The following is a 114,538-nucleotide window of genomic DNA, read 5'->3' as shown; positions in this document are numbered from 1 at the left end:
TGCGGTTGCCGACGTCGCCAAGAAGGTGGGGCTTTCAACGACACCCTGCTGGCGCCGCATCCAGAAACTGGAAGAGGATGGCGTCATCAAGCGCCGGGTGGCGATCCTCGATCCGGTGCGGGTCAACGCGCGGGTGACGGTCTTCGTCGCCATCCGCACCAGCTCCCATAGCCATGAATGGCTCAAGCGCTTTTCGGAAGTGGTGCAGGAGTTCCCCGAGGTCGTGGAATTCTACCGCATGAGCGGCGATATCGACTATCTCGTGCGCGTTGTCGTTCCCGACATCGCGGCTTACGATTCCTTCTATAAGCGCCTCATCGCCAAGATAGACATACGCGACGTATCTTCCTCCTTCGCCATGGAGCAGATCAAATACACGACGGAACTGCCGCTCGATTACATGACGCTGGATAAGGAACCGGCGTAACGAGGCGCTTCTTCCTCGTCTGGCTTGCCGGCCATGATGCCGAAACCGTGAAGCGGTTTCTCGTTGGACCGCTCCGGAATGGATCCTCGGGTCAAGCCCGAGGATCCATTCCGGAACATTGCCACTCCATCTCCAGGGAGATAGCCCGTAGACCAGACCGGGTGCCAACGCCGCTCTACCTGCCTAAGCCCAATCTCAATTCACCTTACCACTCACGCCCGCCTGCTCGAAGGTGGCCATCCCTGCGTGGCACAAGGCTGCCGCCTTGACAATGCCGGCGGCGAGCGCCGCGCCCGTTCCTTCGCCGAGCCGCATGCCGAGGTCGAGCAGCGGCTTCTTGCCGAGCTTCTCCAGCACCTTGCGGTGACCGGGCTCAGCCGAGACATGGCCGAACAGGCAATGGTCGATCGCCGCCGGATTGGCCGCATGCAGGACCGCCGCGGCTGATGTCGCGACATAACCGTCGACGATCACCGGAACCTTCTCCATCCGCGCGGCGAGAATGGCGCCAGCCATCGCGGCGATCTCGCGTCCGCCGAGACGGCGCAGGAGCTCCAGCGGATCCTTCAGGTGACCACGATGGAGTTCGATCGCCCTCTGCACCGCCGCCACCTTGCGCCGCAGGCCTTCGCTGTCCGCACCGGTACCCGGCCCAACCCATTCCTGGGCCGTTCCGCCGTAAAGGCCGTGGCAGATCGCCGCCGCGATCGTCGTGTTGCCAATGCCCATCTCGCCGATGCAGAGCAGGTCCGTGCCGCCGGCGATCGCCTCCATGCCAAAGGCCATGGTCGCAGCACAGGTCTTCTCGTCCATCGCCGCTTCCTCGGTGATGTCGCCGGTCGGATATTCCAGCGCCAGATCGAACACCTTGAGGCCGAGATCGTTGGCGATGCAGAGCTGGTTGATCGCCGCGCCACCGGCCGCGAAATTTTCCACCATCTGCGCCGTCACGCTTGAGGGATAGGGCGAAACGCCCTTGGCGGTGACGCCGTGATTACCCGCGAAGACGGCGACGAGCGGCCGCGTCACCTGCGGCTTGGCCTTCCCCGTCCATGCGGCGAGCCAGACGGCGATTTCCTCAAGCCGCCCAAGCGAGCCCGCCGGCTTCGTCAACACCGCGTCACGCTCGCGCACCGCCTGGGCGGCCCTTTCGTCCGGCCCCGGAAGGTTGCGGATCAGTTCGCGGAAATCGTCGAAAGGCAGGCCGGTCGTTGTCACGTCTTGTTATCCTGTCACGCAAGGTTGATGGCAATTGGATCGCGCTAGTCCTATAAGGGCACGCAGCGAAAATTCCAATGACGCTGCCGTTACATCCCGTCGCAGCCACCTCGGACGGGACTTGTGGAAACCGAAGCAAGTCCGAAAATGTGGGAATGGAGAACAGGATCATGAATACAGATGGTCTTCTGGCTGAGATCATGCGCTCGCTCGGCTTTCTGACGCGCCTGCCGATATCCCAGAGCTGGTTTGCGGGCCAAAACGGCTCATTGGCGGAAAACAGCCGGGTTTTCCCGCTGGCCGGCGCGGTGATCGCCCTGCCCGCCGCCTTCGCGCTCATCCTCGCCAGCCTTTTCAATCTGCCGCCCATGGTCACGGGCATGATAGCCATCGCCGTTCTTGCCGCCGTCACCGGCGCCCTGCACGAGGATGGGCTCGCCGATGTGGCCGACGGCTTCTTCGGCGGCGCGACGGAGAAGCAGCGTCTCGAGATCATGAAGGATTCGCGCATCGGCACCTTTGCCGCGCTGGCGCTTATCGTCTCGATCGGCCTGCGCACCCTGCTGCTCGCAGCCATTATCGAGCGCGCGGGCCCGGGCCTTGCCGCCCTCGCCCTGATCGGTACGGAAGCAGCGAGCCGCGCGGTTCTGGTGCAGTTCTGGCACATGCTTCCCTCGGCAAGGCCGGGCGGGCTGGCCGACGGCGCGGGCTCGCCCGACGGCACCGCCGCCTTTACAGCTCTTCTCGCCGGGTTCCTCATCCTGATCGTCACCTATGTGCCGGCAGGCGGCATCGGCGGGCTGCTGATTGCCGGCCTGCTTTGCGCCGCCGCCACCTTCGGTTTCGCCAATCTCTGCACGCTCAAGATCGGCGGCCAGACCGGCGATGCGCTGGGCGCGGTCCAGCAGATCGCCGCGGTGGCGCTTCTGACAGGTCTTGTCATGATGGTCTGATACGACCACATTGAGGAAAATGGAGAATTTTCCGCTGGACCGCATGATCGAATCTCCCTGCATCCTTGTCTGCTCGATAGACGCCAGGACCGGCTATTGCTTCGGCTGCGGCCGCACGGTCGACGAGATCGCCGCGTGGACGATGATGACGCCGGAGCGCCGCCGCGAAATCTCGATGGAATTGCCTGCACGCCTTGAAACGGTGGAGCGCAAGCCGCGGCGCGAGACCCGCCGGGCACGCATGGCGCGCGAAAGGCTTACACAGGGAGACGACGCATGAACCGCCTTTTCTGGATCATCATCGCGGTTATCGGCGGCGTCGTCCTGCTGCTGATGGCCAACAATGACAGCGGCACCACGCTTGGCGTCGCCAATGACGCCTTCGCCCGCGCAGCCTATCTCGGCATATGGGGCATCGTGATTGCCGCCGCGCTCCTCGGCTCCGGCATCAGGCTCGGTGATTTCGCCCGCAACATCGCCATCTGGGTCGTCATCATTCTCGCCCTCGTCGCCGGCTATCAGTACCGCTATGAACTGCAGGATGTCGCAAGCCGCATAACCGCGGGTCTCGTCCCGGGCAGCCCCATATCGAAGCGGGCGGGCGATGGCAGCCTGACCGTGACGCTCGCCAAGGCCGCCAACGGCCATTTCGAGGTGAACGGCAGGGTCAATGGCGCACGCGTGCCGTTCCTCGTCGATACCGGCGCCTCGATGATCATCCTCTCCAGCGATGATGCAAGGCGCGCGGGTATCGACACCGGCAGCCTTTCCTATTCCGTCCCAATCATGACCGCCAACGGCAGCACCAACGCCGCCTCGGTCCGGCTCGATACGCTGCAGATCGGCGATATCGAGCGCCGCGATATCCGCGCGCTGGTCGCCCAAGACAGCCGCCTGAACGGCAGCCTGCTCGGCATGAATTTCCTCGATACGCTGCGTGGATTTTCCGTCCGCGGCGATGAGCTGGTGCTGTCGGATTAGGGCGGTTCACATGAGTGAAAACCCTGGCGGGACAGCGCCCCCTCTGCCCTGCCGGGCATCTCCCCCGCAAGGGGGGAGATTGGTCGTCATTGATGGCGGCGCTTATCCCGCAATGTTGGCGATTAGCGAAAGCGGAACTGGTACCTAATCTCCCCCTTGCGGGGGAGATGGGCGGCAGCCCAGAGGGGGGCGCCTAGCGATTCCATCAAAACAGGACGCCCTCTATTTATCAGGCCGCCTCAACGGCATTCTCCCCGATTTCCGCGAAGGCCTTGCGGATAACATCGCTGTCGGCATCCGCGCGCGTCGCCTCGGTCGAGAGCAGCTGCCGCCAGCGTCGGGCGCCGGGCATGCCCTGGAAGAGCCCGATCATATGGCGGGTGACATGCGAAAGCCTGCCGCCGGCGGCGATATGCCGGTCGGCATAATCGCACATCGTGTCGATGAGGGTGACGGCATCGACAGGCGCGCGCTCATCGCCGAAAATGCGCCGGTCCGCTTCGATCAGAAGGCCCGGATTATGATAGGCGGCGCGGCCGAGCATGACGCCGTCGACACGGTCGAGATGATCCAGCGCCTCATCGAGCGTCTGAATGCCGCCATTGATGCCGATGAAATGATTCGCATATTCGGCTTTCAGCCGGTAGACGCGGTCATAGTCGAGCGGCGGGATATCCCGGTTCTCCTTCGGCGACAGCCCCTGCAGCCAGGCCTTGCGCGCATGGACCCAGAGCGCATCCGCTCCCGCATCGATCACCTGGCGGGCGAGCGTGTCGAGCGCCACTTCCGGATCCTGATCGTCGACGCCGATCCGGCACTTGACGGTAACGGGAATATCGACCGCGCGCTTCATCGCCGCGACGCATTCCGCGACCAGCTCCGGGCTCTTCATCAGGCAGGCGCCGAAAGTGCCTGATTGCACCCGGTCAGACGGGCAGCCGACATTAAGATTGATCTCGTCATAGCCGAAACCGGCGCCGATCCTTGCGGCTTCCGCCAGTTTCACCGGATCGGAACCGCCGAGCTGCAGCGCGACGGGATGCTCCTCGGCGGAAAAGCCGAGCAGCCGCTCGCGATGGCCGTGGATGGCGGCATCGGCCACCACCATCTCGGTATAGAGAAGCGCATGCCGCGTCATCTGACGATGGAGGAACCGGCAATGCCGGTCCGTCCAATCCATCATCGGCGCAATGGCCAGCCTATATCGCGGATAATTTTCCATCCCGGTCAGCTAAAGCGGAATGGAAGGAAATTCAAGATCGCCGCAGCCTAAGGAAGGTTTGGCCTCCCCCGTCAAATCTGCTCGCAAATAGCGGCGAAGGCGGCGGCTTTCTCCAATATGGCGATGAAACGATCGCCGGCGATCTCCACTGGGCCCGAATTGTCGAGCATGATCGCCCCGTCGCGATGGGCAATCGCCTTGGCGCCGCGCCTGAGCCGCTCTTCGATCGCCGCCGCGTCCTCGCGCCCGCGCTGGGCGAGGCGCCGCGCCAGCACCTCCGGCGCGGCATTGAGATGGACGATCCGGACATTGGCATAGATGGCGCCGAGCCCGCCAAGCGTGCTGCGCGAGACATTGGCGATGACCACCGAGCCGTTTTCCACATGATGGTCGACGGATTTGGGCAGCGCATAGCGCAGCCCATGCGCGTTCCAATGCAGGCTGAAGGCGCCGGATTGCAATGCTGCATCGAAAGCCTGCTCGTTCAGCGTATCATGCTCTTCCGTATCGCCGTCGGCCGTTCGCGTCACGATCCGGCGCACGAAATGGAATTCGGGGCGCTGCTCTAGCCGCTCCCGCGCATAGGAAAGGATGGTGTCCTTGCCCGAGCCGCTCGGCCCCACGACGGCAACAAAAACACCGTTCCTGAGCGGCCGCGTTTCGCTCATGATGCGTTCGATCGACCCTGCTGCCGTCATATCACCCGTTCTCCCTGGCGCCAGACCGTCCTGATGACTGGCACATGATCATCGACCCGCACACGCACCAGATCGGCGCGCTTGCCCATGGCGACCTCGCCGCGATCCTCAAGCCCGACGGCTTCAGCCGAATTCTTCGACACGAGCCGCATCGCCTGCGGCAGGGTGATTCCCTCGACCACATCACTCAGGAAGAATGCCGACTGCATCAGGCTGAAAGGGATGTAGTCGGAGGAAAGGATGTCGAGACAGCCCTTCTCCGCCAGTTCGCGTGCCGAGACATTGCCCGAATGCGATCCGCCGCGCACCACATTCGGCGCGCCCATCAGCACCGACAATCCCGCCTCTTTCGACGCCGCAGCAGCCGCCAAGGTGGTCGGGAATTCAGCCACGCGTATCCCCTGCTCCACGGCCTCTTCCACATGGGCGACAGTCGCGTCGTCATGGCTCGCCAGCACGATATCGCGCGCCTGGCAGGCCTCGGAGATCATCTTGCGGTTGACCGCAGAGTATCGCTCGGAATCGGCCATACGCCTTTCGCAATAGCGGCGGAATTCCTCCTCCGAGGTTTTCAGCTTGCGCATGTAATAGACGCGGTAGCTCTCCGCATCGGCGAACTGCCGCTGTCCCGGCGCATGATCCATCAGCGAGGCCATGCGCACCCGGTCATAGCCTTGTATGGCCGCGAAAGCCTCCAGGCAGTCGGGCGCCGAAACCTCGCAGCGCAGATGCAGGAAATGCTCGGCCCGCAGCCGGTTGTTCTTCATGCCGTCCGAAATCGCATCGGCCAGCACGGCCATGTCCTCCACGCCCACGTCGGCCTCGGCATCGAGACCGACGCGCAACGCATCAAAGACCGTGGTGATGCCGGAAGCGGCGATCTGCGCGTCATGCGCCTGGACGGCGGCGATGGGGTTCCAGCGCACCTTGGGGCGCGGGGCATAGTGCCCCTCCAGATGATCGGTATGGAGCTCGATCAGCCCCGGCGTCAGGAAATCGCCCTCCAGATCCTCGCCGGCGAGCATTGATCCTTCGGAAATATCCGCGATCTGCCCATCCCGGATGAGCACGGAGCCCGTAAGCACCTCGTTTTCGAGGATGATCCGGGCATTTTTCAAAATGAATTCATGCGGCATGTCAGGCACTCTTCCGGCCGGCTCCCGTCAATGCAGGTTGCGCCAGCGGGTGAAGGGAATGGACTTCGAACGGCGCGCCTGGCTCAGCCTCGACGAACAGCGCGAGATTGGCGATTTCGACCGGCTCGCTCAAAACCGGTTCGAAAAACGCATCCAGCATGCCCGCGACGCGAAGCCTATCCTTCTCCTCGACACGTCCGGTCAAAGTCATGTGAAAGCGAAAATCATCGAACACGTAAGGATACCCCCATTGCTCGAGATTCCTCAACTGCGAAATACTTAAGGAATCAGGCCGTCGCCTGGCCTTCTCCGCATCGGTCGCCGGCGCACGAAATCGGTCCAGCGCCACGACGACATCGTTCGCCAGTTGGTCGAGTTCGGGCAACGGCTCCTCGGGCACCAGCGCGAAGAAATGGCCGATAGCGGCCACCTGCAGCTTAGGGATTGTCACCGGACCCGTCGACGACGCGAAGTGCATCAAGGCCGACAGAAGGTCGCGCTCGGTCAGGCTCTCATCGAGCCGGAAAGGCGCCTTCAGCGTCGCATGAAAACCATAGCGACGCGGCTCCACCGTCAGCCGGGCGACTTCCTCCGCCTCGAAGGAGCGGATCGCCGGCGGCTTCACGGCGTGGCCGCTGAAGACATTGCGGCCCAGCCAGTTGGCGGCCACCTTGGTGAGCGGGTCGCCGGCTGGCGGCGTGAAATAGATCGCGTAGCGCATGCCCGATTCCCTCATTCCCCATCCTTGTTACACGCGGAATATGACAAGCCAACAAAGGAAATCTCCGCCTATCGGCGTAATTGCACACTGGCCTTTTGCCTTCCGCCTGACTATTGAGGGGCGATCAATACAGGGGATGAGAAAATTGAGCGGATTTGCATCTATCGGCGAATGCATGATCGAACTGTCGGGAGCCGCGGGCGACAATTGGCGCATGGGCTTTGCCGGCGATACGTTCAACACGATCTGGTATGTCCGCGCGCTTTCGGCCCCGGATTACGCGGTCGACTATGTCAGCGCCTTCGGCGATGATCCGTTTTCCCGAAAACAGCGTGATTTCTTTGCCGAAAACGGCATAGGAATCGCCAAAAGTCCCATCATTTCCGGCGCCCGCCCCGGCCTTTACGCTATCACGCTCGATGGCGCCGAGCGCTCCTTCACCTATTGGCGCAGCGATGCCGCCGCGCGCAGGCTCGCCAGCGACCGCGAGGCGCTCACCGCCAGCCTGAAAGGCCGCGATATCGTCTATTTCTCAGGCATCACGCTTGCCATTCTCGCCCCGGCCGATCGTCAGACCCTGCTCGAAGCAATCGCCACCGCACGCGAAAACGGCAGCCGCATCGCCTTCGATCCGAATTACCGACCAAGGCTCTGGGAGAATGTCGAGACCGCGCGCGCCGCGATCGGGGACGCCATGCGGCTCGCCGACATCGCACTTCCCACCTTCCCCGACGAGAAGGATTTGTTCGGCGATGCAGTACCCACGGTTACGGCGGCCCGTCTCACGGCATTGGGTGTAAAGGAGATCGTGGTCAAGGACGGGACCGGCCCTGCCCTCGTGGTGGCAGAGGGACACGAGGAATCCGTACCGGCCGTAACCGCCAATGCCGTCGACACGACGGGTGCCGGCGACAGCTTCAACGGCGCCTATCTCTCAGCCCGCCTTAAGGGGCTTGCCCCCGCCGATGCGGCAAGGCGCGCCCATTGCGTGGCAGCCCGTGTCGTCGAGTTCCACGGCGCGCTTGCGCCAATGGATGAGGCGCGGGAGGCTTTTGAGAAGTTATGTGAAGCGTGAGCCCGATCCGGGCCTATCGTGTCTCCGGAATGGATCCACGACGTTTCATTAAGTGGCAGCCGCGTTTCCAACGTAGCGGATGCGGCACTGTCGAGGCATGGATTCCAGTGACAAGCACTGGAATGACGGAAAAATTGATGTTTCCGGCTAATCGTAAGCACCGGACAGGCTCGGCGATCTTCGTCAGAGCAGCAACCTCTCAACCCGTCATTCCAGTGCTTGTCACTGGAATCCATGCCTCGCCTCCTCCGCTGCATCAACTGTTCAGAACCACCCAGACGTCCAGGCGGTGCGGTTAAAGAGAAGCTGCCCCTACCCTCTGCTGAAACTATAATGCGTCGTCTGCGCGTACACCTCACCCGGCCGCAATACCGCCTGTGGAAAATAGGGAAAGCTTGGCGAATCCGGCCAGATCTGCGGCTCGAAGCAGAGGCCCGCGTAATTGTCGTAAGGCTTGCCCGTCAGGCCGACCGCCGGGCGGGCCAGTGTATTGCCGGCATAGAACTGCACGCCGGGCTCCGTCGTCGAGACATCGAGACGGACGCCGGACTTTGCGCCCCTGGCGGCCGCACACCACCTGAGCGGCCCGCGCTGGGCGGAAAGGCAGAAATTATTGTCATAGACGATTTGCGCGCCGTCCTTCTCCAGTCGCACCGGGCGGAAGGCGCGGAAATCATGGCTGGTGCCCTCGACCGGCAGGACACGGCCATCCGGCATCAGCGCCTCATTCGAAGGCAGATAGGCCTCTGCCCCGATCATCACCTGATGGTCGAGAATGTCGGTTTCGCCGCCGTCATCCAGATTGAAATAGCTGTGATGGATAAGATTGCAGATCGTCGGCTTGTCGGTCACCGCCTCGAGCCGGACGACCAGCGTCCCGCCGGGGCTCAGCATATAGGTGCAGCTGACGTTGAGATTGCCGGGAAAGCCCATCTCGCCATCGGCGGCGAGGATGGCGAGCGTCACGAAATCCGGCCCCGAGCCGGTCACCCGCCAGACCCGCTTGCCCAGCCCCTTTCGTCCGCCATGCAGATTATGAGCCTCAAGGAAATTGCGGTCCACCTCATAGGTGGTGCCGTCGATGGTGAAGGTGCCATTGCGGATGCGATTGGCCGATCGCCCGGCAATTGCCCCCATATGCGGCGAATGGGCGGGATAATCGGCAAAATCCTCATACCCCAGCACGAGCGACGGTTCGTGGCCCTCAAGCCGCAGATCCTGGATGGCCGCGCCATAGGTCAGGATTTTCGCGGTCAGCCCTCCACCGGATAGCGTGATGCGATGAACCGCCTCGCCATCCGGCGTCTCTCCGAATATTTCCGATGTCACGATGTGCAGGCCCTTTTGAGTGAGATAGGGAATAGTGAGTAGTGAAGGCGATTAACCCACTATCTCACTATTCCCTACTCACTATCTCACTATTAAATTCCCAACCCACCAATGCAGACATATTTGGTGTCGAGATAATCCTCGATGCCCTGATGTCCGCCTTCCTTGCCGAGACCGGACTCCTTAAGGCCGCCGAACGGCGCCTCGACGGTGGTGATAACGCCCTCATTGACGCCGATCAGGCCGTATTTCAGCCCCTCCATCACGCGGAAGGCGCGGCCGAGATCCTGCGTGTAGAAATAGCAGGCAAGGCCGTATTCGGTATTGTTTGCGAGATCGATCGCCTCCTGCTCGTTCTTGAATTTATAGACCGGCGCGACGGGACCGAATATCTCCTCCCTGGTGAAGCGCATGCGCGGCTTGGCATCGGCGATGACGGTCGGCTGAAAGTAAGTGCCGCCCAGCGCGTGCCGCTTGCCGCCGGTCATCACCTTGCCGCCCTTCTTCTCGGCGTCGGCGATGAATTCCTCGACCTTCTGCACCGCCTTCTCGTCGATCAGCGGCCCCTGCTGGGTGCCCTCTTCGAGCCCGTTGCCGACCTTCAGCTTCTCGGCGGCGGCGGCAAATTTCTCGACGAATTTGCCGTAGATCTTCGACTGCACGAAGAAACGGTTGGTGCACACGCAGGTCTGCCCGGAATTGCGGAACTTCGCCGCGATCGCCCCTTCCACCGCACGGTCGAGATCCGCATCGTCGAAGACGATGAACGGCGCATTGCCGCCGAGTTCCATCGACACTTTCTTGACCGTGCTCGCCGCCTGCTTGATCAGGATCTTGCCGACCTCGGTCGAGCCGGTGAAGGTGATCTTGCGCACCAGCGGGTTGCGCGTCATCTCGCCGCCGATCTCGGATGCCGAGCCCGTCAGGATGTTGACGACACCCTTCGGAATGCCCGCCTCTTCGCAGAGCACGCCCCAGGCAAGACCGGAATAAGGCGTCTGCGTCGCCGGCTTCACCACAGCCGTGCAGCCAGAGGCGAGCGCCGGGCCAATCTTGCGGGCGAGCATCGAGGACGGGAAGTTCCATGGCGTGATGGCGGCGATCACGCCCACCGGCTCCTTCGTCACCATGATGCGGCGGTCGCGCCAGGGCGACGGCACCACGTCGCCATAGATGCGGCGCGCTTCCTCGGCATACCAGAGGATATAGGCGGCGGACATGCCCACTTCGCCCTTTGCCTCGGTGAGCGACTTGCCCTGTTCGAGCGTCAGGAGTTCGGCCAGCGCATCCTGATTCTCCATGATCAGGTCGTGCAGCTTGCGCATCAGCTTGGCGCGTTCGCTGGCTGACGTCTTCTTCCAGCTTTCGAATGCTTCCGCCGCCGCCTCGATGGCGCGCACCGTCTCCGCCTTGCCTGAATTCGGCACCGTTCCGATCTTCAGGCCCGTCGCCGGGTTGACGACGTCGATGGTTTGGCCGGAATCGGCCTCCACCCACTCGCCGGCGATCAGATTGGCCTGTTTCATGAAATAGCTGGTCTTCTGAAGCATTGTTGTTCTCCTCGAGCATATCGGCGATGGCCGATCCTGTGCCCTCTCCAACGTCCGGGAATTTCTCACGCGCGATCGTAGGGAATGTCAAGGACAGTATCTTGCGCGGACGATCGAATTGTCCACCCTGCCCGCCGCGCAATGACGCCGCCCCACAATCACGATTTGCTGAGATCAGCCAAAGATATGCGTGGCGATGGATATCCAGACGCCGATCGTCAGGGCCGAGAGGCCAGTGGCGATCACCATTGAGGTGGAGGCGAGCGCCTGCCCCGTTCCGAACCGGGTGGCGATCAGATAGGAATTGATACCGGAGGGAAGCGCGGCGGCAGTGACGGCGACCTTGGCCGTCAGCGGCGGGAGCTGCAGCATCCAGGCGACCGCCAGAACCACCGCCGGCATCAGCATCAGCTTGAGCGTCGCAATGAGCGAGGCAGCCCGCACATTGCCGGAAATACCGAATTTCTTCAGGCCCATTCCCATCGCGAACAGCGCGACGGGCCCCGCTACGCCTGCCAGCGTATTTACCAGGGTCAAGGCGAGTTCGGGCATCGCCAGCCCGGTAAAGCGCCATGCCCATCCCGCCAGAATGCCGATGATCAGCGGATTGTGCAGAAGGCTTCGCAGAAATGCCTTGAGTGTCCCGATGAAATGGGTTTCGCCAGTCTGCACCCCATCGCGCCGCATCGCCCATTCGTTAAGGGCGATGGAAGCCGCCATCATCAATGGCAGATGGATGGAAATGATGAGCGAGATGATCGTCACGCCTTCCTGGCCGAAAACGCCCAGCATCAGGGGCACGCCGAGAAACACCAGATTCGAGAATGCGCCCGACACGCCGGCCACCACGCCGGCGCGCCTGTCCCGGCCGAAAACCGCGCGAATCGTCCCGTGCGAGATGAGCCAGGCACCGATCACGCCGGAAAAATAGGCCATCCACAGAGCCCATGGGGCGCTGCCGTGGAAATCCGCCGAGATCATTGTGCGAAACAGAAGCAGGGGCGTCGATATCACGAAGACGAACTCGGAAAGCCCGTCACCGGCCGCCTCGCTCAGCACCCGCAGGCGCGCCGCTCCGTAGCCCAGAAAAATAATGCTGAAGATGATGAATATCGTTCCGGCGAGTCCCATCTACTCCGGATATGATCTGGCGTCTCCGGATGCAACCTTGAAACGAGGTTAGCAAACACTTTACTGAAGCAGCATAGGTTGCCGCGCGCAGGGCCGATGACCGCCGGTGGCGCGCCTCCGGCTTTATATCTTTCCCTGAGACGCGAAAAACGCTAGACACGCGCGAATTACCAGAAATGCCGCATATCAACGGTGCAGGAAAAGGAACCTAAAATTGTCATCCACGTTCGACAAAGTCGCCGACATCATCTCCGAAACCAGCGAGATCGACCGCAGCACGATCACGCCCGAAAGCCATACGATTGACGATCTCGGCATCGACAGCCTCGATTTCCTGGACATCGTCTTCGCCATCGACAAGGCTTTCGGCATCAAGATTCCGCTCGAGAAGTGGACCCAGGAAGTCAATGACGGCAAGGTTCCGACGGAAGAATATTTCGTCCTGAAGAATCTCTGCGCCAAGATCGACGAACTGGTTGCCGCGAAGAAGGCCTGACCAGCGCATGATCCCAAAAAGTTGAAGACTTTTTTGAACGGGATCATGAGCCCGAAAGACTGAAAAAGGCCCCGATCGGCGGGAAAAAGCGGCGGGAAAACATGCAGAACAATAAAGTCCTCATCACCGGTATCGGTATCGTATCCTCGCTCGGCGAAGGCATCGATGCCCATTGGAATGCACTGTCGGTAAAGCCCGAGCCCAAGCTCGATACCGAGAATTTCGCGCCCTACACCGTACATCCCCTGGGCGAAGTGGACTGGAACCTGCAGATTCCCAAGCGCAGCGATCAGCGCCAGATGGAAACCTGGCAGCGTCTGGGAACCTATGCCGCGGGCCTCGCGCTTCAGGATGCCGGCATCAAGGAAGACGAGGCCCTGTGCTCGACCATGGATATGGTCGTCGCAGCTGGCGGCGGCGAGCGCGACCTTACCGTCGACACGCTGATCCTCGGCGAGGGCCGCACCAGCAATGACCGTGGCGTCATGCTGAACCAGAAGCTTTCCACCGAGCTTCGCCCGACGCTGTTCCTGGCACAATTGTCCAATCTGCTGGCGGGCAACATCTCGATCGTCCACAAGGTGACGGGTTCATCGCGCACCTTCATGGGCGAGGAAAGCTCGGGGATTTCCGCTATCGAGACGGCAGCCGCACGCATCCGCTCGGGGCAAAGCACCCATATGCTGGTCGGCAGCGCCTATAACACCGAGCATTGGGACATGCTGCTCGGCCATGAGCTCGGCGGCTATCTCAAGTCGGATGGCTGGGCGCCGCTCTGGCAGCGCCAGGGCAGTGCCGGCGGTGGCCTCGTCACCGGATCAGGCGGTGCATTCCTCGTGCTGGAAAGCGCCGAGCATGCCGCCAAGCGCGGCGCTCGCGCTTATGCCGAGATCGAGCAGATCACCAGTGGCCAGATCCGCCGCGGCCGCGACGATCTGAAGAAAGCCGTCCAGGACATGCTGGAAAAGGCGGTGGACGGCGATGAAGCGCCTTTCATCGTTTCCGGCGCATCCGGCGCGCACGAGCCGACCACTGCGGAAAAGGCTGTGCTCGACGCCCTCCCCGGCGCCGCCGCGCGCGGTATTTCCGGCATCACCGGCCATCTGCGCGAGGCGCAGTTCCCGCTTGCGGTCGCGCTGGCGGCAGTCGCGGTTTCGAAGGGCGAGGCTTTCGCCCCCCTGGAGAAAAGCGAAAAGCCGCTGGACAAGCCGGTTTCCGCAGCCATCGCCACCACGATCGGGGTCACGCGCGCCGAAGGCGCCGCCCGTCTGGTAAAAGTGTAGGGAAAGCGTAAGGAGAGACAGATGACAAAATACACAGATCATCTCGGCCGCCCGATCGTCGCCGTCACCGGCATCGGCGTCGTCTCCTCGCTCGGCCAGGGCAAGGAAGACAACTGGGCGGCATTGACCGGCGGGCGCTCGGGCATCCACGACATCACCCGCTTCCCGACGGAAGACCTCAAGACCCGCATCGCCGGCACGGTCGATTTCCTTGAAGAGAGCACCGCCGGCGCGGTGCCCCTGTCGGAAAAGCTCGCCGCGCTCGCCGCCGAAGAAGCGATCGCGCAATCGGGCCTTCCCATGGATGATTTCGGCGGACCGCTTTTCCTCGCCGCACCTCCGGTCGAACTCGACTGGAAAAGCCGATTCGAGCTCGATCTGACCACGGTCGATGAAGGTGGTCCGGGCTACGAGCTCATGCTCGCCTCCTGCCGCAAGAACCCGAACCAGCATTTCTTCAACACCACGCAGTTCGGCTATATCTCCGAGCGCATCGCCGACCGTTTCGGCACGCGCGGCCTGCCGATCACGCTTTCCACCGCCTGCGCATCGGGTGCCACCGCCATCCAGCTCGGCGTCGAAGCCATCCGGCGCGGCGAAGCCGACCGCGTGCTCTCCATCGGCACCGATGGCTCCGTTTCCGCCGAATCGCTCATCCGCTTCTCGCTTCTGTCGGCGCTGTCGACGCAGAACGATCCGGCGCACAAAGCCGCAAAGCCCTTCTCCAAGGATCGCGACGGCTTCGTCATGGCCGAGGGCGCGGGCGCTCTGGTGATGGAATCGCTCGAAAGCGCCCTCGCCCGTGGCGCGAAAATCCTGGGCTTCCTCACCGGATGCGGCGAAAAGGCCGACGATTTCCACCGCACCCGCTCCAAGCCCGACGGCTCGCCGGCCATCGGCGCGGTCCAGGCGGCGCTGGAGGATGCAGGCCTCACCACTGGTGAGATCGACTATATCAACGCCCACGGCACCTCGACGCCGGAAAACGACAAGATGGAATATCTGGCGCTTTCCACCGTATTCGCCGACCGCATCGGCTCGATCCCCACCTCGTCGAACAAGTCGATGATCGGCCACACCCTGACGGCGGCGGGCGCGATCGAGGCGGCGTTCTCGCTGCTCACCATCCAGACCGGCACCCTGCCCCCCACCATCAACCACGACAACCCTGACCCCACCATCCTGCTCGACGTGGTGCCGAACGTGAAGCGCGAGATGCAGGTCTCGACGGTGCTCTCCAGCTCCTTCGGCTTCGGCGGTCAGAACACCTGCCTTGTCATGGGGGCGGAACCCGTCCTGTAATTAAGGGAGTAGGGGAATAGGGGAGTAAGTGAGTAGGGAAACATACTCCCCTATTCCCTTACTCCCCTACTTCCTTTTCAATAGAAGAAAGACTCATGCGCGCATTACAACTCATCGAAGACCGCCGTCTGGAACTGACCGACATCGCCCCGCCGCCGCCTCCCGGCCCCGGTGAAGTGACGGTGCGGATCAAGGCGGTGGCGCTAAACCACATCGATGTCTGGGGCTGGCGCGGCATGGCCTTCGCCAAGCGGAAGATGCCGCTGGTGATCGGCGCGGAAGCCTCCGGCGAGGTGGAGACGCTCGGCCCGGGCGTGGCAAGTGTCCTGCCCGGCCAGCTCGTCTCGATCTACGGCGCGCAGACCTGCGGCCTCTGCCGCCACTGCCGCGAAGGCCGCGATAATCTCTGCGAGCATGTCTCCGGCGTTCATGGCTTCCATCTCGACGGCTTCGCGCAGGAGAAGATCAATCTCCCTGCCCGCCTGCTCGTCCCGGCCCCTCCCGGCGTCGATGTAACAGGCGCGGCGGTCGCGCCCGTAACCTTCGGTACGGTCGAGCACATGCTGTTCGACAACGCGAAACTTGAGCCCGGCGAGACTGTTCTCGTGCAAGCCGGCGGCTCCGGCATCGGCACGGCGGCGATCCAGCTTGCCAAGAAGATGGGCTGCACCGTTATCACGACCGTCGGCTCTGATGACAAGATCGAGAAGGCCAAGGCGCTGGGTGCCGATCACGTCATCAACTACCGCGAGGACCGCTTCGAAGGCGTCGTGCGCAAGCTGACGAAGAAGAAGGGCGTCGACGTCGTGTTCGAACATGTCGGCAAGGACACCTGGGCCGGCTCCATGCTGTCGCTCAAGCGCGGCGGCCGCCTCGTCACCTGCGGCTCCACCTCGGGCGTCTCCACCGAGATGAACCTGATGATGCTCTTCCAGCAGCAATTGAAACTCTTCGGCTCCTTCGGCTGCCGCATGGAAAACATGGCCGACGCCATGCAGAAAATGGCGCGTGGGCTGGTGCATCCGGTGATCGACACCGTGGTTGGCTTCGACGAGATCGATACGGCGCTGAAGCGCATGGAAGGCCGGGACGTGTTCGGCAAGATTATCTTGCGGGTGGGTTAAGGCGGGACATGTTTTGACGGAATCGCGAGGCGCGCCCCTCTGGCCTTCCGGCCATCTCCCCCTCCTTACTCCGTCATCCTCGGGCTTGACCCGAGGATCCACGGCTAGGGGGTGGAAGTGGTATTATCATCCGCTACGGGATCATGATCATCAAAGCCAGATATTGCTCGCCAACTGCATTCTGGAACGCCCTTGCGATGATGGAAAACTCAGTGCTCCCTTGCCGTGGATCCTCGGGTCAAGCCCGAGGATGACGACGGGAGGGAGGATAGATGCCAAGCAGGCCAGGGCGGGGCACTGTTCCGCCAACCCTGCCACTTCAATGCGAACCACCTCATGCTAAAGCTCAAACTCCTCCTCTGGCGCTACTGGCAAAAACTGCGTCGCGCCAATTATTGGCTGTGGGCGCAGGCGGTTTTCCTCGTCCTGTGGCTGTTGCGCCGCCTGCCCGCTAGGAGCGCCATCGAGTTCACGGCGAAAGCGGGACGGCTCATCGGCCCCTATACGCCCCGCCATCGCGTCGCGATCGCCAATCTGCGCCAGGCCTATCCCGAGAAGCCCACCGCCGAGATCGAGAAGATCGCCGGCGACATGTGGGACGGCATGGCGCGGCTTTTTGCCGAATATATCTTCCTCGACGCGGTTTTCGACTATGACCCGAACGCGACCGGGCCGGGGCTGATCGAGGTTCAGGGCAGGGAAATCTTCGAGCGCCTGCGCGACGAGAATAAGCCGCACATCTTCTTCACCGCCCACACCGGCAATTTCGAGCTTCTGCCTGTCTGCGCCGCGACCTTCGGGTTGAACGTCACCGCCCTCTTCCGCCCGCCCAACAACCCGTTCATCGCCCAGGAAGTGCTGCAGGCGCGGCGCACCAATATGGGCCATCTGGTGCCTTCCAAGGCGGGAGCGGCCTGGTCGCTCGCCCATGTGCTGGGCGACGGCGGCAATGTCGGCATGCTGGTCGACCAGAAGTTCCGCCGTGGCGTGCTGTCGACTTTCTTCGGACGTCCGGTCAAGACCAATCCGCTTCTTGCCAAACTCGCCCGGCAGTTCGATTGCGACGTCTATCCCGCGCGCTGCATCCGTTTGCCCGGCGGCCGCTACCGGCTGGAGCTATACGAGCGCATGGACCTGCCGCGCGACGCGAAAGGTCAGGTCGACGTCGACGCCACCGCACAGCTTCTCAACGATACCGTGGAAGGATGGGTGCGCCAATATCCCGGCCAGTGGATGTGGTTCCACAAGCGCTGGGGCTGAATTCCCGGCCCCGCGCCCTTTTCAGTACCGGACGACGATCCGCGTATTCTTCGGTCCCGCCTGCTGAACCAGCCGGTAAAGCTTCGCCGCATTGGCGGGGCTGAGCCGCACGCAGCCGTGCGATGCCGGCCGGCCCAGACGCTTCGTGGCGGAGGTCGCGTGGATCGCATAGCCGCCGCGGAAGAAGATCGCATGCGGCATCGGCGTATTGTCGTATTTCTTTGAATACCACATGCTGTACATCCGCGTCGGACGATAGCTGCCGGTCGGCGTCTCATATCCCTGACGGCCCGTGGAGACCCGCCAATTATAAAGTACACGCCCGCCCTTCGACACTGTCATCGTCTGGTCCGTAATATTCACGCGAGCGACGAGATTGGCCGCAAAGCCATCCACAGCCGAAAGAAGACAAACGCCCAAAGCGAGAATGAAAACCAGAAATATCCTTCTCATCCGTTCACTCCTAAGCCCTTATAAAAATAACGTGATCGGAAAATATGAAAATGATCTAAATTAATATCCGTCTATTTATTCATCAATTCTCGGTAAAAACTTCGCGATCTTCGACTGATCTTTGAAAACACTTCATGAAACATTGCCTCGTAGTCGCAAGCCATGCCGTTGCGATTTCCCGCGATGACGTTCCCCACTCCGCCATTGAGCCGATGTTTTCCCTGGTGTAAGGGTGCTGGAAATCGTGGGGAACAGGCATGATCTTCAGGACACTTGGAACATCGGCCCGCAAATATGCACTGTTCGCGCTGACGGCGCTGCTTCTCTCGGCCATGAACGCCTTTGCCGCGCGATCCGACCTCACTTTGGCAATGGTGCTCGAGCCGCCGCATCTCGATCCGACCGCGGGTGCGGCCGCCGCAATCGACGAGATCGTCTATGCCAATATCTTCGAAGGCCTGACCCGCATCGGCCCCGATGGCGCGGTCAAGCCGGCGCTCGCCGCAAGCTGGGAGGTTTCGGCCGACGAGAAGACCTACGTCTTTCACCTGCAGCAGGGCGTCAGATTTCATGATGGCGCGGCCTTCGATGCAGATGACGTGAAGTTCTCGCTCGACCGTGCCCGCGCCCCCGAATCCACCAATGCCCAGAAGGGCCTGTTCACCGCCATCGACGAGGTGGAGGTGATGGATCCCTCGACCGTGAGGGTGTCGCTCAAATATCCCTCCGGCGATTTCCTCTACAATATGGGCTGGGGCGACGCGGTGATCGTCGGACGGACAAGCGCCGCCGGAAACAAGGAAAAGCCCATCGGCACCGGCCCGTTCAAGTTCCAGAACTGGGCCAAGGGGTCGCAGATCGTCCTCGCCGGAAATCCCGATTACTGGGGCGAGAAGCCGGCGCTCGACAGGGCGACTTTCCGCTTCATCCCCGATCCGGCGGCCGCCACCGCCGCCCTGTTGGCGGGCGACGTGCAGGCATTCCCCTCCTTCCCCGCACCGGAAGCTGTGCCGCAATTTCAGGCCGATCCCCGGTTTGAGGTAGTGATCGGCACAACCGAGGGCGAAACCATCCTGGCCGAAAACAATGCGCGCCCGCCTTTCGACAACCCCAAAGTGCGTGAGGCCATCGCCCATGCCATCGACAGGAAGGCGGTGATCGACGGCGCGATGTTCGGCTTCGGAACGCCTATCGGCTCTTTCTTCCCGCCGCACCATCCCGCCTATGTCGATCTGACTGGCGAGCGGAAATATGATCCGGAGCTCGCCAGGAAGCTGCTCACGGAAGCGGGCTATCCCAAGGGGTTCAGGACGACGCTGAAACTGCCGCCGCCGACCTATGCCAGACGCGGCGGCGAGATCGTCGCCGCTCAGCTGCGCGCCGTCGGTATCGAGGCCGACATCATTCCCGTCGAATGGGCGCAATGGCTGGATCAGGTCTTCAAGGGCAAGGACTACGACCTCACCATCGTCGCCCATACCGAGCCGAACGATTTGAACATCTTTGCCCGCGACGACTACTATTTCAATTACCGCAATCCCGCCTTCAAGGCGCTGATCGCCCAGATCGAGGCGACCTCGGACGATGCAAAGCGCAAGGCGCTCTACCAGCGGGCGCAGGGAATCCTCTCCGACGACGCACCCGTCGCCTTCCTCCTGCAATTTCCCAAGCTCGGCATATGGGATGCGAAACTCCAGGGCCTGTGGAAGAACTATCCCATCCAGGCAAACGATCTGACGGCCGTGAAGTGGACGGATTGAGCGCATTTCATCGTGAGATGGAAACGTCAGTGGGACAGAGGGGTGTCTTGTGATGCCCCTAATGTCATTCTACATCCTGAAACGCCTCGCCATCGGCCTCGCCACCCTCCTCGTCGCCTCGATCGTCGTCTTCACCGTTCTGGAAATCCTCCCCGGCGATCCGGCGCGGCTGATGCTTGGGCTGGGCGCGAGCGAGGATGCGGTTGCCGCGCTGCGCGATCAAATGGGCCTCAACCAGCCGCTGATCATGCGCTATCTCTCCTGGGCCGGGCACTTGCTCATGGGCGATTTCGGACGCTCCTATACCTATGCCGTGCCAGTGAAGGAGTTGATCGCCGAGCGCATCGCCGTCTCGTTCCCCCTCGCCAGCATGGCGCTACTCCTCTCGACGGCGATCGCCATTCCCGTCGGCCTTTTCGCGGCGGCAAGGCGCGGCCGCACCGCCGATCTGGGCATCATGAGCGTCACCCAGCTTGGGCTGGCCATTCCCAATTTCTGGTTTGCCCTGCTCCTCGTCTATGTCTTCGCCGTAAGCTTGCGCCTCCTGCCGGCAGGTGGCTTCCCCGGCTGGAGCGCCGGCATCGGCCCGGCCCTCAAGGCGCTGCTTCTTCCCGCAATCGCGCTCGCCCTGCCGCAGGCGGCGATCCTTTCCCGCGTCACGCGCTCGGCGCTGATCGAAACCCTTTCGGAGGATTATATCCGCACCGCCCGCGCCAAGGGGCTGTCGCGCGCCGCCGTGCTCTTCCATCACGCCCTGCGCAACGCCATGATCCCGGTCCTCACCATCCTCGGGCTGCAATTTTCCTTCCTGCTCGCCGGCACCATCATCATCGAGAACGTCTTCTATCTGCCGGGGCTCGGCAGGCTGATCTTCCAGGCCATCACCCAGCGCGACCTGATCGTCGTCGAGAGCGTGATCATGGTCCTCGTCGCCGCCATCATCCTCATCAATCTGATCGTCGATCTCGCCTATGCCCTCGTCGATCCGCGCCTGGATGGCCCAAGATGAACCGGTCCCTCGTCGTCGGGCTCGCGATCACGCTTCTCGTCGCCGCCATGGCGCTGCTCTCCTTTGTCTGGACGCCCTATGACGCGACGGCCATCGACATCCCCGCCAAGCTTCTGGGGCCAACCGCCGCGCACTGGCTCGGCACCGACCATTTCGGCCGCGATATCCTATCGATGATCATGGTCGGCAGCCGCAACTCCATCGCCGTGGCGCTTGTCGCGGTCGGCATCGGCGCCGGCATCGGCATCCCGCTCGGCCTCCTCGCCGCCATGCGCGGCGGCTGGCTCGACGAGATGCTGATGCGCCTGCAGGACCTCGTCTTCGCCTTTCCCGCGCTCATCACGGCCATCATGATCACCGCCATATCCGGCCCAGGTGCTTTCAACGCCATCGTCGCCATCGGCATCTTCAACATTCCGGTCTTCGCCCGCGTGGCGCGCGGTGCGGCACTTTCGGTATGGTCACGCCAGTTCATCCTGGCGGCCAGGGCACTGGGAAAAAGCGAGAGCCGCATCATCACCGACCATGTCCTGCCCAACATTACCGATCTTCTGACCGTCCAGATAACCATCCAGTTCGCCCTCGGCATCTTGGCCGAGGCCGGCCTCTCCTATCTGGGCCTCGGCGCGCCGCCGCCTGATCCCAGCTGGGGGCGGATGCTCTTCGAGGCGCAGACAATGATCGGCCTCGCCCCGCATATGGCGCTCTTTCCCGGCCTTGCCATCGTGGTGACGGTGCTGGGGCTGAACCTCTTAGGGGATGGGTTGCGCGATGTGCTGGATCCGAAGCGTTAGCAGATCGTGTTTCAATGGCAGCGCAAAGCTTCCCTCTGTCCTGCCAGCATTTCCAGCTTACATCATCAACCCAATCAAACCCAACACCAGCACAATCCCCGTCAACACAGTCATCGAATGCCAGAACAGCTTCAGCGCCGCCTCGATATCGCCAGCGCCCAGCTCACGTTTGCCCGCGCCGTTGACCATCGGCTCGTTGACGATATCGCCCGCATAGACGCGCGGACCCGCCAGCGCCACGTCGAGCGCCCCGGCATAGGCCGCTTCCGGCCAGCCGGCATTGGGCGAGCGGTGCAAGCGCGCATCGCGCATCATCACGCCGAACGAGCGAGTGGCTGCGCCGCGCCCTCCCCGCAGCCATGCTGCGAGCACGGCCAGCCCGCCCGTCAGCCGTGCCGGAATCCAGTTCGCCAGATCGTCGGATTTGGCGGCGAAGCGCCCGAAATCGCGATAGCGCGGGCTGAGATGCCCGATCATCGAATCCGCCGTGTTGAGGAGCTTATAAGCGAACAGGCCCGGCAGCCCCAGGACGAGATACCAGAAGGCTGGAGCAACCACGCCATCCGAGCTGTTTTCCGCCAGGCTCTCGATCGCCGCGCGGCTCACCCCCGCCTGATCGAGCGACTGCGGATCACGCCCGACGATCATCGAGACGGCGCGACGGCCGCCCTCGATCCCCTCCTCCCGCAAGGCGGTCGCCACATGCGACACATGATCCGCAAGGCTCTTCTGCGCCAGGAGAACCGTCACCAGCGCGATCTCGACCAGCGCACCGAACCACGACATCTGCCGCAGCAGCGCGGAAACGATCAGCCCCACGATGGAAACCGCCAGCAGCAAGGCGCCCACGGAAAGCATCCCCATCCTGCGCCGCTCCTCCGCGCTCTGGCGCGCATCATTATAGCGCTCCTCGATGAAGGAGATCGCCTTGCCGAAAAGGACAACCGGATGCGGGACGCTCCGCCACAGCCGTTCGGGATCCCCCAGCAACCGATCGGCTATCAACGCCAGAAACAGGACAAGAAGCTTTATTTCCATGGATTTGACCGGAAAATATGAATCAGAATCTCAGCCGCTTATATCTTTAAACGCCTGCTCCAGGCGTTCAAAATCCGGCTCATCGGCGGCAAGGCCGATGCGCAGCCAGTCCCGCGCATAATCGAACTTGCGCACCAGAATGTGCCGCCTGCAGAGCTCTTCGTGAAGTGTATGGGCCTGCCTCTGGCGGACGAGCGCGAACAACGCCGTCCCGCCGATCTCCTCAACGCCAACCCGCTTGAATATCGCTGAGAGCCGGGCCCGGCGGGCGAAGACACGCCCCCGGAATTCCTCCAGCTCGGGGCTGGCCCGCAACGCCTGGGTGGCGATCGCCAGCGCCGGCCCGGATACCGCCCAGGGACCCAGCCGTTCCGCCAGTTTTCGCGCAATTTCGCCCCCTGAAATCGCAAAACCCAGGCGTAAACCGGCAAGTCCGAAGAATTTTCCGAAGGATTTGAAGACGATCAGATTGTCGCCACCCGCCCCAGCGGCAATGCTGACCTCGGGAGAGGCATCGGCGAAAGCCTCGTCAATGATGAGAAAACCGCCACGGGCCTGCAGCCTCTGCGCAAGCCCTAACAGTTCGTCTCCCGCCACGATGCGGCCATCAGGATTGTTCGGATTGACCACCACGACGGCTTGCGCGGTCGCCGGAATGGACCCGATGTCCGCGCAAGGCATCACGGCCCACCCTGCCCGCGCGAAGGCGGCGTGATGCTCCTGATAGGTGGGGGAAAGAATGGCGACCTCGCCCGGTTCAGCCAGTTCCGGCACGATCTGGATCAGCGCCTGCGTGCCGGGTGCTGCAACGATCGAAGCCCCCTCCGCCACGCCGTAATAGCGCCGCGCCGCCTGAAGCGCCTGATTAAGAAGCGCCTCATCCGGCAGCCTGTTCCAGACCTCCGGCGCGATCACCGGCAAGGGAAAGGCTTCCGGGTTGATGCCGGTCGAAAGGTCGAGCCAGTCGGACCGCTTGGCCCCGAAACGGGCGATGGCGCGGTCGAGCGCGCCGCCATGCTCGATCGTCATGCGCCGTCCCCGGCAATGTCAATCAGATGCATGAAGGAACCAGCCACTGAACCGACGCGCAGACCCGCCTCGCCGAGATCCCCATCCACAGCATCCGCGACGCGGAAAAGACGTTCCCCCGCCCCTTCCCTGACAATGCTGGCATAATGGAACTCATGCGCCCGCAGCGGCATTTGCCAGAACGAACCGGCAAGCGGCGTCAGCTTGCGGTAGCCGAGATGCAGTTTGCGTCTGGCAAAGCTCGTCTCCAGGGGCAGAAGCCCCAGCATTTCATGCCGCCGCCCCTCCGCATCCTCCAATGCCTCGCCCAGCACCATATAGCCGCCGCACTCGCCATAAATGGGAACGCCCATCGCAGCCGCCTGCCGCATTCCCCCACGGAATGTGGATGCTGACGCAAGCCGCCCGCCATGGAGTTCGGGATAGCCGCCCGGCAGGTAGATGGCATCGGCATCCGCCGCCGGCGCCTCGTCGGCGAGCGGTGAAAAGAAGCTGAGATTTGCCCCGCGCCGGCGCCAGCCATCCAGAATATGGGCATAGGCAAAGGCGAAGGCCTCGTCGCGCGCCACCGCGATATGCTGGCCCAAGGGCGGCAGGCGCGGCACATTGGCCGCCGCGACACCAGCATGAACCCGGCGGCCGATCTCTTCGAGACGCGTGATATCCAGCCTTTCGGCCATGACGCGCCCCACATGAGCGATGAAAGCCTCGAGATCGCCATGCTCGCCCGCCTGCACCAGCCCGAGATGGCGTTCCGGCAGGTGCAGCGCCTCGTCCCGTGGAATCGCGCCCAGGACCGGAATGCCGAGCGGCTCCAGTGCCGCGCGCAGCATCGCCTCATGCCTGATGGAGCCGACCCGGTTCAGCAGCAGCCCGGCGATGAAGACATTCTTCCGAAAATCGCGAAAGCCGCTGACGAGCGCCGCCACCGATTGCGACTGGCGGCTGCAATCCACCACCAGAATGACCGGGAGCCCGAGATGGACGGCGAGATCGGCGGCGGCGCCCCTCCCGTCCACCGCCCCGTCAAAGAGGCCCATCATCGCCTCGACGACAAGCAGCTTCTCGCCTTCCGTCATGCGCGAGGAGAGCGCGCTGATCAGCTCCGGCCGCATGGCCCAGGGGTCGAGATTGAAGCATTGCGCGCCGCTCGCCGCCGTGTGAAAGGCCGGGTCGATATAGTCCGGCCCGGCCTTGGCTGGTGCCAGCGCCGCGCCCTTCTCCTTCAGCGCGCGCAACAGCCCGAGCGTCACCGTCGTCTTGCCGGAACCCGATGAGGGAGCGGCGATCAGAAATCCCTTCATTTATCCGTCTGTCCTGTTTTCATTTCAATCCAGAAGACTCTGTAGAGATTCGGGTCAGGACGAGGCGAAAATGGCGATTTTCGAGAACCGGAGCGGAGTGTACTTTAGTACATGAGCACCGGAAGCGCAGAAAAATGCCATTTGCAGCCCGTCATGGCCTGAATATCACATCCAGTCGAGTGTTTCGCGAAGCCGCACCACTTCACCGACGACGACGATGGCCGGAGGCTCCAGCCCCGCCTCTGCGATGTCCGTCTCGGCGCGGGCCAATGTCGTCACCAGTACCCGCTGGTTCGCCGTGGTGGCATTGCAGATGAAGGCGGTGGGTTCGTCCGGTGAACGGCCGGCGGCGATCAGCCGCCCGGTGATCAGTCCGATATGCTTCATCGCCATATACATGACGATGACGGGCGAACTCTTGGCCACCGCCGCCCAGTCGATCGTGTCGGGCACGACGCCCGTCGCATCATGACCGGTGAGGAAAGTGACGCTATGGTTGATCTCGCGCATCGTCGCCGGGATGCCGGCATAGGCAAGGCCGCCGATGCCGGCCGTAACGCCGGGTACGACGCGGAATGGAATGCCGTGCTCCACCAACGTCAGCGCCTCCTCGCCGCCGCGCCCGAAGACAAATGGATCGCCGCCCTTCAGCCTGAGCACCCGCTTGCCTTCGCGTGCCAGTTCCACCAGCCTCAACGAGATGTCGCGCTGCCTGGGCGATGGCTTGCCGCCGCGCTTGCCCGCATATTCGAGCGCTGCGCCCTCGCGCGCCATGGCGAGACACTCGGCATCGACCAGGGCGTCATAGACGATCACATCCGCCTGTTCGAGCCCGTTGACGGCATGAAGCGTCAACAGGCCGGGGTCGCCCGGCCCTGCGCCGACCAGCCAAACATGGCCCGGCTCAAAGGTAGGCAAGGCTTTCCTTGCGCTCATTCTCCGTCTCCTGATGCAGGGTCAAAGGGAGTAAGGGAATAGGGGAATAAGGGAAGATGTTTTGATAACATACTGCCCTACTCCCTTATTCCCCTACTCCCCTAATTCGCTCTATAAAGCCCCCATGAACGACGAACCAGATGCCGGGACAAGAAAAACCGGCGACAACAAGCCTTTGCGACGCGGCTGGACCACCGGCGCCTGCGCGACCGCCGCAACCAAGGCGGCGCTGACGGCGCTGATCACCGGAGAGTTTCCTGATCCCGTCGGCATTATCCTGCCCAAGGGCGAGGTGCCGTTCTTCCCGCTCGCCATCGAAAGCCTGGGGGAAGGCTATGCCATGGCCGGCATCGTCAAGGACGCGGGCGACGATCCGGATGTCACCCACGGCGCCACCATAATCTCCACCGTCTTTCCCGCCCCGCCCGACAGCGGCATCATCTTTGCCGCCGGCGAAGGGGTAGGCACCGTCACCCGCCCCGGCCTGCCGATCCCGCCCGGCGAGCCGGCGATCAACCCCGTGCCCCGCGCCATGATGCGCGCCGTCTGTGAGGAGATCTGCGCCGAATATGGCCTGCCCGCCGATCTGGTCATCACCATTTCCGTGCCCGGCGGCGAGGAAATCGCCAAAAAGACATGGAACCCGCGCCTCGGCATAACAGGCGGCATTTCCATCCTCGGCACGACGGGCGTCGTCCACCCCTTCTCCTGCTCGGCATGGATCCACTCGATCCACCGCGGCATCGATGTGGCGCGGGCCGCCGGCCTCACCCATGTGCTCGGCGCGACCGGCTCCACCTCCGAGGACGCCGCCCAGAAGATCTATAATCTGCCGGAGATCGCGCTGCTCGACATGGGCGATTTCGCCGGCGGCCTGCTCAAATATCTGCGCGCCCACCCGATCGACCGGCTCACCATCGCAGGCGGCTTCGCCAAGCTGACCAAGCTCGCGCAAGGTGCGCTCGACCTGCATTCCTCGCGCAGCCAGGTGGATATGGCGTTCCTCTGGGCGGAAGCCGAAAAGCTTGGAGCCGCCCCGGAGATAAAAGACCGAATTCTCTCTGCGAACAGCGCGCTGGAAGTGCTTGAGATGGCTCGGGAATCGGTCCTCGACCTCGCCCACCCCATCGCCGAGCGCGCCCGCGCCACGGCGCTGGAGGTGCTGCGGGGAGCGCCGGTGGAGGTGGAGGTCATCGTTACGGATCGCAAGGGAAATGTGCTTGCGCGGGTTTAGGACACGCTTCAGATGAACACGCTCGATAAATACCCTCCTCTGCCCTGCCGGGCATCTCCCCCACAAGGGGGGAGATTGGCTGGCATCAATGACAGCGCTTATCCTCCGACATCTGCGATTGGCGGCGAAGCTAATGACAGCGTAATCTCCCCCCTTGAGGGGGAGATGCCCGGCAGGGCAGAGGGGGGTGTCTCACACGCGACATTTGATTTGCGGTGAACCACCCCACAATCCTCATCCTCGGCGGCACCACGGAAGCGGCGGAGCTGGCAAGACGCCTCGCCTCGCTGCCCGTCCGCGTCATCACCTCGCTTGCCGGCCGCACGCGCGATCCGGCGAAGCTCGCGGGTGAGGTGCGCAGCGGCGGCTTTGGCGGCGCGGAGGGCCTAGCGGGCTATATCCAGGCGGAAGATGTCACAATTGTAGTGGACGCTACACATCCCTTCGCCACCCGCATTTCCCCCAATGCGGCAAAGGCAGCGAAGCTGGCCGGTCGCCCGCTCATCCGCCTCGAGCGCCCCGCCTGGCAGAAGACCGAAGGCGATGACTGGCATGAGGTTGCCTCGCTCGAAGAGGCAGCCTCCGCTATTCCCCCATCCGCCCGCGTGCTTCTAGCGCTCGGTCGGCAGCACATCGCGGTTTTCTCCTCACGCCCGGGTGTGCATTTCGTCGTGCGCATGATCGATCCGCCGGAAACCCCGCTTGGACTGGCTTCCCATCAGCTGGTGCTCGCCCGGCCCGGCAAGGCCGAGGACGAGGAAGCCTTTTTGCAGGACCGGCGCATCACCCACATCGTCTGCCGCAATTCCGGCGGAACGGCTTCATACGCCAAGCTGGAAGCCGCGCGGAACCTGAAAATTCCCGTCATTCTCATTGCCCGTCCGCCGCAGGTTCATACTAACGCCGTCGGCGATGTCGACGCAGTGCTAGAGTTTGTCAGAACCAGCTTGGAACAGCCGCTCTCCAACCCGTCATTCTCGGGCCTGTCGCGAGAATCTACCAACGGATGATCCGTCAGAACGGTAATCGCTTTTCCTTTCTTCATCGCAGATTCTCGGGACAAGCCCGAGAATGACGACAGAGAGGCTACGAACCCCGCAACGAATGCACATGCTCCTTGTGATAAAGCGCTGAATCCCGGAAATTCTCCGGCGCGAGCCCGCGCCCGATGAAAATCATCGCCGTGCGTGCGAGCTTCGCCTCCCTCACCTTCTCCGCGATATCCGCCAGAGTGCCTTTGACGAACCGCTCGTCCGGCCAGCCGACGCGATAGGCGACGATGACAGGGCAATCCGCCCCATAGAGCGGCGTCAGCTCCCGCTCGATATGTGCAAGATTGCGGATGGAGAGATGGATCACCAGCGTCGCACCTGATTTGCCCAAGGTCGCCAGATCCTCGCCCTCCGGCATTCCGGACGATTTCATGGAGGTGCGCGTCAGGATGATCGTCTGGTTGACTTCCGGGATCGTCAGCTCCTGCTTCAGCGCGGCGGCGGCGGCGGCGAAGGCCGGCACGCCCGGCGTCACCTCGTATGGAATGCCCAGTAGATCGAGCCGGCGCATCTGCTCGGCGATCGCGCCATAGATCGACGGGTCGCCCGAATGCACCCGCGCCACATCATGGCCAGCCTTATGCGCCGCCTCCAGTTCCGCGATGATCTCGTCGAGCGTCAGCGTTGAGGTGTCGATCATGCGCGCGCCTTGCGGGGCGGCGGCAACCACCTCCTTCGGCACCAGTGACCCGGCATAAAGGCAGACCGGGCAGCGCTCGATCAGCCGCAAGCCCCGGACGGTGATGAGATCCGGCGCCCCGGGCCCGGCGCCGATGAAATGGATGGTCATGACAATTGTTCTTTCTGGGGCAGTTCATGTCCAAATAAGAGCGCTGGAGACAGCACCCCCCTCTGCCCTGCAGGGCAGAGGGGGGTGATTGGTTGAGGATCGGTGCGAACTGTTTCCATTGGATTGAACAACACTACCCCACCACCGCAATCGCCACCGTCACATGCTCTGACCGCATCTTCGGCACGATCAGCCTTGCATCCGGCCCTGCCCCGGCCAGCGCCGCGCTCTCCGCAACGCCATGGCAGCCGACGGCGCGATAGACCGCCTCGGATGGATTTTGCAGGCGCGGCGTCTCCTCCTCGAGCCGCAACGCATCGAAAAAGACGACCTCACGCCTGAAATGCTCGGCAAGCGCCTGGATAGCGGGTTCCGTCTTCTTTCTGTCGAGCGAGAATATGCCGCCCAGCGCATCCAGGCCAAAGCCCGCCTCCTGCAGCGCCCGTTCCGCCAGCCCGATCGCCTCGGCCGCTTCCGCACCACGCTCGCAACCGACGCCGAGCGCCAGGAACGGCGTCGCCTGTGCATGAGTCCGATCGTGTTCCTCGCCTGTCATGAGATCTCCGCGCAACCGGATTGGTCACCAAATATGGTTTCTGTTAATCTTTGCGTCGCGAATCGTTGCTTGCGTACGTGTTTACCCGTTTTTTAATGACTTCCTCCGCAAGCGATACAGAGGGGGCTCTGTCGGATCGTTCTGCGGCTCATCGATTTTTCAATCTCCGAGGAGAGACCCATGAACCTCAACGCTCCCACCCGCATCGTCTTCTTCATCAGCGTCATCATCGCCGTCCTGTCGCTCATCTCGTTCTTCGGCGCGCTCGCCTTCATTCCCGTCGCGGCCTACTGGATCCTGGCGATCGCCTATCTCGTGCTCGTCGCCGGCTGTGTGCTCAAGAACATCTGACGGACAAGCGCTGTTTAATGGAAGCGCCGGCATTCTGAAAACAGCGCCCTAAAACTCTATCCCCTTCTGCGCCTTCACGCCGGAACGGAAGGGGTGTTTTACCATCTCCATCTCAGTCACGAGATCAGCGAATTCAGTGAGTTCGTCCTTGGCGTTACGCCCGGTGATGATGACATGTTTCATGAAGGGCTTGGCCTTCAGCACCTCGATCACTTCTTCGACCGGCAGGTAATCATAGCGCAGCACGATATTGAGCTCGTCGCAGAGCACCATGTCGTGCTCCTCATCCAGGATCATGGCCTTGGCCTGTTCCCACGCATGGCGCGCCATGGCAATATCGCGGGCGCGGTCCTGCGTCTCCCAGGTGAAGCCCTCGCCCATGGCCGAAATCGTCACCTTATCAGGGAATTTCTCCAGCACCCAACGCTCGCCCGTGTCCCACGATCCCTTGACGAACTGCACCACGCCGATCTTCATGCCATGCCCCAGCGCACGGAACACCATGCCGAAACCCGCCGTCGATTTGCCCTTGCCCTTGCCGGTGTTGACGATGACGAGGCCCTTCTCGTCCGTCTTTGTGGCGAGGATCTTGTCGCGCGCCGCCTTCTTCTTCTTCATCTTCTCGGCATGGCGAAGATTCAGCTCCTCCTCGCTCAACCCCAGAAGTTTCTCTGATTTTTCAGCCATTTGGCACTGCTCCCTGAATCATTTTATGAGTAGCTGCTAACTCGGAAAGATCGAACCGGGCGGAATTGGAGCGCGGTATCCACAATCCGCGATCGATGGCCTGCATCAGCTTCTCCGCCATCTCGGCCAGCGCCGCCGGGTTCTTCTGCTCCAGAAACTCGCGCACGTCGTTGTCCGCAAGCAAAGACTGGTAGACAGCCTCGAAATGATGGTGCCTGACCGCACCGGTCGTGGCGGCGAAGGCGAAGAGATAATCCACCGTCGCGGCCATCTCGAACGCACCCTTGTAGCCGTGGCGCATCACCCCGGCGATCCACTTCGGATTGACGACACGCCCCCGTACCACCCGGCCTATCTCCTCCTCCAGCGTGCGGATCACCGGGCGTTCGGGGCGCGAATGGTCGTTGTGATAGATCGTCGGGCGCTTGGCGGTCAGATGCTCCACCGCTACCGCCATGCCCCCCTCGAACTGGTAATAGTCGTCGGAGTCGAGCAGGTCGTGCTCGCGGTTGTCCTGATTCTGGACCACCGCCTCGACTGATTTCAGCCGCTCTTCCAAGAGGCTGCGCTCCGCCTTGCCTTCCTCGCCCGCGCCATAGGCATAGCCGCCCCAGACGAGCCAGGCTTCGGCGAGATCGTCCCGCTCGCGCCAGCCATTCTCATCCATCAGCGCCTGCAAACCAGCTCCGTAAGCACCGGGCTTGGAGCCGAAGATGCGGTAACCCGCCTTGCGCCGCGCCGCCTTGTCATCCTCGCCCTGCGCCTTCAGGCGGATTTCCTCCCGCCGCATGCGCGCGGCGATGGGGTTATCCCCTTCGTCCTCGTCAAGCTGGCCCACCGCCCGCACCGCCTGGTCGAACAGCGCGATCTGGTCGGGAAAGGCATCGCGGAAAAAGCCGGAAATGCGCAGGGTCACATCGACCCGCGGACGCCCCAGCACTGCCGGCGGCACGATCTCATAGCCGGTGACGCGGCGCGATGCCATGTCCCACACCGGCTTGACGCCGATCAGCGCCAGCGCCTGCGCGATATCGTCGCCACCGGTGCGCATGTTCGAGGTACCCCACGCCGTCAGCCCAAACGACGTCGGCCACTCGCCATGATCCTGCGTGTAGCGGGTGATGGTGAGCTCCGCGGATTTCTTACCCAGTTCCCACGCCGCCGGAGTCGGCACGGCGCGGCTGTCGATGGAAAAGAAATTGCGCCCAGTCGGCAATACATCCGGTCGCCCGCGTGTGGGGGCGCCCGATGGGCCGGGCGCGACGAAACGGCCATCGAGCGCCGTCAGCAATGCAGCGATTTCCGAAGGTCCGCATGCTTCCACCACGGGTCGCAACTGGGAGGCGATGCTGTCCAGCACCGCTTTCGCGGCGTGCCATCCCTCGGGACATTCCACCTCCCCCGCCACCAGCTTCGCCGCCAGCAACTCGATCCGCTCCACCGTGTCGCCGGTTATGCGCCATGGGTCGGTGGAGACGACTTGCAGGATTTCGGGCTTGGGTCCGGTCCATGGGGCGGCCATGTCGCAGTCTAGCGGGTCGAAGGGAATACCCCCCTCTGCCCTGCCGGGCAGAGGGGGGTATTCACGCTCGGCGTACCCGGAAGGGGGTGTTGCCACGCACGACAACCCCGCATCCCGCGCTATCGCCCGCTGCAGGCTCATATCCGCTTCGTTCACCGTACCGCGCGGTACGCGCGCCAGCGCCACAAGCAAATCGGTCAACAGCCTCCCCTCGGGCGATTGCCCGAACACATGCAAACCGTCGCGGATCTGCATTTCCTTCAGATCGCAGAGATAGGCGTCCAGCTTTTGCAGCGCCAAATCCTCGCTGTCATGATCGTGAATGCCCGCATCATGATCGAGACCGATATCGCGCACCAGATCGAGGATTTGTCCCTTGAGCCGCCTCAGCCGGCGCGGATCGACACCCGACGCCTCGTAATATTCATCCACCAGCGCCTCGAGGTCCTTGAGCGGCCCATAGCTCTCCGCCCGCGTCAGCGGCGGCGTCAGATGGTCGATGATGACGGCGGCGGAGCGGCGCTTCGCCTGCGTGCCCTCGCCCGGATCGTTGACGATGAAGGGATAGACATGCGGCACCGCGCCCAGAACCGCTTCCGGGTAGCAATTCTCCGACAGCGCCAGCGCCTTGCCGGGCAGCCATTCGAGATTGCCATGCTTGCCCATATGCACAATGGCGTCCGCCCCGTATGCCTCGCGCAGATAGGCATAGAAGGCGAGATAGCCATGCGGCGGCACGAGGTCCGGGGAGTGGTAGCTGTCCTTGGGATCGATATTATAGCCGCGCGCCGGCTGGATGCCGACCAGCGTCTCCCCGAACCGCATGAGCGGCAGGGCAAAGCCGTCGATGCCCGCAAGGAAGAACGGATCGTCCTGCGGCGCGCCCCACCGGGCGGCGATTTCATCCTGAATCTTTATGGGAAGCTTTCCAAGGAAGTGCTTATATTGATTCAAGGAAAGCGTTTCGCGGATCACGCGCCCATCGGTCGACGCATTGGTCGGCCCGGCCATGAGATGGTTGATCAACGCATCGCCGTTTTCCGGCAGACCGGCGACCGGATACCCCGCCGCCTGCATCGCCCGAAGCGCCTCCAGCGTACCTGCGGGCGTATCGAGCCCGACGCCATTGCCGAGCCGCCCGTCGCGGTTGGGATAATTGGCCATGACGATGGCGATGCGCCGCTCCTGCGCCGGCTTGCGCCTCAGCGTAGCCCAGCGCGCGGCAAGCTCCCCGACAAAAGCCACACGATCCGCACGCGGCTCATGCGTGACGATATTGGCCTCCACCGCCTCGTCATAGGTATGCGCCGATTTGAACGACACGGCGCGCGACAGCACGCGGCCATCCACCTCAGGCAGCGCCACATTCATGGCGAGATCGCGCGCGGAAAGCCCCTGCGGTGAGGCCTCCCATGCCTCCGCCGTTGATCCCGAAAAAATCGTCTGCAACACCACCGCGCCGCGCTTTTCCAGCACCGTCGGCGCGCGCTCCGCTCCCGGCGCGGAGACGGCGAAGCCCGTGGCGTTCAGCACCACGTCGGGTGGTGTTTCCTCGAAAATGGCATCGAGCGTTGCGACCGATACCGGGTCCTTGAGGCTTGAGACGAACACCGGCAACGGATTCAGCCCCCGCGCCGCCAGCGCGTCGATAAGCGCTTCCACGCCCTTCGTCTGCCCGCTCTGGACGAGCGCGCGGTAGAAGCAGATGGCGACGGTGGCGTGGTTTGCTGCATGGCCAGTGTTTTGGCGCCAGTGCGAGGCGCCCCCCTCTGCCCTGCCGGGCACCTCCCCCGCAAAGGGGGAGATTACGCCTTCATCAACGCTCGCATCAATCGCGGACCTTGCAGGATGAGCAGCGTCAGCCGTATCAGCCAATCTCCCCGCTTGCGGGGGAGATGTCCGGCAGGACAGAGGGGGGCGCTGTCCCGCCGAGATTTCGGCGTGACACTCCCTCACCTCGCTCAAAGACACCACACCCCGCCCCGGCCACCAAATCCCGGCCTTGAGCAGCGGCGCGGCCTCAGCGGGCTTCTGCCCGCCCCCAAGCAGCGCCGCGCAATAATCAAGAAACCCCCGCGCGTTCTGCGCCCCGCCCTCGATCAGATAATGCCAGAGCGCATCGCGATCTTCCGCCAAAACCGTCGAGAACCGATGCAATCCCTCATCGGGCTTATCATCCCCCGGCAGCACGACAAGCTGAATGCCGTGATTGACCGCGCAGGCATGCAGTGCCTCCAGCCCATAGGGCCAATAGCTTTCTCCGCCGATGACACGTACGACGATCAACCGGGCGTACCGCGCGGTACGCTCGACATAGGCGTCCACCGACATCGGATGGGCAAGCGCCATGATGCTGGCGAGCCGGAGCGTCGGCGCGCCCTCGCCTTGGCTGACATGGGCTGCCGCGAGGCTCGCCAGTTCCGTATCCGCCGCCGAAAGAAACAGGATATCTCCCGGCGACTGGCCGAGATCGACCGCCTCGCCGCCCTCGGCGATTGTTCCTTTTTGGGCTAGGAGAAGATGCATCCGAAGCTTCCTATAGAAACGCTGCCGGGACAGCGCGCCCTTTGTTCTCGCTTGGCGTCCCCCATCCCTCCAGTCGTCATCCTCGGGCTTGACCCGAGGATCCACGGCAAGGTGGGAAAGCCGGTATTATCGTCCGCTACGGGACTATAAGTCATCAGCATTGGTATTGATCGTTTCCGATTGCTGGAATGCGCCGATGCGGTGGATCGGGCAGGCCCCTCAGCCGTGGACCCTCGGGTCAAGCCCGAGGATGACGGTGGAAGGGACTACACCGCCGCCTTCACCGCCCGCTCGATCGCCACCGCATCGATATCGTGCAGCCCGATCACCACCAGCCGCGAGGTGCGCTCCTCACCCGCCCCCCATGCCCGGTCGAAATAATGCTCGATGCGCGTGCCGACGGCCTGCACCACAAGACGCATCGGCTTGCCTGGCACATCGACAAAACCTTTCAGCCGCAAAATATCATGCGCGGCGATCACACCTTTAAGCTTCTCGACAAATGCCTTCGGCTCCGCGACCGGCCCCAAACCCACGACGAAGCTTTCGAACTCGTCGTGATCGTGCTCCTCGCCCGCCTCATGCTCCAGCTCGTGATGCGATTTGCGGTTGGCAATATCGCCCTCCGTGCCGACACCGAGGCCCAGCAGCAGCTCCGCGCCCAGCTTGCCGAAGCTCGCGGGCACCATATTCGGCACACGCGCTGAACGACTTGCCACATCGCCACGCACCTTTTCCAGCCTCTCATCGTCGATCAGATCGGCCTTGTTGAGCACGATCAGATCGGCGGCGCGGATCTGGTCCTCGTAGAGTTCTTCCAGCGGGCTTTCATGATCGAGCGCATCGTCCTCAACCCGCTGCGCATCCACCTTGTCGTGATCGTCGGCGAAGCGGCCCTCGGAGACGGCGGCGGCGTCGATGACGGTGATGACGCCATCGACCGTCACCTGCGTTTTGATCTCCGGCCAGTTAAAGGCGGCGACCAGCGGCTGCGGCAGGGCAAGGCCCGAAGTCTCGATCACGATATGATCCGGCCTGTCCGCCCGGTCGAGCAGCTTCGTCATGGTCGGGATGAAATCATCCGCCACCGTGCAGCAGATGCAGCCATTGTTAAGCTCGATCACATCCTCGTCGCGGCACGCCTCGATGCCGCAGCCCTTCAGGATGCCGCCATCGACGCCCAGATCACCGAACTCGTTGATAACAAGCGCGATGCGCTTGCCATTGGCGTTTTCGAGCAGATTGCGGATCATCGTCGTCTTGCCCGAGCCCAGAAAGCCGGTGATGACAGTTGCCGGTATCTTTTGTCCCTGCATGGGATCATCCCTTCATCTTGAGCGGCAATCCCGCCGCTATGAAATAAACTTCGTCAGCAGCGGCGGCGACCGCCTGGTTGAGCCGCCCGGCATGGTCGCGGAACTCCCGCGCTATTGCGTTATCAGGCACGATGCCCAGCCCCACCTCGTTCGAGACGAACAGCACCGTACCCGGGAGTTCGGGTATCATCGATGCCAACCGAGCAGTTTCCGCCGCAATGTCGCGCTCCACCATCATTAGATTGGTGAGCCAAAGCGTGAGGCAGTCCACCAGCACGGCGCGCCCTTCGCCCGCATGGGCTTGCAGCGCGCCGGTGAGATCGAGCGGCTCCTCGACAGTGGCCCAAACCAGACCGCGGCGCTCCTTATGCACCGCGATCCGCTCCCGCATCTCATCGTCATAAGCCTGCCCCGTCGCGATATAGACCGCGTCGAGGCCGGATTGTTCAACGAGCCGCTCGGCAAAGGCGGATTTGCCCGACCGCGCGCCGCCGAGGACGAATATGGTTTTCCCCGGCATCGACTAGAGGCTTTCGCCGTTAAATGGCAAAGCCGGCGGGACAGCGCCCCCCTCTGGCTTGCCAGCCATCTCCCCCGCAAAAGGGGAGATTACGCTTTCATAGACGCTCGGCACCAGTCGCAGATGTTCCCGAATATATGCCGTGAGCAATGTCAGCCAATCTCCCCCCTCGCGGGGGAAATGTCCGGCAGGACAGAGGGGGGCGCCTCGCGCTTCCATCAAAACCTTCTACCCTTCCAGCTCCGCCACAGCGTAGCGCTGCAACATCCAGCCGAGCGCCACGCCGAGCACCGCCCACATGAACAGGTTGGTCGCCAGCGACGCCACCGCATATTCCGACGCGAGAACGGCTGGAACCGGCGAAGAGAGATCGTCAGGCTGCGGCGCGCCATAGAGATGCGGCAGCGCGATCAGGACGAGGCCCATGACCTTCGCCCATATCTCAGGCCTCAGCGCGATCAGATAAAGCCCGATGGCTGACAGGAGCACCGTCGCCACCCACCAGAGCTGCCGTTCACCTAGATCGGCGGCCGGCATCGCCGGCAATTCCGGTGCCAAGCCCAGCGACGGCGAAAGGGCGAAGACGAAGAAGCCGGCAAGGCCCCAATAGATGCCGTTGCACGCCGTGATCCGCTTGCCGAGAAGCAGCGCCACGCCGCCCAGCGCCAGCGCGAAGCCGGCTCCCGCCACGAGATTGGCGAGGATGGTGTTGCCAAGACGGCCGAAGGGCAGCTCCGCCCCCTGCTCCTCTTCGTGAGCCTCACCTGCTGCATGGCTATGCGCCGCGCCGGCTTCCGCCGAACCATGATCATGCCCGCCCGCCGCGTCCTCGAAGGTTTCGGCATGAAGGATGAGCGGAACGGTGCGCAAATACATCGCCGGCGTCACCAGAATACCGGCAAACAGGCCGGCTACGAGCGTAGCCAGCAGATATCGAACCAGCATGATTGTCTCCTTTGAGCATGATCCCGAACCGAAGGTCAGCGTCAGCAAAAAGTCGCAGACTTCCAGGCAAGATCATGCGGCTAAAAATTAATGGCAGGGGAAGCCGTAGGAGTGGCGCGTGTCATGCGCCGAATCATGCAGCGCGTCGGATTGTGCAAGGCCGACGCCGTAGATCAGGAATGCGCCGAGAAACAGCGAGACGACAGCCGTCGTCAGGCGCGTTGCGAGCGGCAGGGAAAGCGATTGGGAAGAAGCGGTTTCGATACGTGCAGCCATAACAACCTCCGTGCAGGCAGCGGGGGAAAACTCCCCAGGGGTAGCGGGCACCATTGCCCTTTACGTCCGGCAGGTCTCCTGGCTCGCGGGTCGCAGGATCAATGCCGCCTTCCCGGTTTCCCAGTGGCTGCCCCAGGTTTCGGCCCTGGGGCAATGGCATGAATCCTATCCGCTCTACAGTCGCGGGGTCGGCTGCGATAAGGACGCCCGGCATGGGTCCGTCCGTCGCATTCCCTTTTGATCCCTATGGCTTCTGCCTTCGGGAACCAAACGTATAGCGGCACAGTATGATTTATGACAATCGGCGTCAATCGGCGTCAATCGGCGTCAATCGGAGTCACGGCTGCCGGCTTCAGCGGCGCAGCAGTTTCACGCCAGCCTTCCAGAAGGCGATCTTGCTGATGTCCCGCCGGCTCCCGCCGCCATCGCCGATGATGGGATCGACAGGCAAGCGGAAGCCGAATTGCGGGAAATGCACCCCGCCCCTTTCGATCCAGTAAGCGTCGAGGTCGGCAAGCATCATCCGCCGCCGCCTGGCCGCGCGCTGGTTGATGGCATGCCGGGCATTGGAAACGGCGATCAGATAGGGCGTGGCGCTGCGGGCCATCAGTCCCTTCAGCACGAGAAGAGCCGCATCCTTCGGCCGCAGGCCACCGAGGCAACGGGTTGCAGCGATCATAGCCCGCTTCGCCTCACTGCTGGCCGGCCCCTGCATGCCGCCAATGACGATACTGTAGGAATTGCCGGGACAGCGCACGAAGATGAAACTTGCCGTGCATAATGACATTCCGTCGTCGCAGCGCTTCAGGCGCAGCGAATACGCGCCCTCGTGACGGCTGCCGCAATGGTCGGAAAGGCAGAGTTCCAGCCGGTAGTCGGCATCGCGCCCTGATACGGTTCCGATATCGACATGACCGCCTTGCCAAAGCGTCTGAAGAGCATTCGGGCACAGGATTTCACCGGCAATTTCGAAATGCTGCATCAGAAGCTTCAGCCGCCTATGTCGGGACATCCGGTGCACGAGAAAGGTTGCGAGCGACTTGCGCAGAAGATCGTCATGCGGCGGCGCCTGCACATGCCGATCGGTGAACGCAGCGAGGAAGCGCATCCAGCGCATGGTAAGCCACGGGGAAAAGGCCGTGCGCAACCAGAATGCCGCCGCGCGTCGGACAGTCAGCCGCAAAGCCAGACCGGTCGCCTGCCGATAGATGGAATGTGCCGGTGCCGGACGCGCCGACGGCTCTGTCGCGCCGGAGATCCTGCGTCTCGCACCATTGCCGATCCGGCGCACGGCGTCATCGATCCGGTCCGCATGGCGTGCAATGCGGCTCCAGAGCCACGCCACCACCCAGAGCGAGAGCAGCCAGCCCAACACCACATCCGAGAGGAAATGGGCTCCGAACAGGACGCGATTGAAGGCGACCAATAAGAGGATCGGCATCAGAGCGAAGGCAGCTGCCTTGCGGGCTGCAGATGGAGCGAAAATGAGAATGGATAATGTGGCGGCGGCAATCGCCGCCTCTCCTGATGGAAACGAGCAGCTCCGGCTGCACAGGGCTGCAAATTGCCAGACGGGAGTAAAATCCACCAAGCCGCCAAAGGTGACAATATCTCCCGGCCGCGCCCGGCCGATGAACAGCTTCACGGTGTTCACCAGAAGCCCGGGTCCGAGGGCAAAACTCGAAAGGACGAAAAATGCCTTGTGCGGAGCGCAGAAACGGAAGCGATGCGGCCACAGCGCATAGGCGGCGATTGCAAGAAGCATCGATACCAGGAGATAGATCGGCACGCGGCGATTGATGTCGCGCGCCACTTTCAGGAGGGGATTGTCCGAAAGCGGAAAAATCCCCCCGTTCGCAACCCAACGCGAGACGGCAAGGTCTATGCCGGGAAAGACGACGAACACGAAACTCGCCGCAATGATCGCCACGCCGAGCAGCGCCGCTGCATCCGCCGCCCTGCCCGGCGATCCCTGCATTGCGTAGCGACGTTGAGCGGAAGTTTCAAAAGCCGTTTCCTGCATGCGGATACCCCCGAAAGAACTGGTCGGCGGCGGTCTGGCGGCGGATTGTCAAGAAACGGCCAGGACTTGGTCGGCGAATGGTCAAAGGTGGATGATAAATGATGCGCGGCGGGCTTCGTTCGCTATTCATCGTTCATCATTCCCGATATCAATGCGCCCCGCCAACGGAGTGCCCTGCATGGAAAACAGTCTCGTTCTGATCGTCGAGGATGAGCCGGAGATTGCCCATATCCTGGACGCTTATCTGGTTAGGGAAGGATATCGCACCGTGCGGGCCGCGGATGGTGAAACGGCCCTGCAGCATCACGCGCTGCTTTCACCTGATCTTGTTCTCCTGGACGTTCGCATTCCCAGGCTCGACGGGTTCGGTGTCCTCGCGCGCCTGCGCCAGGCTGACACCACGCCGGTCATCATGGTCACGGCGCTGGCCGAGGATATCGACCGGCTGAGCGGTCTGCGATTGGGCGCGGACGATTATGTGGTGAAACCATTCAACCCGCAGGAGGTGGTGGCGCGGGTCAAGGCCGTGCTGCGCCGCGCGAAGGGGCAAAGCCAGGAAACCGTGCGCCGCTTCGGCGATATCGAGGTCGATTTCCAGGCCTATTCGGCTTTCGTAAGACGAGGCGATTGCCGCCGCCCGATCCCGCTGACCTTAAGCGAATTCCGCATTCTCGCCTATATGATCCGCCGGCCCACCCATGCTTTCGACCGGTCGGATATTCTCGATGCCTGCCTGCCCGAAAGCGATGCGCTGGCGCGCACGGTCGACACCCATGTTTCCAATCTTCGCCGCAAGCTGGAAGAGTTGGGACAAACAGGCTTGTTTCCCGCCGTCCGCGGGATCGGCTACCGGTTTTCGGATCCCAAATGAAAATCCGTCCTTTCCCGCTTGCCACCATGACCGCCATCATCATCGCGGCCATGCTGCTCCTCAGCGTCAGCCTCGTCTATCTCGGCGTAAACTGGTATGCGTCCTATATCGAGGCCGATGCCATCGGCAGTTTGCCGCCGCAGGTGGCCGAAACCTATCGCGCCATGAACGCCGGCATCGTCCCCGAAACAGCCGCCCTGAGGGACCTGCTCAGCCATCTCGATGTTCTGCAGAAGCCCACCGATTTCCAGATCCAGATGTCGATCCTGGTCTGTGGCCTTCTCTCCGCCACCGCCTGCGGTCTCATGGGCATCTTTCTGGCCCGGCGCATTGCCCGCCCGCTCGAAGTGCTCGCGCTTGCGGCCGAGGAACTGAAATCCGGCGATTTTTCGGTGCGCGTGGCCGCCTCGCACAATGACACACGCGAAGTGGCGAGCCTTGTCGAGACCTTCAATGCGCTGGCGACCAGCCTGGAAACCATGGAACAGCGGCTTCGCTTTAACAACATGGCCGCGGCGCACGAATTGCGAACGCCGCTCACCGTCCTGCGCGGCTCGCTTCAAGGGATGCTCGACGGCGTATTCCCTCTTGAACGCAGGACATTGTCGAGCCTCCTCTTCCAGGTCGAGAGCCTGTCCCGGCTGGTCGAAGATCTGCGCACACTGTCGCTGGCCATCGGGCAGAAATTGGTCGTCGACCGGCATCGCCTGGATGTGGCGAAGGAGGTGGAAATTGTCCTCGATTCGGCCAGGACCATGCTGGAAGCAGGCGGCCTCCAAATGGAAACCCGCCTGCAACCAGCGCCCGCGGCGGTGGATCCCCAGCGTATCCGCCAAGCGGTCCTCGCCCTTCTGGAGAACGCCTGCCGCTATGCCGCGGACGGTAAGATCCTGCGCTGCGAAACAGAAGTCCTGCCGGATCGCGGCATAGCGATCCGGCTGATCGATTACGGGCCGGGCTTCCCCGACGATAGCGAGGCGATCGCCAATCCCTTCTGGCGCGGCGACCCCTCGCGCTCGCGTGCCACCGGCGGAACCGGGTTGGGCCTCTCCGTGGTGCGCGCCATCGCGACGGCGCATGGTGGCAGGCTTGAACTGAAAAATGGAGAAAATGGCGGTGCCGTCATTTCCATTCTGCTGCCACCACCGGACAAACCATCGGCGACGGAACCTATGGCAGGCTAAAAAGCGCGTCCACATCGAGACAGGCGGCAAGCTCTTCCGCCACCTCGTCCAGCGCCCGCTCCACCTCCGCGCGGTAGGAAACCGTACCGCCGGTTACGCCCAGCGACTGCAGGAGCTTCGCGCGGAAGGCATCGGCGCCGAAGAGCCCGTGCAGATAGGTGCCGAAGACCTTTCCGTCCGCCGAAACCGCACCATCGGCCACACCGTTCAAAATGACGGCCGGCCGGGCGCAATCCGGCCCATCCGTGCGGCCGAGGTGAATTTCATAACCCTCGAGAGGAACGTCGAAGACCACCGAATGCGCGGTCGAGTTGCGCACCGTCTTTTCCGGCTCCATCACCGTCTCGATGTCGAGAAGCCCGAGGCCTTCCATCTCCGTGGTGTCGCCCTCGATTCCATCTGGATCGCGCACGATGCGGCCCAGCATCTGATAGCCGCCACAGATGCCGATCACATGGCCGCCGCGCTTGAGATGCATCCGCAGATCACGGTCCCAGCCATTCTCGCGAAAGCGTTTCAGATCGCCGATTGTCGATTTCGAGCCGGGAATGACCACCAGCCCGGCATCGGCGGGAAGAGGCTCGCCGCTGCGTACCATCACCACCTCCACCTGCGGCTCGGCTTTCAGGGGATCGAGATCATCGAAATTGGCGATACGGTCGAGGACGGGAACGGCCACCTTCAGTGCCCTGCCCTCGCCCTTGGCGAGCCGCTCCAGCACCACCGAATCCTCCGCCGGCAGGCGCGATGCCGCCTTCAGCCACGGCACCACGCCGAAGGAGCGCCAGCCGGTGAATTGGCTGATCGCCTCAAGGCCGTCATCGAACAGCGAGACGTCGCCGCGGAACTTGTTGATGAGGAAGCCGACGATCATCCGCCGGTCGCCCGGAGGCAGGATCGCATGGGTGCCAACGATGGAAGCGATCACACCGCCACGGTCTATGTCTCCCACCAGCACGACCGGAACGCGCGCCCTTGTGGCAAAGCCCATATTGGCGATGTCGCCGGCGCGCAGATTGATCTCCGCCGGCGAGCCCGCCCCTTCGACGATCACGAGATCGGCCCCGGCGCGCACCTCCTCCCAGGACTGCATCACCGCATCCATCAAACGCGGTTTCAGGCTCTGATATTCGCGCCCCTTGGCCTGGCCCGCCACACGGCCCTGAACGACGATCTGGCTTCCTGTTTCCGATTGGGGTTTCAAGAGCACCGGGTTCATATGCACCGAGGACGGCACGCCGCATGCCAGCGCCTGCAGCCATTGCGCCCGCCCGATCTCGCCGCCATCGTCGCTGACGGCGGCATTGTTCGACATGTTCTGCGGCTTGAACGGGCGGACGTTCAGTCCCTGCTTCCGCGCGACTCGGCAAAGCCCGGCGACCAGCACCGTCTTGCCGACATCCGAACCCGTTCCCTGCAGCATGATGGCGCGCGTCATGCCGCCTGCGTAGCTTATCCGCACCAATCTGCCTAGGGTGGATTTTCGTTGGAACTGAAAGCCCCCTCTCTTGCGATTTCTAACACTTAACTTCGCTAAGATGTTGAAATCGCTTTCTCTCCCCCAAGGAGAGAGATAAGGAGCCGCATCGCTTTCATTGCCAATTACAGGGATTGATCATTGGCAAAAGCGTTTATGCAGGCCCTATCTCCCCTTGGCGGGGGAGATAGCAAATTCTTGGGTTTAGCGAAGCTAAGCCCCTAGAATTTGCAAGAGAGGGGGTAAAACAGCCGGCTCATTCTTCACATTCGTCATGCTCCATCCGAAGGAAGCGTTTGCGGACTGCCTCCATTGTTCTAGATTGAACGTTGAAGGCAGAATGGGAGGAGACACCATGGACGCCGCCGTTGATCCGTCCACCGGTCAGTTCGAGCTGACCGAAGACCAGCGCGCCATCCAGGAGATGGCACGCAGCTTCGCCGCCGACCGCATAGCGCCCAACGCGCTGCAATGGGATCGCGAGAAGCATTTCCCGGCCGATGTCATCCGCGAGGTCGGGCCGCTCGGCATGGGCGGCATCTATGTGCGCGAGGATGTCGGCGGATCGGGGCTGAAGCGCATTGATTCGGTTCTGATTTTCGAAGCGCTGGCCACCGCCTGCCCCGCCTTCTCCGCCTTCATCTCCATCCACAATATGGCGGCGTGGATGATCGACATCTTCGGTAATGACGAGCAAAGGCGGCGCTTCCTGCCGCAGCTCGTCTCGATGGAGTGGCTGGCGAGCTACTGCCTGACGGAGCCGGGCTCCGGCTCGGACGCGGCGGCGCTGCGCACCCGCGCCGTGCGCGATGGTGATCATTATGTGCTGAACGGTGCCAAGCAGTTCATCTCCGGCGCCGGCGACAGCGATATCTATGTCACGATGGTGCGCACTGGCGCGGACGGGCCGAACGGCATTTCGGCGCTGGTCATCCCGAGGGATGCGCCAGGACTTTCCTTCGGCGCCAACGAGTACAAGATGGGCTGGCACGCGCAATCGACCCGGCAGGTGATCTTCGACAATTGCCGGGTGCCGGTGGAAAATCTCCTGAGCGACGAAGGCGCGGGCTTCCGCATCGCCATGTCGGGCCTCGACGGCGGGCGGCTCAATATCGCCGCCTGCTCGCTCGGCGGCGCGCAATCCGCCCTTCACAAGGCCATAGACTATACGGCCCAGCGCAAGGCTTTTGGCCAGACCATCAACCAGTTCCAGGCGCTGCAGTTCCGGCTCGCCGATATGGAGACGGAGCTTTCCGCCGCCAGGCTGCTGCTTTATGCGGCCGCCACCAAGCTCGACCGCAAGGCGCACGACGCAGGCAAGTGGTCGGCCATGGCCAAGCGCTATGTCACCGATGTCGGCTTCTCTGTCGCCAATGACGCGCTGCAGCTCTTCGGCGGTTATGGCTATCTCCACGATTACGGCGTGGAAAAGCTGGTGCGCGACCTGCGCGTCCACCAGATCCTCGAAGGCACCAACGAGATCATGCGCGTCATCATCGCCCGCCAGATGATCGGGCGCTCATAAATAACGACGAATTCAGGGAGAAGACGACATATGGCGACCATCGCATTCATCGGCCTCGGCAATATGGGCAATCCCATGGCGGCCAATCTGGTCAAGGCGGGACATTCGGTACAGGGTTTCGACCTCCTGCCGGAGAATCTGAAGATCGCCGCCGAAAACGGCGTTACGGTGATGGCCGGCGCCACAGCGGCCATAAAAGGCGCGGAGGTCGTCATCACCATGCTGCCGGCGGGAAGGCATGTCGTCTCCGTTTATGAGGACATCGCGCCAAAGGCTGGGAAAGATTCGCTTTTCATCGATTCCTCGACCATAGACGTGGAATCGGCGCGCAAAGCCCATGAGATCGCCAAGCGGCACGACCTCATGTCGATCGATGCGCCGGTGTCGGGCGGCGTCGGCGGGGCGACGGCCGGCACGCTGACCTTCATGGCCGGCGGCTCCAACGAGGCGTTCGCCAGGGCCGAGCCGATCCTTGAGCCCATGGCCGGCCGCATCGTCCATTGCGGAGAAGCGGGCAGCGGGCAGGCCGCGAAGATCTGCAACAACATGATCCTCGGCATTTCGATGATCGGCGTCTCGGAGGCTTTCGTGCTGGCCGAAAAGCTCGGCCTGTCGCATCAGGCGCTGTTCGACGTCGCCTCCACCTCCTCCGGCCAGTGCTGGTCGCTCACCAGCTATTGCCCGGTTCCCGGTCCCGTGCCGGCCTCCCCCGCCAATCGGGGCTATAAGCCAGGCTTCGCCGCCGCGCTGATGCTGAAGGATTTGAAACTCGCGCAGGAAGCCGCGCAGACGGCCAACGCTTCGACGCCGCTCGGCGCGCATGCCGCGCAACTCTATAATCTGTTCAATGCACACGGGCATGGCGGCGACGATTTTTCGGCAATCGTCAATTTTTTGCGCGGGATTTTTCCGGAAACGACCGAAGCCGCGGCAAAAAAACAAAAAAAAGACCAGATTTAGATTTGCTTAAGCTCTTGCTAACTTGGCGGTAACGATGTGGCGCTAAAAAGGGAGCCGAGACGGAACGACACCGCCTCTCCGCTCCGGATCAGGTATTGCGTACCGGAGCTGTAAATTCCCGCTGTCGTAGTGTTTGGCGGGAGCGCCATGCGTAATTTGGCAAAACCGTGCTTCCTCCGGGACAGCACGGTTTTTGCCATTTTACGTCGGCTTCCGGCGCTGAAGCGGTTCCAGTTTTGATGGAATCGGGAGTGCCCCCTCCGCCGTCATTCTCGGGCTTGTCCCGAGAATCTGCTGTGGTGGCAGGCTTTGGCCCTTTCGCCGCTCCGGCACGGTCGAAGTTGCTGGTATCAGTTCTCTTTTCTCTTTCGTCAGTAGATTCTCGGGACAAGCCCGAGAATGACGGCGGAGACGAGGTTTCCACGCCACAGTGAAAGTCTCTCATCCGACCTCCGAAAACACGAATCGTCCGCTCGGAATACGCAAAAAATCGCAGCCCGGAAGCGGCGGTTTCTTCATTTTCCGGGCCGTTTCACCCCAAATTTATTGCGGTGCGTCAATTCGGCGCGATTTTCCCGTCAGCCGGCCGAGCCTCTCCAGACCACGGACACACGCGAGAGCAGCGATCTCGAACGGTTGTCGTCGGTACGATTGATGCGTTTTTCAGTTGCGTTCCAGGAAATGTGAACGCGGTCGTTCCGGTTGAAAATGTAAAGCATTGCTGCACTCCGGGGCAGATTTGTCCTTTGATGCTGCAATGCGCCAATTTCCCGCCGACGGCTGCCGTAAAGTCGTCGCGCCCTGTCGTTTTTAAGCCACTCTGCCGCAAATTCACGCATGGGAGCGATGCGTATTTATGTACCCTGCTCAAAGACGCTCCATTCGCACCTGCAGCAAGAAATTGGGATATCCGCCCTTGTTTTTCCGGTCACGATAGCCAATCCTTGGCGGCGACGCCGGTAGCGGGGGCTCGTGGCGGGGCATTTATGCATGCTCAACCGGGAGGGTGTCGCGATCCGGATATCAACCGTCGCCAACAAAACGCTAATTTGCCAAGCGAGGAGTTTGCATGGACATGGGAAAAAATTGTCGGCTGCCCGGACAGTACGCCAGCGGACATAATAAATTTTTGTGCTGTTGCGAATGGGAGAACATCTAATGAAGAAGCTTTTCGCTTCCACGATTCTGGCTGCCGGGGTCGTCGGATTTTCAGGTGCCTTTGCAGGTATGGCGTCTGCCGCCGAATGCGGCAATGTCACGATCTCCAACATGAACTGGCAATCGGCCGAGGTCCTTGCCAATCTGGACAAGATCATCCTGACCGAAGGCTATGGCTGCAATGCCGAGCTCGTCGTCGGCGATACGGTCCCCACCATCACCTCCATGGTGGAGAAGGGACAGCCGGACATCGCCCCCGAGGGCTGGGTCGATCTCCTGCCCGACGTTGTCAATAAGGGCGTCCAGGACGGCAAGCTCGTCTCGGTTTCGCAGGCGCTCGCCGATGGCGGCGAACAGGGCTGGTGGATCCCGAAATACATCGCCGACGCCAATCCCGACATCAAGACGATACCCGATGCGCTGAAGCATCCCGAACTCTTCCCCGCCCCGGAGGATTCCTCCAAGGGCGCGGTCTTCAACGGGCCGCAGGGCTGGGGCGGCACGCGCGTGACCACGCAGTTCTTCAAGGCCTATGATGCCGAAAAGGCCGGGTTCACCCTGGTCGACACGGGTTCGTCCGCCGGCCTCGACGGGTCGGTCGCCAAGGCCTACGAGCGCAAGCAGGGCTGGATGGGCTATTACTGGGCCCCGACCGCGCTGCTCGGCAAATATGACATGGTCAAGCTCGGCTTCGACGCTCCCTATGATGAGGCGGAATGGAAGCGCTGCAATACCATCGAGGATTGCCCGGATCCCAAGCCCAACGAATGGCCGAAGGACAGGGTCGAAACCCTGGTGACCAAGGAATTCGCCGATCGCGCGGGCCCGGCGCTCGATTATCTCAAGGCCCGCTCCTGGTCGAACGACACGGTCAACAAGCTTCTCGCCTGGATGAGCGACAACCAGGCCACCGGCGAGGACGGCGCGAAATATTTCCTCAAGAACAATGAGGATGTCTGGACCAAATGGGTCTCGCCGGAAGCCGCGGAAAAGATCAAGGCTTCCGTAATGTAACTCGGCGACAGGCGGCGGAGCGATCCGCCGCCTTTCCGCTGACCAAGCAGGATATCGAAGCAAATCGCCACGCCGTCGGGCCGTCTCCGACGATGCTGGATGTCATCCGCATTTTCGGATGACTGCGCAGGAAAAAAGCCGCAGAATAAGCAAAAATGCGGCCCCCAAGAATGTGGCCCAAGAGGAGAACTGGCGCTTAATGGATTGGCTGTACCGCTTCCCGCATATGAACGACAGCACGCTGACGGCGTTGAAGAAATCGATCGATGAGGGCTTTCGTGCGTTCACACGTGCCTATGGCGACACCATCGAATCCTTTTTTGATCCGTTGCAGTATTTTCTCATTCAGTCCGAGCGGTTCATGACCACGACCCCGTGGCCGATCATCATCGCGCTCATCGCGGCGATCGCCTGGTTCGCCAGCCGCAGCTGGAAGATCGTTGCGAGCGCGATCATCACCCTTCTCCTCATCGGCTTCTTCGATATGTGGACGGATACGATGAAGACCGTCTCGATGATCTTCGTCTGCACTGTCCTCTCCATCGCCATCGGCATCCCCATCGGCATTCTCATGTCGCGGTCGGACCGCCTGCAGAGCCTGGTCAATCCGGTGCTGGACGTGATGCAGACGATGCCGAGCTTCGTCTATCTCATTCCCGTCGTCATGCTGCTTGGCATCGGCCGGGTTCCCGGCCTGATAGCCGTCGTGATCTACGCCATCCCGCCGATCATCCGCCTTACCAATCTCGGCATCAGGCTCGTCGACAAGGATGTGCTGGAAGCCGCCGACGCCTTCGGCTCGTCGAACTGGCAGCGGCTGAAGAACGTGCAGATGCCACTTGCCCTTCCGACCATCATGGCCGGCATCAACCAGACCATCATGATGGCGCTCGCCATGGTCGTCATCGCCTCCATGATCGGCGTCCAGGGCCTTGGCCAGCCCGTGCTCAAGGCCATCGCCAACCAGTATTTCACGCTGGGCATTTTCAACGGCCTTGCCATCGTCGGCATCGCCATCATTTTCGACCGCGTAAGCCAGGCCTATGGCAAACGGCTGCAGAAGCATCTGGAGACCGTCCATGGCTGAGAAGAGCACGCACGGCACCGGCATCATCATCAAGAATCTCTACAAGATCTTCGGCAGGAACCCCCAGGCCTATGTCGAAGCCGTCAAGAAGGGCATGACCAAGGCCGAGCTCAACACCGAGCACGGCCATGTCCTCGGCCTGAAGGATATCAATATCGATATGCCCGCGGGTTGCATCCAGGTGGTGATGGGCCTGTCAGGCTCCGGCAAATCCACGCTGATCCGCCATATCAATCGGCTGATCGATCCGACGGCCGGCGAAGTGCTGGTCGACAATGTCGACGTGGTCAAGATGAACGAGGCCGAACTGCGCCAGTTCCGCCGCCACAAGACGGCGATGGTATTCCAGAAATTCGCACTGCTGCCGCACCGCACGGTTCTGGAGAACGCGGTCTATGGCCTGGAAATCCAGGGCGTGCCGCGGTCGAAGCAGCTCGAGGAAGCCCGGCGCTGGATCGCCCGCGTCGGCCTCGAAGGCTTCGAGGACAGCTATCCCAACCAGCTTTCCGGCGGCATGCAGCAGCGTGTCGGCCTTGCCCGGGCGCTCACCAACGATGCGCCGATCCTCTTGATGGACGAGGCCTTCTCGGCGCTCGATCCGCTCATCCGCATGGATATGCAATCCGTCCTCCTCGACCTCCAGAAGGAGATCAAGAAGACCATCGTCTTCATCACCCACGATCTCGACGAGGCGCTGCGCCTCGGCGACCGCATCGCCATCCTGCGCGATGGCGAGATCGTCCAGCAGGGCACCGGGCAGGACATCGTGCTCAACCCCGCCGACGATTACATCTCAAGCTTCGTTAAGGAGGTCAATCGCGGACGTGTCATCATGGTCGACACCATCATGACGCCGGGTGTGCGCAACGGCGGCGCCGGCCTTCCCTCCGTCGCCACCGGCACCATTCTGGAACATGCCGCCCGCATCATGACGGAGGAACACGTCAGCGAGATCCAGGTGCATGACGGAAAGGGAAAGCCCGTCGGCCATATCGATATGCAGAGCGTCATCTCCGCCATGGTCACGCCAATCACCCACGAGGCCAGGCAGGCGGCGGAATAAGTCAAGCCGCCTATCCGGCCCCTGGCCTGCCTTTCTCCCATCAAGTCTTCTTTATACCGGTCATTCGCCGTTGTATTGCCGGCGAGTTTCTGGGAAAAGGCTGCCGGCGGGTTTTTGCTGGGCGCGAGGGAACGTTATTCTGTCCCCACGGGTAGCGATCGCCTGCCCCACAGGATAAACAGCGTCTATGAATCTGGATCAGTCCTTGTCTACTTCCACTCCCCGGCGCGTGCTCGGCATGCATCCGGCGCTGCTGTTCGTCCTCATCTATTTCGCCTTCCAGGCGCTTTTCGTGACCTTCATCTCCAACGGTGCGGGGCTCGATGACGCCGAGCAGCTCGCGAATATCGGTTATCTCGATTGGGGCTATGGTGGCTCGCAGCCGCCGCTCTACACCTGGATCACCAATCTGGCGGCCTCGCTGATCGGCACCAGCCTTTTGACGTTGCAGATCGTCAAGTTCGGCCTGCTCACCAGCATGTTCGCCAGCGTCTATGGCGGCATGCGCCTGCTCGGCCTGCCGCGCAATGTCGCCGCCGCCGGCATGCTGGGCCTGTTTCTCATCCCGCAGATCGGCTGGGAATCGCAGCGTGCGCTGACCCACTCCGTCGCCGGCACGGCAGGCTGCGCCTGGGCTTTCCTGGCCTTCGCCTGGCATATGAAATCGCGTTCCGTCCTGTCGGCCGCTCTCTTCGGGCTGGCGATGGCCGCCGCCTTCCTCGGTAAGTTCAACGCCAGCTTCTTTCTCCTCACCCTGATCATCACGGCCCTGACGATCACGGAGTACAGGAAGGTGCTGCTGTCGCGCCTTTCCCTGGTGACGGCGGCGGTGCTGGCGCTCTGCCTCGCGCCGACGGGCCTATGGATGCTGCAGCACAGGGACAGCGTTCTGGCCCGTTCGGGCAAGTTCGAGATCGGCGCCACTGGCGATTTCCTGCTCGACCGGGCGCTGGGCCTGCTGCGGCTTTTCGAGGTCAGCTTCCTCTTCTCCATCCTTGCCGTCGCCGTGGCCGGCATCATATTCGTCGTTCATCGCAAGCGGAGAAATCCTGCGCCGAACATGCCGATAACGGGCGAGCGTTTCCTGCTTCGTCTCATCCTCGTCGGCTTTGCCGTGGTCTTTGTCGGCGTGTGCCTGACCGGCGCGACCAATGTGAAGGACCGCTGGCTGCAGCCCGTGCTGTTTCTCCTTCCGGCCGGCCTCGCCTATCTCCTTCACCGTTATCGGCTGACCGACCGCAGCCTCTTTGATTTCGGCATCGTCAGCATCGTCGTGGCCTTTCTGGTCACGCCGGTTCTTGCCGTCAATCTCACCTATGGCAGCCGCAACGATCCGCCGATCGGCCAGCTCGACTATGCGCAATTGTTCAGACAGGTCAGCGCCGACGGCAATTTCTCCACCATTCTCGCCGATTTTCCGCAAATACCCGGCAATTTCCGGCTTTACGATCCTTCGCTCAGGGTAATTCACCCGGAAACGCCCGATGCGGCGTCGCGGATCGTCAAGCCGCTGCTCGTGCTCTGGTTCGGCGGCGACACACCGCCAGAGAAAGTCGCCAATATCCTCGCCGCCGCGCATATCGAGGTGCCGGCCGACAAGATCGTCTCGACCGAACTGCCCTATCGCACCCACCCCGAGACCAAGCTTCCCGTGCATTATGTGATTGTCAACTGAGCATTCCAGCCGTTGACGAGATATAAAGACTTCCTTATATCTTTATCCAATCCCCTTAGTATGGAACCACGCGCATGAACGCCGCCCCTGCATCGAACCCGCTGGCCGATCTCATTGCTGAAAAGGGCGTGCTGCTCGCCGACGGCGCGACGGGCACCAATCTCTTCGCCGCGGGACTTGAGGCCGGCGAAGCGCCGGAGCTCTGGAACGAAAGCAACCCCGACAAGATCAGGGCATTGCACCAGGGCTTCATCGATGCGGGCGCCGATATCATCCTCACCAATTCCTTCGGCGGCACCAGGCATCGCCTGAAGCTGCACCATGCACAGGACCGGGTTTTCGAGCTCAACAGGAAAGCTGCGGAACTCGCCCGCGAAGTCGCCGACAAGGCCGGCCGCAAGGTCATCGTCGCCGGCTCGGTCGGGCCGACGGGCGAGCTGCTCGTGCCGCTTGGGGCGCTGACCTATGAGGATGCGGTCGCGGCCTTCACGGAGCAGCTCGAGGGGCTGAAGGCCGGCGGCATCGATGTCGCCTGGATCGAAACCATGTCGGCGCCCGACGAAATCCGCGCCGCGGCGCAAGCAGCCACCGGGCTCGGCCTGCCTTATGTCTATACCGGCTCGTTCGATACCGCCGGCAAGACGATGATGGGGCTGCATCCCCGGGACATCCACAACGTCGTCGACGGGCTGGGACAAAAGCCGGTTGCGGTCGGCGCCAATTGCGGCGTCGGCGCCGCGGATATCCTGTCGTCGCTGCTCGACATGACCAATGCCGATCCCAATGCGACCGTGGTCGTCAAGGGCAATTGCGGCATACCCGAATTCCGCGGCTCTGAGATCCATTATTCCGGAACGCCTGACCTGATGGCGAATTACGCGCATCTGGCCGCCAATGCCGGCGCGAAGATCATCGGCGGCTGCTGCGGCACATCCTTTGCGCATTTGGCGGCAATGCGCCAGGCGCTCGACAATCATGTCCAGGGCCCGCGCCCGACGATCGAAACCATTGTCGAGACGATCGGCCCGATGCGCAACAAGACCGCCGGAGACGGCAGCGACGCACCGCGCAGGGAGAGGCGCGGACGGCGGGGGTAGAGCAGTTCCTGTTTGGAAGGTCGCTTTGAATAGCGAAGGTCTGTCCCATCGCTGATGGAATGGATCCTCGGGTCGAGCCCGAGGATCCATTCCGGAACGCTTAAAATTTAACTGGAGCCTATAAACGCCACCATATGAAACCGCTGCTGTGCGGCTTCATAGGCATATTCCCGTCCCACCGGGCAAGCGAGCCGGGCAAGGCAGCCGCCATCGCGGCATTCCTTTCCCCCGTTGCTACGCAGATAATCCCGACATGCTTCCACGGCAAAGCCGATACCGTCGAACGCATCGACCGGACACGCTGAGAGACAAGGCTTTGCTTCACACCGCTCGCAGGGATGATCAAGCTCGTCGCGTTCGGGAAAACTGATTTCCTCATCGAATAGCAGCGCGCCCCGATAGGCATGCCAAAGCCCGTAGACCGGGTGGATGAGCAAGCCAAGCGGCGACGGCTTCAACCCTTCCGCCCGTTTCGCCCATTGCTGGAATGGCAGCCACGGCTTATCCGAGGGAAAAACCGCCCTCGCCCCGAGTTGTCTCCCCGCCTCGCTCAGCACTTGTTTCGACCAGCTATCGAGGGGATCGGCGCTGCCCCGACCCTCGTGAGCGCGCCAGCGGGAAAAATGCGGCCAGATTGACGATCCGGCGTGCCCGGCGAGCACCACGCTGCGCGCATGCTCCCGTATCAGGCCGGGCGGTGTATCCTCATCATCACTGAAAACGAAACCGCCGCGCGGAATGAGCCCAAAGGGTCCCAGCGCGGCGGCGATAGAGATGAGCGTGGGGATATTTCTCATCTATTTTCCAAAAGGGAGTAAGGGAATAGGGGAATAAGGGAGTATGTTGCACCAAACATACTCCCCTACTCACTTACTCCCCTACTCCCGTATCCAAGCGCCAGACCTCGTCATGGATCAGAGCGGCCACTTTAGCCCGGCCATCCTCGGGCTTCTTTCATGTAAAGGCGTCGGGCATCGAGGCCTTCTTCTCCGCGATGAAGGCCTTCAGCGCCTCGTCGACCGCCGGGTCGAGATAAGGCGCCTCATAGCTTTCCAGCCAGCGCCGCGCCAGCTCGTTGGCGCGCTGGTCGGCCCGCTTCTCGCCTTCGGCCTGCCATTGTTCATAGGAATTGTTGTCGGCGATCGAGGAGCGGTAGAACGCGCTCTGGAAATTCGCCTGCGTGTGTGAACAGCCTAGATAATGGCTGCCGGGGCCGACCTCGCGGATCGCATCCATCGCCTGGCCGTTTTCCGAAAGATCGACGCCTTCGGCAAATTTTTGCTGCATGCCGAGCTGATCGATATCCATCATGAACTTCTCATAGGAAGAGACCAGCCCGCCTTCGAGCCAGCCCGCCGAATGCAGCACGAAATTGGTGCCAGCGAGCATGGTCGAATTGAGCGTATTGGCGCTCTCATAGGCCGCCTGCGCATCGGGAAGCTTCGAGGCGCAGAGCGAGCCGCCGGTGCGGAACGGCAGGCCCAGACGCCGGGCGAGATGCGCCGCGCCATAGGAGACGAGCGACGGCTCCGGCGTGCCGAAGGTCGGCGCGCCCGACTGCATGGAGATCGATGAGGCGAACGTGCCGAAGATGACAGGCGCGCCGGGGCGGATCAGCTGCGTGAAGGAGGCGCCGGCCAGAACTTCAGCCAGGACTTGCGTCAACGTGCCTGCCACCGTCACCGGGCTCATCGCGCCGGCCAGGATGAACGGCGTGACGATGCAGGCCTGGTTATGGCGAGCATAGACTTTCAGCGCACCCAGCATGGTTTCATCGAACACCATCGGCGAATTGGCGTTGATCAGGCTGGTCAGCACCGTGTTCTGCTCGACAAAATCCTCGCCGAACAGGATCTTGCACATCGCAATCGTGTCTTCGGCCCGCTCAGGCGCCGTCACCGACCCCATGAACGGCTTGTCGGAATAGCGCATATGCGCATAGACCATGTCGAGATGGCGCTTGTTAACAGGCACGTCCACCGGCTCGCACACGGTGCCGCCGGAATGGTGGATATTCGGCGCCATATAGGCGAGCTTCACGAAATTATGGAAATCCTCGATCGTCGCATAGCGGCGGTTGCCGTCGAGGTCGCGCACGAAGGGCGGGCCGTAGACGGGCGCGAACACGGTGGCATCGCCGCCGATCTGCACCGAGCGCTCGGGGTTGCGCGCATGTTGCGTATAGATCGATGGCGCGGTCTTCAGCAGCGACCGGCAAAGCCCTTTCGGGAAATGGACGCGCTCGCCCTTCACATCGGCGCCAGCTTCCTTCCACAGCGCCAGCGCCTCCGCATCGTCGCGGAATTCGATGCCGATCTCTTCCAGAACGGTATCGGCGTTGGCCTCGATCAGCGCCAGCCCCTCCTCGTTCAGCACCTCATAGACCGGCACCTTGCGGGTGATATAGGTAAGCGACTTGCCCGGACCACCACCGGACCGCGCAGCTCGCCTTGCCGCCGCGCCGCCACTTGCGCCGCGTCCGCGGCGTCCGCCGCGCTCTTCACCGGCTTCGACAGATGCTTCCTGGTCCATTTTCTTCTCCTGCGCTTTGATGACGCAGTCTCCCTTTCGCATATACGGATATTTGAACCAACAACCTAATCCCGGCAACCGAAAGAACGTTCCCATGTGCGCCAAACCGTGGCGCGTTGAAGACAATCGACCGATCCGCCCTCACTTGACAATATCTCCTTGCGCTCACTAGGTTTCGGCACGGAATCGGTTTCGCCGGAAGGCGGATGAAAAGGGAACACGGTGCGGTCGGACCATCGACCAAAACCGGGACTGCCCCCGCAACTGTAACCGTTGAGCCTTCGTTCACGATGCCACTGGCCGCGAAAGCGGCCGGGAAGGCGAAGGAAGGCGACGACACGGAAGTCAGGAGACCTGCCTTTTCCGGTCACCCATGCTTGGCCACGGGGTGTGGTCAGGCGCGGTCGTCCGTGGCGGTGACACGAAAAAAGTGTTGCCGCATGCCGGGATGGCCGAGGGGTGGAGCCTGTTCACCAGCAATCTGCCCGTCCAGATCCGCCTGCGGTTTGTCATGAACCTTCGGGGCGAAGCATTTCGCCGCCGATCCATTGGGGGCGGATATGAAAAAAACAATTGCGGCAAGCAGCATCCTTGCATTGATGCTGACAAGCGGAGCGAAGGCGCAGGAAACCAGCGCCGAAACAGGCGAGACCATCATGCTGGCACCGATTCTCGTCACCGCGGGCTTGACGCCGATCGAACAGGAAAAGACCGGCCGGGCATTCACCGTCATCACCGGCGAGGAACTGGAGGCGCGCCAGATCCGCTACGTCGCCGATGCGTTGCGGCAGGTGCCGGGCTTCGCCGTGTCGCGGACGGGCGCGCCCGGCGGCGTCACCCAGGTCCGGGTGCGCGGAGCGGAAGCCAACCAGCTGCTGGTGATGATCGACGGGGTCGAGGTCAACGAGATGTCGAGTGGCGAATTCGATTTCGGCGGCCTCATCGCCGACGATATCGATCGCATCGAAATCCTGCGGGGACCGCAGAGCGCCTTCTGGGGATCGAACGCCATGGCGGGCGTGGTCAATATCATCACCAGGCGCGGCGAGCGCAACGGCTTCACCGTCAAGGGACGCTCGGAAACGGGCACGGACGGTACCTTCCTCGGCGGCCTTTCGCTCAGTGGCGGCGGCGAGAACTACGACATGGCGCTGTCAGGCGCATGGCGCAAAAGCGATGGCTTCAACATCTCGGATTTCGGCTCGGAAAAGGACGGCGACCGCAACGCCACCGTCAACGGTCGCCTGACGCTTGATCTGACGCCGGACCTGACCGTTGAGGGAACGCTGCGCTATGTCGACCGGCGCAACGCCATCGATCCGCAGGATTTCACCTGGGGCAGCCCGACCTATGGCTATGTCGTCGACGGCGACGAGGAAACCGCCGCCCGCGAGTTCTTCGGTTCGCTCAGTGCGACCCATGTCTCGCTCGACGGGGCGTTGACCCAGAAGGCCCGCTTCACCGGCGGCGACATACATCGCGACTATTTCCAGAACGGCGCCCGCACCTCATGGAACGACGGCAACCGCTACACCGCCAGCTATCAGGCGACCTATGCATTCGAAACGCCGGGATTTCTCGGTGCGAGCCATCAGATTACCGGCGGCTATGAGTGGGAACGCGAGACCTTCCTGCCCTCACATCTCGACGAGACGTTCAGCCGCGACACCAATTCGCTCGTGGCGGAATATCGCGGCGAATTCCTCGATCAGCTCTTCCTCAATGCAGGCATTCGCCGCGACTGGAACGACCGGTTCAGCAATGCGACGACCTATAGTCTGAGCGGCGCTTGGAAAATACCGGATACCACGACACGGCTTCACGCATCGGTGGGCACCGGCGTGACCAAGCCGACCTTTTTCGAGCAGTTCGGTTACGTGCCCGATAGCTTCACCGGCAACCCCGATCTCACCCCGGAGAAGAGCCTGGGCTGGGATATCGGCATCGAACACGGCTTCTTCGGCGGCCTGCTGATCGCAGACATCACCTATTTCAACCAGAACCTCACTGACGAAATCATCACGGCCTATGGCGGCGCGCCCGACTATACCTCCACCGTCATCAATGGCGACGGCAAGAGCAGGAGGCAGGGCGTCGAACTCTCCGCCACGCTGAACCTCTTCGACGGCTTCTCGGCAAGCGCGAGCTACACCTATACCGATGCCACGGAGCAGACGTCTGCCGGCGACGAGCGACTTGCCGAGGTGCGCCGCCCCAGGCATTCGGGCGCCGTCAACGCCTCCTATACGTTCCTTGACCAGCGGGCGCGGGTCTTCGGCGAGGTCGTTTTCAACGGAAAGATGACGGATCAGGCCTTCGTGCCGATCCTCCCGCCGCGGGTCACCCTCGACGCCTACACGGTCGTCAACATCGGCGGCAGCTTCAAGGTCAACGAACATCTCGAAGTGTTCGGCCGCATCGAAAATCTCTTTGACGAGGATTATCAGGAGATTTTCAGCTACAACGCGCCGGGGCGCGCCGCCTTTGTCGGGGTCCGCGGCACGTTTTAGCATCTCGCCCCATTCCGGTCGCTTTCGCGTTTTGCGAAGTCGCTTTTAAGCGATGGATTTTTGCCGCTTGCACGATATGTAGGAAAAATGCGATTGGCCCTTTGGGGCTCCAGGTGAGGAATTGCGCTAATGGCCGACGATGAAATCATTCTTTCGGAACTTTCCGACGACGAACTCGTGCAGCAGATGCATGACGATCTCTATGACGGCCTGAAGGAAGAGATCGAGGAAGGCACGAATATCCTTTTGGAGCGCGGCTGGGAGCCCTACAGGGTTCTGACGGAAGCGCTCGTCGAAGGCATGCGCATCGTCGGCGAGGACTTCCGCGACGGCATTCTCTTCGTGCCGGAGGTCCTGCTTTCGGCCAATGCGATGAAGGCCGGCATGGCGATCCTGCGCCCCCTGCTCGCCGCCACCGGCGCCCCGAAACAGGGCAAGCTCGTGATCGGCACCGTCAAGGGCGATATCCACGACATCGGCAAGAACCTCGTCGGCATGATGATGGAAGGCGCCGGTTTCGACGTCATCGATCTTGGCATCAACAATCCGGTGGAAAACTACCTCGCCGCGATCGAGGAGCACCAGCCCGACATCGTCGGCATGTCGGCCCTGCTGACCACCACCATGCCCTACATGAAGGTCGTCATCGACACGATGAAGGAAAAGGGCATCCGCGACGATTATGTCGTGCTGGTGGGCGGCGCGCCGCTCAACGAGGAGTTCGGCAAGGCCGTCGGCGCCGACGCCTATTGCCGCGATGCGGCCGTCGCCGTCGAGACTGCCAAGGATTTCATGAAGCGCAAGCACAACCAGCGCACCGGCACCACGGGATAGGCTGGAACATACAGCCTTGAATCATAAGGGCGATCCCCTTGCAGCGGATCGCCCCGAAACATTCCGTTTTCAGGCAAGGACGCTTGGCATCAGGCCTTTGCGCCCTAAATCCTATTCCACCGTGTCCTGAATGGCCCGAGCGGTGCTTTTGACATCCTTGCCTACGCCGCGCACCGTATTGGCGCAGGCGGCGAGCGAAAATGCGCAGAGAATGGCAACCAACGGCACGATGCGTGACGGTTTCATGGACGGTGTCTCCCGATCTGATAGAATAATGACCATCTGCGGAATCATCATCCGCCGCAAGAGGGTAGCGTGATGAACACGCTTGGCAAGTTGAAGTTTGAGCCGCCGGAAGTGCCCGGCGCGCAGAAGCTGCGGGTGATCGCCTGCGGCATGATCGCGCGTGAAATCCTGGCCATTCGCGAACAGTTCGGTCTGGATCATATCGAGCTGAAGTGCCTCCCCGCCATCTATCATCACTACCCCGACCGGATCGCCCCCGCCGTCGAGCGCGCGATAAAGCGCGCCAGGCGTGAAGGCATCGAGCACATTTATATCGGCTACGCCGATTGCGGCACCGGCGGCGCGCTCGACAATATCTGCGAAAAATACGGCGTCGAACGCATCGCCGGGCCGCACTGCTTCTCCTTTTATGTCGGCAACGAGGCTTTTGCGACCCGCTGGGACGACGACATGACGTCCTTCTTCATGACCGATTTCCTCGCCCGGCAGTTCGAGGCCTTTCTGGTCAAGCCGCTCGGCCTCGACCGTCATCCCGAGCTGCGCGACATCTATTTCGGCAATTATTCCAAGATGATCTATCTCGCGCAGACGGACGATCCCACGCTCTCGCAAAAGGCGGAAGAAGCGGCGGCCTTTCTGGGGCTCGCCTACGAACGCCGCTTTACCGGCTTTGGCGATCTTGTCCCGGCCATCCGGCATGCCGCCGGTGAAAACTGAGGTTCCGATTGCTGATATTCAGGTCATGGCAGGCGAAAATGGTATTTTCCGGGAACCGGAGCGGAATGTACTTTCAGTACATGAGCACCGGAAGCGCAGAAAAACGCCATTTGCAGCCCACCCTCACCTGAATAGAACCCTGTCATTGAAATATCATCATCGACAGGCGATATGCAGGGCATGAACGAAAAGCCTCATCCCATATCCGGACAGGAAATCTCAATGCCGGCACCCATTGGCCCCGGCCACGAACAGCCCTCAGGCTTTTCCGACAGTCGGTCCCTGTCAGAGGTTTTCGAGGCCCTGGCGGAAAAGGCCGAAGGCCCGATAAGCTTCGGCCAGATCGAGCAGGCGCTCTCCGACCGCAGCTTTGCCACGCTCCTCACCTTCTTCGCCCTGGTCAACCTGCTGCCGCTTCCGCCGGGCACCGGCATCATCACCGGCATTCCGCTGGCCCTCATTTCCGGCCAGATGGTGCTGGGCTACGAGACGCCATGGCTGCCGCGTTTCCTGCGCGAGCGATCCATGACGCCGGAGCGCTTCCGCCAGCTCTCGCAGAAAGGCGTGCCGTGGCTCAAGCGCATAGAGCGTTTCATCCAGCCGCGCGTCTGGCCCTTCGCCCGGCGGCACGGCGACCGCTGGCTGGGGCTCCTGACGCTGATTCTCGGCCTTGCGGTCATCTTTCCGATACCGCTCTCCAACTGGCTGCCGGCATTCGCCACCGCCATCATCGGCGCCGCCCTTACCGAGCGCGACGGCATCCTGATGTTCATCGGCATTCTCATCGGCTTCGTCTCCCTCGGCATCATCGCGGCGGTGCTCTTCACCGCCGGAACGCTGATCACCAGATGGCCTTTCTGAACACGCACCGTTGATGACGCAAATACGATAGCGAACCCGCGTCGTTTTTGAGTGGCCCCACGTCGCCGGACAGCAAGCCCGGCCCGGCAATTCCAGCGATGCTTGGCATTATGGAGGATGAAAGAGCATGGCCGACCTCGTTGTCGTCTATTGGCGGGATATACCCGCCCAGGTGATCGTCAAGCAGGGACGCAAGAGCGCGAAGCGCGAATTGCCTCTGCGTTTCACCGAGGCGATCGACATGTGCGCCATGCGCGTCGGAGCACAAGATACCGACGCCTATCTCGCCGAATGGCGGCGCGGAACGCCCATGCCGGCCGGCGACGACCTCGAAGCGGAAGCAGACGCGGCGTTTGCACGCCTCGACAGTGAATACACCCAGGATCGCCTTGTGGCGCTTGTAAAGGCAGGTGGACATGACCGTTCATGAATTGAAATCCCCTCGGGCAAAGACCATGACCCACATCGGCGCATCCATAGAGCTGGCGCCGAAGCAGGCGATCGAATCACAGGACCTGCCGGGCCTGTTTCCCGCCGGCAGCCGGGTTTACATCACCGATATCGGCACCGACACGGTCGACACGCTGACGGCCGCCGCCAGGCGCGTGAGCGATCTTGGCTACAAGCCCGTGCCGCACTTCGCCTGCCGTCGCCTCACGACGAAGGAAGCGCTTGAAACCCGCATCCGCCGCGCGGCTGAAGAAGCCGGCGTTACCGACGTTCTCGTCATCGGCGGCGGCCTTGAGCGCCCGGCCGGCGAGTTCAACTCGACCATGCAGGTGCTTGAAACCGGCTTCTTCGACCGCTACGGCATCACCGAGATGGGTGTCGCCGGCCATCCCGAGGGAAGCCCCGACTTCTCCGAAGCCGTCGCCGTTGAAGCCCTGCGCCTGAAAAAGAATTTCGGCGAGCGCACCGGCGCCAGGCTGCGCATCGTCACGCAGTTCGGCTTCGACGCGGAGCACTTCATCGCCTGGGCCGAAGGCCTGCGTGAGGCCGGCATCGACCTGCCGGTTCATCTTGGCGTCGCCGGCCCTGCCAAGATCACCACGCTCATCAAATATGCCGCGATGTGCGGCGTCGGCAATTCCATCACCTTCCTGAAGAAGAACGCGCTGGCGCTGACGGCGCTCGCCACCACCCATTCGCCGGAAGGCGTCGTCGGCCCGATCGAGCGGCATATGCTCGACAATCCGACGAGCAACATCAAGCAGATCCACGTTTTCCCCTTCGGCGGCATCAAGAAGGCCTCGGAATGGCTCGTTGAACGTGGTACCTGGGATCTGAACACTTCATCGCCTATCGCCGCCGCGCAATAAGGGAAAAGACACATATGACCCGCACCATCGTCGCCTCCGCGACCCGCGAAATCGTCATCGGTTTCGACCAGCCCTTCTGCGTGATCGGCGAGCGCATCAACCCGACAGGGCGCAAGAAGCTCGCCGCCGAAATGGTTGCAGGCAATTTCGAGACGGTCATCAAGGACGCGCTGGAGCAGGCAGCAGCCGGCGCGACCATGCTCGACATCAATGCCGGCGTCACCGCCGTTGATCCCAACGCGACGGAGCCGGCTCTCCTGGTGCAGACGCTCGAGATCGTCCAGGGTCTGGTCGACCTGCCGCTTTCGATCGATTCGTCGGTGAGCGCGGCCATCGAAGCGGGCCTCAAGGTTGCCAAGGGGCGTCCGCTGGTCAATTCCGTGACAGGCGAGGACGAGAAGCTCGAGGCGATCCTGCCGCTCATCAAGAAATACGATGTTCCCGTCGTGGCGATCTCCAATGACGAGACCGGCATTTCCGAGGATCCGGACGTGCGCTTCGAGGTGGCCAGGAAGATCGTCCAGCGCGCCGCCGACTACGGCATTCCGGCGCATGACATCGTCGTCGATCCGCTGGTCATGCCGATCGGCGCGATGGGCACCGCCGGCCTGCAGGTGTTCCGGCTGGTGCGGCGCTTGCGTGAGGAGCTTGGCGTCAACACCACCTGCGGCCTCTCCAACATTTCCTTCGGCCTTCCGCACCGCCATGGCATCAACGCCGCCTTCATCCCGATGGTCATCGCCAGCGGCATGACCTCGGCCATCATGAACCCCTGCCGTCCGCAGGAGATGGAGATGGTCCATGCGGCGAATGTCCTGAACGGCACCGACGCCAATTGCGGCAACTGGATCATGAAATATCGCGATCATCAGCCGGTCCACGCCGCCAACGCCAATTCCGGGGCTTCCGGCCAGGCGGCGGCGCCGGCCGGAAACGGTGGCAATGGCGGCCGTCGCCGCGGCGGACGCGAGGCTCGGCGCGGGGCTACCGCCTGAGACATTCGGCGGCCCGCTTGAATGCAAGGGCCGCATGAATGATATGTCGGTGATATGAAGACGGGGGACAGGATCGGCCCTCGTCTTTTTGCTGCAGGAGTTTCGATCGTGAATGCGCCAGTGAAAAGTCCTGATGCATCGGCCCGGCAGGCGCTCGTCCTCTTCATGCCCTCGGGCAAGCGCGGGCGTTTTCCGGTTGGCACCCCGATCCTCGAAGCCGCGCGCTCGCTTGGTGTCTATGTCGAGAGCGTCTGTGGCGGGCGCGCCACCTGCGGGCGCTGCCAGGTCGAGGTGCAGGAAGGCCGCTTCGCCAAGCACGGCATCACCTCCTCAAGCGACCATATCTCCACCATCGGCCCGAAAGAGCAGCGCTATGCCGAAAAACGCGAGTTGAAGCCGGGCCGCCGGCTCTCCTGCTCCGCCACTATTCAGGGCGATCTCGTCGTCGACGTGCCGCAGGACGTGCAGGTCAATGCGCAGGTCGTGCGCAAGGATGCGGACACCCGTGTCATCGAGCGCAATCCGGCCGTCCACATGTGCTATGTCGAGGTCGAGGAGCCTGATATGCACAAGCCGCTCGGCGATCTCGACCGGCTCAAGGCGGCGGTCGAGAAGGACTGGGGCTACAGGGATCTGCAGGTCGATGCTTACCTGCTCCCCCAAGTCCAGCAAATCCTGCGCAAGGAAAAATGGGGCGTCACCGCCGCCATCCACCAGGATGATGAAACAGGTCGTCCGACGCTGATCGCGCTCTGGCCCGGCCTCAAGAACGAGGCCTATGGCATCGCCTGCGATATCGGCTCGACCACCATCGCCATGCACCTCTCCTCGCTGCTTTCCGGACGCACGCTTGCCTCGGCGGGAGCTGCCAACCCGCAGATCCGCTTCGGCGAGGATCTGATGAGCCGCGTTTCCTATGTCATGATGAACCCGGACGGGCGCGAGGCGATGACGCTGGCCGTGCGCCAGGCGGTGAACGGCCTGATCGACAAGGTCTGTACTGAAGGCGGCATCGCGCGGGAAGATATCCTCGATGCGGTCTTCGTCGGCAATCCGATCATGCACCACCTCTTCCTCGGCATCGACCCGACGGAGCTTGGCGGCGCACCCTTCGCGCTCGCCGTCTCCGGCGCGGTGCATCTGAAATCCGCCGATATCGGTCTGCCGATGAATTCCGGCACCCGCGTCTACATGCTGCCCTGCATCGCCGGCCATGTCGGCGCAGACGCCGCCGCCGCGACGCTTTCGGAAGGCCCGCATAGGCAGGACGAGATGATGCTGCTCGTCGATGTCGGCACCAATGCCGAGATCGTGCTGGGGAACCGGCAGCGCACCGTCGCCGCCTCCTCCCCCACCGGCCCGGCCTTCGAGGGCGCGGAAATTTCCGGCGGCCAGCGCGCCGCCCCCGGCGCCATCGAGCGCGTGCGCATCGACCCAGAGACGCTGGAGCCGAAATTCCGCATCATCGGCGTCGAGCAGTGGTCGAACGAGCCGGGCTTCACTGAGGCCGCCGCCCGCACGGGCATTACCGGCATCTGCGGCTCGGCAATCATCGAAGTGATCGCTGAAATGTACCTAGCCGGCATCATCTCGGAGGATGGTGTCGTCAACGGCGCGCTTGCCGCCCGCTCTCCGCGCATCGCCGCCAATGGCCGCACCTTCTCGTATCTGCTCCACGACGGCAGCCCGCGCATCGCCATCTCGCAGAACGATGTGCGCGCCATCCAGCTCGCCAAGGCCGCGCTCTATGCCGGCGTGAAACTGCTGATGGACAAGCTCGGGATAGACCATGTCGACCAGATCCGCTTCGCCGGGGCATTCGGCTCGTTCATCGATCCGAAATATGCGATGGTGCTGGGCCTGATCCCGGATTGTGAACTGGAAAACGTCAAGGCGGTCGGCAATGCGGCCGGCACCGGCGCGCGCATGGCGCTTCTCAACCGCGATTACCGCCGCGAGATCGAGGAAACCGTCCGTCGCATCGAGAAGATCGAAACCGCGCTGGAGCCGAAATTCCAGGAGCATTTCGTCCATGCCATGGCGATCCCGAACAAGGTCGATCCCTTCCCCAAGCTCTCCATGGCGGTGAAGCTTCCCGAGCGGAAGCTGGATGGCGAAGGCTCTGCCGGGCCGGGAGACGGCGCCCCCCGCCGCCGCTCGCGCGAGGAACGGGCTGCGAGAAGGAACAGGGGGTAGGTGGTTTCGTTTTAACGGAATCGCTCAGGTCAGGAACCATTCTGAGCCGTTGTGATGGGTGGAAGGTTAATGCCTCAACGGTACAGCAACCACACCGTAAAAATGAAACTTCATCATTTCCATCTAATTTCCCTTCCCATCGACACCGCTCCCGCTTTCTGCGATTAAACCCGCATGATCACATGCTTCGACATCGGCGGCACGGCCATCAAGAGCGCCCGGGCGACCTCGCCGGACGACATTCAGGCGTTAGGCCGGGTACCAACGCCGCGCGATGATTTCGAAGCCTTCGCTGCCACGATCGGCAGGATCGCAACGGAGGCGACGGGCAATGACAACAGCCTCATTGCGATCTCGCTCGCGGGTGTCGTGGATTCCGATACCGGGTGCATCACCTGCGCCAATATCCCCTGCATCAATGGCCGCCGCCTCGCTGCCGATCTTGAGGAGGCGCTTAAGAGGCCGGTGCTGATCGCCAATGACGCCGATTGCTTCGCGCTCGCCGAAGCGATGATGGGCGCGGGGCGCGGCCATCGTGTCGTTTTCGGCGCGATCCTGGGCAGCGGCGTCGGCGGCGGCGTGATCATTGACGGAAAGATACTGACCGGTGCCGGCGGCTTCGCCGGGGAATGGGGCCATGGGCCGATTTCCAAGACGCTGGCCGGCGATCCGTCCGTGGCCATACCGCGCTTTGCCTGCGGTTGCGGTCAGACCGGGTGCATCGATGCCATCTGCAGCGCCCGCGGCCTCGAAAAGCTGCATCATTATCTCCATGGCATCGAGGCCTCGAGCACCGAGATCATCAATGCCTGGACCAGCGGAGACGCCCAAGCCGCCCGCACCATCGATTGTCATGTCGATATCCTGTCGGATGCACTGGCGCTGGTCGTCAATGTGCTGGGCGCATCCATCGTGCCCGTCGGCGGCGGGCTTTCCAATTCGCTGCCGCTGATCGAGCGTATCGACGCGGCCGTGCGACGCCGCATCCTGCGCAAGACCGACACGCCGCTGGTCGTCCAGGCGCAATGCCGCATCGAGCCGGGATTGATCGGCGCGGGGTTGCTGGGGCTGGATTATGAAAACACGAGCATCTGACACCCCCCTCTGCCCTGCCGGACATCTCCCCCACAAGGGGGGAAATTGGCTGACACAACCTTCGGTGCACGTTCTGCAACGCTTGCGGTTGGGTACAGAACGTTATGAGGGCGTAATCTCCCCCCTTGTGGGGGAGATGTCCGGCCGGACAGAGGGGGGTGAGTACCACGCTCAGGTTGCAAGAGCATGGCCATGACCCCTATCCTCCTCGAAATCTGCGTCGATGATGCGGAAGGTCTGTCGGCAGCGATTGAAGGCGGCGCCGACCGCGTCGAACTCTGTTCAGCGCTGCAATTGGGCGGCCTCACCCCCTCGCCCGGCCTGATCGCCATAGCTGCCCAGGCAACGATCCCCGTCTACGCGATGATCCGCCCGCGCGCCGGCGATTTCGTTTACGGGACGAGCGATCTCGACCAGATGCTGCTGGATATCGATGCTGTGCGCGCGGCCGGCCTCGCGGGCGTGGTGTTCGGTGCGAGCCGGCCGGACGGCCGTCTCGATCACAAAGCGCTCGACCGCCTCAGCCGGCATGCGGACGGGCTCGGCAGAACGCTTCATCGCGCCTTCGATCTGGTGCCGGATATCGACGAGGCGGTGCAAATCGCCATCGACACGGATTTCGAGCGTATCCTCACCTCAGGCCGCGCGCCGACCGCGCTCGAAGGGCTCGATGATCTGGAGAAAACCTTTGCCGCGGCGGCTGGCCGGATCGCGATCATGCCCGGCTCGGGACTGACGGCGGAAAATGTGAAAACCCTGCTGTCCCGCCTGCCCATTACCGAAATTCACGCCTCCTGCAGCACTGCCGCTCCGGCACCGGATGAAAACATCTTGCGGCTCGGCTTCGGTGACGGTCTGCGACGCAACACAGACAAGCGCCGGGTGGAGGCGCTGATCAAGGCGATAAGGCAGTAGCTTTATAAATATATATTCCCCCACTCCCTTATTCCCCCACCCTCAAAACTTCCCCGTGCGCTGGTACTGTTCGAAAATCCCGCGCAGATGCTCCGCCACCACCTGCACGTGTTGGCCGGCATCCCTGGCGACGATCATGCCGAGCTGATAGGTGCCGAGCGGCGGCAGGCCGTGCTCCGGCCCGAGCGGGACGATCCCTTCGCCCAGAAGCGTCTTGCCGAAAGGCGCGATGGCGAGATCGGAAAGGATGGCCGAGCGCTGCCCCGTGGTATGCGAGCTCATATAGGCGACACGGTATTCCCGCCCTGCCTTTTCCAGCACCTCCAGCGCATTGGCGCGCCAGACGCAGCCTTCCTCCCACATGGAGAGCGGCAGCGGGTTGCGTTCATGCGCGGTGCCGCCCTTGGCGCCGGCCCAGACCAGTTGCTCCGTCATCAGCACTTCGATATCGCTGGTCTTCAATCCTGCGTCGGAGATGTTGATCATGGTGATGTCGAGACGATGCTCGTCGATCCGCTTGCGCAGATTGACGCTCTGGTCGATGACCACATCGACGGTGACGTTCGGATGCGTCTCGGCGAAGCGCTTGAGCACGAAAGGCAGGACACATTCGCCTATGTCGTCGGGAGATCCCAAGCGAACCACGCCCGAAATCGTCGGCGCCACGAATTTCGCCACCGCCTCGCGGTTGAGCGTCAGCATGCGCCGGGCATAACCGAGCAGCATCTCGCCATCGCTCGTTAGCGACACCGAGCGGGCGTCGCGCTCCAGAAGCGTCGTGCTGAGCGTTTCCTCCAGCTTCTTGATCTGCATCGACACGGCCGATGGCGTGCGGAACACCGCATTGGCCGCGGCAGAGAAGCTCCCCGTCTCCGCGATCATCACGAATGTCCTCAGGACATCCAGATCGAGGATCGGCAGCGGATGGTGCATCGGTGCGGTCATGATCGGCCTCTTTGATCAAATATTCTGAATTTATGTGTTCCTTAATTTCGTTTGATTGAACATCAAAGCGCTCGCATAGTCAAGGTCATGAACGGGGTTGGGCATTCAGGAGAAAGACCATGACCACCTATGACCATCGCGACCGCTACGAGTACAAGGAATGGCCGGACCTGTTTTCGGATGGAATCGTCCGGATGATCGAAGGTTTCGTGTCCCGGATCACCGGGATGTTCCGGAAGAAGACCGAGTGGATCGCTGCCAAAAAGCGCGAGCGTGACACCATCCACGCCCTGGCACGCCTGCCGGAGAATATCCGCCATGACATCGGCTGGCCCGATCTTTACGAGCGCCAGCACAGGAAGAACGGCAAATGACGATGCCGGGGAAGAACTGACGGGCGGCATGGCTTGTTCCAGCCGCCCGTCATGCATTTTGGATCATTACTGGTTTCCGGTTTGCGACAGCTATTTCGTCGCACTTCCTTTTGGAATAATTCTATGGCTCAATAGTTTTACGTCTTAACTGCGCCTGAATCGCGCTGAATCATGGTTCAGTTGCGACAGAAAAAACACCAGGTGGCAGAACGGCAGCGGGAACATTGTCAGCCATGAATCAGAAAACGCTCATAAAGCGCTCCTTCGTCTTCTTTCTCGTTCCCGATTTCTCGATGATCGCTTTTGCGACAGCCATCGAACCGCTGCGGATCGCCAACCGCATGCTGGGCTACAATGCCTATCGCTGGCGTCTCGCATCGGTGGACGGCAAGCCTGTCCGGGCCTCGAACGGCGTCGAATGCGCCGTCTCCTCCTCGCTCGAGGATGAGCGCCGCTATCTGACCGGCGAGGAACGGCCGTCAATGGTCTTCGTCTGCTCGGGCGTCAATGTCGAGAAATTCCAGAACAAGTCGGTCTTCGCCTGGCTGCGCGAGGAGTTCAACCGCGGCGTGGCGGTCGGCGGCCTTTGCACCGGCGCGCATATTCTCGCCGCCGCGGGGCTGCTCTCCGGCAAGCGCTGCGCCATCCATTGGGAGAACCTGCCAGGCTTCGCCGAAGCCTTTCCGAAGGCCGATGTCTATGCCGATCTCTTCGAAGTCGATGGCAACATCCATACCTGCGCCGGCGGAACCGCCGCGCTCGACATGATGCTGAAGCTCATCGGCGATGATTTCGACGACAATCTGGTCAACCGCGTCTGCGAGCAGGCCTTGACCGACCGTGTGCGCAATCCGCACGACCGCCAGCGTCTGCCGCTGCGCGCCCGTCTCGGCGTGCAGAATTCCAAGGTGCTGACCATCATCGAGCTGATGGAAGCGAGCCTGACCGAACCCCTGTCGCTGATTGAGGTGGCTGACCATGTCGGCCTGTCGCGCCGCCAGATCGAGCGCCTGTTCCGCCAGGAAATGGGCCGCTCGCCGGCGCGGTACTATCTGGAAATCCGGCTCGACCGCGCCCGCCACCTGCTTATCCAGTCCTCCATGCCGGTGGTGGAAGTGGCGGTCGCCTGCGGCTTCGTCTCCGCCTCGCATTTCTCCAAATGCTATCGCGAGCTCTACGGCCGCTCGCCGCAGCAGGAGCGCGCCGAGCGCAAGCAGCCCATGGCGGCGTGAGTAGTGGAGAAGCGTTTTCCGTTTTGGCCGTTCCGGAATGGATCCTCGGGTCAAGCCCGAGGATGACGATTGCAGGGATGTTTTCCGCCAATCGTCATCGTTGAGACCGGCGCAAACCTCTCCAGTTCGTCATCCTCGGGCTTGTCCCGAGGATCCACTCCGGAACATCGCCACCCCACCAGCGATCGGCCATTAACCCGATTCTATCGAGACAGGAACCACTCTGGACAGAGGCGTATCCATGCTGCACGCCTGTCTACCGCCACTCCCAATCCTGCATGCGCTGTTGCCAGACATGCTCGCCACTCATGCAATCGTAGGACTTCTTGGCCTGCACCATGAGGACAGGCGGACCGTTCGCGCCGCCGGCCTCCGCCCGCATCGCGTTGGTCGCCCGCGCGGGATTGCCGGCCAGCTCCAGCATCAGCTTGCGCCGCACAGCTACGGGAAACTGCTCCCATGAAGTGACCGGGATCAGGAACGCGCCCGGCCCGCCGATGACGCAATTGCCGTAATACTGGTCGAGATCCTTCACGTCCCAGCCGCTATAGAGCGATCCACGGGTCATCAGCGGCAGGCCATTGATCGTGATGCCCTTGTCAAGGGCGGCAGCGCGGGCGTCAATCACCGGCCTGCCATGATTGTTTGGCCCATCGCCCGAAATATCGATGATCCGGCGCTGTCCCTTGAAACCACTACCGTCGAAGAGCCCGGCGCTGAAATCGATCGCAGCCGAGATCGAGGTGCGGCTTTGCGGCGGCGGCACCGGCCGGTCGAGTTCGGCGGCGAGCCTTTCCGCCGCTTGCCTGCTGTCCACCAGCGTCCAGGGAACGATGACGCGCTGAAAACCGAAGCCGGCCCATTCGATATAGGTGATGGCGACACGGCCGTGGAGGCCTTCCAGAATGGCCTTGATCACCTGTGGGTGACGGAAGGCGGCGACATAGCCGTCGCGCTGAATCTTCTGCTCGAACGGCTCCATGGACCGCGATGCATCGACGGCCAGCACCAGTTCCACATCGACCGGCAGTCCGTCCGCCACGGGCTTGTTCTGAGCACGCGCCGGAACCGAAGCCATCATGGCCGCGACAATGACCAGCACATGGATCGTTCTCAGTTCCATGCCCCATAATAGCACAGGAAATAAAAATGCCGCGGCGAAAACACACGCCGCGGCATCGATCACATTCAGTTGAATGGGCTCAGGCTCTCAGACGCTCGTTTTCCGGATCAAACGGCGATTCCTGGATAACGGTCGCCCGATGCAGCTTGCCGAGGATCCGGATATCGAGTTCGGTGCCGGGCGCGGAGAATTCCGGCTTGACCATGGCGAGCGCCAGGCTCTTGCCCAAACGCCAGCCATAACCGCCATGCGTGGCGCGGCCGACGAGCGTGCCGTCATGATAGATCGGCTCGGAGCCGCGTGCGTCGGCATTGCCGATATCATGCACTTCGAGCGTCACGAAATTCCATTTGAGCCCCTCCTCACGCGCCTTCACCACCGCATCGCGGCCGATGAACTCGCCCTTGTTCGGATGGACGAAACGGTCGAGACCGGATTCGAAGGCGTTGTACTCGATGGAGAGCTCGCGCGGGATCAGGCGATAGGATTTCTCGACCGCCATCGCCGTCATGGCGCGGATGCCGAATGGCTTGATGCCGAACTCGGCCCCCGCCTCCATCAGCAGATCGTAGATCGTGCTCTGCTGCTCGATCGGATGGTGCAGCTCCCAGCCGAGCTCGCCGACGAAATTGACGCGCAGCGCATGGGCGGTCGCAGGTCCAACGCTGATCTGCTTGCCCGAAAGCCAGGGAAAATCCTCGTTCGCCAGGCTGGTGCGGGTCAATTTCTGCAACACCTTGCGGCTGTTCGGTCCAGCCAGCACCAGCACGCCCAGCGTCTGCGTGAGAGGCTTGAGCCTCACCGATCCGTCGGTCGGCAGGAGCTTATGGAGATAATCATGGTCATGAGCCTCGAAAGCACCCGCCGAAACGAGGTAGAACGAGCCCGGCTTCCACTCATAGACGGTGAACTCCGAACGCACGCCGCCATTCTTGGTCAGCAAGTGGCACAGCGCAACGCGGCCCTGCTTCTTCGGGATGCGGTTGGCCAGAATGGAATCGAGCCACGCCCGCGCGCCGGGGCCTGAGACTTCCATCTTGGCGAAGGCCGACATGTCGAGTAGGCCGACATTCTCGGTGACGTTCTTCACCTCGTTGCCGAGATGCTCGAAATAGTTCGAGCGGCGGAACGACCACAGTTCCTTGACCTTGCCGTCGGCATCGGGCTTCGGATGGTTGTGGTTCATGAGCACATCAGGCTTGTCGAGCGTGGCGACATCGATGCCGTAACCCTCGGGCGCGAACCAGTTGGCCCGCTCCCAGCCATAGACGGAGCCGAAAACGGCGCCGAGCGCCTTCTGCCGGTCATAGGAGGGCGAACGTTTCAAGGGCCGCGCCGCGCCGCGCTCCTCATCCGGATAGTGGACGGAGAAGACCTCGGCATAGGCTTCCTCGTTCTTCTCTTTCAGATAGCCTTCGGTCGCATAGGGGCCGAAACGGCGCGGATCGACACCCATCATGTCGATCGAAGGTTCGCCCTCGACGATCCACTCGGCGAGCTGCCAGCCGGCGCCACCCGCCGCCGTCACGCCGAAGGAATGGCCCTCATTGAGCCAGAAATTCTTGAGCCGTGGCGCCGGGCCGATAATCGGCGAGCCATCCGGCGTATAGGCGATCGCGCCATTATAGACCTTCTTGATGCCGACTTCGGCAAAGGCGGGAACGCGCGCGATCGCCGTTTCGATATAGGGCATCAGGCGCTCCAGATCCTCCTGGAAGAGCTCATACTCGCTCTCGTCCGAAGGCCCGTCGACATAGCAGACCGGCGCGCCCTTTTCGTATGGCCCGAGCAGCAGCCCGCCATTCTCCTCACGCATGTACCAGGAGGAATCGCTCTCGCGCAGCACGCCCATCTCCGGCAGGCCCTTGGCCTTGCGCTCGAGGATCGCCGGATGCGGCTCGGTGACGATATACTGATGCTCGACCGGAATGACCGGCACATCCAGCCCCACCATCTGCCCTGTCTTGCGGGCGAAATTGCCGGTGGCGGAGATCACATGCTCGGCGAGGATGTCGCCCTTGTCGGTCTTCACCAGCCATTGGCCGTCCGGCTGCTGCTCGATGGCGGTCACGGTCGTGTTGCGATAGATGGTGGCGCCGCGGTCGCGCGCGCCCTTGGCGAGCGCCTGGGTCAGATCCGCCGGCTGAATATAGCCGTCATCAGGATGCTGGATCGCGCCAAGAATGCCGTCCATCTCGGCAAGCGGCCAGATTTCCTTGACCTCTTCAGGCGTCAGGAGCTTGACCGGCACGCCGATCGTCTCGGCCACGCCCGCATAATACATATATTCGTCCCAGCGGTCCTTGGTGCGCGCCAGCCTTATATTGGTGCAATTGGTGAAACCGACATTCATGCCGGTTTCCTCCTGCAGCTCCTGATAGAACTTCACCGAATATTTGTGGATCTGGCCAACGGAATAGCTCATGTTGAACAAGGGCAGCAGGCCGGCGGCATGCCAGGTCGAGCCTGATGTCAGTTCCTTGCGCTCGATCAGGACGACATCGCTCCAGCCTTTCTTCGCCAGATGGTAGAGCGTCGAGACGCCCACCACACCGCCACCGATCACCACCGCACGGGCATGGGTCTTCATATCGTGTCATTCCCCTGAATAAAGGCGGGTCTTTCAGCCCGCGCATAAGGATGGATTTTCCGCACTATGCCGGGCGCCCCCGCCATTGGTAAGGCCTGTTTGCGACATGCCCACGAAATGCCGCGACGCATGTCATATCGGCTGTGATCGGGCAATGGTCCACATATCTTAACCTTGCGCTTTTATCCTCCATCGCCGATGAATGGGGCGAGCGGGGACGATCGATCATGGGCAACAACAGAGTGATTGAAGGAAACACGGACGCGGGCGGGAAAGAAACGTCGCTCCTGCGTAACCTTGCCCATGCACCGCTCGCCTGGCTGGCAATCGTTCTCCTGTTGCTCTGCATTCTCCTCAGCTTTCCCATCATCCTGCCGATCGGTCCGATGTACTGGGACACCTACATTTATTTCGATGCCGCGCAGCGCATCTATAACGGCCAGATCCCCAATACCGACTTTCTGGCGCCGGTCGGTCCACTCGCCTATTATATCTTCGCGCTAGGGCTGAAACTCTTCCCCAACGCCCAGCCGCTGCTGCTTGCCCAATGGATCATACTGGTCGTCGCCGCGCCGCTTATGGCGGTCGTCGTGAAGGATGTCGCCCGCAAGCATCGCGGCGTCGCCTTCGGCCTTCTCATTCCTTTTCTGGTCTTCGCGATCTGCCCGGCCAATGTTCATTCCTTCCATTCCTATCCCGGCATGGATGGTTTCGGCATCTACAACCGCCACGCCACGCTCCTGCTCTACGTGCTGGTTTCCGCCCTGATGTTCGTGAAAGACGGCCGCAGGCTCGCCGTCCTCTGCGGGCTCATCATGCTCGCACTCTTCCTCATCAAGATCACCGGCTTTCTGGCAGGAGGGCTGATCGGCCTCCTGGCGCTTCTTTCGGGCCGCATCTCCTGGCGCAGCGTCGTGCTCGCCGGCGCGATATTCCTCGCCGCCCTCATCTGCCTGGAATTCAACGGGCATATGATAACCGCCTATCTCGACGAGATCGCCCTGCTCATCCGGATGAATGAGCAGGCGCTGCTGCCGCGCTTCCTGACGGTTCTCTCAACCGATCTCGACATCATCCTGGCGAGCACAATTCTCATTCTCACCCTTGCATGGATGGGGCGGAAGCAGATCATCACCGCCAGCATTGGCAATCTGCTTGACAGCAATTTCGTCTGGCTCGCCATCGCGCTCGTCGCCGGCTTGTTCTTCGAAACGCAGAACACCGGCAGCCAGGATTTCTCCTTCCTCTGGCCGATCCTTTTGGCGATCCTCATCCAGTCCGCGCATGAGCCCGCCTCACGGCGGCTGGCGATCACGGTGCTGATCGGATTTGTCGCTATTCCCTCGGTTACGAAGATCGTTCACAAGACGCTGCGCGCCGTCGCCGTGTCGCCGACCTATGTCGCCGCCCCGGTCACGGATATGAAGACGCTTGGGCTCGTCTCCACCCGCTGGGACATCATGGAGCGCAGCCTGCTTCTGGAAAAGCATTATCAGGAACATGGCGACGCCTATAGCGACCTTTCAGCCAAGGGCCAGCTCCCTAGCTGGCAGCTTTATTCCGAGCTCGACTACCAGATGTACTGGGTCATCTCGGCCGACGAGGCGGTGAAGGCGATAAAGCGTTTCGAGGCGGCGAACGGCATCCGCCTCGCCACGCTGATGAACCTCGATTTCACCAATCCGTTCCCCTGGCTGCTCGATCGCGATGCGACACGCCACATCCAGATCGGCGCCGATCCCTACCGTACGGTGCCGCCGCTCGACGAGACCACGCAGCGGTCGATCGCCGAAACCGACGCCGTGCTCGTCCCGCACTGCCCGCTGACCACCGGCCGCCGCTCGCTCCAGCGCATCTATGCAGATGCGCTGAAAGGGCGGCAGGTGGTAAAGCTCAACGATTGCTGGGACATGCTGCTGCGGCCGGGACTTCTGCCGGCTGTGAGGTAAGTAAGTGCTTACTTGAAACCAAAACGTCCGCGCATTAAATTACCGGAGTGCTGCCGAGGAGCGGTAACTCCCCGGCAACGCTTTACTGCTTTTCTACGGATTGGATCCGCACGGTTACTGATCAGGTCGTGCGGGTTTTCCGTATCTGCAGTGTGAGATACCGGCTTGGGCCGAAGCATCCTTCACCTCCGTAGTTCGACAGCGAGGTCACTCGCCGGTCTTGGCGCGGCCCATCCTCGCCAGCGCGCCGCCTGATCTCGGCGCTTGCTGCTTCTGCTGTCGAATTCCTGAGCATGATCCCGAACCGAAGGTCAGCGTCAGCCAAAAGTTGCAGACTTTTCGGATAAGATCATGTGGCTAGAAATCTCAACCAAGCATTGAAGCACAGAAGCGGCAAGCCTACTTCACCTGCGCCTTCACGAAATCCTTCACAATGCGGACGATGCCGCGCGACAAGACCTCGTCAAGCGCCGCGATGAACTCGTCGACATGCGCCCGCTCACAGATCAGAGGCGGCTCCAGCCGCACCACATTGCGGTTGTATTCAGTGAAGGCCACCAGCACGCCATGATCGCGCAGGAGATGGCTGCCGATGAAGCCCGGCAGCGAACCCTTCAGCTTGTCATCGAGCATGGCAACGACCGGCCGCAGCACGACAGGCATCGTCTTCGAGAAATCGTGAAACTCGAGGCCGACCATCAGTCCCTGCCCGCGCACCTCCTTGATCAGCGAAGGATATTTCTCTTGAAGCCCCTTCAGCCGCTCGATCAGATAGGCCCCGAGCGAAGCCGAATTATCGATCAGATGCTCGTCATAGAGCACGTTCAGCGCCTCGATCGCCGTGATGCAGGCCTCGCCGATGCCGCCGAAGGTCGCCATGGCGTGGATCAGCGCCGTCTTCGGCGTCCCATAGGCCTTCATGTAGACGTCGCGCTTGGCGATCATCGCCGCCATCGCGGTCTTGCCGCCGCCGAGGGATTTTGCCAGCGCCGTCACATCCGGCACCACGCCATGATGCTCGAAGGCATAGAACCTGCCTGACCGGCCGAGCCCGCATTGCACCTCGTCGGCCACCCACAACACGCCGTACTGATTGCAGAGCGCCCGCAATTTCTGCCAGAACTCGGTCGGCGCGGTGATGATCCCCGCCCCACCCTGGATCGTCTCCAACACGATGACGCCGATTTCGGGATCCGACTTGAACGCGTTTTCGATCGCCTCGATATCGCCGAAGGGGACGCGCACCGTATTGCCGGTCAGCTGGAACTCGCCGCGATAGAGCTTACCATCGGTGATGTTCAAGACGCCCTTGGTTTTGCCGTGGAACGAGTTCTCGGCATAGACGACCTTCGGACGCTTGGGGCCCGCGGCACGCTCGGCCACTTTCAGCGCCGCCTCCATCGCCTCCGAACCGGAAGAGCCGAAGAACACCATGTCGAGATCGCCCGGGCTGCAGGCCGCGAGGTTATGCGCTAGTGCTGCCGCATATTGCGACATGAAGGCCATCGCAATCTCGTGGCGCTTTTCCTCCTGGAATGCCATGCGCGCGGCGAGGATGCGCGGATGGTTGTGGCCGAAGGCGAGCGAGCCGAAGCCGCCGAAGAAATCGAGAATCTTGCGGCTGTTCTGATCGATATAATACATGCCTTCGGCGCGCTCGATCTTCACCTTGTTGAAGCCGAGCAGCTTCATGAAATGCAGTTGGCCCGGATTGATATGGGTGGAGAACAGCTCCGTCATCAGCGGCAGGTCCATGGATTTGGCCTGCTCCACCGTCAGGAGATCGGGCTTCGGCGTCACCCCTACCGCTGCCGTCCCCATCCCGTCCGCCGCAGCATGAATCGGCGCTTCCTTTTTCACATGCTCCACCGCCTTGTTCATCCCTGTTCCTCCCCCGTTATTCCGCCGCAAGCGGCACCATCTGAGCCACCGGCTTGCCGTCCATCTTGTTGCGGTATTCCTTGTAGGCCGCGACCAGCATGTCCTCGTCGCGGAATTTCGGCTTCCAGCCGAAGGCCGCGAAGGCGCGTGAGGTGTCCCGCACGCAATATTCATCGGCGATCAGATATTGCTCTGGGTCCATCAGCGGCTTGTTGATGGCGTCCAGCAGCGCCAGCGTGCCCTTGACGGCAAAGGCGGGCGTCGGCAGCAGGATCGATTTCGACCCGGCCTGCTTGATCAGCCCGCCCAGAAGCGCACGCACCGAAGGCGGATTGGACGAGCCGAGATTATAGGCATCGTTGGGCACGCCATGCTCCCAAGCGAGCCTGGCGATCTCCGCGCAATCATAGACGGAGATGAACTGGTACGGGTTCTTGCCCGAGCCGATCATCGGCACCGGCAGATTGTGGTCGATCAGCTTGAACAGCTTCTCCAGGATGCCGAGACGGCCCGGGCCGATAATCAGCCGCGGCCGCATGATCGAGATGTTCATGCCGCGCGTGCGCCAGTCGGTAGCGAGCGCCTCGGTCGCAGCCTTGGACTTGCCGTATTCACCGAGCGGCGCGATCGGATGATCCTCCATCTGCGGCGAGACGACAGTGTGGCCGTAGACCATGTCGGTGGTGAACTGCACGAGCTTCGAGGTTCCCGCCCGGTCCATGGCGCTCATGATATGGGCGGCACCGTGATAATTGACCGGCCAGAAGAAATCGTGGCGCTTGGCGCGCACCTGCAGTGGCGAGAGCATCTTGGCGGCGAGATTATAGACCATGTCATCCGGCTTGAGGCCGACCGCATTCACCTGCGTCTCGCTGGTAACGTCGCAATGGACGAACTTCGCCTTGTTGTAGTGCGGCAGGTCGCTCTTGACGATATCGGCAACGACGACCTTCTCGCCCCGTTTGACCAGATCGTTTGCCAGATAGCGGCCGACGAAACCGTCGCCGCCGAAAATGATGTGTCGCATGTTTCTTTCCCGCTATCCTGATCAAATCAGGCCCTGTTATTTCGAACTGGTCTCGCTATGAACCGCGGCGGAAGACGCCGTGCTGCCCGTCGTGCTTTCACGTCCGCTCTGCGCGATCAGCATCGTGCCGATGCAGATGAAGGCAATGCCGGCGATCTTCAGCGTGCCGAGATCTTCCTTGAACACCGCCCAGGCGAAGAGCGCCACCGCCACATAGGCGAGGCTCAGGAACGGATAGGCGAAGGAGAGATCGACCTTCGACAGCACATAAAGATGCGACGCCATCGAGATGACAAAGACGGTGAGCCCCGCGAATACCCACGGGTTGAACACAATCTGGAAGATGCGCTGGACCAGGGTGTCCGTGGTGAAGCTGATGGGACCGAGCGAGATCATGCCGTATTTGAGCATGATCTGCGCCGCGGCGTTGGTCATCACCGTGAACAGAATGAAGGGAATATATTTCGTCATCGCATCCTTGCCTTACCCGCCTTCAGGCTGTGGCCGCTACCCGCCGCGACCTGTGCCGAAACGCTACACCACCTGGGTTGAGAAGCCGCAAAGCTATTTCCTAAAATTCGAACGATTCAACCAACCCGCAATTCCCGATTGCAATTGGTATTTCATGCATGGGCGGATCAGACAAGCGTTAAGAGCATGATCCCGGAAAGTTGCAGGCTTTTCGGGATCATGCGGCCAGAACTTGCGCCGTTCTCCGCCAGAAATTCGAGGAAAACGCCGGATCGCGCTGTTCCTCCAGCATCTTCCACTGCGGAAACGACGCCGCGAAGGTCGCCGCCGACATCCTCTGGTCCTTGTAGGGATTGACCCGCCCTTGCGCCTCGACCGTCAAACGGTCGAGCTCAGACAACAACTCAAGCGTTTTCTCCCCCCGGTTGGGGAAATCGAGGGTGAGAGTATAGCCGGGCTGCGGAAATGACAAAAGCCCTGGCGAGCGGATCGTCCCGAAACGCTTCAGCACCGTCAGGAAGGAGACCTGGCCCGCCCGGCGCGTCGCTTCCAGCATCGCCGGAATTGTCTCCCGCGCTTGGGGCTCGGGGATGACGCTCTGGTGCTGGTAAAGTCCCGCCGGACCATAGAGCCGGTTCCAGCCGCGCAGACTGTCGAGCGGATAGAAGAACGGCTCATAGCCGGAAAGATGCGGCCCCGCTTCGCGCCCCTTCAGATGGTGATAGGCGGCATTAAAGAGCTTGAGGCTCGGCCGGTTCAGCACTGAGAACGGCAGTTCGAACGACACGCCGAGCCATGCCGGCCGGGGACTAGCATCGAAATTGCCGTTTCCGGCATGGTTTCCCGTCAGAAGCAGGCCGCGCCCGGCCCGCCCGCCTTCGGCGAGCTGATCGATCCAGGCGACCGCATATTCGTTGTCCGCATCCGCCTTTTCGGCCAGCGCGAAGAATTGGTCGAGGTCGGCAAAGCGCGTGACCCGCTCCTCGACATCGAGCGAAGGAACCCGCATCAGCCTGATCCGCGCTGTCACGATCAGTCCCGTCAGCCCCATCCCGCCGATGGTCGCGGCGAAAAGCGCTTCATTCTTGAGTGGCGAGCAACTGAACACCGCTCCGTTCGACCTCAGGAGCTCGAACGAGACCACATGGCAGCCGAATGTGCCGCGCCGGTGATGGTTCTTGCCATGAACGTCATTGGCGATCGCGCCGCCCAGGGTGACGAAGCGGGTACCGGGCGTCACCGGCAGGAAAAACCCATGCGGCGCGGCAAAGGCGATGATGTCGGCGAGAAGCACGCCCGCCTCCGCATCCAGAATGCCACTTGCCGGGTCGAAGCCCAGTATCCGGGCCTCCGGCCGCATCTCGACCAGCGCTCCCCCGTCATTATGGCAGCTGTCGCCATAGGAGCGACCATTGCCGAAGCCAAGCAGCCCGCCGGCACCGGCCCGGCCGTCACGCAGCATCCGTTCTGCCTCGGAGAATGAAACCGTCCTACGCGGCCGGCGCTCTATGCGGCCGAAGCTGTCGAACATCAGCGCATGCCCGCCGTCATCAGCATCGCACCGCCGATCGCGATCATCATGATGCTGCGCCAGTCGCTGAGCAGGAACACCACGGGATCCTCATGCATCTGGTCGCGATGCGCCAGGATCCATATGCGCAGGTTGATATAGAGGACGATCGGGCAGAGCGGCCAGATCATCCAGGGGTAGGAATAGAGCGTCTTGACCGAGTTGCTGTCGACATAGAGCGCCAGAACCATGACCGCGCCGAAGGCGGCGGCGACACCGCTCTGCGCGATGACCGCCCGGTCGACGCTGCGATATCCTCTGCCGGCAAGCTTCTCGTTCTCCTCCGGCGGCGAATTGCTGAGTTCGACATAGCGCTTGACCAGCGCCAGCGACAGGAAGAAGAAGATCGAGAAGGCGAGCAGCCAGAACGAGCCGGGCGTCGAATTGGCCGCGGCGCCGGCCAGAAGCCGCACTGTATAGAGCCCCGCCAGCACCAGCACGTCGATGAGCAGCATCCGCTTCAGCGCCGCCGAATAGGCTGTCGTGACGAAGAGATAGAGTGTCAGGACCAGCGCATATTCCATCGGCAGCAGCGCCGCGACGCTATAGGCGAACGCCAGCAGTGCAACGGCCGCGCAGACGCCGAACAGCGTCGGCAGTTCGCCGCTGGCGAAGGGCCGTTTCCGCTTGCGGGCATGGCGGCGGTCGAGCTGCACGTCGAACAGATCGTTGAAGATATAGACGCAGGACGCGGCGGCGCAGAAGGAGACGAAGGCGAGGAAGGTGCGTGTAAAGACATCGTGATAGAAGAGATCGTGGGACAGAATGGGCGGCACGAAAACAAGCGTGTTCTTCATCCACTGGTGCACGCGCAACATTCTCATGATACTGCGGACGCGCATAGGTGGCGCGGCAAAGAACCGGCTGACGCGGTCATCCGCCATGTGCGTCCGCCGCCATGTCCGCACGGCCCTGTCCGGCGCGACGACAATGGCCTGACGCGCCCTGTCGAAAATGGCGATATCGGCGCGCGAATTGCCGGCATAATCGAAGCCGCCCTCCCCGAAGGCTTCGACCAGCATCTTCAGCTTGGCCCCGGAGGCAAGGTTGCGGTAGCGATCCGTCGAATAGACCGCATCGAAAATGCCCAGATGTTTCGCCACCGCTTCGGCAAACGAGGTGGCGGCGGCGGTGGCGAGAACCAGCCTGCGTCCGTCCTCATGTTGCTTTTTCAGGAAAGCCAGGAAATCCTGACGATAAGGCAGCGTCTCGGCATCGATGGCGACGCGCTCGGCGATTTCATGCTTCAACCGTGCCTTGCCCCCCAGAACCCAGAGCGGCAGCAGGAAAATATAGAGAAAATTCTTCTTCAGAAGCAGGAAGATACCTTCCCACAGAAGATCCGAGGCGATCAGCGTGCCGTCGAGATCGACCGCCAGAGGTATCTTCTTATCGGTATTGCGCGCGTCCATTGCTTCCTACCCCCCAAGCCCCCCAAAGGCATTCTGGCTGTCCCCGACTGATCCGGAGAAGCGGGAACCGGCCTTTTCCGGAAAGCAGACACTGCTTTTCCCATCGAACTTGCCTGCAAGCAAGGCAAAGAGCGGTCCCCGTTCGATCAAAACATCAACCGCACTAGCAGTGATAGGAAAACGAAGAATGAACGTCAGAGTTGAACGCTTGTAACGCCTTCGGAACGATGTGAAGGCGGTAAACACCACCTTAAAAACAGCGCGGACCCGTCCAATTATCCCGCCGATGCAGGCCGACGCAGATCAAGCGTCCACGTCTGACCCATGAGATCCTTGCCGAACGAATGGTGCAGCGCCTCGTCGACAAGCTCGAAGCCGGCGGCCTGATAGATGCGGCGCGCGGAGACCAGCACGTCGTTCGTCCACAGGGTGAGCTTTTCATAACCGAGCGCGCGCGCTCGCTCGATGCAGCCAGCGACCAGCCGCCCGCCGACCCCGAGCCCTCGCGCGCTGGGCTCCACATAAAGCAGCCTCAGCTTTGCCACCGCGGGATCGGCACTTTTCATCAGAAATACCGATCCAACGATGATGCCTGCCCGCTCGGCGACCCAGCCATCTTCGCGCGCCGGATCGAAATGGGCGACAAAATCGCCGAATATCTGCAAGACGAGTCCCTCATAGGTCCAGTCCCAGCCATATTCACGATTGTAGAGCACCGCCTGGCGATGCGTGATCCATCCGAGATCGCCCGGCCTGAGCCCGCGCAGCCGGATGTCGGCGGGCCGCGCCCTGTCCTTGTCGAGAGCAGCCCTCACGTCGTGCATCGCCGAAACAAGCCGCTCATGCGCCTCCCCGTCGAGCGGCATCAGAATCGCTTCCATCTGCGACCGCGTGCCCTGTTCCAGCGCGTCGAACGCCTCGCGCCCGGCATCGGTCAAGGCCAGTTGCCGCCGCTTCCCGTGCTCCGGGCTGACCCGGCTCTGCACCAGCCCGCGCGCGCGAAATCGCGCGACGATCCGGCTCAGATGCGCCTTATCCATGGTCAGCGTGCGGGCGATATCGGCCGCCGTCTGCTCGCCCCCATGCGCCAGCTCGTAAAGCACCCGCGCCTCGGCGAGCGAGAAATCGCTTTTGGAGAGATGTTCGTCCAGAAGGCCGATCTCTCGCGTGTAGAAACGGTTGAAGCTGCGAACCTCGTCGACAATGGTCATCGATGCACTCCATGAATGTTGTCACTGACAACACTTAGCGCAGGATGCGAGACTTGAGAAGTTTTTTCGGCTTCCGACAATAATGTCCGACCGCTGGTGGAGCGGCAATGTTCCGGAATGGATCCAAATGGGAAAGCGCTTCGCAGTCTTCATGCTCGAAGACACTTCATGCAAATGGAAGCGTCACTCGAGAGCAGGTAAACCCACCAATATCACTATGAAAACAAAAAATTAGAGCGGTTTCCGGATTCAGGACGGAAACCGCTCCAACAATGACTGGAAGGAAATGATTTAGTTGACCGTGGCCTTGCCGCCGGTGATCTCGATGGTCTCGCTGCCTGTCAGCGCCTGGCGGTCGCCATTGGGAAAGGTGACGAAGCAGCCGGCGGGGCAGAAGTCGACCGTTTCGCCCGGCCCCACCACCAGATCGTTCTTGGTCGAACCTTCGGTGACGACGAGCGTGCGCGGTTCGCTGTCCTTGTTGACCGCGCTGGCGGCGAATGCCGGACCGGCGCTGACGACAACGAGAAGAAATGCGGTTGCATATCGGTTCATATCATTCCCGGTGTCACCACCGGCCCCCTGTGAGCGGCTCATTGCCGCCTCGGATGTCCTAAGGCATTTCTGCCCGTTTCAGGAATAGTTATAAAGCCCGCAAGCTGAACGGCAACTGAACGTGATCAGATTTTTATTTGGGCGACACCCGTCTTGCCAGCCACCTTCGTCGTTCCCTTTTTCTCGCCGTTGCCTGCATCAGCTTGCGGCCTTGTCCGTCGCGCGGCGATCGCGTCCGCAATGGCTTCGATATGCTCGACACGCAGATTGATATCGGTCTGCGGGAACGGGATCTCGATTTTCTCTTCGGCGAATTTTTCCACGATCATGAAGCGCAGATCGTTCTGCACCGTCGCAATGGAGTAGATGTCGGCCAGGAACACACGCAGTTCGAAATCGAGCGACGAGTCGCCGAATCCCTTGAAAGCGACGAACGGTTCCGGGTTCTTGAGGACTTGCGGGTGGGAACGTCCGATCTCCATGAGCACCGCATGAGCCTTGCGGGGATCGCTGCCATAGGCCACGCCCACCGGGATATCGACGCGGCCCAGCTTGTTGCGGTGCGTCCAGTTGGCGACGTTGTCGTTGATCAGCGAGGAATTGGGGACGATGATCGACTGGCGCTGGAACGTCTCGATCTCCGTGGCACGCACGCTGATCTTCTTGATGATGCCGCCGACACCGCCCGCTTCCACCCAGTCGCCTACCTTGATTGGCCGCTCGACGAGAAGAATGAGGCCGGAGACGAAATTCTGCACGATGTTCTGCAGGCCGAAACCGATGCCGAGCGAAAGACCGCCGGCGATCAGTGCCAGATTGGAGAGATTGACGCCGGCCGCTGATATGGCGATCAACGCCGCCACCGCCAGGCCGAGATAGCCCACCACGGTGCGGATCGAATTGCGCACGCCGGAATCGACGCGCCCCCTCGCCATGACGCTCCCGTCGAGCCAGTTCTGGAACCAGCGCGTGACGAAATAGCCGATGACGAAGAGCAGCAGCCCAGTGAAGATGCCGGTGAAGGAGACCGAGAAATTGCCGATCTGAAAGCCGGTCATCAGCCGCAGGAACCATGTCTGCAATTCGGACCATTGGAAGCCGAGTTGCAGCAGGATGAGCGGCACGCCGATCAGGAGAACGGCGATATTGGTGAGAATGCCGGCAACCAGCCCGAGCTGGTCGAGCGACGTCTCGTCTATGCCGAACCGCTCCTGCATGGCCCGCCCGACCGCCGTGCTGCCGAAGGCGTGCTCGGCCGTGATCGCCTGCGCGGTGAGGAAGCCCAGATACATCGTCACCAGAAACGCGCCGTTGACGACGACCTGCTGCGAGACGAAGCGCGCCAGCCCGATATAGCCGAGCAGAGCGGCGACGATCGGAAACAGCCCCAGGCAGATCAGGAACAGCCGCAATGCCTTCGGCCACGGCCTGATATCTCCCGTCTCCTCCTCTTCAAGCGGCTTCACCCACGCAATGGCAATGATCAGGAGCCCCACCAGCACCGTGGCCAGCAGGCTTTTGGCAACCGTCAGCGACAGCGGCGACGACAGAACCTGGTTGACCGTGTTGAAGAAATAATCGAGGCCGTTGATTAGCGCGGTCGTGGTGATGAGATAAGTGAGAATTCGTGCCGGCTGCGGCGCGATACGCACCAGCCGCCAGCTCGGCATGTCCGCGCAGAGCACCGCCTTCGCCAGCCTGTGGATGAAATAGACGATGCCGATGACGACGAACAGCGACGACAGCATCGTCGCAATGTCAGAGCGCAGCACATTGAAATAATTGAGGAAGAAATAGGTCGTCCCAAGGAACACGCCGACCGCCGCCGAGGGAATGAGTGTAGACCAGAAGGCGGCTGAAAGCCGGCTCAGATAGGACGGGGTTTCGACGGTCGGATCGCGCTGAAAGAGCTCGCCCAGGAAGCGCCGTGCACCGAAATGCAGGATAAGCGCCGCCGCCAGGGCAAAAAACGCCGCCGCCAGGAAGGATTTGAGCTTGAACGAGATAACGAAACGCCACCAGGACGATACAGATCGTGCAAGCGTCTGCGCCTCGGCACCGGCGGCATCCGCGACCTCGCTGCCGAGCGAATAGGTGATGTCGACGCGCTGCGACAGCGTGCGTGTGAACAATTCGCGACGCATCTCGCCGATCCGCTCGATCATCTGGTTGACGGTGAGCGAACTGTCCTCCGTCTCGCCGATCATGGCGTTGATCTGCGCCTTTTCGGCGGTCAGGCGGTTGCGCTCGTCGGTGACGATCGCAGGCTCCGCCGGCTGGCCATCAGCCGGCGGCGAGCCGAGTTGCTCCAGTCGTGCATTGATCTCTGTCAGCCTCGGCCGGAAAGCCAGCCCAGCGCCGAGCAGCTTCTTCGAAATGTCTTCGAGCTTCAGCCGAAGATTGACCAGCCCCTCGTCACTGCTGGCAGCCTTGTTCATCTGCCCGGCGAGATCCGCCGTCTGCTTCTTGAGCGAATCGATAACAGGCCGTTCCTGGGAAATGACATCAGGGGCCATGGCATTCTGGGCGAAGCCATGTCCGACCGACGCAAAAAGCGCGAGAAATACCGCAAAAACAAACAGGAATTTCGGGAATTTACTTGAAAATGCCAATTTCGACTCGCCAGTTTCGATCTGTTTTCTGCCGCAAAGCGATTTCCGGACTTCCATTCATAGAAAACCGCTCCACCGTTCACAAGCAAAACGGGGCACAATGATGGCGTCGGATCGAGGACCGGGATGAATCGGAATTGCGGAATTTGCCGGTAAACACTGGAAACAGGCGATATTTTCTTGTCCCCGGACGATTGGATGTCTAATGAAAAGATTGCGGTCGGAGCAGTTTTCGTGCAAACGGGCAATATCGTCCGGATATCGCCGTGATGTCATGATATTGACGACCTGAATTCACGAAATCGGCGGAGTTGATCGAGGCAATGCATTTAACCAGCGACGCAAATCAGGAAAAGCGCGGTGTCACGCAGCTTTTCGCCTGCGTCTTGTGGGTTGCCGCCTTCCTCTTTGCCTTTCACTGGACCCTGCCCGATGAAACGGATGGCGAGGATATCCTCGCCGTCGCCGCCACGAATCCGGGAGATGTGCGTTCCGCCGCCCCGGCAAGGGAGCACTCGACCCCGGTCCAAAATCCGATGCGGGCGGCCGCGCTTGAGGCCCTGCATCTGAAGGCGACGCCGCTCCGCCACGATGGCGGACCGGATCCGGCCCTACTGCCCGCATTGTTCGAGTTCGGCATGCGGATTGCCGGCAGCGCTATCGTGAACACCGGCATGGCCGGCCCCGCAGGCGCGACCGGCCATGCCTTTGCGGCACGTGCGCCGCCAGCTGCCGCCTGAGCTCTCTTCGGCGCGCAGAAACCCCTTTGAGAGGGGAGCTTCTCCATAGAAAACCGGCGCTCGCGAATATCCCCGTATCGGGTTTCAGCGAGCGCGATTTTACCGGATCATGAAATGCGAACTTCAAAATGGGTCCTTGCGACCTACATTTTCATCGTCGTGATGGGCGTCCTGCTGGCGCTGCCCAATCTGTTCACGCAGCAGCAACTGGCTTCGCTGCCAAGCTGGTTCCCGAAAAGCCAGGTCACGCTCGGTCTCGACCTGCGCGGCGGCTCATACCTCGTTCTCGAGGTCGATGCCGACAGCCTGAAGAAAGACCGCCTGCGCTCGATACTCGATGATGCGCGCAGCAAGCTTCGCTCCGAGCGCATCCAGCCCCAGTCGATCCGGGTCGTTGGCGATGCAGTCGTGGTCAGCATCGCCGATGCTGATCAGCGCAGCCGCGCCGAGACGGCGCTGCGCGAGCTTGCAACGCCCGTCGGCGACACTGGCTTCGGCACGGCAACCAACGATATCGATGTCAGCAGTACCGATAACCAGATCCGCCTCACCCTGACGCCGGCGGGCCTGCAGTACCGCCTCGACAGCGCGCTGCAGCAGAGCCTTGAGATCATCCGCCAGCGTGTCGACCAGGTCGGCGTCGCCGAACCGTCGATCCAGCGCGTCGGCTCCGACCGCATCGTCGTTCAGCTTCCGGGCCTCCAGGATCCGACACAGTTGCGCCAGCTCCTCGGCTCGACGGCCAAGATGACCTTCCACATGGTTGCCGATGCCAACCCGAACGACGTGCCGCCTCCGGGTGTCAGCATCCTGCCGGATTCGAAGGACCCGAACATCAAATATCCCATCGAGGATCAGGTGGCCCTGGATGGCGAAAGGCTGACAGATGCCCGCGCCGGTTTCAATCCGGACACCAACGAGCCGATCGTCTCCTTCCGTTTCGACAGTGTCGGCGCACGCCAGTTCGCTGACATCACCAGCCGCAATGTGGGCAAGCCCTTCGCCATCGTGCTCGACGGCAAGGTGCTGAGCGCTCCCGTCATCCGCGAGCCGATCACCGGCGGCTCGGGCCAGATCAGCGGCAACTTCACGGTCGAGGATACGGTCACCCTCTCGGCGCTCCTGCGGGCCGGCGCCCTGCCCGCCCCGCTGACCGTCATCGAGGAGCGCACCGTCGGTCCCGATCTCGGCGCCGATGCCATCAAGATGGGGCTCTATACCGGCTTGGCGGGCTTCGCTCTCGTGGCCATCTTCATCGTCGTGCTCTATGGCTACTGGGGCCTGATCGCCAATCTGGCGCTTCTGCTCCACACCGTCTTCACCTTCTCGGCCCTCAGCCTCATCGGTGCGACGCTGACATTGCCAGGCATCGCCGGCATCATTCTCGGCATCGGCATCGCCGTCGACGCGAACGTGCTCATCAACGAGCGCATCAAGGAGGAGACCCGCAAGGGGCTCAACGCCATGCCGGCGCTCGACAAGGGCTTCAAGAGCGCCTACGCGACCATCGTCGACGCCAATGTGACGACGCTCATCGCCACGGGCCTTCTGTTCCTGTTCGGCACCGGCCCGGTGCGCGGCTTCGCCATCACCATGATGCTCGGCATCGCCATCTCGATGTTCGCCGACGTGACCCTCGTGCGCATGATGATGGGCTGGATCGTCCGTCGCATGAAGCTGAAGAAGCTGGAGATCAAGCCGCTTATCAACCTCTCGCCCGGCGAGACGAACTTCAAGTTCATGCGGGCGCGTTTCCTCGGCATCGGCGTTTCCATCCTTCTGTCGATCGCCTCGATCGTGCTGTTCATCAAGCCCGGCCTCAACTACGGCATCGACTTCAAGGGCGGCATCCAGGTCGAGATCGACACGCCGCAGGCGGCCGATCTCGCCCAGCTGCGATCGACGCTCGGTGGACTGGATCTCGGCGAAGTCGCCCTGCAGAATATCGGTGACGCCAACAGCGTCCTGATCCGCGTGCAGCGCCAGGATGGCGGCGAGGAAGCCCAGACGGTTGCGGTCGAAAAGGTCCGCGGTGCGGTCGAAAAGCTCATCCCAGGCGTCAAGATAGAGCGTACCGAAGTCGTCGGACCAAAGGTCAGCGGCGAGCTGGCGCGCTCCGGCATCCTCGCGGTGACACTCGCGGCGATCGCCATGCTGTTCTACATCTGGTGGCGCTTCGAGTGGTTCTTCGCCCTGGGCGCGATCGCCACGCTCATCCTCGACACCACCAAGATGATCGGCTTCTTCGCCTTGACCGGCCTCGATTTCAACCTGACGGCCATTGCCGCCCTCCTGACGATCATCGGCTATTCGGTGAACGACAAGGTGGTGGTCTATGACCGCATGCGCGAGAATATGAGGCTCTACAAGGCCAAGCCGCTGCGCGAGATCATCGACATGAGCATCAATCAGGTGCTGGCGCGCTGTATCTTCACCTCGCTCACCACCTTCCTCGCCATGCTGCCCATGGCAATCTGGGGCGGCAGCGCGGTCGAGAACTTCGCCGTCCCGATGATCTTCGGCATCGTGATCGCGACCAGTTCGTCGATCTATATCGCCGCACCGATCCTGCTGCTCTTGGGCGACTGGTGGAAACGCCGCCAGGCCGACCAGCGAGCCAACGGCACGGTTGCCCAGAGCTGACGAGACGAGCCGGCGGCGCATCCAGGGAAAGCTGTTCCCGGATGCGCCGCCGGCATTGAAACATCTGCGGCCCCGCGCCGTTGGTGCGAGTGAGGGACGGGAGTTGAGCAGCAGGCGACATGAAGCTTAAGGATTACATCTGGCCGGTAGTCGGCATGGGGGCGGTCGCCGTTTCGGTCTGGCTGCTTTACAAGGAGCTGCGCAGCATATCGCTCGACGATGTGATCCACAGTCTCGACGCCATAAGCCTGCACCACTGGATGCTCGCCGCCGCCGCCGCGATCCTGTCCTACGTGGCGCTTGCCGGCTATGACCGCATTGCGCTCCTGCACCTGAAGAAAAGGATTTCCTGGCTGTTCATCAGCCTCACCTCCTTCACCACCTATGCGCTCTCGCACAATATTGGCGCCTCGGTCGTCTCGGGGGCTGTCGTGCGCTACCGCGCCTATAGCTCGCAAGGGCTGACCGGCAGCGAGGTGGCTGTTCTGGTCGCCTTCTGCTCTTTCACCTTCTTTCTCGGCACCACGATCCTGAGCGGCATCGTCCTGCTCATCGAGCCGGAAATCCTGCAACGCTTCAATGAGGACATCTCTCCTCACCTGGCGGTCGGGCTGGGGCTGTTGATGATCCTTCTGGTGCTGCTCTATGTCTTCGGCAGCTGGCTGCAGTTGCGCCCGCTGGTGATCGGCAGGTTCCGGCTGGAATATCCACGCCTCAAGATCGTCTGGCAGCAGCTCCTGATCGCTCCGGTTGAACTGATCGGCGCGGCGGGCATCATCTATTTCGCCCTGCCCGAAGCCGGCAATCCGGGCTTTCTCATCGTGCTCGGCATTTTCCTCGTTTCCTTTTCCGCCGCGCTCATTTCCCATGCGCCCGGGGGGCTGGGCGTCCTCGAGATCGTTTTCCTGACCGGCCTGCCGGATATGGACCAGGCCGACGTGCTGGCGGCGCTGATCGTCTTCCGCCTGCTCTATCTGCTGATCCCCTTCGCGCTGTCGCTCTTTGTCGTGCTGCTCTTCGAGAAAACCCAATTCGCACTGAGATGGCGCGAGAAGAGCAAACCGCCGGCGGACAATCAATAACCAGAATTGCAGGCCTGATTTTCACACAGACCGGCAGTTATTAGGCGAATAGTTCTGGAAAAGCACACAATCATAGCCAGTATTTTCTTCATCTATTTAGAACTTCCGCTTATTCTTGGACTATATTTCGAGTCCTTTTCGAGGAAGCGGCATGACGACGACATTGATCATACCCGGATATAGGGGATCGGAAACCGGCCACTGGCAGCGCCAGTGGCTCCTGGAAGATCCCCAGGCGAAAATGGTCGAGCAGGAGGATTGGGAGAACCCGGTCCTTTCCGACTGGCTGCATGTGCTGGAGGCTCATCTGGCCGAACATCCGGGTGCGATCCTGGTAGCTCACAGCCTCGGCTGCGTGCTGGTCTCCCATCTCGCAAACCGTCCTGCCGCGGCGCATGTCGCCGGCGCCCTGCTGGTCGCGCCGGCCGACAGCGAAAGGATGGCGCGCCAGGATGCGAAATTCGCGAGCTTCGCTCCCCTGCCCCGGCGCGAATTTCCCTTCCCCTCGATCGTCGCGGCCAGCCGCAACGACGACTATATGAGCTTCGCCAAGGCCGAGGCACTGGCGAATGTCTGGGGATCGGGCTTGGTCGATCTCGGCCATGCCGGCCATATCAACCCGGCCAGCGGCTTCGGCTACTGGCCGGAAGGCATGATCCTCACCTCATCCTTCCGCCAGCGGGTGCTCGTCGCGGCGGAATGAGACGCACTTGAAGCGCTTCACTCTCGATCAGAACACCGGCGTTGGACAGCGATGGCCTTATGTCCGCCCCGCTAATGAAATGGCGATGTTCCGGAATGGGTCCTCGGGTCAAGCCCGAGGATGACGCCGTTGGGGAGGGAGGTAGCTAAATGGCATACATTATGACTGACATTTTGTTGACTATCTGGCGAGCGCAACGGCGGAAAATGAGCGGTTCCCCCCTCCAATCCGTCATCCTCGGGCTTGACCCGAGGATCCATTCCGGAACGGTCCAAACGGAAAACCGCGGCGCAGTTTCGGCATCTACCCATGCGCCCTGCGCTCCAAAACATACTTCAGCAACAGCGTCACCAGCGCCATGAAAGCGAGCGTCGATGCGGCGGCGAAGGCGCCGACGGTGTTGTAATCGTTGAAAAGCTGCTCCACCTGCAGCGGCAATGTGCTGGTCTTGCCGCGAATGGCGCCGGATACGATCGACGTTGCGCCGAACTCGCCCATCACCCGCGCATTGCAGAGCACCGCGCCGTAGAGCAGCGCCCATTTGATATTGGGCAGGGTGACATAGAAGAAGGTCTGCAGGCCCGTCGCGCCAAGCGAGATCGCCGCTTCCTCATCCTCATTGCCCTGCACCTCCATCAGCGGAATGAGCTCACGCGCGACGAACGGACAGGTCACGAAAAGGCTGACCAGGAAGATCGCCGGAACCGTGAACATGATCTTGATGTCGTGCGCTTCCAGGAAAGGTCCGAGCAGCCCCTGCGAGCCATAGAGGAAGAGATAGATCACGCCGGCGACGATCGGTGAGACGGAGAACGGGATTTCGACGAAGGTGATGAGCAGGCGCCGGCCCGGAAAACGGAACCGTGTCACGGCCCACGCGACGCAGATGCCGAAAACCATGTTGATCGGCACCACGACAACCGCGGTCAGCACGGTGAGCCCGATCGCGTGCAGGGTCGTGGGTTCGGTGATTTCGCGCCAGAACACCTCGATCCCGCTGCCGAAGGCATAGGCGAAGACCACCGCCAGCGGCACGCCGAGAAAGAGCGCCGAAAGCACGACCGCCAGAAGGATCAGCGCCACCTGCCAGAAGCCGCGCTTCTTTTTTCGTGTGCGGGCCGCCTGGACGGAAGGGCGGCCGACCGCAAGACTAGCTGCGCTCTGCATATCGTAACTGCCAGGCCTGGATGAGATTGGTGGTGAGGAGCATGAGGAAGGCCACGATCAGCATGACCATCGCCAGCGCCGCCGCCGACGGATAGTCAAACTCGTCGAGCCGGATGAAGACCAGAAGCGACGTCACCTCCGTCTTGAACGGCAGATTGCCGGAGATGAAGACGATCGCCCCGAACTCGCCGAGGCTGCGGGCGAAGGAGAGCGCCGAACCCGCGAGAAAGGCGGGGAAGATCATCGGCCAGATGACGTGGCGGAACACCTGCCAGGGCCGTGCGCCGAGCGTTTGCGCCGCCTGCTCCACATCATCGGAGAGATCCTCCAGCACCGGCTGCACGGTGCGGATGACGAAGGGCGCGCTGGTGAAGGCCATGGCGATGGCGATGCCGAGCGGCGCATAGGCGACCTTGATGCCCAACGGCTCGAGATACTGGCCGAACCAGCCATTACGCGAGAAAACGGTGACGAGCGCCAGGCCGGCGATCGCCGTCGGCAGGGCGAAAGGCAGGTCGACCAGCGCATCGATCAGCCTTTTGCCGGGAAATTCATAGCGCACCAGCACCCATGCGATGAGAAGACCGAAGCTGGCATTGATCAGCGTGGCGATGGCCGCGGTGCCCAGCGTGATGCGATAGGTGGCGAGCGCGCGCTCGGAGGTGACGATCGACCAGAACTCCGCCCAGCCGAGGCTTGCCGTCTTCAGCACCATGGCGGCGAGCGGCAGCGCCACGATGATGATTAGATAAAGCAGCGTCACACCCATGGTGACGCCGAAGCCGGGCAGGACGCTTTTTCTGGTTTTGAATGGGTTAGAAAACATGGTCGATCAATCACTCGCCATTTCCACCGATCACCCCCCTCTGGCCTGCCGGCCATCTCCTCTCAAGGGGGGAGATCAGCTGACACGACTTTCTGTCTACATCTGCAAGGTTGGCGATTGGTGCCAACCTCTCATGAAGGGTAATCTCCCCCCTTGAGGGGGGAGATGCCCGGCAGGGCAGAGGGGGGTGGTGGCTAAATTCTCACCTTGCCGTAAACAACTGATCGAGAATCCCGCCTTCGGCGAAATGCTCCTCGGTCGCCTTTTTCCAGCCGCCGAACTCGTCCTCCACGGTCACCAGACGAACCTCGGGGAACTGGTCCTTGTACTTGGCTTTGATCGTCTCGTCATGCACACGGTTGAAGTTCTGGGCGAGGATATCCTGCCCTTCCGGCGAATAGAGATAGTTCAGATAGGCTTCCGATACCGCGCGCGAGCCGCGCTTGTCGACGACCTTGTCCACCACCGTCACCGGGAATTCCGAGAGAAGGCTGATGGGCGGCACAACGACCTCATACTGGTCCTTGCCGAGTTGCTTCTGCGTGCCCAGCACCTCCGCCTCGAAGGTGATCAGGACATCGCCGATGCCGCGCTCGGTGAAGGTCGTGGTCGCGCCGCGCCCCCCCGTGTCGAAGACCGGCACATGCTGGAACAGCTTGGTGATGAACTCGCGCACCTTGGCGTCGTCATTGTCGAAGGCTTCGCGGGCATAGGCCGTCGCCGCCAGATAGGTGTAGCGCGCATTGCCCGAGGTCTTCGGATTGGGGAAGATCACCTGCACGTCGTCGCGCACCAGATCGCCCCAGTTCTTGATGTTCTTCGGGTTGCCGGCGCGCACCAGGAAGGCCGGCAGCGAATAATAGGGCGAGGAATTGTTCGGCAAGCGCGACTGCCAGTCGGCCGGAATGAGATCGCCCCTGTCGTGCAGCACCTGCACATCCGTCACCTGGTTGAAGGTGACGACATCGGCCTCCAGGCCCTCGAGAATCGAGCGGGCCTGCTTGGACGATCCTGCGTGCGACTGGTTGACCGTGATGTCGTTGCCGGTCTTTTCCTTCCACGCAGCCGTAAAGGCCTTGTCGATCTGCTCATAGAGCTCACGCCCGATATCGTAGGAGACGTTGAGGATCTCCTTCGGCTCTTCGGCGCGCACGGGTCCGGCGCCGAGCGCCAGAGCCACCGCCGCATATAGAATAATTTTCTTCATTGACTGCATCTCCACGGGCACGCTTGCACAAAAGCCGCCTCATTTCATGAAAACATGGAAAAGCAATCTAGTGCCGCACACAGCAAAATCAATCTAAATCATTGATTCGCATATATAAACTACGATATCGGCCGATCGCGAAATGTCTGTTATCGATACCCCCAAAAATGAGGGCATTTTTTCGGGTAAACCTGCAAGGAGAAGCAATCGATTTCATGAACGGGAAGCGGTGGACAAAAGAAAGGCTGGAAAGAGCTTGCTCCATCCAGCCCTGACGCGGGGCCACATCACCCGCTAACTGCCCATCCGAGCCTTCAGCGCCTCATCCGGCGCAATCGCCTCGGCCGATCGATCTTACCAGAAGCCGCGCTGCTTCCAGCACCACAGCACGTCGTCCTGAGCGCGTTCGATCCTGCGCTTGCGCCGTGCGGCAATCTCGTCGGTATTATGCGCCATGGCGAAGAGCGGCCGTTCCAGGCAGGCCAGAGCCCGTGCGAAGAACGCGGTGACGGGGAGCACGCTGAGTTCGTATAGACGTGTCATGCCAACCTCCTTACGCCGGCCCGAAGGCCCGGTTGCCGCCTCAAGAAATTGCCCTGCTTTCGCCACACAGGTCAAACTTTCCTTAAATGATGGAGGCTTTCCCCGGATTGTCAATAAGGCGGTCGTTCTGATGGTATATAAATACGATATATATTTTGTGATAATGCGCGGAAGCCACAGTTGGGACGAAAAAGCCCCAGTGATCGGACGGAGGGGAGTAAGGGAACGGAGCCTGATTCCTCCGAGGAGGTCCACCCTATTCCCTACTACTCCGCCGGTGAAATCTGCACGCCGCGCCTGCGGCGCGGCCGCGACCGGAACATGCGGACGCCGAGGACCGTGGTGACGATGGCCAGAACGGTGACGCCGGCGGTCAGCCACACCCAGGCATCGCCATTCATATGGGCGAAGATGCCGGCGCCCTTGCCGGCCAGCCAGCCGGGAGCGAACATCACCGGCGCCCAGACGGCGGCGGAAAGGATATTGGCCGTTTGAAAGCGTTTCTGGTCCATCGACATCATGCCGGCGACCAGCGGAACCGTGCAGCGGATGGGACCGAAGAAGCGGCCGAGAAAGACCGAAGCGAAGCCGTAGCGGCGGAAATAGAGCCTGGCGCGGGCAACGCCCTGCCGGTGCCGGTTGAGCGGCCATTTGTGGACGATGCTGCGCCCGACCCACCAGCCCAGGAAATAGGAGATGATGTCGCCGATCACCGCGCCGATGATGGCGCCGAGAATGACGGAAAAGGGTTCGATGATGCCGGCCCCGATCAGCCCGCCGATCAAGAGCATTACTGGGGTGGCCGGAATGAACATCCCGATCAGCGCCAGCGATTCGCCGAATGCTATCACGCCAACGATCGGCCCGGCCCATGCCCCATGCGCCGAGATGAAATGCCCAAGCTCGCCCAGAAAACTTTCCATTGAGTTCCCTACACCATCAACAAGACACTAGCTGACAGAGTTTAAGGAACTGTACAGCGGTTTTTCGAAAGCCGCGGCGGATCCGCCGCGCTTTGCGATTGTTGTCTTTCTAATTGTGGCAGGCAAGGATCAAATATTGATGACAGGATCATGCCCCCGAGCCTGACGCTTTTTCCGACCTACCGCTTTCGTATTCGCCATATGGCGATCGGATGGGACGCTGGCAAGCGCGGAGAAGGAATAGATCATCATTCCCGCCGGTTTCTGCAAAATTGCACGATTGAAGGCTAGACAGGTGCGATGAGTGCGGTTATAGAACCGCTCACTTCGACGGCGCAGCGCGCTGGACGAGGCGGGTGATTAGCTCAGTTGGTAGAGCAGCTGACTCTTAATCAGCGGGTCGTAGGTTCGATCCCTACATCACCCACCAAACCATCCCAATGGTTTGCCGCTGATATCTAATCTCATTTCTATACAGTTTTGTGATGGTGCCGGATCATCGGCCGCCACAAATCGAAGTCTTTCGCTTAGCAGCTTGATCCCCGCCATCGCAACTGCCTCGACGGCGCAGAATGGCGCAATTCATGAAAGCTGCTCTGTGTGGCTACAACCCCACACCAGCGCCATTCAAACGAACAGCATGCCTTCCGCCACCTTCACCGCCGATCCGCCGATGCGCGCGCCCGCTATGCGCCGGTTTTCGATATCCATTTCCAACCTGATGCGCGAAGGCCGCCCCATCTCCATGCCCTGCTCGATCCATAGCTGCGCCACGCCATCCACGGGCCTATCGAAATGATGGATTGCGCCGGCAAAGGCGGCGACGGCCGAGCCGGTTGCCGGGTCCTCATAGTGATTCCCGCCCGTCACGAACATGCGCGCATGGAAATCGCTGTCGAAAAGTCTGGTTTCGCGGCAATAGACATAGATCGGCAACTGCCGCCCGTTGACCACCGGCAGGTTTTCCCTGACGAAAACGGTGTCCACCGAGATCTTGGCCGCCGTGATCAGATTGTGGACGGGGACGAGCAGATAGGGGACGCCGCCGCTCCACACGCTCGGCACATGATTCTCGAAGCCGATCTCATGCGTGCCGACGCCGAGCGCCGCCGCGGCGACTTCCTTCTCCACCTCGATATCGAGCTTTTCGGCCAGGCGTGGCAGGTCGAACTCGGCAAAGGCGCCCTTCTTCGAAAAGCCGACGCCGCAGCGCACCACGCCGATCTTCTCCTCCAGCGCGATCAGCACGTTCGCATTCTCCCCCCCGCCGCGCCTGGCCGCCAGCGCAATGGCCGTGCCCACCGTCGGATGGCCCGCGAAAGGCAGCTCGTAATCCGGCGTGAAGATGCGGATGGCAGCCGTATGGATGGGGTTCTGCGCCGGCGTGACGAAGACCGTCTCCGAAAGGTTGAACTCGCGCGCGATCGCCTGCATGCGCTTCTCGTCAAGCCCTTCGGCATCATGGACGATCGCCAGCGGGTTGCCGCTCAGCGCGTCGCCGGTGAACACGTCGAATATTTCGTAGGCCCGTCCCGAAGCCGTCTTAACATCCATATGTCATAATCTCCGTCACTCCACGGTGCACCAGCATAGACATGGGGAAGTCGGACACAATCGATAGTTTCCTGATATTGTCATTAGCTGAAATGCCAATCGGCGAAGGCCCGGACATAGCTCGGCGTCGCCTCCCCCATCTGCCCGGGTCCGCTCACCTCGATGATCCGGTCCAGTTCCGGATCATCCTGGCCGGCGAGATGCGCCTCGATACGGGCGATCAGCGTCGCCGCGTCGTCAGTGAAGCGGTAGCGGCGAAAGAGCGCGATGCTGCGATTGCCCGTCACCAGGTGGATTTTCGCCTCCTGCTCGGCATGTGACAGATCGAGACCGGTTTCCTCCTGCACCTCGCGCCGGTTGTTACGGTCATAATCGACCACGCCGTCAACGATGTCGTTGTCGTCGATGGAGCCGGCCGGGAAATAGATGCGGCCGCCGCCGGCATTATGCGCGGCCATGCGCGCGGCGATCAGGCGATTGTCCGACGAAACCACCACGCCGACGCCGAATATATGCCAGGGCCGGACAGTCTCGGGGTCGCGCCGCCAATAGAGAAGCGTCTCATAGAGCGAGCGAACGAAATCGGCGCGCAAGGTCCCGTCGCCGATATGCGCATGAGGCGCGAGATAGAGTTCGCCGTTGAAGAGATTGGGATTGGCCGAAACTTCCTCATGCCAGTTGCGCTCGATCGCCGCCTTGTTCTTCACGGCATAATCCAGCGCGCCCGGCACGACGCGCACCTCGACGCGATCGATCGGAAAGACCGTGTTTTCGGGAGTTTCATCCATCGTCAAAGAATATCCAGCGTCACGGCAACCGGGCAATGGTCGCTGGCCTTGGGCCTGTCCCAGCCGGTTCTGGGATAGCGATCGACCGCCTGCCCCTCCGGGAAGATCGTGCGCCAGGGCTGGCCCCGGCGTATAATATCCGGCAACGCCTTGGCGTTCCGGCGGCTGAGCGCCGGGGATGCCAGAATGTAATCGAGCTGGCAGAGATGGCGCTCCTGCGGACCGCGGGTGTGATAGAGCGTCCAACGGTCCATCACCGGGCGGCGCTCCACCAGATTTTCGGCGAACCCATCCTGCAGCAGGATATCGACCGAGCTGGCCTCCTCCCTCACCGACTCGAAGCCATAGCCGTTCACCTCGTCGCCGCTTATCACGATGCGCTCGCGATAATCGTTGAAATCGCCACAGATCAGCCAGCGCTTGTGCGGCGTGCCCTCGCGCCCGAACTTGTTCTCGATGATCCGGCGCACGGCCTTCGCCTCGGCAATGCGCACCGGCATGGTCGCCATGCGCCCGTCGAGCCCGTTGCGCTGCCCCGCCATCGATTTAAAATGGCAGACGAACAGCGAAAACGGCCTGCCGCCGACACGGATGTCGATCTCAAGGCAATCGCGCTTGAAGATCCGCTCATGCGGCTCGATGCCGAGCGTTGCCAGCTCCGGATCGTAAAGGCCGAGATCGGCATAGGTCAGATGCGCGTGGCTGGTCATAGAGACGAACTCGATCGGCTGGCCGTCGCGCGTCTCCTCTCGCATCATCACCGCCACGTCGATGCCGCGGCTGTCATTGCCGTCGATCAGGTATTTTTTGCGATAGCCATGCCCGACCATCTTGAAGAGATAGCCATATTCGAAGGCGTTGAGCGCGGCGAGATTGTCCACTTCCTGCATGCAGATGATGTCTGCACGGGTATCCGCGATGGCGAGCGCCGTCATCTGGCGGGTATCGTCGGCATAGGCGATGGCCCGCGCCTGCTCGAGCAGCTTGTACTGCGCCTCGTCCTTTATCTCGAAGAGCTGCAGGCTGCGATCCTGATGCAATTCGTTCCGGAAGCCCGAAAAATCGAACCGGTGCATCAGATTTTCGACATTGAAGGTGGCGATCGTGAGGGACATGCGCGGCGGAGTGTTGCCCGCTCCGCGTCAAATGACAAGGCCCGCCAAAAAACTTTCACAATCAACCGACGCAGCAGCCGACGGGGTGGAAGGCAAGGACCGGCATCCCCCACCTCCGTCATCATCGGACTTGATCCGATGATCCATTCCGGAATGCCGGTGCAGCGCCCGCATTTCAGACCATGGATATGGTTTCGACGGTCCGGAATGGATACTCGGGTCGAGCCCGAGTATGACGCAACTGGGATGTATTGACCCCATCACCAAGGTCGCCATCACCTCCGTGCCTGTCGCCGGGACACGGAAACGCTGCTTCTGCTAGAGTCTGCCAGAACTCAACTGAAACGCAGATAAGAGAAAGTGCGTAAACCTGCCGTCATTCTCGGGCTTGTCCCGAGAATCTGCCATAAGAAAAAGATAAGCGATTACCGTCCTGACAGATTAAGCTGCGGTAGATTCTCGGGACAAGCCCGAGAATGACGGCCAGACGGGCGTCGCTTCAAGCCAGTTCTGACAAACTCTAAACGTTGAAACGTTCTATACCCAGAAACCATGTCGGAAGCAGCACCTCCCCCGTTTATAGATGCATCCCTCGTTCGCCAATTGATCACGACGCAGTTTCCAGGATGGGGAAACCTGCCGATCACTCCTGTCGAGCCGGGTGGCTGGGACAACCGCACCTTTCGCTTGGGGGATCGCATGTCGGTTCGCCTGCCGAGCGCTGCCTCCTACGCCGCTCAGGTGGAGAAAGAACATCGCTGGCTGCCGCAACTTTCACCCCACCTGCCGCTGCCGATCCCGGTACCCCTTGCCAAGGGTGTGCCGACCGAGGCCTATCCCTGGCATTGGTCTGTCTATCGGTGGATCGAGGGTAGACCGGCCGCCCCGGAGCAGGTCGCCGATCCCTGTCGGTTTGCCCTCTCGCTGGCCGGGTTCCTTCAGGCGCTTTACCGGATCGACGCCGCCGGCGGCCCACCGCCCGGAAAGCACAATTTTCATCGCGGAGGCCGCCTTGCGGTCTATGATGGCGAAACCCGCGCCGCCCTTGCCGCGCTTGGGACCCACATTGATACGGCCCTGGCCGAGGACGTATGGGCCGTAGCGCTGAACTCGCAATGGCAGCATGGTCCGGTCTGGGTCCATGGCGACATTGCCTATGGCAATTTGCTCGTCGAGAACGGCAAGCTCTGTGCCGTCATCGATTTCGGCAGTTCGGCAATAGGCGATCCGGCATGTGATCTCGTCATCGCCTGGACGCAGTTTTCCGGCGAAAGCCGTGAGGCGTTTCGCGCCGCGCTTTCCCTTGATGACGAGACCTGGTGCCGCGCGCGGGGTTGGGCTCTGTGGAAAGCCCTGATTACGGCTTCGGGGCATGACGGCAACCAGCGCGAAGTCGGGAAATCATGGCGGGTCATTAAGGAGGTGCTGGCCGATCATCGGCAGCACCATGCCGGATAAAGCCTCACCAGCGCGAAACTGACACTGGCCACGATCCCATTACCAAGACTGCCGGCAGCACAAGATAACCGGTGGCCAACAGTCAATCATTGTTTGGCACCATCATGCCCGGACCCTATATATTGCCGTGAAGGATGAGATGATGGATATGTTCAGAACACTCGGAACGGCATTCCTGGCGGCAAGTTGCCTCTTCCTGGCCACCTCCGCCGCCTCGGCGATCGAAATCCGCCAGCAATCCGGCGTCCAGCCGCTGCGGCCCGAGGGCCGGCTGATCAATGGCGGCGTCGCCGGCAGCACCCGCTCCGATCCTGCGGCACGAAAATGTTATGGTTCGACGCTTTGCCGCGAGAGCGGCACCTACTATTCCGAGCAGGGCGTGCTGCATTACAGGAACAGCGATCCGATCGAGCAGCGCCAGCGTTCGCCCGGCGTCAGGGCCCGAGGCGCCACGCCGAGCATAAACCACATCCAGTGGTGCCAAAACCGCTACAATTCCTACAGAACGTCCGACAACTCCTACCAGCCCTTCGCCGGCAGCCGCCGGGCCTGCTCTTCGCCGTTCGGAAGTTAAGGGAGTAAGGGAGTAAGGGAGTAAGGGAGTAAGGGAAACAAAGTCTGATTCCTCCGAGGAGGTCCCACCTATTCCCCTATTCCCCTATTCCCTATTCTCTTAGTTCTTCGCCTTGTCGACCAGCGCGTTCGACTTGATCCACGGCATCATGCCGCGCAGCTTTTCGCCGACTTCCTCGATCTGGTGCGCGTCATTCATGCGGCGGATGCCCTTGAAGCGCGATGCGCCGGCCCGGTATTCCTGCATCCAGTCCGAGGTGAACTTGCCGGTCTGGATGTCCTTGAGGACGCGCTTCATCTCTTCCTTGGTCTCGGCCGTGATGATGCGCGGGCCGGTGACATATTCGCCCCACTCGGCGGTGTTGGAGATCGAGTAGTTCATGTTGGCGATGCCGCCTTCATAGATCAGGTCGACGATCAGCTTCACCTCGTGCAGGCACTCGAAATAGGCCATTTCAGGCGCATAGCCGGCTTCGACCAGCGTCTCGAAACCGGCGCGGATCAGTTCGACCAGGCCGCCGCACAGCACCACCTGCTCGCCGAACAGATCGGTTTCGCATTCCTCGCGGAAATTCGTCTCGATGACGCCCGACCGGCCGCCGCCTACGCCGCAGGCATAGGAGAGCGCCAGATCATGCGCATTGCCCGAGGCGTCCTGATGGACCGCGATCAGGCACGGCACGCCGCCGCCCTTCTGATATTCGCCGCGCACCGTGTGGCCGGGCCCCTTCGGCGCGATCATCACCACGTCGACAGTCTTCTTCGGTTCGATCAGGCCGAAATGCACGTTGAGGCCATGGGCGAAGGCAATCGCCGCGCCGTCACGGATGTTATCGGCGATGTGCTCCTTGTAGATATCGGCCTGCAATTCGTCCGGCGTCGCCATCATCATCAAATCGGCCCATTTGGCGGCGTCCGCGACACTGACCACCTGAAAACCATCGGCCTCCGCCTTCTTGGCGGTGGCGGAACCGGGACGCAGCGCGATGCGGATATCCTTCGCGCCCGAATCCTTGAGATTCAGCGCATGAGCGCGGCCCTGGCTGCCATAGCCGATAATGGCGACCTTCTTGGACTTGATCAGGTTGAGGTCTGCGTCGCGGTCATAATAAACGCGCATGGGGTATTCCCTTCCTTGTGTTTCCGCCGGCGTCCTTCCCGGCCGCCGTCTCTGATGTTGCTCCATAAAGAGCGAAAAACTGCTGCGTGGCGCGCTCGGCATCCCGGGCGATCGCCGCTTCTGTCAATTCCAGCCGGTCGCCGAGCAGGAGCCGGATCTGCATGTCCCGGACGACCAGCCCGAAGAACGTGCGGAATGCTTCATCCGTATCCTTGAAGGAGAGGAGACCCGCCTCGCGGCCGATTTCGAGCACCGGCTTCAAGCGCCTCGCCATGGCGAACGGTCCGTTCGTGAGCACGATGGCGCCGAGATCGGACTTGCCGGTTGCCGCATGGGTGATGGCTATGCGATTGAGCGTCACCGAAATCTCGCCCGAGAGAACGGTGAGCCAATCGCGCGCGAAACCTTCGAGGCTGGTGAAGAGCGACTTAGCATTGAGCCCTTCCCGCGTCACCGGCGCGACCCGCACCTTCGACGCCTGCCATTGCACCGTTGCGGTCAGAAGCCCATCGCGGTCGCCGAACCATTTGTAGAGCGTTTCCTTGGAGCATGAGGCGCGGCGTGCGACCCCGGTCATGGTCAGCGCGTCGCCGCCCTCGACGAGCAGGCCGAGCGCGGCATCCAGCACATCCTTCTGACGCGCCGTGAGCGTGTCGTCGCTGACTTCCACCCTGCCCTGCACTTTTGCTCTCGCTCCCACATGCGACGGCGTTAACCCGCGCCGTTTCTACCGTACCGTACGTTACGGTTCGGCAATATGTCGAAAACACCCGCTTGATGCAAGGCTTTTCGACCCCGTTGAAATTGAAATTCGGCAAAAAGTAGGGAGAATGCGCGCCATAAACGGCAGGATCAGCCCTGCCACCGAAGGTGTTTTGGAGAATCACGATGGCCTTATTTGTTCCGCGTAAACTTTCCCATGCAGTGCTCGCCAGCGCTCTGCTGCTTGGCTCCGCCGCCCCCGCCTGGTGCGCCGATTCGATCGAGCCGCTGCTCGGCCTGATCGCCGAACGCAACGCCATCGGCGATCAGGTCGCGTTGAGCAAATGGGAGAGCGGCAAGCCGGTGCAGGATGCCGCCCGCGAGGCGGTGGTGCTATCAGGCGTGCGCGAGCAGGCGCCGGAGCATGGGCTGGACCCGGACGATGCGGCGCGCTTCTTCGGTATGCAGATCGAATCCAACAAGCTGGTGCAATACCAGTTGCTGGATGAGTGGCGGCTGCGCGGCAACGCCCCGGACGAGCCTCGCCCTGATCTCGCCGCGTTGCGCAAGCGTCTGGACAAGCTGCAGGCGGATATGCTGGACGCGCTGCAGGCCAGCGCCCCGGCGCGAAATGCGCCGGACTGCCCCATTTCGACCGCGCGCGCCGTAAAAGCCTATGTGCAAGCCCATCAACTGGATCAGGTCCACCAAATGGCGCTGATACGCAGCCTCGGCGATTTCTGCCGCTGACGAATAGCAGCGCGCCCCTCAGATATTGACCTGGGTACCCACCTCGATCACCCGTCCGGTGGGTATCTGGAAATATTCCGTGGCGTCCGAGGCCGTGCGTGCCAGGAGGATGAAGAGCTTGTCCTGCCAGAGCGGCATGCCCGAATTGGGCGAGGCCTTCAGCGAGCGCCGCGACAGGAAGAAGGAGGTCGTCATGATATCGAACGGCCAGCCAAGCTTGCGGCAGAGCGCCAACGCGCGCGGGATATTGGGCTGCTCCATATAGCCGAAAGTCAGCGTCACCTGCATGAAACGTTCGTTATACTGGGATATCCGCGCCCGGTCGGCGGTGGCGACGCGCGGCGTCGGCGCCGTCACCACCGTCAGGATGACATTGTTCTCATGTAGCACCTTGTAGTGCTTGAGGCTGTGCATCAGCGCCGTCGGCGCGCTCTTCAGGTCGCTCGTCAGGAAGACCGCCGTCCCCGGCACGATGATCGGCGGCTTCTTCGCCATCTGGTCGACGATCAGGCTCAGCTCCACCTCGCTCTTGCGGGTCTTCTGGAAAAGCTGGCGGCTGCCGCGCACCCACGTCACCATGACCACCATCACGATGGAGGCCATCAGGATCGAAACCCAGCCGCCCTCATGCACCTTGGCGATGTTCGCGCTGAAGAACACCAGATCGACCAGGAGAAAACCGGCGATCACCAGACCTGCGACCGCCATCCGCCATTTCCAGATGCGGTTCATGACGATGAACAATAGCGAACTCGTCACGATCATGTTGCCGGTGACGGCGATGCCGTAGGCGGAAGCAAGCTTGGAGGAGCTTCCGAAGCCGACCACCAGCAGGATGACGGCAATGCCGAGCAGCAGGTTGACGCGCGGAATATAGATCTGGCCGAGCAGCTTTGCCGATGTGTGCTGGATCTCCAGGCGCGGCAGCAAATTGAGCTGCACCGCCTGGCGCGCCAACGAATAGGCCCCGGTAATGACTGCCTGACTGGCGATGACGGTCGCGGCCGTCGCCAGCAGCACCATCGGTATCAGCCCCCAGCCGGGTATCATCTCGAAGAACGGGTTCGCGGCGGCCTTGCCATGCGACAGGATGAAGGCGCCCTGCCCGAAATAGTTGAGAAGCAGGCTCGGAAAGACGATCCACAGCCAGGCGGTGACGATCGGCTTGCGCCCGAAATGGCCGAGATCGGCATAAAGCGCCTCGGTGCCCGTAACCGCCAGGAAGATCGCGCCGATCGTCGCGAACGCGGTCGTCGGGTTCGTCACGAGGTAATATACCGCATGATAGGGATTGATGGCGACGAAAACGCCGGGATCGTCGAATATGTGCCAGAGGCCGGACAGCCCGAGCGACAGGAACCACACCGCCGTGATCGGCCCGAAGACCGCCGAAACCTTCGCCGTGCCGAAACGCTGGACCGAGAAGAGGGTCACCAGGATGACGATCGTCACCGGCACGACAAAGGGTGTCAGTGCGGGCGTGATGACCTCCAGGCCCTCAACGGCGGAGAGAACGGAAATGGCCGGCGTGATGACCGCGTCGCCGAAGAACAGCGCTGCGCCGCATATGCCGATGCCCAGCACGAAATTCGGCCGCCGGCGAAAGCTCGAGCGCACCAGCGCCATCAGCGAAAGGATACCGCCCTCGCCATTATTGTCGGCGCGAAGCACGAAGAGGATGTATTTGACGGTCACGATCAGCGTCAACGCCCAGAAGATCAGCGAGATGACGCCGAGAATATCCGATCGCGTCAGTGTTCCGTCGCCGGTCGCCGCGTGCAGACCCTCGCGGAAGGCATAGATCGGGCTGGTGCCGATATCGCCATAGACGACGCCCAGTGCACCCATGAGCAGAACGCGGAAGCTGTCGCCCTCATGCCCGCCATGCTCGGTCATTCCGTTCTCGGGACCGGCAGTTCCGGCATCGAGCGCACCACCGTTCTGCACGTTGCTCATGACTGGCACCTCGCTGCCTCAACTACCCGCCCGCATCCGAACACCATTGCCGGGCGCACCGTTCCTGAGGACATGGGCGGATCGAGTAGCCACATCGCATCGCAAAGACAAATGCGGATACTGCAAGGCTTGCAGTAAAATCATGCGCTTGGCGAATGCCTATGACGGTTCAGCAACGACAGGACGGGACCACCTGTGCCTGCACGATTTCATGGAACACCCTAATATTTTGAAATGTTGCTTGGTTAAGGAATTATGGAGTGGCCTCCAACGCCTTCAGGAAGCGCCTGATGGTAACCGCCATTCCATGCTCCATCGCGTCGGCCGTTAGACCGTGACCAATCGAGACTTCCGCAAGCGCGGGGATACGTTTGGCCAATGGCGGGATGTTTTCCACCGTCAGATCATGGCCGGCATTGACGTCGAGCCCCAGGGCTAACGCCGCATCGGCGGCGGCGCCGAGCTTGCGCAATTCCTCCGCCGCGGCCTTCGCCGAGTCATAAGTCGCGCCATAAGGCCCGGTATAGAGCTCGATCCGGTCCGCTCCCGTGGCTTTTGCCGCCGCCAGTCCCTTCGGATCGGGATCGGCGAAAAGCGACACCCGGATGGCGCGCTTCTTCAGGCGCGCCACGATCGGCGTCAGGAAATCGGCCTTGGTCTCGAAATCCCAGCCATGGTCGGAGGTGGACTGGGTCGGATCGTCGGGCACCAGCGTCACCTGTTCCGGCTCGTATTTTTCAACGAGATCCAGGAAATGCTCCGTCGGAAAGCCCTCGATATTGAATTCGGCGCCGGGGAATTCATCGTCGATCAATGCCCGGATGTCGCCCAGATCGGAAAAGCGGATGTGGCGCTGGTCGGGACGCGGATGCACGGTCAGCCCGGCCGCGCCGGCATCGAGCGCGATTCGCCCCATGCCTGTAACGCTCGGCCACGGCAGGTCGCGGCGGTTGCGCAGCATGGCGACGGCGTTAAGATTGACGGAAAGTTTTGCAGTCATACTAGGCCGACTCCTGAACGGAAGCGATGATTTTGCGTTATAGAGCAAAATCCTGAAAAGTAGGAACGAGTTTCCCCGGGAAAATAGCAGCCGCCCGGCATTCCAAGGCGAGGCATGACATGAGGCCAGAAACCACCATTCCCGTCGTCCGTCGGATCCCGACCAACCGGGACGACGCGTTCGCCTTCACCATAGAAGGCCATCTCTCCAGCGCCGATATCGAGAATGTCTACGGCCTCCTCGAAGCCGCCTATGAACAGCACGACAAGATCGACCTTCTGGTGCGGCTCGACGGATATGAAGGCTTCGACTGGAACGCCGCTTTCAAGGACACGACGTTCGCCATGCAGACGCGCTCGCTCAAGCACATCCGCCGTTACGCCATCGTCGGCGGGCCGGCATGGGTCAATGCCTGCGTCGGCCTGCTGAAACCATTTCTTTCGATCGAGATGAAGACGTTCGATTCCGCCGAGGAAGCCGAGGCATGGGCCTGGATCGGCGCGGCGGAGGTGAGGGAGTAAGGGAGTAAGGGAGTAAGGGAGTAAGGGAGTTGGTGGCTGGTTCCTCCGAGGAGGTCCACCCTATTCCCCTATTCCCCTACCTGACAATCGTCAGCCGCTCCGCCGCCCTGGTGATTGCCGTATAGAGCCAGCGCTCGCGCGTATCGCGGAAGGCGAAGCTCTCGTCGAACAGCACGATCTCGTCCCATTGCGAGCCCTGTGCCTTGTGCACGGTCAGCGCATAGCCATAGTCGAAATCGTCGAAGCGCTTCTTCGTCTGCCAGGGAACTTCCGTATCCGGGTCCTCGAACTGTGCCTTCAGGAGCTTGATCTTGGCGACACCCCTGCCCGGCTCCTCGTCCTCCGGCGAGACGAGGAGGTTGATCCCCGGTTTCACCGTTTCACGCGATGCCGTCATCACCTTCCACAAGGAGCCGTTGAGCAGCCCCTTCGCCGGATCGTTCCGCAGGCAGACGAGTTTGTCGCCCGCCTGCGGGTAATCGGCGGTGAAGCCCTTCAGCTCGCGCAGGCGCTGATTGTAGCGCCGCCTTGTGCGGTTGGTGCCGACCAGCACCTGATCGGCGTCGAGCACCAGTTCCTGCGTCACATCGGCCTTGGAAATAACCTTGGCCGTGCCGTAGTCGCCATGCATGAACTCACGCCCCTCGCGCACGTCGAGCGCCAGCCGGATGATCGGATTGTCGCGCGCCTGGCGGTGAATCTCGGTAAGCAAGAAATCCGGCTCATGCTCGGTGAAGAACCCGCCGCCGGAAATCGGCGGCAGCTGGCCGGGATCGCCCAGGACGAGGATCGGCGTGCCGAATGTCATCAGGTCGCGGCCGAGCTGCTCGTCCACCATTGAGCATTCGTCGACGACGATGAGTTTTGCCTTGGCCACCGGGCTCTGCCGGTTGAGCGAGAAGGTCGGCGAAATGCTGGTCTTGCCGGTGGTCTCGTCCTCCACCGCCTCCTCGCCTTTCGGGCGATAGATCAGCGAATGGAGCGTGCGCGCGTTGGTCGCCCCCTTGGAGCGCAGCACCTGCGCCGCCTTTCCAGTGAAGGCGGCGAACTGCACATCGCCATCGACATGCTCGGCGAAATAGCGCGCAAGCGTCGTCTTGCCGGTTCCGGCATAGCCGAACAGCCGGAAAATCGGCTGGCGGCCTTCATTCAACCATTGCGAGACGGCCTTGAGCGCTGCATCCTGTTGGGGAGAAAACTGCATGGGCAGTCAATGGCAGGATTCTTCGTGCATGGGAAGGGAGTAAGCGGAAGGGGAGTAGGGAGTAGGGAGTAGGGAGTAGGGAGTAGAAGAATACTGCCCTATTCCCTATTCCCTTACTCCCCTATTCCCTTGAGCAATTCGCAGAATTGCGCGAGATCGACATTGCCGCCGCTGATGATCACGCCCACCCGCTGCCCCTTGAGCCGGGAAGCGAGCTGCCGCGCGCCTGCAAAGCCGAGACAGCCGGTCGGCTCGACCACCATCTTCATGCGCGAGGCGCAGAACCGCATGGCATCGACCAGTTCGCCATCCGAAACCGTCAGGATATCCTCGACGTCCCGCCGGATGATGGGAAAGGTCAGGTTGCCGAGCGCCGGCGTCTGCGCGCCGTCGGCAATGGTCTTCGGCGTCGCGATGCGGACGATCTGGCCGGAACGGAACGATTGCTGCCCATCATTGCCGGCTTCCGGCTCAACGCCGTAGATCTTGGCAAGCGGCGACAGCGCCTTTGCCGCCAGCGCGCTGCCGGCGAGAAGCCCGCCACCACCCAGACAGACGAACAGCGCGTCGAGTTCACCGACTTCCTCGAAGAGTTCCTTCGCAGCCGTCCCCTGCCCCGCGATGATATCGGGATGGTCATAGGGCGGGATCAGCGTCGAGCCCTGCTCTTCCGCCAGCCGCGCCCCGATCGCATCACGGTCCTCGCTGTAGCGGTCATAGGTGATGACCGTGGCGCCATAGCCCCTTGTCGCCGCCATCTTCGCGGCCGGCGCATCCTCCGGCATGATGATGGTCGCCGAAATGCCAAGCAGCTTCCCGGCAAGCGCGATCGCCTGCGCGTGGTTCCCCGAGGAGAATGCCAGCACGCCGGCCTTTTTCTGCTTCTCGTCGAAGCGCGACAGCGCGTTGAAGGCGCCGCGGAACTTGAACGCCCCGATCCGCTGGAAATTCTCGGCCTTCAGGAAGATCTCGGCGCCAAGCTCCCGGTCGAGGGTGCTGGACCGCATCACCGGCGTGCGATGCGCATGGCCATCGATGCGGCGGGCGGCGGCAGACACGTCTTCATAGGTCGGGAGGTTTTGCACCGCGAGAAATCCTTTTATCGAAGCATCGGCCAGAGGCTGGCGACCAGAAGAATCGCCATGGTGATGTTGAACCATTTAAGCCGGACCGGATCGGAAAGCCAGTTGCGCAACAGCATGCCGAAGCCCGCCCAGCTCGACACGCAAGGCAGATTGACGAATGCGAAGGCAAGGCCGACCAGCAGCACAGTCAGCAGATAGCTTTCATGCGAGGTGTAGGTCGCCATCGCCGTGACCGCCATCACCCATGCCTTGGGATTGACCCACTGGAAGGCGGCCGCCTCGATGAACCGCATCGGCCGGGCATCCGCCACCGCCTCCCCTCCCACGGAGCGGGAGGTCGCGATCTTCCAGGCGAGATAGACGAGATAGGCCCCGCCGGCGAATTTCAGCGCCGTATAGAGAGCCGGCACCGTTTCCAGAACCGCGCCGAGACCCAACCCCACACCAAGCAGGAGCGTGAGAAAACCGATGCCGATGCCCAGCATGTGGGGAATCGTGCGCCGGAAGCCGAAATTGACGCCCGATGCAAGCAGCATCAGATTGTTAGGCCCCGGCGTGATCGATGTCACGAAGGCGAAGACGACAAGCGTGAAAAAGATTTCAGGAGACATGATGGGACACCCCGCTGCATGGGTGCTTGCAGCATCAGAAAAAGCCGAATTTCAGTGAGATGGGACTACATCCCCTCGGGCCCGCGATTCATCGCCGCCACGCCGGTGCGGCAGACTTCCACGAGGCCCAGCGGCTTCATGATAGCGATGAACTGGTCGATCTTCGCGCCCTTGCCAGTGATCTCGAAGATGAAATGCGCCGTGGTGGCGTCGATGACCTTGGCGCGGAAGGCGTCCGCCAGGCGCAGCACCTCGACGCGGTCCTCGCCGGTGCCCGCCACCTTGATCAGCGCCAGTTCGCGCTCGATCGGCCGCTCATGGCCGAGTTCCGCCGCGCGCACCGAGAGGTCGATCACCCGGTGCACCGGCACGATGCGCTCGAGCTGATGGCGGATCTGGTCGAGCACATGCGGCGTGCCGCGCGTCACGATGGTGATGCGCGAGAGATGCTGCTCATGCTCCGTCTCCGAGACGGTAAGGCTCTCGATATTGTAGCCGCGCCCGGAGAAAAGGCCGATGACCCGGGCAAGGACGCCCGGCTCGTTGTCGACCAGCACCGCCAGCGTATGGGTCTCCGGCTTCTCCGTCTCGCTGGCGATGAAATAGGCCGATCCGGAAGCTAGGTTCTGTGCGTTCATGATTTCGTTCTTTCAAGAGCATGATCCCAAAAGTTACAGACTTTTGGGACAAGACCATGCGTTTAAACAAGATTAGACCAGTTCCCGGCCTTTGGCGTCGATGGCGTTGGCGACGGCTTCGTCGGTCGCCTCGTCGGGCAGCAGCATCTCGTTATGTGCCTTGCCGGAGGGGATCATCGGGAAGCAGTTGGCGAGGTTGGCCACGCGGCAGTCGAAGATCACCGGCTTCTTGACGTCGATCATCTCCTGGATGGCGTCGTCGAGGGCGCCGGGCTTCTCGCAGCGTATGCCGTGCGCGCCATAGGCTTCCGCCAGCTTGACGAAATCGGGCATCGCCTCCGTGTAGGAATGCGACAGGCGATTGCCGTGCAGGAGCTGCTGCCACTGGCGCACCATGCCCATATACTGGTTGTTCAGGATGAAGATCTTGATCGGCGCCTCATGCTGGATCGCCGCGCTCATCTCCTGGATCGTCATCTGCACCGATGCGTCGCCGGCAATATCGATGACCAGCGCATCGGGATGCGCGATCTGCACGCCGAGCGCCGCCGGCAAGCCATAGCCCATCGTGCCGAGACCGCCTGAGGTCATCCAGCGGTTAGGCGCCTCGAAGCCGAAGAACTGCGCCGCCCACATCTGGTGCTGGCCGACCTCCGTGGTGATGTAGGTCTCGCGGTCCTTGGTCAGTTCATAAAGCCGCTGGATCGCGTATTGCGGCATGATGATGTCCTTGTTGGGCGTATAGGCCAGCGAATTGCGCGCCCGCCATTTGTCGATCTGCGCCCACCATTCGGCCATTGCCTGCTTCTCTGGCTTCCTCTCCGAAGCCCGCCACTGGCGCACCATATCTTCCAGTACCCGCTCGACATCGCCGATGATAGGCACGTCGACACGGACGGTCTTGTTGATCGAGGATGGATCGATATCGATATGGATCTTCTTCGAATTCGGCGAGAAGGCATCGAGCCGCCCGGTAATGCGGTCATCGAAGCGCGCGCCGACGCACAGCATGACGTCGCAATCATGCATCGTCATATTGGCCTCGTAGGTACCGTGCATGCCGAGCATGCCCAGCCAGTTCTTGCCCGATGCCGGATAGGCACCGAGCCCCATCAGCGTCGAGGTGATCGGGAAATTGGTCAATTCCACCAGTTCGCGCAGCAATTGACATGCCTGCGGACCGGAATTGACGACGCCGCCGCCCGAATAGATGACCGGCTTCCTGGCCGAGGCCATCAGCTGGACGGCCTGGGCGATCGCCTGCTGGTCGCCATCGACCGTCGGACGGTAGCTGGTGCGCGGCGCGGTCTGCGGCGGCGTGTAGATGCCCTTGGCGAACTGGACGTCCTTCGGAATGTCGACGACGACGGGCCCCGGACGGCCGGTGCTGGCGACATGGAAGGCCTCATGCAGGACGCGGGCGAGATCGTTGATGTCCTTGACCAGCCAGTTGTGCTTGGTGCAAGGCCGCGTGATGCCGACGGTATCGCACTCCTGGAACGCGTCGGAGCCGATCAGCGAGGTGGGAACCTGGCCGGAAATGCAGACGAGCGGGATGGAATCCATCAGCGCGTCCTGAAGCGGGGTGACGGCGTTGGTGGCACCAGGACCCGACGTCACCAGCATGACGCCGACCTTGCCGGTCGAGCGCGCATAGCCTTCCGCCGCGTGGCCGGCGCCCTGCTCGTGACGCACGAGAATGTGCTCGACCCGATCCTGCTGGAAGAGCTCGTCATAGATCGGCAGAACCGCGCCGCCCGGATAGCCGAAAATATGCTCGACGCCCTGGTCGATCAGCGCTTGCACAACCATCTCGGCGCCCGTCATCTCGCGGTTTCCCGTCGGGGGCGTATCTGCTTCGCGTTTTCCTGCCGTCATCGTCGTTTTCCCGTCTGCCGTTCCGTCTTTGCCGGATATGATTTCGTTTAGCTGGGTTGAGGATAATAAAAAAGGCCCCCGAGGGAGCCTGTGTGTCGCGCATGGGTGGCTATGCCGGATGGTTACACCATCCTGCCCACGCGCGTTCGTACTACGATAAGAATTGTCTTCATGGTGCGAACAGTAATCGCGCGGGGATGCGGGAGTCAACGGGAAAAATGCGAGGCATCAGAACATAAGCGATACCATTCCTCCCATCGTCATCCTCGGGCTTGACCCGAGAATCCACGGCAAGGAGCGTAAACGGTGCCATGGTCCTCCCTTCGCCTCCCCCCTCCAGAAGCAAACACCGTAACCTTATCTCAACACGCACCCGCTAGCATGCCCGCAATGAAACGGGGGCCTACCGGATGCAGCAAGACCATCCCAGTTCACTGCCGGACGCAGCAAAGCCGGCGGGCGGCGAACATATCGTCACGCGCAACCGCACCGAGGGTTACATCATCGAATGCGACGGCGACCGCGCCATCATCGCAGCCATAGCCGGGCCCTCGGTCACCGCGTCTGAGGATTACTGGGCCGTCGGGCAGCTCATCTCCGTGCGCGTCGGCGAAAACCGGCTGGTCGGGCTCATCCACAAGGTGGATATGCCGGATATCGCCTGGCAGAAGGACGCCGACAACGTTATCCACATCCATATCGAGTTGGTCGGCGAAGCCCGCTCCACGCCTGAGGGAAAATCCGCCTTCTCGTCCGGCATTTCGCAATATCCCCATATGGGCGCCATCGCCCATCGCATCCGGGCCGCCGATCTCGCCGCCATCTATGCCGCGAGCGAACGCAAGACCGTTGCCATCGGATCGCTGACGCAGGACGCGAGCATTCCCGCGCTCGTCTCGATCGACGATCTGCTTTCGCGCCATTTCGCCGTCGTCGGCACGACGGGCGTCGGCAAGTCGAGCGCGGTGACGCTGCTCTTGCGCAAGGTGGTCGCCGAGCGCCCCGACGTGCGCGTGCTGATCCTCGATCCGCACAACGAGTTCGCCACCGCCTTCCCTGACCATGCCATAGTCATGGACGCGGCCAATCTCGACCTGCCGTTCTGGATGTTCCGGCTGGAGGAGTTCGCGGACGTCTTGTTCCGCGGCCGCGAGCCCAATGCCGGCGAAATGGACGCGCTCAGGGATATGATCCAGCTCGCCCGCGAGCGCTGTCGCACGGGTGAAACCCAACAAGGCTCCGCCTTGCTGCGGCGACGCGAGCGCGACCACCGGGCAATCACGGCCGACACGCCTGTCCCCTACCGCATCGCCGACCTCCTGGCACTGATCGATGAGCGCGCGGGCCAGCTCGACGGCAAGGCGGAGCGACCGCACCTCAAGGCGCTGAAGACCCGGCTGGAATCGATCATCAACGATCCGCGCTTCCGCTTCATGTTCGC

At 61.9% G+C, this 114,538-nt stretch carries 100 protein-coding genes, 1 tRNA gene, 1 pseudogene and 2 riboswitches (2 of these 104 only partly in view); of the genes and pseudogenes, 48 read left to right on the top strand and 54 right to left on the bottom strand.

Annotated features, from left to right (window positions below; genetic code table 11):
* Positions 1–427, top strand: partial view of an Lrp/AsnC family transcriptional regulator gene (locus ATN84_RS15590; RefSeq protein WP_068882540.1) — the 3' portion only. 53 nt of this gene lie to the left of the window's left edge; the window shows 427 of its 480 coding nt (coding positions 54–480); its start codon lies beyond the left edge, outside the window; it ends in the stop codon at positions 425–427.
* Between the two features lie 195 nt (positions 428–622).
* Here ATN84_RS15590 and cobT read toward each other — a convergent pair whose 3' ends face one another.
* Positions 623–1,645 carry a nicotinate-nucleotide--dimethylbenzimidazole phosphoribosyltransferase gene (gene cobT / locus ATN84_RS15585; protein ID WP_068882539.1) on the bottom strand — a complete coding sequence of 341 codons (1,023 nt, stop codon included), beginning with the start codon at positions 1,643–1,645 and terminating at the stop codon, positions 623–625.
* Between the two features lie 170 nt (positions 1,646–1,815).
* On the opposite strand from cobT, the gene ATN84_RS15580 reads away from it, so the two are divergent.
* Genes ATN84_RS15580 through ATN84_RS15570 form a run of 3 tightly spaced genes read left to right on the top strand, consistent with a single transcriptional unit; the run spans position 1,816 to position 3,579 of the window.
* A complete protein-coding gene (locus tag ATN84_RS15580) occupies positions 1,816–2,598 on the top strand; it encodes an adenosylcobinamide-GDP ribazoletransferase (protein WP_068882701.1) in 783 nt (260 codons plus the stop codon).
* 19 nt (positions 2,599–2,617) lie between these two features.
* Entirely contained in the window at positions 2,618–2,878 is a 261-nt protein-coding gene (locus ATN84_RS15575) for a DUF1289 domain-containing protein (RefSeq protein ID WP_153020257.1), read from the top strand.
* A complete protein-coding gene (locus ATN84_RS15570) occupies positions 2,875–3,579 on the top strand; it encodes a TIGR02281 family clan AA aspartic protease (RefSeq protein ID WP_068882538.1) in 705 nt (234 codons plus the stop codon). The genes ATN84_RS15575 and ATN84_RS15570 overlap by 4 nt, the downstream gene beginning before the upstream one ends.
* A 229-nt stretch (positions 3,580–3,808) precedes the next feature.
* Here ATN84_RS15570 and dusA read toward each other — a convergent pair whose 3' ends face one another.
* The 4 genes from dusA to ATN84_RS15550 form a co-directional block, all read right to left on the bottom strand.
* A complete protein-coding gene (gene dusA, locus ATN84_RS15565; protein ID WP_068882537.1) occupies positions 3,809–4,801 on the bottom strand; it encodes a tRNA dihydrouridine(20/20a) synthase DusA in 993 nt (330 codons plus the stop codon).
* Between the two features lie 71 nt (positions 4,802–4,872).
* A complete protein-coding gene (gene phnN / locus ATN84_RS15560; protein WP_068882536.1) occupies positions 4,873–5,499 on the bottom strand; it encodes a phosphonate metabolism protein/1,5-bisphosphokinase (PRPP-forming) PhnN in 627 nt (208 codons plus the stop codon).
* Positions 5,496–6,635, bottom strand: a complete 1,140-nt coding sequence (locus ATN84_RS15555; RefSeq protein WP_068882535.1) for an alpha-D-ribose 1-methylphosphonate 5-triphosphate diphosphatase — start codon at positions 6,633–6,635, stop codon at positions 5,496–5,498. Before ATN84_RS15555 ends, phnN begins: the two co-directional genes overlap by 4 nt.
* 1 nt (position 6,636) lies before the next feature.
* Positions 6,637–7,356 carry a DUF1045 domain-containing protein gene (locus tag ATN84_RS15550; protein WP_068882699.1) on the bottom strand — a complete coding sequence of 240 codons (720 nt, stop codon included), beginning with the start codon at positions 7,354–7,356 and terminating at the stop codon, positions 6,637–6,639.
* Positions 7,357–7,501: 145 nt separating this feature from the next.
* On the opposite strand from ATN84_RS15550, the gene ATN84_RS15545 reads away from it, so the two are divergent.
* On the top strand, positions 7,502–8,431 hold the full coding sequence (locus ATN84_RS15545; protein ID WP_068882534.1) for a sugar kinase: 930 nt from the start codon (positions 7,502–7,504) through the stop codon (positions 8,429–8,431).
* Between the two features lie 312 nt (positions 8,432–8,743).
* On the opposite strand, the gene ATN84_RS15540 is transcribed toward ATN84_RS15545, so the two are convergent.
* The 3 genes from ATN84_RS15540 to ATN84_RS15530 form a co-directional block, all read right to left on the bottom strand.
* Entirely contained in the window at positions 8,744–9,760 is a 1,017-nt protein-coding gene (locus tag ATN84_RS15540; RefSeq protein WP_068882533.1) for an aldose epimerase family protein, read from the bottom strand.
* Between the two features lie 92 nt (positions 9,761–9,852).
* A complete protein-coding gene (locus ATN84_RS15535) occupies positions 9,853–11,310 on the bottom strand; it encodes an NAD-dependent succinate-semialdehyde dehydrogenase (RefSeq protein WP_068882532.1) in 1,458 nt (485 codons plus the stop codon).
* 174 nt (positions 11,311–11,484) lie between these two features.
* The gene (locus tag ATN84_RS15530) at positions 11,485–12,441 is read right to left on the bottom strand and encodes an AEC family transporter (RefSeq protein ID WP_068882531.1); all 957 of its coding nucleotides are present in this window, start codon (positions 12,439–12,441) and stop codon (positions 11,485–11,487) included.
* Between the two features lie 214 nt (positions 12,442–12,655).
* On the opposite strand from ATN84_RS15530, the gene ATN84_RS15525 reads away from it, so the two are divergent.
* From ATN84_RS15525 to ATN84_RS15505, 5 genes are all read left to right on the top strand, one after another.
* Complete coding sequence (locus tag ATN84_RS15525) at positions 12,656–12,937, top strand: acyl carrier protein (protein ID WP_068882530.1); 282 nt, start codon at positions 12,656–12,658, stop codon at positions 12,935–12,937.
* A gap of 101 nt (positions 12,938–13,038) precedes the next feature.
* The gene (locus ATN84_RS15520; protein ID WP_068882529.1) at positions 13,039–14,220 is read left to right on the top strand and encodes a beta-ketoacyl-ACP synthase; all 1,182 of its coding nucleotides are present in this window, start codon (positions 13,039–13,041) and stop codon (positions 14,218–14,220) included.
* Between the two features lie 21 nt (positions 14,221–14,241).
* On the top strand, positions 14,242–15,522 hold the full coding sequence (locus tag ATN84_RS15515; protein WP_068882528.1) for a beta-ketoacyl-ACP synthase: 1,281 nt from the start codon (positions 14,242–14,244) through the stop codon (positions 15,520–15,522).
* A gap of 95 nt (positions 15,523–15,617) precedes the next feature.
* Complete coding sequence (locus ATN84_RS15510) at positions 15,618–16,646, top strand: zinc-binding dehydrogenase (RefSeq protein WP_068882527.1); 1,029 nt, start codon at positions 15,618–15,620, stop codon at positions 16,644–16,646.
* A gap of 336 nt (positions 16,647–16,982) precedes the next feature.
* Positions 16,983–17,906: a lipid A biosynthesis lauroyl acyltransferase gene (locus ATN84_RS15505; RefSeq protein ID WP_068882526.1), complete on the top strand. Its 924-nt coding sequence runs from the start codon at positions 16,983–16,985 to the stop codon at positions 17,904–17,906.
* Positions 17,907–17,927: 21 nt separating this feature from the next.
* Here ATN84_RS15505 and ATN84_RS15500 read toward each other — a convergent pair whose 3' ends face one another.
* Positions 17,928–18,359 (bottom strand): L,D-transpeptidase, encoded by a 432-nt coding sequence (locus ATN84_RS15500; RefSeq protein WP_068882525.1) that lies wholly within the window; start codon positions 18,357–18,359, stop codon positions 17,928–17,930.
* A gap of 257 nt (positions 18,360–18,616) precedes the next feature.
* Between ATN84_RS15500 and ATN84_RS15495 the strand changes: the two genes are divergently transcribed.
* From ATN84_RS15495 to ATN84_RS15485, 3 genes are all read left to right on the top strand, one after another.
* Entirely contained in the window at positions 18,617–20,119 is a 1,503-nt protein-coding gene (locus ATN84_RS15495) for an ABC transporter substrate-binding protein (protein ID WP_082766311.1), read from the top strand.
* 61 nt (positions 20,120–20,180) lie between these two features.
* Entirely contained in the window at positions 20,181–21,128 is a 948-nt protein-coding gene (locus ATN84_RS15490) for an ABC transporter permease (protein ID WP_068882524.1), read from the top strand.
* Positions 21,125–21,922 carry an ABC transporter permease gene (locus ATN84_RS15485; RefSeq protein WP_068882523.1) on the top strand — a complete coding sequence of 266 codons (798 nt, stop codon included), beginning with the start codon at positions 21,125–21,127 and terminating at the stop codon, positions 21,920–21,922. The genes ATN84_RS15490 and ATN84_RS15485 overlap by 4 nt, the downstream gene beginning before the upstream one ends.
* Before the next feature lie 57 nt (positions 21,923–21,979).
* Here the strand turns inward: ATN84_RS15485 and cbiB are convergent, their stop codons facing one another.
* From cbiB to cobA, 4 genes and pseudogenes are all read right to left on the bottom strand, one after another.
* The gene (gene cbiB, locus ATN84_RS15480) at positions 21,980–22,960 is read right to left on the bottom strand and encodes an adenosylcobinamide-phosphate synthase CbiB (RefSeq protein WP_068882522.1); all 981 of its coding nucleotides are present in this window, start codon (positions 22,958–22,960) and stop codon (positions 21,980–21,982) included.
* 30 nt (positions 22,961–22,990) lie between these two features.
* Positions 22,991–23,989: a threonine-phosphate decarboxylase CobD gene (gene cobD, locus ATN84_RS15475; protein WP_068882521.1), complete on the bottom strand. Its 999-nt coding sequence runs from the start codon at positions 23,987–23,989 to the stop codon at positions 22,991–22,993.
* Positions 23,986–25,293, bottom strand: a complete 1,308-nt coding sequence (locus ATN84_RS15470) for a cobyrinic acid a,c-diamide synthase CobB (protein WP_068882520.1) — start codon at positions 25,291–25,293, stop codon at positions 23,986–23,988. Before ATN84_RS15470 ends, cobD begins: the two co-directional genes overlap by 4 nt.
* Positions 25,294–25,461: 168 nt before the next feature.
* Positions 25,462–26,229 (bottom strand): annotated as a pseudogene (gene cobA / locus ATN84_RS15465) (uroporphyrinogen-III C-methyltransferase); the annotation flags it as partial.
* 124 nt (positions 26,230–26,353) lie between these two features.
* On the opposite strand from cobA, the gene ATN84_RS15460 reads away from it, so the two are divergent.
* Both ATN84_RS15460 and ATN84_RS15455 read left to right on the top strand, forming a co-directional pair.
* Entirely contained in the window at positions 26,354–27,463 is a 1,110-nt protein-coding gene (locus ATN84_RS15460; protein ID WP_068882519.1) for a cobalt-precorrin-5B (C(1))-methyltransferase, read from the top strand.
* A gap of 215 nt (positions 27,464–27,678) precedes the next feature.
* Positions 27,679–28,473 (top strand): cobalt-precorrin-6A reductase, encoded by a 795-nt coding sequence (locus tag ATN84_RS15455; RefSeq protein WP_068882518.1) that lies wholly within the window; start codon positions 27,679–27,681, stop codon positions 28,471–28,473.
* Positions 28,474–28,549: 76 nt separating this feature from the next.
* Here the strand turns inward: ATN84_RS15455 and cobM are convergent, their stop codons facing one another.
* On the bottom strand, positions 28,550–29,305 hold the full coding sequence (cobM, locus tag ATN84_RS15450) for a precorrin-4 C(11)-methyltransferase (RefSeq protein WP_068882517.1): 756 nt from the start codon (positions 29,303–29,305) through the stop codon (positions 28,550–28,552).
* Positions 29,306–29,438: 133 nt separating this feature from the next.
* Positions 29,439–29,861, bottom strand: a complete 423-nt coding sequence (locus tag ATN84_RS15445) for a cobalamin biosynthesis protein (RefSeq protein WP_068882516.1) — start codon at positions 29,859–29,861, stop codon at positions 29,439–29,441.
* A gap of 180 nt (positions 29,862–30,041) precedes the next feature.
* Here ATN84_RS15445 and ATN84_RS27505 point away from each other — a divergent pair, with 180 nt between their 5' ends.
* Complete coding sequence (locus ATN84_RS27505) at positions 30,042–30,212, top strand: hypothetical protein (RefSeq protein ID WP_201026382.1); 171 nt, start codon at positions 30,042–30,044, stop codon at positions 30,210–30,212.
* 48 nt (positions 30,213–30,260) lie between these two features.
* On the opposite strand, the gene cobO is transcribed toward ATN84_RS27505, so the two are convergent.
* From cobO to ATN84_RS15410, 7 genes are all read right to left on the bottom strand, one after another.
* A complete protein-coding gene (gene cobO / locus ATN84_RS15440; RefSeq protein WP_068882515.1) occupies positions 30,261–30,899 on the bottom strand; it encodes a cob(I)yrinic acid a,c-diamide adenosyltransferase in 639 nt (212 codons plus the stop codon).
* A complete protein-coding gene (cobN, locus tag ATN84_RS15435) occupies positions 30,892–34,947 on the bottom strand; it encodes a cobaltochelatase subunit CobN (RefSeq protein WP_068882514.1) in 4,056 nt (1,351 codons plus the stop codon). Before cobN ends, cobO begins: the two co-directional genes overlap by 8 nt.
* Before the next feature lie 266 nt (positions 34,948–35,213).
* Complete coding sequence (gene cobW, locus ATN84_RS15430) at positions 35,214–36,263, bottom strand: cobalamin biosynthesis protein CobW (RefSeq protein WP_068882513.1); 1,050 nt, start codon at positions 36,261–36,263, stop codon at positions 35,214–35,216.
* A 4-nt stretch (positions 36,264–36,267) separates the two neighbouring features.
* The gene (gene cobU, locus ATN84_RS15425; protein WP_068882512.1) at positions 36,268–36,783 is read right to left on the bottom strand and encodes a bifunctional adenosylcobinamide kinase/adenosylcobinamide-phosphate guanylyltransferase; all 516 of its coding nucleotides are present in this window, start codon (positions 36,781–36,783) and stop codon (positions 36,268–36,270) included.
* 228 nt (positions 36,784–37,011) lie between these two features.
* Entirely contained in the window at positions 37,012–37,728 is a 717-nt protein-coding gene (locus ATN84_RS15420; protein WP_068882697.1) for a CbtA family protein, read from the bottom strand.
* An 87-nt stretch (positions 37,729–37,815) separates the two neighbouring features.
* Positions 37,816–38,004, bottom strand: coding sequence for a CbtB domain-containing protein (locus ATN84_RS15415; RefSeq protein ID WP_068882511.1), 189 nt, complete (start codon positions 38,002–38,004; stop codon positions 37,816–37,818).
* A gap of 51 nt (positions 38,005–38,055) precedes the next feature.
* Positions 38,056–38,290, bottom strand: a riboswitch (cobalamin riboswitch).
* 66 nt (positions 38,291–38,356) lie between these two features.
* Entirely contained in the window at positions 38,357–40,027 is a 1,671-nt protein-coding gene (locus ATN84_RS15410) for a DUF535 family protein (protein WP_244491098.1), read from the bottom strand.
* A 178-nt stretch (positions 40,028–40,205) separates the two neighbouring features.
* Between ATN84_RS15410 and ATN84_RS15400 the strand changes: the two genes are divergently transcribed.
* Complete coding sequence (locus ATN84_RS15400; RefSeq protein ID WP_068882510.1) at positions 40,206–40,898, top strand: response regulator; 693 nt, start codon at positions 40,206–40,208, stop codon at positions 40,896–40,898.
* Positions 40,895–42,082 (top strand): ATP-binding protein, encoded by a 1,188-nt coding sequence (locus ATN84_RS15395; protein WP_068882509.1) that lies wholly within the window; start codon positions 40,895–40,897, stop codon positions 42,080–42,082. The genes ATN84_RS15400 and ATN84_RS15395 overlap by 4 nt, the downstream gene beginning before the upstream one ends.
* On the opposite strand, the gene ATN84_RS15390 is transcribed toward ATN84_RS15395, so the two are convergent.
* Positions 42,069–43,520, bottom strand: a complete 1,452-nt coding sequence (locus ATN84_RS15390) for a cobyric acid synthase (protein WP_068882508.1) — start codon at positions 43,518–43,520, stop codon at positions 42,069–42,071. The genes ATN84_RS15395 and ATN84_RS15390 overlap by 14 nt on opposite strands.
* 394 nt (positions 43,521–43,914) lie before the next feature.
* On the opposite strand from ATN84_RS15390, the gene ATN84_RS15385 reads away from it, so the two are divergent.
* The 7 genes from ATN84_RS15385 (at position 43,915) to bmt (ending at position 53,138) form a co-directional block, all read left to right on the top strand.
* Positions 43,915–45,084 (top strand): isobutyryl-CoA dehydrogenase, encoded by a 1,170-nt coding sequence (locus tag ATN84_RS15385; protein WP_068882507.1) that lies wholly within the window; start codon positions 43,915–43,917, stop codon positions 45,082–45,084.
* A gap of 30 nt (positions 45,085–45,114) precedes the next feature.
* Positions 45,115–46,044, top strand: coding sequence for a 3-hydroxyisobutyrate dehydrogenase (gene mmsB, locus ATN84_RS15380; RefSeq protein ID WP_068882506.1), 930 nt, complete (start codon positions 45,115–45,117; stop codon positions 46,042–46,044).
* Between the two features lie 1,158 nt (positions 46,045–47,202).
* The gene (locus tag ATN84_RS15375) at positions 47,203–48,216 is read left to right on the top strand and encodes an ABC transporter substrate-binding protein (protein ID WP_068882505.1); all 1,014 of its coding nucleotides are present in this window, start codon (positions 47,203–47,205) and stop codon (positions 48,214–48,216) included.
* A 199-nt stretch (positions 48,217–48,415) separates the two neighbouring features.
* The gene (locus ATN84_RS15370) at positions 48,416–49,303 is read left to right on the top strand and encodes an ABC transporter permease (RefSeq protein ID WP_068882504.1); all 888 of its coding nucleotides are present in this window, start codon (positions 48,416–48,418) and stop codon (positions 49,301–49,303) included.
* Positions 49,296–50,366, top strand: a complete 1,071-nt coding sequence (locus ATN84_RS15365; RefSeq protein ID WP_068882503.1) for a quaternary amine ABC transporter ATP-binding protein — start codon at positions 49,296–49,298, stop codon at positions 50,364–50,366. Before ATN84_RS15370 ends, ATN84_RS15365 begins: the two co-directional genes overlap by 8 nt.
* Positions 50,367–50,571: 205 nt before the next feature.
* Positions 50,572–52,041: an ArnT family glycosyltransferase gene (locus ATN84_RS15360; protein WP_244491097.1), complete on the top strand. Its 1,470-nt coding sequence runs from the start codon at positions 50,572–50,574 to the stop codon at positions 52,039–52,041.
* Between the two features lie 74 nt (positions 52,042–52,115).
* Complete coding sequence (bmt, locus tag ATN84_RS15355) at positions 52,116–53,138, top strand: betaine--homocysteine S-methyltransferase (RefSeq protein ID WP_068882501.1); 1,023 nt, start codon at positions 52,116–52,118, stop codon at positions 53,136–53,138.
* 107 nt (positions 53,139–53,245) lie between these two features.
* On the opposite strand, the gene ATN84_RS15350 is transcribed toward bmt, so the two are convergent.
* Entirely contained in the window at positions 53,246–53,935 is a 690-nt protein-coding gene (locus ATN84_RS15350) for a 4Fe-4S dicluster domain-containing protein (RefSeq protein ID WP_068882500.1), read from the bottom strand.
* Positions 53,936–54,092: 157 nt separating this feature from the next.
* Entirely contained in the window at positions 54,093–55,670 is a 1,578-nt protein-coding gene (locus ATN84_RS15345; RefSeq protein ID WP_068882499.1) for a trimethylamine methyltransferase family protein, read from the bottom strand.
* A 170-nt stretch (positions 55,671–55,840) separates the two neighbouring features.
* Positions 55,841–56,046, top strand: a riboswitch (cobalamin riboswitch).
* A gap of 184 nt (positions 56,047–56,230) precedes the next feature.
* Between ATN84_RS15345 and ATN84_RS15335 the strand changes: the two genes are divergently transcribed.
* Together ATN84_RS15335 and ATN84_RS15330 are read left to right on the top strand one after the other, a co-directional pair.
* Positions 56,231–58,180 carry a TonB-dependent receptor plug domain-containing protein gene (locus tag ATN84_RS15335; protein WP_082766308.1) on the top strand — a complete coding sequence of 650 codons (1,950 nt, stop codon included), beginning with the start codon at positions 56,231–56,233 and terminating at the stop codon, positions 58,178–58,180.
* Between the two features lie 129 nt (positions 58,181–58,309).
* Complete coding sequence (locus ATN84_RS15330; protein ID WP_068882496.1) at positions 58,310–59,014, top strand: corrinoid protein; 705 nt, start codon at positions 58,310–58,312, stop codon at positions 59,012–59,014.
* A gap of 111 nt (positions 59,015–59,125) precedes the next feature.
* Here the strand turns inward: ATN84_RS15330 and ATN84_RS15325 are convergent, their stop codons facing one another.
* Positions 59,126–59,260 carry an entericidin A/B family lipoprotein gene (locus ATN84_RS15325; RefSeq protein ID WP_068882495.1) on the bottom strand — a complete coding sequence of 45 codons (135 nt, stop codon included), beginning with the start codon at positions 59,258–59,260 and terminating at the stop codon, positions 59,126–59,128.
* A 72-nt stretch (positions 59,261–59,332) separates the two neighbouring features.
* Between ATN84_RS15325 and ATN84_RS15320 the strand changes: the two genes are divergently transcribed.
* The 8 genes from ATN84_RS15320 (at position 59,333) to ATN84_RS15285 (ending at position 67,358) form a co-directional block, all read left to right on the top strand.
* A complete protein-coding gene (locus tag ATN84_RS15320) occupies positions 59,333–59,977 on the top strand; it encodes a DUF1638 domain-containing protein (RefSeq protein WP_068882494.1) in 645 nt (214 codons plus the stop codon).
* 222 nt (positions 59,978–60,199) lie between these two features.
* A complete protein-coding gene (locus ATN84_RS15315; RefSeq protein ID WP_068882695.1) occupies positions 60,200–60,838 on the top strand; it encodes an exopolysaccharide biosynthesis protein in 639 nt (212 codons plus the stop codon).
* A 127-nt stretch (positions 60,839–60,965) separates the two neighbouring features.
* Positions 60,966–61,268, top strand: a complete 303-nt coding sequence (locus ATN84_RS15310; protein ID WP_068882493.1) for a virulence factor — start codon at positions 60,966–60,968, stop codon at positions 61,266–61,268.
* A gap of 25 nt (positions 61,269–61,293) precedes the next feature.
* Positions 61,294–62,157 (top strand): methylenetetrahydrofolate reductase, encoded by an 864-nt coding sequence (locus tag ATN84_RS15305; protein ID WP_082766307.1) that lies wholly within the window; start codon positions 61,294–61,296, stop codon positions 62,155–62,157.
* A 14-nt stretch (positions 62,158–62,171) separates the two neighbouring features.
* The gene (locus ATN84_RS15300; protein ID WP_068882491.1) at positions 62,172–63,152 is read left to right on the top strand and encodes a methyltetrahydrofolate cobalamin methyltransferase; all 981 of its coding nucleotides are present in this window, start codon (positions 62,172–62,174) and stop codon (positions 63,150–63,152) included.
* A 165-nt stretch (positions 63,153–63,317) separates the two neighbouring features.
* The gene (locus tag ATN84_RS15295; protein ID WP_244491108.1) at positions 63,318–65,348 is read left to right on the top strand and encodes an ASKHA domain-containing protein; all 2,031 of its coding nucleotides are present in this window, start codon (positions 63,318–63,320) and stop codon (positions 65,346–65,348) included.
* A 174-nt stretch (positions 65,349–65,522) separates the two neighbouring features.
* Positions 65,523–66,443 (top strand): ROK family protein, encoded by a 921-nt coding sequence (locus tag ATN84_RS15290; RefSeq protein ID WP_068882489.1) that lies wholly within the window; start codon positions 65,523–65,525, stop codon positions 66,441–66,443.
* Between the two features lie 192 nt (positions 66,444–66,635).
* The gene (locus ATN84_RS15285) at positions 66,636–67,358 is read left to right on the top strand and encodes a copper homeostasis protein CutC (protein ID WP_068882694.1); all 723 of its coding nucleotides are present in this window, start codon (positions 66,636–66,638) and stop codon (positions 67,356–67,358) included.
* Between the two features lie 42 nt (positions 67,359–67,400).
* On the opposite strand, the gene ATN84_RS15280 is transcribed toward ATN84_RS15285, so the two are convergent.
* Complete coding sequence (locus ATN84_RS15280; RefSeq protein WP_068882488.1) at positions 67,401–68,303, bottom strand: LysR family transcriptional regulator; 903 nt, start codon at positions 68,301–68,303, stop codon at positions 67,401–67,403.
* Positions 68,304–68,422: 119 nt separating this feature from the next.
* On the opposite strand from ATN84_RS15280, the gene ATN84_RS15275 reads away from it, so the two are divergent.
* Together ATN84_RS15275 and ATN84_RS15270 are read left to right on the top strand one after the other, a co-directional pair.
* Positions 68,423–68,677 (top strand): hypothetical protein, encoded by a 255-nt coding sequence (locus ATN84_RS15275; protein WP_068882487.1) that lies wholly within the window; start codon positions 68,423–68,425, stop codon positions 68,675–68,677.
* 233 nt (positions 68,678–68,910) lie between these two features.
* Positions 68,911–69,909 (top strand): GlxA family transcriptional regulator, encoded by a 999-nt coding sequence (locus ATN84_RS15270; RefSeq protein WP_068882486.1) that lies wholly within the window; start codon positions 68,911–68,913, stop codon positions 69,907–69,909.
* 256 nt (positions 69,910–70,165) lie between these two features.
* On the opposite strand, the gene ATN84_RS15265 is transcribed toward ATN84_RS15270, so the two are convergent.
* Both ATN84_RS15265 and ATN84_RS15260 read right to left on the bottom strand, forming a co-directional pair.
* A complete protein-coding gene (locus ATN84_RS15265; protein WP_082766306.1) occupies positions 70,166–71,032 on the bottom strand; it encodes a DUF1194 domain-containing protein in 867 nt (288 codons plus the stop codon).
* 79 nt (positions 71,033–71,111) lie between these two features.
* Positions 71,112–73,622 (bottom strand): GcvT family protein, encoded by a 2,511-nt coding sequence (locus ATN84_RS15260; RefSeq protein ID WP_068882485.1) that lies wholly within the window; start codon positions 73,620–73,622, stop codon positions 71,112–71,114.
* Between the two features lie 227 nt (positions 73,623–73,849).
* Between ATN84_RS15260 and ATN84_RS15255 the strand changes: the two genes are divergently transcribed.
* Positions 73,850–75,571, top strand: a complete 1,722-nt coding sequence (locus ATN84_RS15255; RefSeq protein ID WP_425287407.1) for a hypothetical protein — start codon at positions 73,850–73,852, stop codon at positions 75,569–75,571.
* A gap of 399 nt (positions 75,572–75,970) precedes the next feature.
* Here ATN84_RS15255 and ATN84_RS15250 read toward each other — a convergent pair whose 3' ends face one another.
* From ATN84_RS15250 to ATN84_RS15215, 8 genes are all read right to left on the bottom strand, one after another.
* Positions 75,971–77,392 (bottom strand): aspartate aminotransferase family protein, encoded by a 1,422-nt coding sequence (locus ATN84_RS15250; RefSeq protein ID WP_068882691.1) that lies wholly within the window; start codon positions 77,390–77,392, stop codon positions 75,971–75,973.
* Positions 77,393–77,468: 76 nt separating this feature from the next.
* Positions 77,469–78,479: an NAD-dependent epimerase/dehydratase family protein gene (locus tag ATN84_RS15245; RefSeq protein WP_068882484.1), complete on the bottom strand. Its 1,011-nt coding sequence runs from the start codon at positions 78,477–78,479 to the stop codon at positions 77,469–77,471.
* 36 nt (positions 78,480–78,515) lie between these two features.
* Positions 78,516–78,950, bottom strand: a complete 435-nt coding sequence (locus tag ATN84_RS15240) for an EamA family transporter (protein ID WP_068882483.1) — start codon at positions 78,948–78,950, stop codon at positions 78,516–78,518.
* A gap of 217 nt (positions 78,951–79,167) precedes the next feature.
* Complete coding sequence (locus tag ATN84_RS15235; RefSeq protein ID WP_068882482.1) at positions 79,168–80,481, bottom strand: FAD-binding oxidoreductase; 1,314 nt, start codon at positions 80,479–80,481, stop codon at positions 79,168–79,170.
* Positions 80,481–81,932 (bottom strand): UbiA family prenyltransferase, encoded by a 1,452-nt coding sequence (locus ATN84_RS15230; protein ID WP_068882481.1) that lies wholly within the window; start codon positions 81,930–81,932, stop codon positions 80,481–80,483. The genes ATN84_RS15235 and ATN84_RS15230 overlap by 1 nt, the downstream gene beginning before the upstream one ends.
* Before the next feature lie 275 nt (positions 81,933–82,207).
* Entirely contained in the window at positions 82,208–83,143 is a 936-nt protein-coding gene (locus tag ATN84_RS15225; RefSeq protein ID WP_068882480.1) for a bifunctional helix-turn-helix transcriptional regulator/GNAT family N-acetyltransferase, read from the bottom strand.
* 291 nt (positions 83,144–83,434) lie between these two features.
* Complete coding sequence (locus tag ATN84_RS15220; RefSeq protein ID WP_068882479.1) at positions 83,435–83,698, bottom strand: hypothetical protein; 264 nt, start codon at positions 83,696–83,698, stop codon at positions 83,435–83,437.
* Between the two features lie 125 nt (positions 83,699–83,823).
* A complete protein-coding gene (locus ATN84_RS15215) occupies positions 83,824–86,367 on the bottom strand; it encodes a mechanosensitive ion channel family protein (protein WP_068882478.1) in 2,544 nt (847 codons plus the stop codon).
* 266 nt (positions 86,368–86,633) lie between these two features.
* On the opposite strand from ATN84_RS15215, the gene ATN84_RS15210 reads away from it, so the two are divergent.
* The 4 genes from ATN84_RS15210 to ATN84_RS15195 all read left to right on the top strand — a co-directional run bounded on the left by ATN84_RS15210 (position 86,634) and on the right by ATN84_RS15195 (position 91,478).
* Positions 86,634–87,050, top strand: a complete 417-nt coding sequence (locus ATN84_RS15210) for a hypothetical protein (RefSeq protein ID WP_153020255.1) — start codon at positions 86,634–86,636, stop codon at positions 87,048–87,050.
* Positions 87,051–87,164: 114 nt separating this feature from the next.
* Positions 87,165–89,693 (top strand): protein translocase subunit SecDF, encoded by a 2,529-nt coding sequence (locus ATN84_RS15205; protein WP_068882476.1) that lies wholly within the window; start codon positions 87,165–87,167, stop codon positions 89,691–89,693.
* A gap of 119 nt (positions 89,694–89,812) precedes the next feature.
* Complete coding sequence (locus ATN84_RS15200) at positions 89,813–90,775, top strand: lysylphosphatidylglycerol synthase domain-containing protein (protein WP_068882475.1); 963 nt, start codon at positions 89,813–89,815, stop codon at positions 90,773–90,775.
* 151 nt (positions 90,776–90,926) lie between these two features.
* Positions 90,927–91,478, top strand: coding sequence for an alpha/beta hydrolase (locus ATN84_RS15195; RefSeq protein WP_068882474.1), 552 nt, complete (start codon positions 90,927–90,929; stop codon positions 91,476–91,478).
* A gap of 303 nt (positions 91,479–91,781) precedes the next feature.
* On the opposite strand, the gene cysW is transcribed toward ATN84_RS15195, so the two are convergent.
* The 5 genes from cysW to ATN84_RS15170 all read right to left on the bottom strand — a co-directional run bounded on the left by cysW (position 91,782) and on the right by ATN84_RS15170 (position 96,144).
* Positions 91,782–92,645, bottom strand: a complete 864-nt coding sequence (gene cysW / locus ATN84_RS15190) for a sulfate ABC transporter permease subunit CysW (RefSeq protein ID WP_068882473.1) — start codon at positions 92,643–92,645, stop codon at positions 91,782–91,784.
* Positions 92,629–93,471: a sulfate ABC transporter permease subunit CysT gene (cysT, locus tag ATN84_RS15185; protein ID WP_068882472.1), complete on the bottom strand. Its 843-nt coding sequence runs from the start codon at positions 93,469–93,471 to the stop codon at positions 92,629–92,631. Before cysT ends, cysW begins: the two co-directional genes overlap by 17 nt.
* A gap of 202 nt (positions 93,472–93,673) precedes the next feature.
* Positions 93,674–94,678 carry a sulfate ABC transporter substrate-binding protein gene (locus ATN84_RS15180; RefSeq protein WP_068882471.1) on the bottom strand — a complete coding sequence of 335 codons (1,005 nt, stop codon included), beginning with the start codon at positions 94,676–94,678 and terminating at the stop codon, positions 93,674–93,676.
* A gap of 354 nt (positions 94,679–95,032) precedes the next feature.
* Positions 95,033–95,221 (bottom strand): hypothetical protein, encoded by a 189-nt coding sequence (locus tag ATN84_RS15175; protein ID WP_068882470.1) that lies wholly within the window; start codon positions 95,219–95,221, stop codon positions 95,033–95,035.
* 266 nt (positions 95,222–95,487) lie between these two features.
* Positions 95,488–96,144, bottom strand: a complete 657-nt coding sequence (locus ATN84_RS15170) for a DedA family protein (protein ID WP_068882469.1) — start codon at positions 96,142–96,144, stop codon at positions 95,488–95,490.
* Between the two features lie 354 nt (positions 96,145–96,498).
* On the opposite strand from ATN84_RS15170, the gene ATN84_RS15165 reads away from it, so the two are divergent.
* Positions 96,499–96,574, top strand: a tRNA-Lys gene (locus ATN84_RS15165).
* Positions 96,575–96,771: 197 nt separating this feature from the next.
* Here the strand turns inward: ATN84_RS15165 and ATN84_RS15160 are convergent.
* The 3 genes from ATN84_RS15160 to ATN84_RS15150 form a co-directional block, all read right to left on the bottom strand.
* A complete protein-coding gene (locus tag ATN84_RS15160; protein WP_068882468.1) occupies positions 96,772–97,698 on the bottom strand; it encodes a PhzF family phenazine biosynthesis protein in 927 nt (308 codons plus the stop codon).
* A gap of 83 nt (positions 97,699–97,781) precedes the next feature.
* Complete coding sequence (locus tag ATN84_RS15155; RefSeq protein WP_068882467.1) at positions 97,782–98,486, bottom strand: NUDIX hydrolase; 705 nt, start codon at positions 98,484–98,486, stop codon at positions 97,782–97,784.
* A 2-nt stretch (positions 98,487–98,488) separates the two neighbouring features.
* Positions 98,489–99,601, bottom strand: coding sequence for an endonuclease/exonuclease/phosphatase family protein (locus tag ATN84_RS15150; protein WP_068882466.1), 1,113 nt, complete (start codon positions 99,599–99,601; stop codon positions 98,489–98,491).
* 552 nt (positions 99,602–100,153) lie between these two features.
* Between ATN84_RS15150 and ATN84_RS15145 the strand changes: the two genes are divergently transcribed.
* Positions 100,154–101,059 (top strand): aminoglycoside phosphotransferase family protein, encoded by a 906-nt coding sequence (locus ATN84_RS15145; RefSeq protein ID WP_068882465.1) that lies wholly within the window; start codon positions 100,154–100,156, stop codon positions 101,057–101,059.
* Between the two features lie 148 nt (positions 101,060–101,207).
* Complete coding sequence (locus ATN84_RS15140) at positions 101,208–101,633, top strand: BA14K family protein (protein WP_068882690.1); 426 nt, start codon at positions 101,208–101,210, stop codon at positions 101,631–101,633.
* A gap of 99 nt (positions 101,634–101,732) precedes the next feature.
* On the opposite strand, the gene ilvC is transcribed toward ATN84_RS15140, so the two are convergent.
* Together ilvC and ATN84_RS15130 are read right to left on the bottom strand one after the other, a co-directional pair.
* Entirely contained in the window at positions 101,733–102,752 is a 1,020-nt protein-coding gene (gene ilvC, locus ATN84_RS15135) for a ketol-acid reductoisomerase (protein WP_068882464.1), read from the bottom strand.
* Positions 102,736–103,434 carry a TetR/AcrR family transcriptional regulator gene (locus tag ATN84_RS15130; protein WP_068882463.1) on the bottom strand — a complete coding sequence of 233 codons (699 nt, stop codon included), beginning with the start codon at positions 103,432–103,434 and terminating at the stop codon, positions 102,736–102,738. The genes ilvC and ATN84_RS15130 overlap by 17 nt, the downstream gene beginning before the upstream one ends.
* Before the next feature lie 206 nt (positions 103,435–103,640).
* Between ATN84_RS15130 and ATN84_RS15125 the strand changes: the two genes are divergently transcribed.
* On the top strand, positions 103,641–104,204 hold the full coding sequence (locus ATN84_RS15125; RefSeq protein ID WP_068882462.1) for a chorismate mutase: 564 nt from the start codon (positions 103,641–103,643) through the stop codon (positions 104,202–104,204).
* Positions 104,205–104,222: 18 nt separating this feature from the next.
* Here ATN84_RS15125 and ATN84_RS15120 read toward each other — a convergent pair whose 3' ends face one another.
* On the bottom strand, positions 104,223–106,100 hold the full coding sequence (locus tag ATN84_RS15120; protein ID WP_068882689.1) for a potassium transporter Kup: 1,878 nt from the start codon (positions 106,098–106,100) through the stop codon (positions 104,223–104,225).
* A 313-nt stretch (positions 106,101–106,413) separates the two neighbouring features.
* Positions 106,414–107,160: a pyridoxine 5'-phosphate synthase gene (locus ATN84_RS15115; protein ID WP_068882461.1), complete on the bottom strand. Its 747-nt coding sequence runs from the start codon at positions 107,158–107,160 to the stop codon at positions 106,414–106,416.
* Positions 107,161–107,279: 119 nt separating this feature from the next.
* On the opposite strand from ATN84_RS15115, the gene ATN84_RS15110 reads away from it, so the two are divergent.
* Complete coding sequence (locus ATN84_RS15110) at positions 107,280–107,681, top strand: SpoIIAA family protein (RefSeq protein WP_068882460.1); 402 nt, start codon at positions 107,280–107,282, stop codon at positions 107,679–107,681.
* Positions 107,682–107,757: 76 nt separating this feature from the next.
* Here the strand turns inward: ATN84_RS15110 and ATN84_RS15105 are convergent, their stop codons facing one another.
* From ATN84_RS15105 to ATN84_RS15085, 5 genes are all read right to left on the bottom strand, one after another.
* Positions 107,758–108,885, bottom strand: a complete 1,128-nt coding sequence (locus tag ATN84_RS15105; RefSeq protein ID WP_068882459.1) for an ATP-dependent DNA helicase — start codon at positions 108,883–108,885, stop codon at positions 107,758–107,760.
* Positions 108,886–108,998: 113 nt separating this feature from the next.
* Entirely contained in the window at positions 108,999–109,970 is a 972-nt protein-coding gene (locus tag ATN84_RS15100; RefSeq protein WP_068882458.1) for a threo-3-hydroxy-L-aspartate ammonia-lyase, read from the bottom strand.
* 14 nt (positions 109,971–109,984) lie between these two features.
* Entirely contained in the window at positions 109,985–110,581 is a 597-nt protein-coding gene (locus ATN84_RS15095; RefSeq protein WP_068882457.1) for a LysE family translocator, read from the bottom strand.
* Between the two features lie 65 nt (positions 110,582–110,646).
* Positions 110,647–111,219 (bottom strand): acetolactate synthase small subunit, encoded by a 573-nt coding sequence (ilvN, locus tag ATN84_RS15090; RefSeq protein WP_068882456.1) that lies wholly within the window; start codon positions 111,217–111,219, stop codon positions 110,647–110,649.
* A gap of 72 nt (positions 111,220–111,291) precedes the next feature.
* A complete protein-coding gene (locus tag ATN84_RS15085) occupies positions 111,292–113,097 on the bottom strand; it encodes an acetolactate synthase 3 large subunit (protein ID WP_201026381.1) in 1,806 nt (601 codons plus the stop codon).
* A 410-nt stretch (positions 113,098–113,507) separates the two neighbouring features.
* Between ATN84_RS15085 and ATN84_RS15080 the strand changes: the two genes are divergently transcribed.
* A protein-coding gene (locus tag ATN84_RS15080) for an ATP-binding protein (protein WP_068882455.1) crosses the window boundary here: on the top strand, positions 113,508–114,538 show its 5' portion. The gene runs 892 nt beyond the window's last position; only the first 1,031 of its 1,923 coding nucleotides appear in the window; it begins with the start codon at positions 113,508–113,510; its stop codon lies beyond the right edge, outside the window.

This window comes from Paramesorhizobium deserti (assembly GCF_001558695.1).
GTDB lineage: Bacteria > Pseudomonadota > Alphaproteobacteria > Rhizobiales > Rhizobiaceae > Paramesorhizobium > Paramesorhizobium deserti.
The sequence above is the reverse complement of the archived record's forward strand: the minus strand, read 5'-3'. Positions and strand labels throughout refer to the sequence as shown.

Excerpts from the sequence above, each read along its gene's own strand:
- ATN84_RS15470 (WP_068882520.1), bottom strand. The coding sequence starts at position 25,293 with ATGAAGGGATTTCTGATCGCCGCTCCCTCATCGGGTTCCGGCAAGACG.
- ATN84_RS15260 (WP_068882485.1), bottom strand. The coding sequence starts at position 73,622 with ATGAAGACCCATGCCCGTGCGGTGGTGATCGGTGGCGGTGTGGTGGGC.
- ATN84_RS15220 (WP_068882479.1), bottom strand. The coding sequence starts at position 83,698 with ATGAACCGATATGCAACCGCATTTCTTCTCGTTGTCGTCAGCGCCGGT.
- ATN84_RS15325 (WP_068882495.1), bottom strand. The coding sequence starts at position 59,260 with ATGAAACCGTCACGCATCGTGCCGTTGGTTGCCATTCTCTGCGCATTT.
- ilvN (WP_068882456.1), bottom strand. The coding sequence starts at position 111,219 with ATGAACGCACAGAACCTAGCTTCCGGATCGGCCTATTTCATCGCCAGC.
- ATN84_RS15575 (WP_153020257.1), top strand. The coding sequence starts at position 2,618 with ATGGAGAATTTTCCGCTGGACCGCATGATCGAATCTCCCTGCATCCTT.
- ATN84_RS15150 (WP_068882466.1), bottom strand. The coding sequence starts at position 99,601 with ATGTCCCTCACGATCGCCACCTTCAATGTCGAAAATCTGATGCACCGG.
- dusA (WP_068882537.1), bottom strand. The coding sequence starts at position 4,801 with ATGGAAAATTATCCGCGATATAGGCTGGCCATTGCGCCGATGATGGAT.
- cobW (WP_068882513.1), bottom strand. The coding sequence starts at position 36,263 with ATGCAGGGACAAAAGATACCGGCAACTGTCATCACCGGCTTTCTGGGC.
- bmt (WP_068882501.1), top strand. The coding sequence starts at position 52,116 with ATGAACGCCGCCCCTGCATCGAACCCGCTGGCCGATCTCATTGCTGAA.
- ATN84_RS15125 (WP_068882462.1), top strand. The coding sequence starts at position 103,641 with ATGGCCTTATTTGTTCCGCGTAAACTTTCCCATGCAGTGCTCGCCAGC.
- ATN84_RS15250 (WP_068882691.1), bottom strand. The coding sequence starts at position 77,392 with ATGGGGACGGCAGCGGTAGGGGTGACGCCGAAGCCCGATCTCCTGACG.
- ATN84_RS15120 (WP_068882689.1), bottom strand. The coding sequence starts at position 106,100 with ATGACCGAGCATGGCGGGCATGAGGGCGACAGCTTCCGCGTTCTGCTC.
- cobM (WP_068882517.1), bottom strand. The coding sequence starts at position 29,305 with ATGACCATCCATTTCATCGGCGCCGGGCCCGGGGCGCCGGATCTCATC.
- ATN84_RS15395 (WP_068882509.1), top strand. The coding sequence starts at position 40,895 with ATGAAAATCCGTCCTTTCCCGCTTGCCACCATGACCGCCATCATCATC.
- ATN84_RS15285 (WP_068882694.1), top strand. The coding sequence starts at position 66,636 with ATGACCCCTATCCTCCTCGAAATCTGCGTCGATGATGCGGAAGGTCTG.
- ATN84_RS15460 (WP_068882519.1), top strand. The coding sequence starts at position 26,354 with ATGAACGACGAACCAGATGCCGGGACAAGAAAAACCGGCGACAACAAG.
- ATN84_RS15510 (WP_068882527.1), top strand. The coding sequence starts at position 15,618 with ATGCGCGCATTACAACTCATCGAAGACCGCCGTCTGGAACTGACCGAC.
- ATN84_RS15580 (WP_068882701.1), top strand. The coding sequence starts at position 1,816 with ATGAATACAGATGGTCTTCTGGCTGAGATCATGCGCTCGCTCGGCTTT.
- cobD (WP_068882521.1), bottom strand. The coding sequence starts at position 23,989 with ATGACGATCGAGCATGGCGGCGCGCTCGACCGCGCCATCGCCCGTTTC.
- ATN84_RS15155 (WP_068882467.1), bottom strand. The coding sequence starts at position 98,486 with ATGGATGAAACTCCCGAAAACACGGTCTTTCCGATCGATCGCGTCGAG.
- ATN84_RS15305 (WP_082766307.1), top strand. The coding sequence starts at position 61,294 with ATGACCCACATCGGCGCATCCATAGAGCTGGCGCCGAAGCAGGCGATC.
- ATN84_RS15235 (WP_068882482.1), bottom strand. The coding sequence starts at position 80,481 with ATGTTCGACAGCTTCGGCCGCATAGAGCGCCGGCCGCGTAGGACGGTT.
- ATN84_RS15420 (WP_068882697.1), bottom strand. The coding sequence starts at position 37,728 with ATGCTGGTTCGATATCTGCTGGCTACGCTCGTAGCCGGCCTGTTTGCC.
- ATN84_RS15205 (WP_068882476.1), top strand. The coding sequence starts at position 87,165 with ATGCGAACTTCAAAATGGGTCCTTGCGACCTACATTTTCATCGTCGTG.
- cysW (WP_068882473.1), bottom strand. The coding sequence starts at position 92,645 with ATGCAGAGCGCAGCTAGTCTTGCGGTCGGCCGCCCTTCCGTCCAGGCG.
- ATN84_RS15410 (WP_244491098.1), bottom strand. The coding sequence starts at position 40,027 with ATGCAGGAAACGGCTTTTGAAACTTCCGCTCAACGTCGCTACGCAATG.
- ATN84_RS15240 (WP_068882483.1), bottom strand. The coding sequence starts at position 78,950 with ATGACGAAATATATTCCCTTCATTCTGTTCACGGTGATGACCAACGCC.
- ATN84_RS15300 (WP_068882491.1), top strand. The coding sequence starts at position 62,172 with ATGACCCGCACCATCGTCGCCTCCGCGACCCGCGAAATCGTCATCGGT.
- ATN84_RS15085 (WP_201026381.1), bottom strand. The coding sequence starts at position 113,097 with ATGACGGCAGGAAAACGCGAAGCAGATACGCCCCCGACGGGAAACCGC.
- ATN84_RS15195 (WP_068882474.1), top strand. The coding sequence starts at position 90,927 with ATGACGACGACATTGATCATACCCGGATATAGGGGATCGGAAACCGGC.
- cobO (WP_068882515.1), bottom strand. The coding sequence starts at position 30,899 with ATGGCTGAAAAATCAGAGAAACTTCTGGGGTTGAGCGAGGAGGAGCTG.
- ATN84_RS15110 (WP_068882460.1), top strand. The coding sequence starts at position 107,280 with ATGAGGCCAGAAACCACCATTCCCGTCGTCCGTCGGATCCCGACCAAC.
- ATN84_RS15485 (WP_068882523.1), top strand. The coding sequence starts at position 21,125 with ATGAACCGGTCCCTCGTCGTCGGGCTCGCGATCACGCTTCTCGTCGCC.
- ATN84_RS15370 (WP_068882504.1), top strand. The coding sequence starts at position 48,416 with ATGGATTGGCTGTACCGCTTCCCGCATATGAACGACAGCACGCTGACG.
- ATN84_RS15225 (WP_068882480.1), bottom strand. The coding sequence starts at position 83,143 with ATGACCATTGTCGACGAGGTTCGCAGCTTCAACCGTTTCTACACGCGA.
- ATN84_RS15145 (WP_068882465.1), top strand. The coding sequence starts at position 100,154 with ATGTCGGAAGCAGCACCTCCCCCGTTTATAGATGCATCCCTCGTTCGC.
- ATN84_RS15365 (WP_068882503.1), top strand. The coding sequence starts at position 49,296 with ATGGCTGAGAAGAGCACGCACGGCACCGGCATCATCATCAAGAATCTC.
- ATN84_RS15550 (WP_068882699.1), bottom strand. The coding sequence starts at position 7,356 with ATGCGCTACGCGATCTATTTCACGCCGCCAGCCGGCGACCCGCTCACC.
- cobU (WP_068882512.1), bottom strand. The coding sequence starts at position 36,783 with ATGCCGGGGAAAACCATATTCGTCCTCGGCGGCGCGCGGTCGGGCAAA.
- ATN84_RS15180 (WP_068882471.1), bottom strand. The coding sequence starts at position 94,678 with ATGAAGAAAATTATTCTATATGCGGCGGTGGCTCTGGCGCTCGGCGCC.
- ATN84_RS15170 (WP_068882469.1), bottom strand. The coding sequence starts at position 96,144 with ATGGAAAGTTTTCTGGGCGAGCTTGGGCATTTCATCTCGGCGCATGGG.
- ATN84_RS15275 (WP_068882487.1), top strand. The coding sequence starts at position 68,423 with ATGACCACCTATGACCATCGCGACCGCTACGAGTACAAGGAATGGCCG.
- ATN84_RS15500 (WP_068882525.1), bottom strand. The coding sequence starts at position 18,359 with ATGAGAAGGATATTTCTGGTTTTCATTCTCGCTTTGGGCGTTTGTCTT.
- ATN84_RS15400 (WP_068882510.1), top strand. The coding sequence starts at position 40,206 with ATGGAAAACAGTCTCGTTCTGATCGTCGAGGATGAGCCGGAGATTGCC.
- ATN84_RS15115 (WP_068882461.1), bottom strand. The coding sequence starts at position 107,160 with ATGACTGCAAAACTTTCCGTCAATCTTAACGCCGTCGCCATGCTGCGC.
- ATN84_RS15530 (WP_068882531.1), bottom strand. The coding sequence starts at position 12,441 with ATGGGACTCGCCGGAACGATATTCATCATCTTCAGCATTATTTTTCTG.
- phnN (WP_068882536.1), bottom strand. The coding sequence starts at position 5,499 with ATGACGGCAGCAGGGTCGATCGAACGCATCATGAGCGAAACGCGGCCG.
- ATN84_RS15390 (WP_068882508.1), bottom strand. The coding sequence starts at position 43,520 with ATGACGCGCGCCATCATGCTGCAGGGAACGGGTTCGGATGTCGGCAAG.
- ATN84_RS15345 (WP_068882499.1), bottom strand. The coding sequence starts at position 55,670 with ATGGACCAGGAAGCATCTGTCGAAGCCGGTGAAGAGCGCGGCGGACGC.
- ATN84_RS15490 (WP_068882524.1), top strand. The coding sequence starts at position 20,181 with ATGTCATTCTACATCCTGAAACGCCTCGCCATCGGCCTCGCCACCCTC.
- ATN84_RS15535 (WP_068882532.1), bottom strand. The coding sequence starts at position 11,310 with ATGCTTCAGAAGACCAGCTATTTCATGAAACAGGCCAATCTGATCGCC.
- ATN84_RS15520 (WP_068882529.1), top strand. The coding sequence starts at position 13,039 with ATGCAGAACAATAAAGTCCTCATCACCGGTATCGGTATCGTATCCTCG.
- ATN84_RS27505 (WP_201026382.1), top strand. The coding sequence starts at position 30,042 with ATGAACCTCAACGCTCCCACCCGCATCGTCTTCTTCATCAGCGTCATC.
- mmsB (WP_068882506.1), top strand. The coding sequence starts at position 45,115 with ATGGCGACCATCGCATTCATCGGCCTCGGCAATATGGGCAATCCCATG.
- ATN84_RS15175 (WP_068882470.1), bottom strand. The coding sequence starts at position 95,221 with ATGACACGTCTATACGAACTCAGCGTGCTCCCCGTCACCGCGTTCTTC.
- ATN84_RS15210 (WP_153020255.1), top strand. The coding sequence starts at position 86,634 with ATGCATTTAACCAGCGACGCAAATCAGGAAAAGCGCGGTGTCACGCAG.
- ATN84_RS15230 (WP_068882481.1), bottom strand. The coding sequence starts at position 81,932 with ATGGACGCGCGCAATACCGATAAGAAGATACCTCTGGCGGTCGATCTC.
- ATN84_RS15385 (WP_068882507.1), top strand. The coding sequence starts at position 43,915 with ATGGACGCCGCCGTTGATCCGTCCACCGGTCAGTTCGAGCTGACCGAA.
- ATN84_RS15320 (WP_068882494.1), top strand. The coding sequence starts at position 59,333 with ATGAACACGCTTGGCAAGTTGAAGTTTGAGCCGCCGGAAGTGCCCGGC.
- ATN84_RS15255 (WP_425287407.1), top strand. The coding sequence starts at position 73,850 with ATGGGCAACAACAGAGTGATTGAAGGAAACACGGACGCGGGCGGGAAA.
- ilvC (WP_068882464.1), bottom strand. The coding sequence starts at position 102,752 with ATGCGCGTTTATTATGACCGCGACGCAGACCTCAACCTGATCAAGTCC.
- ATN84_RS15265 (WP_082766306.1), bottom strand. The coding sequence starts at position 71,032 with ATGGAACTGAGAACGATCCATGTGCTGGTCATTGTCGCGGCCATGATG.
- ATN84_RS15335 (WP_082766308.1), top strand. The coding sequence starts at position 56,231 with ATGAAAAAAACAATTGCGGCAAGCAGCATCCTTGCATTGATGCTGACA.
- ATN84_RS15245 (WP_068882484.1), bottom strand. The coding sequence starts at position 78,479 with ATGCGACACATCATTTTCGGCGGCGACGGTTTCGTCGGCCGCTATCTG.
- ATN84_RS15505 (WP_068882526.1), top strand. The coding sequence starts at position 16,983 with ATGCTAAAGCTCAAACTCCTCCTCTGGCGCTACTGGCAAAAACTGCGT.
- ATN84_RS15495 (WP_082766311.1), top strand. The coding sequence starts at position 18,617 with ATGATCTTCAGGACACTTGGAACATCGGCCCGCAAATATGCACTGTTC.
- ATN84_RS15330 (WP_068882496.1), top strand. The coding sequence starts at position 58,310 with ATGGCCGACGATGAAATCATTCTTTCGGAACTTTCCGACGACGAACTC.
- ATN84_RS15200 (WP_068882475.1), top strand. The coding sequence starts at position 89,813 with ATGAAGCTTAAGGATTACATCTGGCCGGTAGTCGGCATGGGGGCGGTC.
- ATN84_RS15315 (WP_068882695.1), top strand. The coding sequence starts at position 60,200 with ATGCCGGCACCCATTGGCCCCGGCCACGAACAGCCCTCAGGCTTTTCC.
- ATN84_RS15350 (WP_068882500.1), bottom strand. The coding sequence starts at position 53,935 with ATGAGAAATATCCCCACGCTCATCTCTATCGCCGCCGCGCTGGGACCC.
- ATN84_RS15310 (WP_068882493.1), top strand. The coding sequence starts at position 60,966 with ATGGCCGACCTCGTTGTCGTCTATTGGCGGGATATACCCGCCCAGGTG.
- cobN (WP_068882514.1), bottom strand. The coding sequence starts at position 34,947 with ATGCATCTTCTCCTAGCCCAAAAAGGAACAATCGCCGAGGGCGGCGAG.
- ATN84_RS15140 (WP_068882690.1), top strand. The coding sequence starts at position 101,208 with ATGTTCAGAACACTCGGAACGGCATTCCTGGCGGCAAGTTGCCTCTTC.
- ATN84_RS15290 (WP_068882489.1), top strand. The coding sequence starts at position 65,523 with ATGATCACATGCTTCGACATCGGCGGCACGGCCATCAAGAGCGCCCGG.
- ATN84_RS15280 (WP_068882488.1), bottom strand. The coding sequence starts at position 68,303 with ATGACCGCACCGATGCACCATCCGCTGCCGATCCTCGATCTGGATGTC.
- cbiB (WP_068882522.1), bottom strand. The coding sequence starts at position 22,960 with ATGGAAATAAAGCTTCTTGTCCTGTTTCTGGCGTTGATAGCCGATCGG.
- ATN84_RS15270 (WP_068882486.1), top strand. The coding sequence starts at position 68,911 with ATGAATCAGAAAACGCTCATAAAGCGCTCCTTCGTCTTCTTTCTCGTT.
- ATN84_RS15415 (WP_068882511.1), bottom strand. The coding sequence starts at position 38,004 with ATGGCTGCACGTATCGAAACCGCTTCTTCCCAATCGCTTTCCCTGCCG.
- ATN84_RS15515 (WP_068882528.1), top strand. The coding sequence starts at position 14,242 with ATGACAAAATACACAGATCATCTCGGCCGCCCGATCGTCGCCGTCACC.
- ATN84_RS15375 (WP_068882505.1), top strand. The coding sequence starts at position 47,203 with ATGAAGAAGCTTTTCGCTTCCACGATTCTGGCTGCCGGGGTCGTCGGA.
- ATN84_RS15215 (WP_068882478.1), bottom strand. The coding sequence starts at position 86,367 with ATGGAAGTCCGGAAATCGCTTTGCGGCAGAAAACAGATCGAAACTGGC.
- ATN84_RS15160 (WP_068882468.1), bottom strand. The coding sequence starts at position 97,698 with ATGGATGTTAAGACGGCTTCGGGACGGGCCTACGAAATATTCGACGTG.
- cysT (WP_068882472.1), bottom strand. The coding sequence starts at position 93,471 with ATGTTTTCTAACCCATTCAAAACCAGAAAAAGCGTCCTGCCCGGCTTC.
- ATN84_RS15095 (WP_068882457.1), bottom strand. The coding sequence starts at position 110,581 with ATGTCTCCTGAAATCTTTTTCACGCTTGTCGTCTTCGCCTTCGTGACA.
- ATN84_RS15570 (WP_068882538.1), top strand. The coding sequence starts at position 2,875 with ATGAACCGCCTTTTCTGGATCATCATCGCGGTTATCGGCGGCGTCGTC.
- ATN84_RS15295 (WP_244491108.1), top strand. The coding sequence starts at position 63,318 with ATGCCCTCGGGCAAGCGCGGGCGTTTTCCGGTTGGCACCCCGATCCTC.
- ATN84_RS15555 (WP_068882535.1), bottom strand. The coding sequence starts at position 6,635 with ATGCCGCATGAATTCATTTTGAAAAATGCCCGGATCATCCTCGAAAAC.
- ATN84_RS15445 (WP_068882516.1), bottom strand. The coding sequence starts at position 29,861 with ATGACAGGCGAGGAACACGATCGGACTCATGCACAGGCGACGCCGTTC.
- ATN84_RS15105 (WP_068882459.1), bottom strand. The coding sequence starts at position 108,885 with ATGCAGTTTTCTCCCCAACAGGATGCAGCGCTCAAGGCCGTCTCGCAA.